The 115,343-nt window shown below is 57.7% G+C and carries 94 protein-coding genes, 2 tRNA genes, 1 other RNA gene and 4 pseudogenes (2 of these 101 cut by a window edge); 48 read left to right on the top strand and 53 right to left on the bottom strand.

Translation table 11 applies throughout. From position 1 onward, the window contains the following. The 6 genes from cpaB to AC0V6L_RS10065 all read left to right on the top strand — a co-directional run. Positions 1 to 893, top strand: the 3' portion of a protein-coding gene (cpaB, locus tag AC0V6L_RS10090; RefSeq protein ID WP_486154125.1) for a Flp pilus assembly protein CpaB. Its footprint begins 235 nt before the window's first position; the window shows 893 of its 1,128 coding nt (coding positions 236-1,128); its start codon lies off the left edge, out of view; it ends in the stop codon at positions 891 to 893. A gap of 79 nt (positions 894 to 972) precedes the next feature. Next, the gene (locus AC0V6L_RS10085; protein ID WP_486154124.1) at positions 973 to 2,568 is read left to right on the top strand and encodes a type II and III secretion system protein family protein; all 1,596 of its coding nucleotides are present in this window, start codon (positions 973 to 975) and stop codon (positions 2,566 to 2,568) included. Positions 2,569 to 2,585: 17 nt separating this feature from the next. After that, on the top strand, positions 2,586 to 3,242 hold the full coding sequence (locus AC0V6L_RS10080; protein WP_486154123.1) for a CpaD family pilus assembly protein: 657 nt from the start codon (positions 2,586 to 2,588) through the stop codon (positions 3,240 to 3,242). 3 nt (positions 3,243 to 3,245) lie between these two features. Next, positions 3,246 to 4,529, top strand: a complete 1,284-nt coding sequence (locus AC0V6L_RS10075) for a pilus assembly protein CpaE (RefSeq protein ID WP_486154122.1) — start codon at positions 3,246 to 3,248, stop codon at positions 4,527 to 4,529. Between the two features lie 128 nt (positions 4,530 to 4,657). After that, entirely contained in the window at positions 4,658 to 5,629 is a 972-nt protein-coding gene (locus AC0V6L_RS10070) for a type II secretion system F family protein (protein WP_486154121.1), read from the top strand. 18 nt (positions 5,630 to 5,647) lie between these two features. Continuing rightward, entirely contained in the window at positions 5,648 to 6,643 is a 996-nt protein-coding gene (locus tag AC0V6L_RS10065) for a type II secretion system F family protein (protein ID WP_486154120.1), read from the top strand. A gap of 102 nt (positions 6,644 to 6,745) precedes the next feature. Here AC0V6L_RS10065 and AC0V6L_RS10060 read toward each other — a convergent pair whose 3' ends face one another. The 4 genes from AC0V6L_RS10060 to AC0V6L_RS10045 form a co-directional block, all read right to left on the bottom strand. Next, positions 6,746 to 7,246: a MarR family winged helix-turn-helix transcriptional regulator gene (locus AC0V6L_RS10060; protein WP_486155102.1), complete on the bottom strand. Its 501-nt coding sequence runs from the start codon at positions 7,244 to 7,246 to the stop codon at positions 6,746 to 6,748. A gap of 11 nt (positions 7,247 to 7,257) precedes the next feature. After that, positions 7,258 to 8,130: a crotonase/enoyl-CoA hydratase family protein gene (locus AC0V6L_RS10055; protein WP_486154119.1), complete on the bottom strand. Its 873-nt coding sequence runs from the start codon at positions 8,128 to 8,130 to the stop codon at positions 7,258 to 7,260. Between the two features lie 423 nt (positions 8,131 to 8,553). Continuing rightward, positions 8,554 to 10,830, bottom strand: coding sequence for a sensor histidine kinase (locus AC0V6L_RS10050; RefSeq protein WP_486154118.1), 2,277 nt, complete (start codon positions 10,828 to 10,830; stop codon positions 8,554 to 8,556). 456 nt (positions 10,831 to 11,286) lie between these two features. Continuing rightward, positions 11,287 to 11,730 carry a hypothetical protein gene (locus AC0V6L_RS10045; RefSeq protein ID WP_486150382.1) on the bottom strand — a complete coding sequence of 148 codons (444 nt, stop codon included), beginning with the start codon at positions 11,728 to 11,730 and terminating at the stop codon, positions 11,287 to 11,289. A gap of 202 nt (positions 11,731 to 11,932) precedes the next feature. Here AC0V6L_RS10045 and AC0V6L_RS10040 point away from each other — a divergent pair, with 202 nt between their 5' ends. The 3 genes from AC0V6L_RS10040 (at position 11,933) to AC0V6L_RS10030 (ending at position 14,419) form a co-directional block, all read left to right on the top strand. Next, positions 11,933 to 12,685, top strand: coding sequence for a helix-turn-helix domain-containing protein (locus tag AC0V6L_RS10040; protein WP_486154117.1), 753 nt, complete (start codon positions 11,933 to 11,935; stop codon positions 12,683 to 12,685). 125 nt (positions 12,686 to 12,810) lie between these two features. Further along, the gene (locus AC0V6L_RS10035; protein ID WP_486154116.1) at positions 12,811 to 13,959 is read left to right on the top strand and encodes an Acg family FMN-binding oxidoreductase; all 1,149 of its coding nucleotides are present in this window, start codon (positions 12,811 to 12,813) and stop codon (positions 13,957 to 13,959) included. After that, entirely contained in the window at positions 13,952 to 14,419 is a 468-nt protein-coding gene (locus AC0V6L_RS10030) for a MarR family winged helix-turn-helix transcriptional regulator (protein WP_486154115.1), read from the top strand. The genes AC0V6L_RS10035 and AC0V6L_RS10030 overlap by 8 nt, the downstream gene beginning before the upstream one ends. 127 nt (positions 14,420 to 14,546) lie before the next feature. On the opposite strand, the gene AC0V6L_RS10025 is transcribed toward AC0V6L_RS10030, so the two are convergent. Both AC0V6L_RS10025 and AC0V6L_RS10020 read right to left on the bottom strand, forming a co-directional pair. Next, complete coding sequence (locus tag AC0V6L_RS10025; RefSeq protein ID WP_486154114.1) at positions 14,547 to 15,332, bottom strand: SDR family NAD(P)-dependent oxidoreductase; 786 nt, start codon at positions 15,330 to 15,332, stop codon at positions 14,547 to 14,549. 60 nt (positions 15,333 to 15,392) lie between these two features. Beyond that, complete coding sequence (locus AC0V6L_RS10020) at positions 15,393 to 16,565, bottom strand: acetyl-CoA C-acetyltransferase (protein ID WP_486154113.1); 1,173 nt, start codon at positions 16,563 to 16,565, stop codon at positions 15,393 to 15,395. Positions 16,566 to 16,726: 161 nt separating this feature from the next. On the opposite strand from AC0V6L_RS10020, the gene AC0V6L_RS10015 reads away from it, so the two are divergent. The 4 genes from AC0V6L_RS10015 to AC0V6L_RS10000 all read left to right on the top strand — a co-directional run bounded on the left by AC0V6L_RS10015 (position 16,727) and on the right by AC0V6L_RS10000 (position 22,691). Then, on the top strand, positions 16,727 to 18,190 hold the full coding sequence (locus AC0V6L_RS10015) for a 2OG-Fe(II) oxygenase family protein (RefSeq protein ID WP_486154112.1): 1,464 nt from the start codon (positions 16,727 to 16,729) through the stop codon (positions 18,188 to 18,190). 425 nt (positions 18,191 to 18,615) lie between these two features. After that, a complete protein-coding gene (locus tag AC0V6L_RS10010; RefSeq protein ID WP_486154111.1) occupies positions 18,616 to 21,627 on the top strand; it encodes a TonB-dependent receptor domain-containing protein in 3,012 nt (1,003 codons plus the stop codon). 96 nt (positions 21,628 to 21,723) lie between these two features. Continuing rightward, positions 21,724 to 22,083: a hypothetical protein gene (locus tag AC0V6L_RS10005; protein WP_486154110.1), complete on the top strand. Its 360-nt coding sequence runs from the start codon at positions 21,724 to 21,726 to the stop codon at positions 22,081 to 22,083. Between the two features lie 17 nt (positions 22,084 to 22,100). Beyond that, positions 22,101 to 22,691 carry a hypothetical protein gene (locus AC0V6L_RS10000; protein WP_486154109.1) on the top strand — a complete coding sequence of 197 codons (591 nt, stop codon included), beginning with the start codon at positions 22,101 to 22,103 and terminating at the stop codon, positions 22,689 to 22,691. A 148-nt stretch (positions 22,692 to 22,839) separates the two neighbouring features. On the opposite strand, the gene AC0V6L_RS09995 is transcribed toward AC0V6L_RS10000, so the two are convergent. The 4 genes from AC0V6L_RS09995 to clpB all read right to left on the bottom strand — a co-directional run bounded on the left by AC0V6L_RS09995 (position 22,840) and on the right by clpB (position 31,340). Further along, positions 22,840 to 24,834: an alpha/beta hydrolase family protein gene (locus AC0V6L_RS09995; RefSeq protein ID WP_486154108.1), complete on the bottom strand. Its 1,995-nt coding sequence runs from the start codon at positions 24,832 to 24,834 to the stop codon at positions 22,840 to 22,842. Between the two features lie 152 nt (positions 24,835 to 24,986). After that, complete coding sequence (locus AC0V6L_RS09990) at positions 24,987 to 25,619, bottom strand: hypothetical protein (protein ID WP_486154107.1); 633 nt, start codon at positions 25,617 to 25,619, stop codon at positions 24,987 to 24,989. Positions 25,620 to 25,731: 112 nt separating this feature from the next. Next, positions 25,732 to 28,386 carry a TonB-dependent receptor gene (locus AC0V6L_RS09985; RefSeq protein WP_486154106.1) on the bottom strand — a complete coding sequence of 885 codons (2,655 nt, stop codon included), beginning with the start codon at positions 28,384 to 28,386 and terminating at the stop codon, positions 25,732 to 25,734. A 377-nt stretch (positions 28,387 to 28,763) separates the two neighbouring features. Then, entirely contained in the window at positions 28,764 to 31,340 is a 2,577-nt protein-coding gene (gene clpB / locus AC0V6L_RS09980; RefSeq protein WP_486154105.1) for an ATP-dependent chaperone ClpB, read from the bottom strand. Between the two features lie 222 nt (positions 31,341 to 31,562). Between clpB and AC0V6L_RS09975 the strand changes: the two genes are divergently transcribed. The 3 genes from AC0V6L_RS09975 (at position 31,563) to AC0V6L_RS09965 (ending at position 37,373) form a co-directional block, all read left to right on the top strand. Next, entirely contained in the window at positions 31,563 to 33,812 is a 2,250-nt protein-coding gene (locus AC0V6L_RS09975) for an acylase (protein ID WP_486154104.1), read from the top strand. 144 nt (positions 33,813 to 33,956) lie between these two features. Continuing rightward, entirely contained in the window at positions 33,957 to 36,845 is a 2,889-nt protein-coding gene (locus AC0V6L_RS09970) for a M16 family metallopeptidase (RefSeq protein ID WP_486154103.1), read from the top strand. A 228-nt stretch (positions 36,846 to 37,073) separates the two neighbouring features. Next, entirely contained in the window at positions 37,074 to 37,373 is a 300-nt protein-coding gene (locus tag AC0V6L_RS09965; RefSeq protein ID WP_486150352.1) for a hypothetical protein, read from the top strand. Between the two features lie 94 nt (positions 37,374 to 37,467). On the opposite strand, the gene AC0V6L_RS09960 is transcribed toward AC0V6L_RS09965, so the two are convergent. Then, positions 37,468 to 38,025, bottom strand: coding sequence for a hypothetical protein (locus tag AC0V6L_RS09960; protein ID WP_486154101.1), 558 nt, complete (start codon positions 38,023 to 38,025; stop codon positions 37,468 to 37,470). A gap of 126 nt (positions 38,026 to 38,151) precedes the next feature. Continuing rightward, a complete protein-coding gene (locus AC0V6L_RS09955; protein WP_486154100.1) occupies positions 38,152 to 38,913 on the bottom strand; it encodes an OmpA family protein in 762 nt (253 codons plus the stop codon). Positions 38,914 to 39,217: 304 nt separating this feature from the next. Here AC0V6L_RS09955 and AC0V6L_RS09950 point away from each other — a divergent pair, with 304 nt between their 5' ends. Beyond that, positions 39,218 to 39,958, top strand: a complete 741-nt coding sequence (locus AC0V6L_RS09950) for a hypothetical protein (protein ID WP_486154099.1) — start codon at positions 39,218 to 39,220, stop codon at positions 39,956 to 39,958. Positions 39,959 to 40,028: 70 nt separating this feature from the next. Then, entirely contained in the window at positions 40,029 to 41,000 is a 972-nt protein-coding gene (locus AC0V6L_RS09945; RefSeq protein ID WP_486154098.1) for a hypothetical protein, read from the top strand. A 24-nt stretch (positions 41,001 to 41,024) separates the two neighbouring features. Here the strand turns inward: AC0V6L_RS09945 and gatB are convergent, their stop codons facing one another. From gatB to rpsU, 7 genes and pseudogenes are all read right to left on the bottom strand, one after another. Further along, complete coding sequence (gene gatB / locus AC0V6L_RS09940; RefSeq protein ID WP_486154097.1) at positions 41,025 to 42,536, bottom strand: Asp-tRNA(Asn)/Glu-tRNA(Gln) amidotransferase subunit GatB; 1,512 nt, start codon at positions 42,534 to 42,536, stop codon at positions 41,025 to 41,027. Continuing rightward, positions 42,529 to 42,915, bottom strand: coding sequence for a hypothetical protein (locus AC0V6L_RS09935; RefSeq protein ID WP_486154096.1), 387 nt, complete (start codon positions 42,913 to 42,915; stop codon positions 42,529 to 42,531). The genes gatB and AC0V6L_RS09935 overlap by 8 nt, the downstream gene beginning before the upstream one ends. A gap of 25 nt (positions 42,916 to 42,940) precedes the next feature. Further along, positions 42,941 to 43,096, bottom strand: a complete 156-nt coding sequence (locus tag AC0V6L_RS09930) for a hypothetical protein (RefSeq protein ID WP_486154095.1) — start codon at positions 43,094 to 43,096, stop codon at positions 42,941 to 42,943. A gap of 345 nt (positions 43,097 to 43,441) precedes the next feature. Beyond that, positions 43,442 to 44,938, bottom strand: a complete 1,497-nt coding sequence (gatA, locus tag AC0V6L_RS09925; protein ID WP_486154094.1) for an Asp-tRNA(Asn)/Glu-tRNA(Gln) amidotransferase subunit GatA — start codon at positions 44,936 to 44,938, stop codon at positions 43,442 to 43,444. Between the two features lie 106 nt (positions 44,939 to 45,044). Next, positions 45,045 to 45,347 (bottom strand): Asp-tRNA(Asn)/Glu-tRNA(Gln) amidotransferase subunit GatC, encoded by a 303-nt coding sequence (gatC, locus tag AC0V6L_RS09920; RefSeq protein WP_486155101.1) that lies wholly within the window; start codon positions 45,345 to 45,347, stop codon positions 45,045 to 45,047. A 303-nt stretch (positions 45,348 to 45,650) separates the two neighbouring features. Then, positions 45,651 to 46,052, bottom strand: a pseudogene (locus AC0V6L_RS09915) (FKBP-type peptidyl-prolyl cis-trans isomerase); the annotation flags it as partial. A gap of 131 nt (positions 46,053 to 46,183) precedes the next feature. After that, positions 46,184 to 46,390: a 30S ribosomal protein S21 gene (gene rpsU / locus AC0V6L_RS09910; RefSeq protein ID WP_006834591.1), complete on the bottom strand. Its 207-nt coding sequence runs from the start codon at positions 46,388 to 46,390 to the stop codon at positions 46,184 to 46,186. A 227-nt stretch (positions 46,391 to 46,617) separates the two neighbouring features. Between rpsU and crcB the strand changes: the two genes are divergently transcribed. The 5 genes from crcB to AC0V6L_RS09885 are packed head-to-tail and all read left to right on the top strand — an operon-like array spanning position 46,618 to position 49,805. Next, a complete protein-coding gene (crcB, locus tag AC0V6L_RS09905; protein ID WP_486154093.1) occupies positions 46,618 to 47,025 on the top strand; it encodes a fluoride efflux transporter CrcB in 408 nt (135 codons plus the stop codon). Then, a complete protein-coding gene (locus tag AC0V6L_RS09900) occupies positions 47,022 to 48,206 on the top strand; it encodes an RluA family pseudouridine synthase (RefSeq protein ID WP_486154092.1) in 1,185 nt (394 codons plus the stop codon). Before crcB ends, AC0V6L_RS09900 begins: the two co-directional genes overlap by 4 nt. Then, entirely contained in the window at positions 48,203 to 48,865 is a 663-nt protein-coding gene (locus tag AC0V6L_RS09895) for an HAD-IA family hydrolase (RefSeq protein ID WP_486154091.1), read from the top strand. Before AC0V6L_RS09900 ends, AC0V6L_RS09895 begins: the two co-directional genes overlap by 4 nt. After that, positions 48,862 to 49,113 carry a hypothetical protein gene (locus AC0V6L_RS09890; RefSeq protein ID WP_486154090.1) on the top strand — a complete coding sequence of 84 codons (252 nt, stop codon included), beginning with the start codon at positions 48,862 to 48,864 and terminating at the stop codon, positions 49,111 to 49,113. The genes AC0V6L_RS09895 and AC0V6L_RS09890 overlap by 4 nt, the downstream gene beginning before the upstream one ends. Further along, positions 49,110 to 49,805 (top strand): ATP12 family chaperone protein, encoded by a 696-nt coding sequence (locus tag AC0V6L_RS09885; RefSeq protein ID WP_486154089.1) that lies wholly within the window; start codon positions 49,110 to 49,112, stop codon positions 49,803 to 49,805. Before AC0V6L_RS09890 ends, AC0V6L_RS09885 begins: the two co-directional genes overlap by 4 nt. Before the next feature lie 26 nt (positions 49,806 to 49,831). Here the strand turns inward: AC0V6L_RS09885 and AC0V6L_RS09880 are convergent, their stop codons facing one another. The 4 genes from AC0V6L_RS09880 to AC0V6L_RS09865 all read right to left on the bottom strand — a co-directional run bounded on the left by AC0V6L_RS09880 (position 49,832) and on the right by AC0V6L_RS09865 (position 53,420). Then, the gene (locus AC0V6L_RS09880; protein WP_486154088.1) at positions 49,832 to 50,338 is read right to left on the bottom strand and encodes an ABC-type transport auxiliary lipoprotein family protein; all 507 of its coding nucleotides are present in this window, start codon (positions 50,336 to 50,338) and stop codon (positions 49,832 to 49,834) included. 119 nt (positions 50,339 to 50,457) lie between these two features. After that, positions 50,458 to 51,417, bottom strand: a complete 960-nt coding sequence (locus tag AC0V6L_RS09875) for an MlaD family protein (protein WP_486154087.1) — start codon at positions 51,415 to 51,417, stop codon at positions 50,458 to 50,460. A gap of 65 nt (positions 51,418 to 51,482) precedes the next feature. Then, positions 51,483 to 52,304, bottom strand: coding sequence for an ABC transporter ATP-binding protein (locus tag AC0V6L_RS09870; RefSeq protein WP_486150320.1), 822 nt, complete (start codon positions 52,302 to 52,304; stop codon positions 51,483 to 51,485). 3 nt (positions 52,305 to 52,307) lie between these two features. Continuing rightward, positions 52,308 to 53,420 (bottom strand): MlaE family ABC transporter permease, encoded by a 1,113-nt coding sequence (locus tag AC0V6L_RS09865; protein ID WP_486150318.1) that lies wholly within the window; start codon positions 53,418 to 53,420, stop codon positions 52,308 to 52,310. Positions 53,421 to 53,676: 256 nt separating this feature from the next. On the opposite strand from AC0V6L_RS09865, the gene AC0V6L_RS09860 reads away from it, so the two are divergent. From AC0V6L_RS09860 to AC0V6L_RS09845, 4 genes are all read left to right on the top strand, one after another. Beyond that, positions 53,677 to 56,409, top strand: coding sequence for a valine--tRNA ligase (locus tag AC0V6L_RS09860; protein WP_486154086.1), 2,733 nt, complete (start codon positions 53,677 to 53,679; stop codon positions 56,407 to 56,409). A 4-nt stretch (positions 56,410 to 56,413) separates the two neighbouring features. Then, positions 56,414 to 57,283 carry a hypothetical protein gene (locus AC0V6L_RS09855; RefSeq protein WP_486154085.1) on the top strand — a complete coding sequence of 290 codons (870 nt, stop codon included), beginning with the start codon at positions 56,414 to 56,416 and terminating at the stop codon, positions 57,281 to 57,283. Between the two features lie 55 nt (positions 57,284 to 57,338). Continuing rightward, positions 57,339 to 58,154: a M90 family metallopeptidase gene (locus tag AC0V6L_RS09850; protein WP_486154084.1), complete on the top strand. Its 816-nt coding sequence runs from the start codon at positions 57,339 to 57,341 to the stop codon at positions 58,152 to 58,154. A gap of 249 nt (positions 58,155 to 58,403) precedes the next feature. Then, entirely contained in the window at positions 58,404 to 59,141 is a 738-nt protein-coding gene (locus tag AC0V6L_RS09845) for a 7-carboxy-7-deazaguanine synthase QueE (protein ID WP_486154083.1), read from the top strand. A gap of 89 nt (positions 59,142 to 59,230) precedes the next feature. Here AC0V6L_RS09845 and AC0V6L_RS09840 read toward each other — a convergent pair whose 3' ends face one another. The 5 genes from AC0V6L_RS09840 to AC0V6L_RS09820 form a co-directional block, all read right to left on the bottom strand. Continuing rightward, entirely contained in the window at positions 59,231 to 60,928 is a 1,698-nt protein-coding gene (locus AC0V6L_RS09840) for an ATP-binding protein (protein ID WP_486154082.1), read from the bottom strand. Between the two features lie 108 nt (positions 60,929 to 61,036). Continuing rightward, positions 61,037 to 61,798 carry a TIGR02186 family protein gene (locus AC0V6L_RS09835; protein ID WP_486150310.1) on the bottom strand — a complete coding sequence of 254 codons (762 nt, stop codon included), beginning with the start codon at positions 61,796 to 61,798 and terminating at the stop codon, positions 61,037 to 61,039. Beyond that, positions 61,798 to 62,712, bottom strand: coding sequence for a sulfite exporter TauE/SafE family protein (locus AC0V6L_RS09830; RefSeq protein ID WP_486154081.1), 915 nt, complete (start codon positions 62,710 to 62,712; stop codon positions 61,798 to 61,800). The genes AC0V6L_RS09835 and AC0V6L_RS09830 overlap by 1 nt, the downstream gene beginning before the upstream one ends. Before the next feature lie 152 nt (positions 62,713 to 62,864). Next, entirely contained in the window at positions 62,865 to 64,082 is a 1,218-nt protein-coding gene (locus AC0V6L_RS09825) for a hypothetical protein (protein WP_486154080.1), read from the bottom strand. 5 nt (positions 64,083 to 64,087) lie between these two features. Further along, complete coding sequence (locus tag AC0V6L_RS09820; RefSeq protein WP_486154079.1) at positions 64,088 to 65,503, bottom strand: glycosyl transferase family protein; 1,416 nt, start codon at positions 65,501 to 65,503, stop codon at positions 64,088 to 64,090. Positions 65,504 to 65,588: 85 nt separating this feature from the next. Here AC0V6L_RS09820 and nhaA point away from each other — a divergent pair, with 85 nt between their 5' ends. After that, a complete protein-coding gene (nhaA, locus tag AC0V6L_RS09815; protein ID WP_486154078.1) occupies positions 65,589 to 66,824 on the top strand; it encodes a Na+/H+ antiporter NhaA in 1,236 nt (411 codons plus the stop codon). A 34-nt stretch (positions 66,825 to 66,858) separates the two neighbouring features. Here nhaA and AC0V6L_RS09810 read toward each other — a convergent pair whose 3' ends face one another. Both AC0V6L_RS09810 and AC0V6L_RS09805 read right to left on the bottom strand, forming a co-directional pair. Beyond that, a complete protein-coding gene (locus tag AC0V6L_RS09810; protein ID WP_486154077.1) occupies positions 66,859 to 67,296 on the bottom strand; it encodes a VOC family protein in 438 nt (145 codons plus the stop codon). 142 nt (positions 67,297 to 67,438) lie between these two features. Then, on the bottom strand, positions 67,439 to 68,398 hold the full coding sequence (locus AC0V6L_RS09805; protein ID WP_486154076.1) for a TorF family putative porin: 960 nt from the start codon (positions 68,396 to 68,398) through the stop codon (positions 67,439 to 67,441). 345 nt (positions 68,399 to 68,743) lie between these two features. Here AC0V6L_RS09805 and AC0V6L_RS09800 point away from each other — a divergent pair, with 345 nt between their 5' ends. From AC0V6L_RS09800 to AC0V6L_RS09790, 3 genes and pseudogenes are all read left to right on the top strand, one after another. Further along, positions 68,744 to 69,568 carry a metallophosphoesterase family protein gene (locus AC0V6L_RS09800; RefSeq protein WP_486154075.1) on the top strand — a complete coding sequence of 275 codons (825 nt, stop codon included), beginning with the start codon at positions 68,744 to 68,746 and terminating at the stop codon, positions 69,566 to 69,568. A 124-nt stretch (positions 69,569 to 69,692) separates the two neighbouring features. Beyond that, positions 69,693 to 71,004, top strand: a pseudogene (locus AC0V6L_RS09795) (UDP-glucose dehydrogenase family protein). 89 nt (positions 71,005 to 71,093) lie between these two features. Further along, entirely contained in the window at positions 71,094 to 72,599 is a 1,506-nt protein-coding gene (locus AC0V6L_RS09790) for an FMN-binding glutamate synthase family protein (protein WP_486154074.1), read from the top strand. 9 nt (positions 72,600 to 72,608) lie between these two features. On the opposite strand, the gene rnpB is transcribed toward AC0V6L_RS09790, so the two are convergent. The 5 genes from rnpB to AC0V6L_RS09765 form a co-directional block, all read right to left on the bottom strand. Next, positions 72,609 to 73,063: RNase P RNA component class A (rnpB, locus tag AC0V6L_RS09785), an RNA gene on the bottom strand. 77 nt (positions 73,064 to 73,140) lie between these two features. After that, positions 73,141 to 73,860, bottom strand: coding sequence for an aquaporin Z (aqpZ, locus tag AC0V6L_RS09780; RefSeq protein ID WP_486155100.1), 720 nt, complete (start codon positions 73,858 to 73,860; stop codon positions 73,141 to 73,143). A gap of 152 nt (positions 73,861 to 74,012) precedes the next feature. Next, positions 74,013 to 74,723 carry an N-acetylmuramoyl-L-alanine amidase gene (locus tag AC0V6L_RS09775; protein ID WP_486154073.1) on the bottom strand — a complete coding sequence of 237 codons (711 nt, stop codon included), beginning with the start codon at positions 74,721 to 74,723 and terminating at the stop codon, positions 74,013 to 74,015. A gap of 7 nt (positions 74,724 to 74,730) precedes the next feature. Beyond that, a complete protein-coding gene (locus tag AC0V6L_RS09770) occupies positions 74,731 to 75,384 on the bottom strand; it encodes a histidine phosphotransferase family protein (RefSeq protein ID WP_486154072.1) in 654 nt (217 codons plus the stop codon). Positions 75,385 to 75,525: 141 nt separating this feature from the next. After that, positions 75,526 to 75,909 (bottom strand): M67 family metallopeptidase, encoded by a 384-nt coding sequence (locus AC0V6L_RS09765; RefSeq protein WP_486154071.1) that lies wholly within the window; start codon positions 75,907 to 75,909, stop codon positions 75,526 to 75,528. Between the two features lie 58 nt (positions 75,910 to 75,967). Between AC0V6L_RS09765 and AC0V6L_RS09760 the strand changes: the two are divergent. From AC0V6L_RS09760 to rpoH, 3 genes and pseudogenes are all read left to right on the top strand, one after another. Continuing rightward, positions 75,968 to 76,177 (top strand): annotated as a pseudogene (locus tag AC0V6L_RS09760) (GIY-YIG nuclease family protein); the annotation flags it as partial. Positions 76,178 to 76,279: 102 nt separating this feature from the next. Continuing rightward, a complete protein-coding gene (locus tag AC0V6L_RS09755; protein ID WP_486155099.1) occupies positions 76,280 to 77,287 on the top strand; it encodes an RluA family pseudouridine synthase in 1,008 nt (335 codons plus the stop codon). Between the two features lie 112 nt (positions 77,288 to 77,399). Beyond that, positions 77,400 to 78,302, top strand: coding sequence for an RNA polymerase sigma factor RpoH (gene rpoH / locus AC0V6L_RS09750; RefSeq protein ID WP_486150288.1), 903 nt, complete (start codon positions 77,400 to 77,402; stop codon positions 78,300 to 78,302). A gap of 99 nt (positions 78,303 to 78,401) precedes the next feature. On the opposite strand, the gene AC0V6L_RS09745 is transcribed toward rpoH, so the two are convergent. Next, positions 78,402 to 79,739 carry a M20 metallopeptidase family protein gene (locus tag AC0V6L_RS09745; RefSeq protein ID WP_486154070.1) on the bottom strand — a complete coding sequence of 446 codons (1,338 nt, stop codon included), beginning with the start codon at positions 79,737 to 79,739 and terminating at the stop codon, positions 78,402 to 78,404. Positions 79,740 to 79,907: 168 nt separating this feature from the next. Here AC0V6L_RS09745 and mtgA point away from each other — a divergent pair, with 168 nt between their 5' ends. From mtgA to AC0V6L_RS09725, 4 genes are all read left to right on the top strand, one after another. Further along, a complete protein-coding gene (gene mtgA, locus AC0V6L_RS09740) occupies positions 79,908 to 80,585 on the top strand; it encodes a monofunctional biosynthetic peptidoglycan transglycosylase (RefSeq protein WP_486155098.1) in 678 nt (225 codons plus the stop codon). A gap of 60 nt (positions 80,586 to 80,645) precedes the next feature. Further along, the gene (locus AC0V6L_RS09735; RefSeq protein WP_486150282.1) at positions 80,646 to 81,227 is read left to right on the top strand and encodes a sigma-70 family RNA polymerase sigma factor; all 582 of its coding nucleotides are present in this window, start codon (positions 80,646 to 80,648) and stop codon (positions 81,225 to 81,227) included. Beyond that, positions 81,224 to 82,015 (top strand): anti-sigma factor, encoded by a 792-nt coding sequence (locus AC0V6L_RS09730; protein WP_486154069.1) that lies wholly within the window; start codon positions 81,224 to 81,226, stop codon positions 82,013 to 82,015. The genes AC0V6L_RS09735 and AC0V6L_RS09730 overlap by 4 nt, the downstream gene beginning before the upstream one ends. A gap of 175 nt (positions 82,016 to 82,190) precedes the next feature. Then, positions 82,191 to 82,769 (top strand): fasciclin domain-containing protein, encoded by a 579-nt coding sequence (locus AC0V6L_RS09725; RefSeq protein ID WP_486154068.1) that lies wholly within the window; start codon positions 82,191 to 82,193, stop codon positions 82,767 to 82,769. Positions 82,770 to 82,888: 119 nt separating this feature from the next. Here AC0V6L_RS09725 and AC0V6L_RS09720 read toward each other — a convergent pair whose 3' ends face one another. From AC0V6L_RS09720 to AC0V6L_RS09705, 4 genes are all read right to left on the bottom strand, one after another. Beyond that, positions 82,889 to 83,353: a GNAT family N-acetyltransferase gene (locus AC0V6L_RS09720; protein ID WP_486154067.1), complete on the bottom strand. Its 465-nt coding sequence runs from the start codon at positions 83,351 to 83,353 to the stop codon at positions 82,889 to 82,891. 6 nt (positions 83,354 to 83,359) lie between these two features. Further along, complete coding sequence (clpX, locus tag AC0V6L_RS09715) at positions 83,360 to 84,625, bottom strand: ATP-dependent Clp protease ATP-binding subunit ClpX (RefSeq protein WP_486150274.1); 1,266 nt, start codon at positions 84,623 to 84,625, stop codon at positions 83,360 to 83,362. Between the two features lie 241 nt (positions 84,626 to 84,866). Then, positions 84,867 to 85,571: an ATP-dependent Clp protease proteolytic subunit gene (locus AC0V6L_RS09710; RefSeq protein ID WP_486150272.1), complete on the bottom strand. Its 705-nt coding sequence runs from the start codon at positions 85,569 to 85,571 to the stop codon at positions 84,867 to 84,869. A gap of 90 nt (positions 85,572 to 85,661) precedes the next feature. Beyond that, the gene (locus AC0V6L_RS09705) at positions 85,662 to 86,999 is read right to left on the bottom strand and encodes an acyltransferase family protein (protein ID WP_486154066.1); all 1,338 of its coding nucleotides are present in this window, start codon (positions 86,997 to 86,999) and stop codon (positions 85,662 to 85,664) included. Between the two features lie 192 nt (positions 87,000 to 87,191). On the opposite strand from AC0V6L_RS09705, the gene AC0V6L_RS09700 reads away from it, so the two are divergent. Beyond that, on the top strand, positions 87,192 to 88,751 hold the full coding sequence (locus AC0V6L_RS09700; RefSeq protein WP_486154065.1) for an amidase: 1,560 nt from the start codon (positions 87,192 to 87,194) through the stop codon (positions 88,749 to 88,751). 88 nt (positions 88,752 to 88,839) lie between these two features. On the opposite strand, the gene tig is transcribed toward AC0V6L_RS09700, so the two are convergent. Further along, positions 88,840 to 90,429, bottom strand: coding sequence for a trigger factor (gene tig / locus AC0V6L_RS09695; protein ID WP_486154064.1), 1,590 nt, complete (start codon positions 90,427 to 90,429; stop codon positions 88,840 to 88,842). 79 nt (positions 90,430 to 90,508) lie between these two features. Continuing rightward, a tRNA-Leu gene (locus AC0V6L_RS09690) sits at positions 90,509 to 90,593 on the bottom strand. Between the two features lie 183 nt (positions 90,594 to 90,776). On the opposite strand from AC0V6L_RS09690, the gene AC0V6L_RS09685 reads away from it, so the two are divergent. The 3 genes and pseudogenes from AC0V6L_RS09685 to AC0V6L_RS09675 all read left to right on the top strand — a co-directional run bounded on the left by AC0V6L_RS09685 (position 90,777) and on the right by AC0V6L_RS09675 (position 93,071). Next, entirely contained in the window at positions 90,777 to 91,091 is a 315-nt protein-coding gene (locus AC0V6L_RS09685) for a DUF3297 family protein (RefSeq protein WP_486154063.1), read from the top strand. A 27-nt stretch (positions 91,092 to 91,118) separates the two neighbouring features. Continuing rightward, positions 91,119 to 92,598, top strand: a pseudogene (der, locus tag AC0V6L_RS09680) (ribosome biogenesis GTPase Der). After that, positions 92,595 to 93,071, top strand: a complete 477-nt coding sequence (locus AC0V6L_RS09675; RefSeq protein ID WP_486154062.1) for a DUF2721 domain-containing protein — start codon at positions 92,595 to 92,597, stop codon at positions 93,069 to 93,071. The pseudogene der and the gene AC0V6L_RS09675 overlap by 4 nt, the downstream one beginning before the upstream one ends. A gap of 10 nt (positions 93,072 to 93,081) precedes the next feature. Here the strand turns inward: AC0V6L_RS09675 and AC0V6L_RS09670 are convergent, their stop codons facing one another. The 4 genes from AC0V6L_RS09670 to AC0V6L_RS09655 form a co-directional block, all read right to left on the bottom strand. Beyond that, complete coding sequence (locus AC0V6L_RS09670; RefSeq protein WP_486154061.1) at positions 93,082 to 93,720, bottom strand: MarC family protein; 639 nt, start codon at positions 93,718 to 93,720, stop codon at positions 93,082 to 93,084. A 74-nt stretch (positions 93,721 to 93,794) separates the two neighbouring features. After that, positions 93,795 to 94,274 carry a bacterioferritin gene (gene bfr / locus AC0V6L_RS09665; RefSeq protein WP_486154060.1) on the bottom strand — a complete coding sequence of 160 codons (480 nt, stop codon included), beginning with the start codon at positions 94,272 to 94,274 and terminating at the stop codon, positions 93,795 to 93,797. Positions 94,275 to 94,971: 697 nt separating this feature from the next. Further along, positions 94,972 to 96,276, bottom strand: a complete 1,305-nt coding sequence (locus AC0V6L_RS09660) for a DUF418 domain-containing protein (RefSeq protein ID WP_486154059.1) — start codon at positions 96,274 to 96,276, stop codon at positions 94,972 to 94,974. 164 nt (positions 96,277 to 96,440) lie between these two features. After that, the gene (locus AC0V6L_RS09655; RefSeq protein WP_486154058.1) at positions 96,441 to 97,568 is read right to left on the bottom strand and encodes an SPOR domain-containing protein; all 1,128 of its coding nucleotides are present in this window, start codon (positions 97,566 to 97,568) and stop codon (positions 96,441 to 96,443) included. Between the two features lie 264 nt (positions 97,569 to 97,832). On the opposite strand from AC0V6L_RS09655, the gene AC0V6L_RS09650 reads away from it, so the two are divergent. The 3 genes from AC0V6L_RS09650 to AC0V6L_RS09640 all read left to right on the top strand — a co-directional run bounded on the left by AC0V6L_RS09650 (position 97,833) and on the right by AC0V6L_RS09640 (position 100,683). After that, positions 97,833 to 98,552 (top strand): AAA family ATPase, encoded by a 720-nt coding sequence (locus AC0V6L_RS09650; RefSeq protein WP_486150250.1) that lies wholly within the window; start codon positions 97,833 to 97,835, stop codon positions 98,550 to 98,552. 14 nt (positions 98,553 to 98,566) lie between these two features. Beyond that, positions 98,567 to 99,115, top strand: a complete 549-nt coding sequence (locus AC0V6L_RS09645; RefSeq protein ID WP_486154057.1) for a hypothetical protein — start codon at positions 98,567 to 98,569, stop codon at positions 99,113 to 99,115. A gap of 65 nt (positions 99,116 to 99,180) precedes the next feature. Continuing rightward, positions 99,181 to 100,683, top strand: a complete 1,503-nt coding sequence (locus AC0V6L_RS09640) for an SPOR domain-containing protein (RefSeq protein WP_486154056.1) — start codon at positions 99,181 to 99,183, stop codon at positions 100,681 to 100,683. Between the two features lie 193 nt (positions 100,684 to 100,876). Here AC0V6L_RS09640 and AC0V6L_RS09635 read toward each other — a convergent pair whose 3' ends face one another. After that, positions 100,877 to 102,112 carry a dihydroorotase gene (locus tag AC0V6L_RS09635; RefSeq protein ID WP_486154055.1) on the bottom strand — a complete coding sequence of 412 codons (1,236 nt, stop codon included), beginning with the start codon at positions 102,110 to 102,112 and terminating at the stop codon, positions 100,877 to 100,879. Beyond that, positions 102,109 to 103,128 (bottom strand): aspartate carbamoyltransferase catalytic subunit, encoded by a 1,020-nt coding sequence (locus AC0V6L_RS09630; protein ID WP_486154054.1) that lies wholly within the window; start codon positions 103,126 to 103,128, stop codon positions 102,109 to 102,111. Before AC0V6L_RS09630 ends, AC0V6L_RS09635 begins: the two co-directional genes overlap by 4 nt. Before the next feature lie 233 nt (positions 103,129 to 103,361). Between AC0V6L_RS09630 and sppA the strand changes: the two genes are divergently transcribed. Together sppA and AC0V6L_RS09620 are read left to right on the top strand one after the other, a co-directional pair. Further along, positions 103,362 to 105,248 (top strand): signal peptide peptidase SppA, encoded by a 1,887-nt coding sequence (gene sppA / locus AC0V6L_RS09625; protein WP_486154053.1) that lies wholly within the window; start codon positions 103,362 to 103,364, stop codon positions 105,246 to 105,248. Positions 105,249 to 105,386: 138 nt separating this feature from the next. Further along, positions 105,387 to 105,461, top strand: a tRNA-Val gene (locus AC0V6L_RS09620). Positions 105,462 to 106,498: 1,037 nt separating this feature from the next. On the opposite strand, the gene AC0V6L_RS09615 is transcribed toward AC0V6L_RS09620, so the two are convergent. From AC0V6L_RS09615 to AC0V6L_RS09595, 5 genes are all read right to left on the bottom strand, one after another. Next, the gene (locus AC0V6L_RS09615) at positions 106,499 to 107,161 is read right to left on the bottom strand and encodes a LamG domain-containing protein (protein ID WP_486154052.1); all 663 of its coding nucleotides are present in this window, start codon (positions 107,159 to 107,161) and stop codon (positions 106,499 to 106,501) included. Beyond that, a complete protein-coding gene (locus AC0V6L_RS09610) occupies positions 107,158 to 109,257 on the bottom strand; it encodes an MAC/perforin domain-containing protein (RefSeq protein ID WP_486154051.1) in 2,100 nt (699 codons plus the stop codon). Before AC0V6L_RS09610 ends, AC0V6L_RS09615 begins: the two co-directional genes overlap by 4 nt. Before the next feature lie 83 nt (positions 109,258 to 109,340). Beyond that, positions 109,341 to 111,401, bottom strand: a complete 2,061-nt coding sequence (locus tag AC0V6L_RS09605; protein WP_486154050.1) for a sensor histidine kinase — start codon at positions 111,399 to 111,401, stop codon at positions 109,341 to 109,343. Then, positions 111,379 to 112,008, bottom strand: a complete 630-nt coding sequence (locus AC0V6L_RS09600) for a response regulator (protein ID WP_486154049.1) — start codon at positions 112,006 to 112,008, stop codon at positions 111,379 to 111,381. Before AC0V6L_RS09600 ends, AC0V6L_RS09605 begins: the two co-directional genes overlap by 23 nt. A gap of 248 nt (positions 112,009 to 112,256) precedes the next feature. Then, positions 112,257 to 113,489, bottom strand: a complete 1,233-nt coding sequence (locus AC0V6L_RS09595) for a tyrosine-type recombinase/integrase (protein ID WP_486154048.1) — start codon at positions 113,487 to 113,489, stop codon at positions 112,257 to 112,259. Positions 113,490 to 113,881: 392 nt separating this feature from the next. On the opposite strand from AC0V6L_RS09595, the gene AC0V6L_RS09590 reads away from it, so the two are divergent. Next, a protein-coding gene (locus AC0V6L_RS09590; protein ID WP_486154047.1) for a DEAD/DEAH box helicase crosses the window boundary here: on the top strand, positions 113,882 to 115,343 show its 5' portion. It continues 539 nt past the right edge of the window; only the first 1,462 of its 2,001 coding nucleotides appear in the window; its start codon is at positions 113,882 to 113,884; the stop codon falls past the right edge of the window.

Here is a 115,343-nt window from a genome sequence, read left to right as displayed (position 1 = left end):
ACCTTGAAGGCGAATCGGATGTGTCCGGTCTATTGGGAACGGTCGTTCGTGATCCGCTCACCGTGGGTGAACCTGTAACGCAGGGCACCCTTGTTAGCCCAGGCGATCGCGGCTTCCTCGCTGCTGCGCTGGGCGCTGGGATGCGTGCTGTCACGGTTCCTGTCTCTGCCAAAACCGGCGTTGCAGGCTTTGTCTTTCCGGGTGACCGGGTTGACCTTGTTCTTACGCAAACCGTCGGCGGCGAAGGTCGTCCGCTCAATGCGGCTGAGACTGTGCTGCGCAATCTGCGCGTGCTCGCAACCGATCAGTCAACCGAGCAGTTCTTTGATGAAAACGGCAAAACTCAGGTTCGCGCTTTCCGCACCGTAACGATTGAAGTGACGCCGAAGATTGCCGAGAAAGTTTCGGTTGCCATGACGATTGGCGAACTGACGCTGGTACTGCGGTCTATTGCTGACAATCAGGCTGAATTGGAACGCGCAATCGCATCAGGCGATATCGAAATTCCCGAAAATGCGACGCCAGAAGAAGAAGAGCGCATCTTGCGTGCCGCCATGGCGCGTCCGGTGGACAAAGGCACGACCTTCTCAACCGGCGGCGATGTCTCACGCTTTCAGCGCAAATCGATCCCGCCGAGCCCTGAAGAGGTGAAGCGCCAGCAACAGGCCGATGCGCAACGCGCTGCCGCCGCTGCTGCTGGGCTTGATCGCCGCAACACTGGCCCTGCCGCACCAACAGGCCCCAAGGTCCGAGTGACCCGTGGTCAGGCCACCACCGAAGTAATGGTCGATAGCCAGGCAGGAGCTGCAAACTCGCTGCTGCGCAGTCAATCGCAAAACATCCGCAGCACCGGCCAAACCGCATCGGGTGTGGCAGGCGCCGTAATCCGCTGAGGGCATGACCATGTCGGACACCAATTCACGCTTTAACGCTGCGCAAGCGGCAAATGGAAAACCCATTGGGGGGCGAAAAATGACACGCCAACTTACGAAAAAACTGCTGCTGGCAAGTCTGGCGATTGCGCCGCTTGCTTCTGTGCCGACCAGCACAGCAACCGCGCAACAGGTCGTCAGGCCATCGCAGGACATCGTTCTGTCAATCGGCAAAGGCGAACTGGTCACTGTGCCTGGATCCATGGCCGACGTTTTTGTCGCCAACGATCAGGTTGCCGACGTTCAGATCAAATCACAGCGTCAGCTTTACGTCTTTGGTAAAGCGGGCGGCGAAACGACCATTTACGCCAGCAATGCGCGCGGCGATGTGATCTTTTCGGCCAATATCCGCGTCGGATCAAACATTGACAGCATTGATCAAATGCTTGCTCTCGCCATGCCAGAAGCGAAAGTCAGCGTGTCGACCATGGGTACCAACACGGTGCTTTTGACAGGCACTGTGGCCGCCCCTGAGGATGCGTCTGAAGCTGAGCGTTTGGTTCAGGCGTTTCTGGGCGAAGAGACCAATGTTATCACTCGCCTGAAAACGGCTACCCCGCTGCAAGTGAACCTTAAGGTGACCTTCGCCGAAGTCAGCCGCTCGCTGGTTCGCGCTATTGGCGGCAACCTTCAAACGGCCGATGCGACAGGCGGTTTCCGCTTTGGCGTAGGCACTGGCGGACGCCAGATCGGCGGGGCTGAATTTAACTATGGTGGCCCGCTTGGTGTTGGCAACGGCGCAGCACAAACCTCGATTGTACTGCCCGATGGAACGACCCTGACAGGGCCGTCGATCGATTCCAATGGCGGAACCACTTTGGGCGGTCTTGGTCAGTTGTTTGGCCTTAATATGCTGGGCGCACTCGATCTGTCTGAACAGATTGGCCTTGTGACCACAATTTCCGAGCCGAACCTTACCGCGCTTTCGGGCGAAACTGCCACATTCCTGGCGGGCGGTGAATTCCCGATCCCGATCAGTCAGGGACTGGGCAATGTCGCGGTCGAGTTTAAGAACTTTGGTGTTGGCCTCGCGTTTACGCCGACGGTGCTTTCCAATGGCCGTATTTCGCTGCGTTTGCGCCCCGAAGTGTCTGAATTGTCAAGCCAGGGTTCGGTTACGCTGAACGGCTTTGAAATTCCAAGTCTGACAACTCGCCGCACCGAAACAACCGTGGAACTTGGCTCTGGCCAAAGCTTCATGATTGCCGGCCTGATGAGCAACAATTCGCAAAACGCCATCGATAAGGCCCCGGGTCTTGGCGACGTGCCGATCCTCGGTAACCTGTTCCGTTCACGCTCTTATCGCAAGGGCGAGACCGAACTGGTCATCATCGCGACACCTTACCTAGTAAAACCTGTCAATGCGAGCGACATCAAGCTGCCGACCGACGGGTTCCACACCGCCAATGAAGCGCAGCAATTCCTGGGCTTCAGGGATCAAAATGGTGTTTCGGGAGAAGGGCGCCCCGGCCCCAGCGCGGCTGAAGACAGCGTGCCTGCCCCATCGGCAACGATTGGCGCAGCCAGCCCAGCCGCGATTGTTCCTGCACCTGCGCCCCAACAACCGCGCCGCAGCGAAAAGAAACGCAAAAAAGATCGCCAAGCCGAAGCCGCCAAACCCGGCTTTAACCTCTGATGAAAAGGGATAGTACGATGTCACAGCCACGCAAAAGCAAATTGGCGACCGTGCCAGCATTCGCACTCGCCCTCACCGCAGGTCTAGGCCTTGCAGGGTGCGGCGGAATGCCGACCAACAACACTGTGTACAGCCAGAAACAACCTGTGGTTGAACGGACCAACTTCACGCTTGATGTGAAGACGCAGGCCAGCGGCCTTGCGGTATCCGAACAGCAGCGCCTCAATGGTTGGTTCGAAGCCATGGACTTGCGCTATGGAGATCGCATTACCATCGAAGATCCGGGCCAGAACCCCGCAGTCACTGGTGCTGTTAACGATCTTGCAGGCCGTTATGGCCTGATCGTAACCAGCACTGCGCCCGCCACGTCGGGCTTCCTCAATCCGGGCGCTGCCCGCGTGGTCATCACCCGGTCGACCGCTTCCGTCCCTGGTTGCCCTGACTGGTCGGCAAAATCGGACATGAATTATGGCAACGCAACCAGCCCCGGCTATGGCTGCGCAGTCAACAGCAATCTGGCCGCGATGGTCGCCAATCCCGAAGACCTGCTCGAAGGTCAAACCGGATCAAGCGAGACCCTGATCGCGACTTCGAACAAAGCCATCACAACATTTCGCGAAGCCGAACCGTCTGGTGCGGGCGGCCTTCAAGACGCGGCAGCCGGAGGTAACTAAGTCATGAATGCTCCCTGGAAATCAGGCCTTCCCGGCAATCGCGATCCGTTCGCAGCCTATATCTGCGATGATAACGCTCTGGACGTGCTGCGTCCGGTCGTCATCGAAATGGGCTGGCAGCCGGAAAAGTGCAACAAAGGCGGCCTGCGCAATGCAGTGCAATCGCTTTCGGTCAGCGCAAGTCCTGCCATCCTATTTGTCGATCTGTCGGAAAGCGGCGATCCGCTGAATGATATCAACGCTTTGGCGGAAGTTTGCGAACCCGGTACGGTTGTGATCGCCATTGGCCAGGTCAATGACGTGCGCCTGTATCGCGATCTGCTGTCGAGCGGCATTCACGACTACCTGCTGAAACCGCTTTCTGCGCAGCAAGTGCACGATTCTCTCAATCAGGCACTGGCTGTATTCAACGCGCCCAAAGCTGGCGATGGAGAAGCCGTCAAACGCCACATCTCCACCGCAGTTGTTGGTACACGCGGGGGCGTCGGTTCATCGACTATCGCAACCTCGCTTGCTTGGTTGTTTTCCGATCATCACCAGTCACCAACAGCTTTGCTCGATCTGGATGTGCACTTTGGCACAGGCGCGCTCGCGCTAGATCTGGAGCCAGGTCGCGGCCTGACGGATGCGATTGACAATCCCAGCCGTATCGATGGCCTGTTTATCGAACGCGCCATGATCCGCGCCAACGATAATCTGTCAATCCTGTCAGCCGAAGCGCCCATCAGCCAGCCGCTGATGACCGATGGTTCGGCCTTCGTGCAGCTTGAGGAGGAATTCCGTCAAGCGTTCGAAATGACGGTCATTGATCTGCCGCGCAATATGCTGATTAACTTCCCGCATTTGCTGGCTGATGTGAACCTTGTTCTTGTCACGTGTGAGCTGACCTTGGCATCGGCACGCGACACGATCCGCATCCTGTCCTGGCTCAAAGCCAACGCAGCCCATGCGCATCCGATGATCATCGCCAACAAAGTTCAGCCGAGCGTTGCCGAGATCAGCAAAGCCGATTTCGAAGCCTCGATCGAACGCAAGATCGACTTTGCCATCCCCTATGATGTGAAAGCTGCATCCAATGCTGCCAAGCTGGGTCAGGTCTTTGTCGAAGCCAATGCTTCGAGCAAAGCAACCGCCACAATCAAGCAGCTTGCAGAACGCGTCATGGGCGCCAGCGAGGAAGATCTTGCGGCAGTGACCGAAGAGAAGAAATCGCTGCTTGGCGGGTTCGACTTCAAATCGCTGCTGGCGAAGAAAAAAGACAAAAGCGAGGCGGCACCGGCTGAATAAGCCGTCTGGAGATAGGCGCGCGATCATCACAGATCCGCGCCCACTTCCAAAGCCTCTTGGCCGATTAATTTCGACACAGGTCTTGCGATAAGCGAGGCCACAAAAGGGACCAGACAGGACACGACATTATGGACCTCTTTGAGACCCTCATAATCACGCTTGTCATCTTTGCGGTGCTTGTGGGCGGCTTTTTGCTGTTCACAGGATCTGGCGCAGGCAAATCACAAAAACGGCGGCTCGAAGCGCTGCGTTATCGCCATTCTGACAGCACCGATGCCAAAGTGGAATCGCAGCTGAAAAAGGCGATCGCATCGCGCAAACCCAAGACCTATCAGGTCAAAGGTGCAGGCTCACGTTCCGAAGCTTTGGCGATGCGGTTGGATCGCACGGGCAATCCATGGACCGTGTCGCAATACATCTACGCCTCGCTCGGGATCGCGCTCGCTTTTGCGGTTGTGATCTACATTCAGTCGGGCGCTTTACTGTTGTCCCTCGGCATCGGTCTGGTGCTTGGCGCGGGCATTCCGCACTTGGTAATCAATTACCTGATCAACAAACGCACCAACCAATTCAACGCCAAGTTTCCCGATGCGATTGAATTGCTGGTGCGCGGTCTGCGGTCGGGTTTGCCGGTGACAGAAACGCTTGCGGTTGTTGCGCAAGAAGTGCCCGGCGCTGTCGGCATCGAATTCAAAGGCATCGTTGAACGGATCAAAATCGGCAAAACGATGGAAGATTCGCTTCAGGAAACAGCTGACCGGCTGAATATCTCTGAATTCAACTTCTTCTGCATCACTCTGGCCATTCAGCGCGAGACTGGCGGTAACCTCGCTGAAACGCTGTCAAACCTCGCCGATGTGCTGCGCAAACGCTCGCAGATGAAGCTTAAAATTCGGGCGATGAGCTCTGAATCGAAAGCATCCGCTTACATCGTTGGTTCGCTGCCCTTCATCGTGTTCGGCCTGATCTACTGGATCAACCCCGAATATATCGGCGGATTCTTCTACGAAGATCGTCTTATCATTGCTGGCCTTGGCGGCATGGTCTGGATGAGCATCGGGGTCTTTATCATGGCCAAGATGGTCAGTTTCGAAATTTGAGCTGGGAAGGTTTAGAACATGCTTGAACAACCACCCGGCCCCACTCTGCTTGGCATCGATGTTGTCATGGTCGGCACCATCCTTGCCGGCATGGCCGCCTTTGCCGTGATCATGGCGATTTACGCTGCGGTCACGATCAAAGACCCGATGGCGAAACGCGTCAAATCGCTTAATGAGCGGCGCGAAGAGCTGAAAGCGGGCATCGTAACCAGCTCAGCCAAGAAACGCGCCAGCCTGGTTCGCAAATCGGACACGACCGACAAAGTCAAAGACAGCCTGGGGAAGATGAATGTCCTCCAGCAAAGTCAGGTCGAAGAGGTTCAGCAAAAGCTGGCTCATGCCGGTTATCGCAACAAGGAACTTGCGGTTATCGTCATCGGCCTGCGCGCTATCCTGCCTATCGTGCTGGGCGCGCTTGGCTTCCTCGTGATCTACGTTATCGAATACTTCCCCGATTGGGGACCGATGACGCGTCTTGGAGCGGTGTCTGCCATGCTGTTTCTGGGCTATAAGGGACCCGAACTCTATCTCAGCAACAAGGCGACCAAGCGCACCAAGGAGATCCAGAAAGGTCTTCCCGACGCGCTCGATCTGCTCGTGATCTGCGCCGAGGCCGGCTTGACTGTCGACAGCGCTTTCAACCGCGTTGCCAAGGAACTGGGCCGCGCTTATCCCGAACTGGGCGACGAATTTGCCCTGACCGCGATTGAGATGTCCTTCCTGTCAGAGCGCAAAATGGCATTCGACAACCTTGCCTACCGGGTCGATCTCGAAGCGGTCAAAGGCGTGGTCACCACTATGGTTCAAACCGAACGCTATGGTACGCCGCTCGCTTCTGCCTTGCGCGTCCTTTCGGGCGAATTCCGCAACGAACGGATGATGCGGGCTGAGGAGAAAGCCGCGCGTTTGCCTGCGATCATGACCATTCCGCTCATCATGTTCATTCTGCCGGTTCTGTTTATCGTTATTCTTGGACCCGCAGCCTGCTCGATATCGGATGCGCTGATCAAGTAGCGCGGGATCCTAGATCCGCCTCATACAGAAGGGCCGGTGCACAGCGCGCCGGCCCTTTTGCGTTTCACCAGCCTCGCAGCGTTTCGGCCTTCGCCGCCCTTGCTAGTCAGGTTGCCCCAGCTCGCCCGCCCGCGCGCGCAGCCGATCCAGCATGGACCGGAACGCCGCGCGCTCCTCTGCGCCGAACTCACTGAGCAGCTCGCGTTCCGTAGCAAGCGCCAGTGGCATCACCTCAAGATGGATCGCCCGTCCCTCGCCCGTCAGCGCCAATAGGTGTGAGCGGCCATCATCCCTGTTGGGCAGACGTTCGATCAGGCCGCGATCCTCCAGCCCCTTGCACGCGCGATTGACTGCAACCTTGTCCATCAAAGTCGCCTCGGTCAGTTCGCGCTGCGTAACGCCCGCGCGCGCTTCATGGCGATTGCCCAGCACCGCCATGATCCGCCATTCGGGGATCTTGAGCCCAAAACGCTTGCGATACCGCTCCGCGATCAGCGCGCTCACCGCATTCGATGCCACCGAAAGCTGATAGGGCATGAAAGTGCCAAGCTGGCCATTCTCAGGCTTTGGGCTGGGTGCGGCATTGGTCGTCTTTGCATTCATCAATTGGTTGCTCATTCGTATTGAACATCATCCCACCAAGGGTAGAAATCGGGCATATCTTCGCTGACCTTGCCCGGATAGACGGGATTACGCTTTTCAAGGAAGCTGGCGATACCCTCTTTGGCATCCTTTCCGCGCGATAGCCTGTAGATTGCCCGACTGTCGATCTTGTGCGCGTCCATGGGGTGATCGGTGTTCATCAAGCGCCACATCATAGCGCGGGTCATCGCGACCGATATGGCAGAGGTGTTATCGGCAATCTCGCGGGCGATGCCTTGGGCGGCGTGCAGCAGATCATCCGGTGCATGCACCGAACGCACCAGCCCGCCTGCTTTGGCTTCTTCAGCATCGAACACTCTGCCCGAATAGCACCATTCGAGCGCCTGGCTGATGCCGACGATCCGGGGCAGGAACCAGCTTGAGGCGGCCTCTGGCACAATGCCGCGCCGCGCGAACACGAACCCATATCGCGCATGGCTTGCTGCAAGCCGGATATCCATTGCCAATTGCATGGTTGCGCCCACGCCGACGGCAACCCCGTTGCAGGCAGAGATCAGCGGCTTTGTGCTTTCGAACAATCGCAAAGTCAGCAATCCCCCGCCATCACGCACTCTTTCATCGGACAAGTCATCAACCTGCGCGCCATCGGAGAACACCTGGCCCCCGCCTTCGGGTGTCAGATCAGCGCCCGCGCAAAACGCGCGTTCCCCGCTCCCGGTGAAAATCACCGCGCGCACCGCATCATCTGCATCAATGTCGTCCATCGCCGCGATGATCTCTTCGCCCATTGTGCGGGTATAGGCGTTCATCTTGTCAGGCCGGTTCAGCGTGATCGTTGCAATGCCATCGGCCTTATCGACCAGGATCTGAGTGTAGTCGCTCATCATGTTCCTTTCTCATACGCTTTTGCATGCGATAGGCGCTGAGACGTGGACCGCTCAACCCACCCTTTTGCAAAAGTTCTCCCCATCCCGGACCCCGCGGATTTCTGCGCCTTGCGCGCAAATCGCTGCGCATGCAGTGTAACCTTCGCGATCCGCGCGGAACATGGGCGAACCGGGCGAGTAGATAAGAGGGACTTGCCGGGCATCAACATCGCCAAAATGGATAGGCGATTGCAGGCGGTGTAGGAAAGGCTCGCGCGCCTACGCGCTGTCTGAGGCCACCGTAATACTGCAGCTTTCTAAAGACGCGGACTGTTTGGTTTTGGAGCTGGAAGCGACGAGGAACGTCAAAATCCAATGGAAGGCATAATGACAGCTCTCAAACCGCTTTCAGAGAAATCTCGGCCAATCGCACCGCGCTGATCAATGGCCCGGTCGCGGATCCAAGATGAGCCGCCAGCTGGTGCCCCGCTCGCTACTTGTGACTTCAATGTTCGCTTCGATCTGCGACGCAAGGTCGTGAACCAAGGATAGTCCAAGCGACCCAGACTTGCGCATCGCCAGTTCAGGTTCAAATCCAGCGCCGTCGTCATTGACGATCAAAAGAAGATTGCCATTGTCATCGCTCAAAGTGACATCAATGACACCCTTCCCATCGTCAAAGGCGTATTTGAAGGCATTGGAAACCAGTTCGGCCACAATCAATCCCAGCGGGGTTACGCGGTCAACGTCGACTGGCGGTGCATTGAATTTTCCAGTGAGCGAAATCTCTTTGCGGCCAAGGCTCTCTTCCAAAAGCTTGAGCAGATCCTGAACAAAGGCGTTCAGATCAGTTTGCCTGTCTTCGCCCAGCTCATGATGGTAAATGTGATCATGAACCAGCGCCATGGTGCGAGCGCGATTGGCGGCATCCTGGGTTGCAACTTTGCTCTTGCCAGTATGGCGGCTGCGGCGCGCATCAAGGCTCAGAAGGCTCGAGAGAACTTGCAGATTGTTCTTTGTGCGGTGGTGAATCTCAGAAAGAAATACGTCTTTCGTGTGAGCCAGTTTGCGCTGAGTGCGATAAAACCAGAACAACAGGATAGAAAGCAACAGGGCAATTACAGCGGCCAAAGCGCTCAATATCATTCGGCTTTGCGACTGATCCAATCGAAGGTCCGAAACCAGGGCCTCTTGGCGCATAAACTCCACATCCCTGTCGCGATCACGCAGTTTTATCAGCACATCGGCATTGGCAAGCCTTTCCAATCTGTCCGATTCAAAGCGTTGCTCACTGAGCTCCAATGCCATTTCGGAATAGAGCCAAGCTTCATCAGCTTTGCCAAGCCGAGCGAGCATTTGCGCCATGCCCCGGGCATAGTCCATCCGCCAAAAAGCGCTCGTTTCGAGCGTTAGCAAATAGGACGGTCCGCGATTTTCAGGATCAACAAGCTGCTGGGCACGCTTGAGAGTGACTTCTGCCTCATCGAAGTTACCCATTTCAAGATACCGAGCAGCGAGCCAGCTGAGAGTGGCTCCAGCTTCTGTGTCGAGGTCGCTTTCAAGGAAGCCTCGAGCCGATTTCTCAGCCATTTTCAGGGCCTGTTGCGATTGTCCCAGCGTGTACAATGCTTCTGCATGGCGCCGGTCGAGAAAGGCAAGGCTGCGTTGCTGTCCGGACTTGGCGTAGACCTCTTTGCCAAGTTCCAAGAAATAAATGGCCTCTTCGGCTCTGCCTTCCTTAACATGCGCTTCGCCGACATTGGCTAACAAAGTGCCTTTGATCGACATGTCCGACGGATCGTATTTCTCCAAAATTTCAAGACCAGTCTCGTAATACTCAATAGCGCGGTCACCATCGCCCAAATTGTAGTAGACAATGCCAATCCGGCTGTAGGAAGGCGGCTTTAAGGCATGCCGTTCATACTCTTCATTGAGCGCCAGAGCTTTTTCATAATATTCAAGCGCTTGGCCATAATCGAGCGTTTCCACAGCATTGTCGCCCAATTTATCGAGCAGCCGGGCTTCCATCTGGACGAAGCCTTGCAATCGTGCCAGCTCCAGAGACTTACTCAAATAGGCAACCCGGTCCTCGGTTCGAGATTTGACGACTTGCGAGGCGGCGAAATTCAAGCAAGCCTGCACAGGACTGTTTGAATTCTCCGCTTCAGCAATCTCGGCAGCGATGGCTTTCTCCGACGCATTTTCGGCCAATGGTCTGAGCAATCCAATATTCTCACACGGCAGCGAAGCGGCGTCTGGCCAACCAGCTTTTATATAGCCGGCTAGGGATTGATAGTTTCGCTCCAAAGCCAATTGCCGATCCCCCTGCCGATACGCATGCACTCCCAGAAGAGAGAGAACACCCGATTTGATGCCTGGCAAATCCTCTGCTTCAGCAAGGGCAAGCCCCTGATTAAGCCGGTCTTTCATAAGGTCATCATTGCCATCATGCATCGCAATGTAGGCTTGCGCACGGCGAATGGCGGCAAGGGCCATCATGTCATTTTGCGTGTCAGCCTGCCTGGCCAGATCGCGCACCTCTGCGCGGACGCCATCGACATTGTCCTTGGCCTCTTGCCAGATAGATGCAGCGCTCAGCCGCAGGAACGCTTTTGGCGACACTTTCGGCTTGAGACTGTCACGAGCGCTTTTATCGAGGAAAGTGTATCCAAACCGCGCATAGCGCGTCGCAAAATGCAGTTGCTCACGTGATGTCATCGCAGCTGCCTGCCTAATGCAAACAGACACTAAAGCCTGATTGCGCCGAGCCTTGCTGGACATGGGGTCCAGCAAGCGATCACAAGCATTTTCTGCCACCTCCCTATCTGCTTGCGCCGCGCTGCGGGGTGCAAACAGTGCGGCGCCAGCCACTAGAAAAGTCAATATGAGTATGCGGGTCCAGATGTGTCACCAGCCTCCAACCGGATGCTCTAGTCGCAGGAAAAGGGAATATTTGGAAGCCGCATTCGTCAATCAGCGCTGCCCGGCCAATTGTAATGCTCACGAAATAGAAAGCCCATGATGGGTTGCTAGCGGCCTGAAATTCTACAAATATACTGCAAAAAAGAGGGCGCCCGGAAAGCTGGGTGTCGGGGGGGAGAGCAGCTTCCGGGCGCCAGTGCGTGTCACAGAGGGGGTGAGATCGGACACGCAAGCAGAAAGGTTATTGCACTGTTACCAAGCAAAGTTTTCCTCGCAGATGGGGTGAGCGGCGCGGTAGCGCGCGATCGCCAACAGCCATGGGAGAATTCCCTTTGCCGGGTTACAGGTGGCAAATTTCCGATCGACTGTAATCAGCGTCTCATCGACCATTCGCTTGGCATAAAGCTCAGGCATCAAACGATCAAAGAACAGCTGAAGAAATGTGCCAAAGTCAGTCAGCAATTGGATGTATGCCGGACGGTCTCCCATCGCAGCGCGGGTTGCCAGCCCGCGCCAATGCTTTGGGTCACCGCAGATTGTCGCCACATCGATTGAGCGCACGAGTTCCCAGCGAAGCTGATCCCTTACCTGGGCATCCTGTGCCGACTCAAGTTTCTGCGGTTTGATCCGTTCGACAACGTCATCGACAACAATCATTGCCTGCTGAGCGTGTCGATATGCCAATGCTTGTGCCATTTGGCCCTCCTAATGCGTACCGTTGTTTCGGGGCGCTGGAGGATGAATAGCTGGCTGGCCCATGCTGGTATTTCCATTCAGGTGTGATTTTATTCAAATCCTGCGCTAGATGGGACAAAGGCTGCAATTTTTCGCCAAAATCGGTGACGCGAGTCGCAAGATTTGGCGGTGTGCGGCAATTGTTCGGGGATTTTACTGCCAGATGGCCAACATACTCATTGTTGAAAATGACCGCATTATTGCGCGAGATCTGGCGTCAATCGTTGAAGCGCTGGGCCATCAAGTCGCAGGTGTGGGACACAGCTTTTCCGAAGCCATCGTCCTGATCGAGGAGGCCAAGCCTGATCTGGCCTTGCTGGATATCCATATTGACGGTGACCGGGATGGGGTCGCGGTCGCTGGCGAATTGCGCGAAGAACATTCCCTGGCGCTGGCATTCATCACGAGCCACGCCGATCACGAAACAGTGATGAGAGCATCAATCGTCAGGCCCAATGGCTATCTGGTCAAACCCTTTGACGAGAAATCAGTCGATGCGCTTATCAATGTGGCTTTGGCGAATTTCTCTCAGACTGAGCATACGCTCAACAGCAAAGGGATCTCTCAGCCATCTGATGCTGACAATCGGGCCTTGTCCGCTGCTCGGTTACAAAGCGTGGAAAACTACATTTCAAGGCGCCTCGATAGGCCCATTAAGGTGGAGGAGCTTGCCAAATTGTGCGGCCTCAGCGCAGCAGAATTTTCGCGCCAGTTTCAAGCGGCGACCGGGTCTTCTCCGTACAAATACCTTTCCGAAGAGCGGCTCAAGGAAGCCAAGCGTTTGCTGCGCAACACCCAGTGGTCATTGGTCGAAATCGCGCTTGCCGTGGGGTTCGGCAATCAATCACATTTCACAGCGGCGTTTCGAAAGACATTTGGGACCACCCCGTCGGCGTACCGCCGGTTCACACGTTAGTCGTGTTCCTATCGGCTTTCGTGAGACTGGTTGAGGCAATCGGATAGAGCGTGCGAAAGCACTACCCGCCTTGACACGAATCATGTTTCACATAATAGTTAGATATCTAACTATATGAGGCAGTCATGAAACGGCGACAATTTCTCATAGGCGCAGGCGGCGCTGCTGCCTGCCTGTTGATCGGCACTGGCGCTTGGGTAAGCAGCCGGGATATTGCCGCAGCTCGCGATCCTTGGGGTGCCGTTGACAAGAGATTTGATGATCCGCGCATGCATGTCTTGTCGCACGCCATCCTTGCGCCCAACCCTCATAATCAGCAGCCTTGGCTGGTCGAACTTGCCCAGTCCGATACGATCATCCTGCACCCCGATACGGCGCGGTTTCTGCCGCAAACTGATCCGCCCAATCGTCAAATCACTATCGGGTATGGTGCGTTTCTCGAATTGCTTTCTCAGGCTGCCAGCGCAATCGGCATGGCCGCACAAATCGATCCATTCCCCGATGGCAGCAATCCTGATAGCCTCGACAATCGACCAATCGCGACCATCCGCCTAGAGCCAAAAGAGGGGCCAGTAGACCCGCTTTTTCAGACTATTGGAACCAGACGCACCACGCGCCAGCCCTTCGACCTGGATCGCCCGATAACCGAAGAGGATCTGGCTGAGCTTGCAGGCTCCATCGAAAAGGCCAGTCTGTTTGGCGCAACCAGTGAACCAGCACGTGTCGCTCGTATCACCGAGATCAATCAGACGGCCTGGTCAATTGAAACCGATACGCCCCATACGCATGCCGAAAGCACCAGGCTCACACGAATAGGTGCCGCACAAGTCAATGAACAACCCGATGGCATTTCTTTGTCAGGCCCATTGATCGAGACGATCTCGCTTGCCGGTCTGATGTCGCGCCCGAACCTTGCCCGGCAAGACAGCTTTGCCTTCGAGCAAGCGCATGCATTTTATGCAGGATTGCTCGATGCGACGCCGACATATGCTTGGCTGGCAAGCGATGCGAATGATCGGCTGGATCAACTTGCCGCAGGCAGGCAATGGGTGCGCATAAACCAGCAGGCAAGCGCGATGGGCATCGGTTTCCATCCCGTCAGTCAAGCGCTTCAAGAATATCCCGAAATGAAAACGCCATTCAATCAGATCCACGGTGAGCTTGGCGTTGAACCACCAGCGCGCGTTCAGGGCCTTTTCCGACTTGGCTATGGCGACATGCCCTCGCCATCGCCGCGATGGCCAATTACGAAGAAGCTAAAGACCAATGCCTGAAGAACCAGCAGTCCTTGATGAAAATTCAGTCCAAGCCTTGATGGAAATCTCCATCATTGCTCATCTTACTGATGTGCTTTTCGATCGTCATTTGCCAGCGGGGATAACCACGGCCCAATTCGGCGTGCTCAATCGTCTTGTCCGCCTTGGCCTCGATGAAACCCTGAGTGAAGTCGCTGCAGCTTTCAGAGTGACGCGGGCTACGATGAGCTCAACCGCCGAAAAGCTCGAAAGTAAAAATCTTGTCGCAGTGTCACAGTGCCCGGAAGATGGGCGGCAAAAGCGTATTGCCATCACTCAACAGGGAAGAGAAATGCGCGCGCAAGGTATAAGCGTGCAATTGGATTTGATTGCGCGCTATGCCGACTATGTAAGCGAGGCGCAGTGGGCGCAGCTGGCCGCAACACTCGGACATATCCGTCTTGAGCTGGAAGAGACAATGGGCGCGTCAAACACGTGATTGTCTGCATTCACCCATCCAGTTTGCAACATACAGAGCCACCACAAATTGCCCATCCCCGACGAAAATCGCCGCCCGAACCCGAAGGCGCGAGCGGCGATCATTCTCGTAAGCTTGAAAAAAACCCTTAACGCGGCGCCATCCGGATCGCACCGTCCAGCCGCACGTCTTCGCCGTTGAAATAGCCGGTCTCGATCATGCACATGGCAAGCTTTGCGTATTCTTCGGGATTGCCCAAACGCTTGGGAAACGGAACGCTGGCTGCGAGCGCTTCTTTCACTTGCGGCGGGGCGGCGTTCATCAAAGGCGTGTTGAAAATGCCGGGCAGAATGGTGTTCACCCGGATCCCCTCGCGCATCAGATCGCGCGCGATCGGCAAAGTCATACCGACAACGCCGCCTTTGGATGCAGAATAGGCAGCCTGGCCCATCTGCCCATCTTCGGCAGCGACGCTTGCGGTGTTGACGATGGCGCCGCGCGCGCCTTCATCGCTCATCGGGTCTAGGCTCATCATGCCTGCGGCTGATTTTGCAATGCAGCGGAAGGTGCCGATCAGATTGACCTGAATGACAAAGTCGAACGCGCTGATGGGGAAATGCTTGATCTCGCCCGTTTGCTTATCGCGGCTGGCGGTTTTGATCGCGTTGCCGATGCCGGCGCAGTTTACCAGAATGCGTTCCTGGCCGTGGGCCTCGCGCGCTTTGGCAAAGCCTGCATCCACGTCATCGTCGCTGGTGACATTCACTTTGCAGAACACACCGCCAAGCTCAGCCGCCATGGCTTCGCCTTTTTCCTCATTCATATCGAAGATCGCGACTTTTGCGCCTTTGGCAGCGATGGCCCGCGCGGTTGCCGCGCCAAGGCCCGATGCGCCGCCGGTTACAACGGCGGGGGTATTTGCAGATACTTCCATTGTTTTCATTCCTCTCAATTCGTTATCCCGGCCCACGCCGGGAACAGTTTCGATTAACTCTTAAACGCTCTCTACAATCGTGACATTGGCAACGCCGCCGCCTTCGCACATGGTTTGCAGGCCGTATTTCTTGCCGTGGCGTTTCAGGCCATGCACAAGCGTCGCCATCAATTTCGTGCCCGATGCGCCCAGCGGATGGCCCAGCGCAATCGCGCCGCCGTGCACATTGAGCTTGTCCGGATCAGCGCCTGTATGTTTGAGCCATGCCATCGGCACAGGCGCAAACGCTTCGTTCACTTCATAAAGGTCGATATCGCCGATTTTCAGACCTGCCCGCTCCAGCGCCTTGTCGGTTGCGAACAAGGGCTCTTCCAGCATGATAACCGGATCGCCTGCGGTCACCGTCAGATTGTGAATGCGCGCCATGGGGGTGAGATTGTGGCGTTTGAGAGCCTCTTCTGACACCACCAGCACCGCTGATGATCCATCGCAGATCTGGCTAGCAGATGCAGCGGTGATGCGGCCTTCGGGTGAAAGCAGCTTTACGCCCGCAATTCCTTCGGGGCTGGCATCAAAGCGGATGCCTTCATCGACTGTGTGTGTGTCATCGCCTTCGGGGGTTTCGATGGCAATAGGCACAATCTCATTTTCAAACGCGCCCGCTTCGGTTGCAGCGATGGCGCGGCGGTGGCTTTCATAGGCAAAGGCATCAAGCTCATCTTTGGAAAAGCCGTGTTTTTGCGCGATCATTTCTGCGCCCATGAACTGGCTGAACTGGACGTTCGGGTATTTCTCGACGACGCCGGGGGACATGTAATTGCCCAGCCCTTCCTTCATGTGCAACGTCATGTTTGAGCCCATCGGCACCCGCGTCATGCTTTCCACGCCGCTGGCAATCACCACGTCCTGTGTGCCGCTCATCACGGCTTGCGCGGCGAACTGGATGGCTTGCTGCGAAGACCCGCATTGCCGGTCAATCGAAACGGCAGGCGTGGATTGGGGGAGCAGTTTGGAAGCCAGCACGCCCATGCGCCCGACCTGACCTGCCTGCTCGCCCGCCTGGCTGACGCAGCCCGTAACCACATCGTCGACTGCTTCCGGGTCAACGCCGCTGCGTTCGACTACCGCGTCGAGCGAGCGCGCCAGAAGGTCCACCGGATGCACGCCGGCCAGACGCCCTCCGCGCTTTCCGCCAGCGGTGCGGACCGCCTCAACGATATAGGCTGTTGTCATGATGAAATGTCCCTTCCCGTTTACGTAAACGTTTTGTTTGGCCATTGCCTATGGGAGGGAGAGGTGGGAATCAACCGCTCAAAAATGAGGTTCTGGTCCCGGTGGTATTCTCACGCTACGGCATGCGGGCTTTTGTATGCGGCGCGAAGGGAAAAACGGATATGTCTGGAGCCCCACCGCCAAAATCGCCGCCAAATGCGCTGCCCAATGCGCCGCCGGGCCTGATGCCCGAAAGTGACGAGGCCGTTCGCGCAGCAAAGGCGCTGAGATTGGCAGGCGATGTGACCGCAGCACAGCGGCAATTGGACAATGTGCTTGATACATCGCCCGCTCATGCCGCTGCCTTGCATGAACGCGCGCGGCTGGCGCTGGCGCGCGGCGAAGCGGATGCAGCCGCGCGGTTCGATGCAGCGCTTAAACAGCGTCCCGGTGATGGCGATCTGTGGCTTGGCAAAGCGCAGGCGCTCGATGTGGCAGGCGACAGGGCCGGCGCAATTACGATTGCCCGCCAGTTGGCAGGACAAGCGCCCGGCTTTATCGAGGCATTGGAATTTCTCTCCGGATTGCTGCTGGCACAGGGGCGTGCGGATTATGCCAGCCCCTTTTCAGATGCCGCGCTTGCCCAGCCGCGCGATCCCAATATTGCGGCCGCGCATGTGGATGCGCTCGCCGGGCTCGATCACGCCGCCAAAGCGGCCGATATCGCAAAAGAGGCGCGCGCCCGGTTTCCGGGCGAACCCCATTTCGCTTTACTCGAAGCCGCCAATGCCAGCGCTGCGGGGCAATGGGACAGGGCGGAGGCGATCTTTGCAGGCCTGAAAGAACACTCCCCCTCCCGCCTCCTCCACGAAGCGCGCCATCGCATCCGCGCAGCCGATTGGTCTCGGGCGCAGGCGCTGCTCGAAGAAATCATCGCGAAAATTCCGTGGAGCATAGCGGCTTGGGCTTTGCGCGGCATCATCTGGCGGATGACCGGAGATGAACGTGCGGCATGGCTTCACGAACAACCGGGACTTGTGCAAATGCGCCCCTTGTCTGCGCGCGCAGGCCTGATCGATGACGCGGCTGAAACCTTGCGCGCGCTTCACCAGACCAGCGCTATGCCGCTTGGCCAATCGCTGCGCGGGGGCACACAAACGCGCGGCATCCTGTTTCACCGGCACGAAAAGGTGCTGGCAGAACTGCACCGCGCGATTGATGCAACGCTTACCGAATATCGCCGCGATCTGCCCGCCCCCGACGCGCATCACCCGCTGCTGCGCCATCATGGACGGGAATGGGCGCTGGCGGGATCATGGTCGGTGCGTCTGATATCGGGCGGCGCGAGCAATCCGGCAGGCGATCATCACGCCGCACATATTCATCCGGCGGGGATCATTTCGAGCGCGCTCTACGTGAGCGTCCCGCAAGCTGTTTCAGATGATACCAGACATCAGGGCTGGCTCGAACTGGGCCGCCCGCCATCTGATCTGGGCTGCGATCTGGCACCTGTTTCTGCGATCAAGCCGCAAAAAGGCCACCTCGCGCTGTTCCCCTCGACCCTTTATCACGGCACCTGCCCCTTTACCTCGCGCAGCCCGGCAGAGCGAATGACCATCGCCTTTGACGTAACATCGGCCGAATAGAATCGCCAAACCCTTCAAGCAATGGCCCAAAATGGCGCCAATTAACCAAATTCAAAAAATTGCCCCAATTTTACAAATCGGTAACTTTGCATCACCTCCCAGCCTGTTCCCCCTAGGAAATGCGAAGTTTTGAAATTCGCTGATTTTACAGTGTTGCAATCAAGCTACACGGCATTTCGATTTTTGCAGAATTGCACCAGATCGCTTTCCTTGCCCCCGAAACTCTCCATTTGAGCCTCAGAGACAAGGGTTTGGTCAGTATCTTCGCGCGCCTCGCGTGGAGGATTGATCAAAAATTGTCCCGGAGCAGGCAGTGATTCAAAGCTGGTTTTTACAGACTGGCCTGGACTGTTGCCAAATATGAGTCAGGCATGTCGTTTGCAAAAGGCGGCTGGCTGATCACCATAACTAAGGGTACATAACCAATGAAAAAGACCACACAATTGCGACTGAGCGCTGGCTCGCTTGCCGTGGGCCTCGCGCTCGCTGCAACGCCGGGTTTCGCTCAGGATGCCGATACGGATGAAGATACCGTACAAGGCGAAGCGATCATCGTGACCGGTTCACGCGTGACCGATCCCAACCTCGTTCTGTCCAGCCCCGTGACGGCGATCGGCGAAGAAGAGATCACTCTGCGCCAGACCAACACCGCTGAACAATTCCTGCGCGAACTCCCCTCTGCTGTTCCCAGCATCGGTTCTGCCGTGAACAACGGCAATGGCGGTTCGTCGTTCGTCAACCTTCGCGGCGTCGGCTCGCAGCGGAACCTCGTTCTGCTTGACGGTCGTCGTTTCGTGCCTGCTGATACAACGGGCCGTGTTGACTTGAACTCGATCCCGCTCGCGGTGATCGAACGCACCGACATCCTGACAGGTGGTGCTACCACGACCTATGGTGCCGACGCTGTTTCGGGCGTTGTCAACTTCATCACCAAGCGTGATTTCGCAGGTCTGGAAGCCAACTTCTCAACCGGTATCACCGAACAAGGCGATGGCGAGACCTTCCGTGCTGAATTGACCATGGGTGCAAACTTCGACGATGGTCGTGGTAACGCAGTCCTCTCGGTCGGTTATCAGGAACAACAAGAAGTGTTCCAGGGCGACCGTGCATTCTCCGCAACGGCCATCGACTCCTTCGCCGGCACCGTCACTGGTTCGGGCAACGCCATTCCGAACAACTTCTTTGTTCCGGCTCAAGGCCCCGGCGGCACCGGCACAACCTTCCTTGGTCAGAGCGATCCGGCCAATGACAGCTTTGCACCGGGTTTCAACGGCGGCGCTGGTCCGTTCAACTTCAACCCGTTCAACATCTTCCAAACGCCGTTTGAACGCTTCAACATTTTTGGTTCTGCCAATTACGAAGTGTCCGAAGGCCTCGAAATCTACAGCCAAGCTGTGTTCTCGAAGCAAAGCGTTGAAACCATCATCGCACCGGGCGGTTCGTTCTTTAACTCTTACCAGTTGAACCTGAACAACCCGTTCCTCACCACTGGCGCAGCCAACGCATTGTGCGGCCCGCTGGCGTTGACCGCGGCGGAATGTACCGCTGCTGTTAACACGCCGTTTGGTGAAACTTTGGCTGATGGCACGCCCAACGCTGACTACCGCGAAGTCAACGGTCTGTTCCCGCGTCGTTCAGTAGAAGCTGGCACTCGTAACTCTGAGTTCACCTCGACTTTGTTCAACATGGTTGTCGGCGCACGCGGCGGCATCACGGACAACATTTCGTGGGACGTCAGTGCAACATATGGCGAATCTGAGCGTATTCAGCGTCAAAGCGGCTTTGCTCGCTTCCAGCGTCTGCAAAACGCCCTGATCGCTATTCCGGATGCAACCGCACCCAACGGCGCTGTGTGTTCGCAATCAACCACTGCCAGCACAACCAATGATGGTCTTTGTGTTCCGATCAACATCTTCGGTGAGCTTGGCACAATCACGCCGGACTCCATCGATTATGTGTTCTCGCTGACCCAGCAGGTCATCACCGGCACAACCATCGGTACGGTCAACGGTAACATCACTGGCGACATCGACACGGGCATCTTCAGCTCGCCTGTCAACTTCGCTGTTGGTGGTGAATATCGAGAATACACCGCAACCCGTCAGTCTGACGAAGCTTCGCAGACCCCGGGCGCGGTTGTTGGTGGCGGCGGCGCCGCACCTGACATCAATGGCGGCTATGACGTTCTCGACGTGTTCGGCGAACTGTTCATCCCACTGCTCGAAGGTGTGACTTTCGCTGAAAGCCTGTCGCTGGAACTGGGTGCTCGGTATTCCGACTACTCAACTGCTGGCACAGAATTCACTTGGAAAGCCGGCGGTAGCTGGGAGCCAGTCGCTGGCCTCACCATCCGTGGCAACTACCAGCGTTCGTCGCGTGCGCCGAACATCGGTGAATTGTTCACGCCTGTGACAACCGGCCTTGGTAACCTGCAAACTGACCCGTGCCAGCTGGCACTTCCGGTTGGTAACGCAGCGCTTACTGCGGTTTGTATCGCACAGGGTGCACCGGCATCGACCATCGGCAACATTCAGCCGCCGATCGCAGGTCAGGCCAACAACACCACTGGTGGTAACCCCAATCTGGGTGTTGAAACTGCCGATACATGGACAGTTGGTTTCCTTGCACAGCCCGATTTCGCACCGGGTCTGTCGCTTTCGGTCGATTACTGGAACATCCGCGTCGAAGACGCTGTGTCCGCACCGGCCATCAACGACATCAACGCAGGCTGCTTCCAGTCTGGCAACGTTGATTTCGCGACCAACGTGTTCTGTCAGCTGATCCAACGTAGCCCGACCACGGGTTCCGTCAGCGGCGGTGCCGACGACACGCCAGGCTTCATCCTGCAGCAGTCGAACCTGGGTCTCATCGAAACCGACGGTATCGATGTCAGCATGCGTTATGGCACGGACATCACCGATCGCATCGGTCTGAGCCTGTCATTCGACGGCACATGGACCAATGAGAACGTGTTCACCGCGTTCCCGGGTGCGTTCGCTCGTGACTGCATCGGCTTCTTCAGCAACGCGTGCGGCTCGATCCAGCCTGAGTTTGTCTTCTCGCAGCGCACCACGGTGTCCTTCGATGACGAACTTTCGCTGTCGCTTCGCTGGCGTCGTCTGAGCGCTGTCAGCCAGGAACCGGATGATATCGCCAACAATAACGGCCCGGCTCTGATCGGTCCGGCACCGGCATTGGGCGGTGAAGAAGTGAACTTCCAGGAAATCCCTGCTGAAAACTACTTCGACCTGTCCTTGCAGTGGGATATCCTTGAGAACGTGTTGTTCACGTTCACTGTCACCAACCTTCTGGACAATGATCCCGAAATCGTTGGTTTCAACATCGGTTCGACTGCCTTTAACAGCGGTAACATCTTCCCGTCATCATACGATGCACTGGGTCGCCGCTACAATGCAGGCGTTCGTTTCAGCTTCTGATCCAATCAGACAGCAAAACAGGGAAAGGGCGGGTCTTAGAACCCGCCCTTTTTTTGTGCGCCGTGCTGTGATACTTTCACGTTAAGGAGATATTCTATGACAAAGCCCCTCAATTTTACCCGCACGCTCGCCATTCTTGCAGGCGGCTGCGTACTTGCCCTTCCCGCTGCCATCCCTGCCCACGCGCAGGATACCAATGCTGCGGCCAAGACCGAAACGGCCGAAAGCACCGAAGGAACCAAGATCGTGGTCGAAGGCGAACGCGAGAAGATCACAGATCGCTCGCATCCCGATTACATCCGCTGCCGCAAAGAGCCCGTTATCGGTTCGCGCACCAAGATGACGAAGACCTGCATGACCAATCGCGAATGGAAAGAAGCCTCGCGCGCTGGCAATCGCAATTCGCGCAGCTTCGTCGAGGAAAACCAGGCCGGCTTTAACGGCAACGGCTCCTGATTTCACGAAAGAGCACAATGTTGCGTAACTCTGCATCCCAGCGCCGCGCTGGATCATGCTGTTTGGCTTTTGGCGCGGTTCTGGCTAGCACCTCTCTCGCCGCACCCGCCTCCTTGTTCGCGCAAGACGTCGAAAGCGCCAAAGAGCAAGCGTCGCAGGTCTCAACCAGCCCGCTGGTGAGCAAGCTTGAAGACTGCACATCCATCGCTGATGATACGCAGCGGCTCGCCTGCTTTGACCGCGAAGTGGGCGCATTGGTCGGTGCGACCAATGAAGGCGAAGTCAAAGTCGTCCAAACCGAAGACATCAAGAAAGCGCGCAGGCGCCTGTTTGGCTTCTCGCTTCCCAAAGTCAGCCTGTTTGGCGGAGGGAAGGAAGAAGAGGTTAAGCTGCTTACCTCCACCATCACCAGGGTGCGCAAGGTTGGCCGCAATGAATGGCATTTCTGGATTGCAGAAGGCGACGCCAAATGGCGGTTCAAGAACAATTCAATCCGCGCCCGCGCACCCGAGGTGGGCCAGTCCGTTGAATTTAAGCCTGCCAGCATGGGCACCTATTGGATCCGCATCAATGGGCGCAAGGGCGTGCGCGGGAACCGCATAGGATAGGCTTAGCGAGGCGCGCAGGCCGGGCCTGACGGTTACCGGTCTGTATCCTCCAATCCGCTGCCGCCAGACAATACCGGTACAAAAAAGCCCGGCTTGCGCGATTGCACAGGCCGGGCTTTTTGATTGCCGCTAATGCGATCCGGCAGGCTTACAACCCGCCCGGCCCGCAATCATTTGCGAGATAATCGAGCATCTTGGTGTAAAGCTGCTGCTGGTGGCTGAACATCAGCGTATTGGAGAAGTGGTCCGCGCCCTTGATGGTCACAAACTGCCCCTCTTTGCCTGCCGCCTCAAACTTCTTTTTGTAGTCTTTGAAGTGATAATACATCACCCGGCGATCATTATCGCTGTGTACCATCAATAGCGGGATGTTGACCTTGTCCACCTCATCAATGGGGTTGACCCCAATCATGCCGCGGCGTTTTGACCATTCATCCAGAGCTTTCAAATCGCCATCGCGGCGGCCCATATATTGCTTTGCAGCATCCGCCACCGCGTTCACCGCAATCGCGCACTGATACAATTGCTCTTCACGAGCGACCGAATACAGTGCCGCTTGCCCGCCATAGGACCAGCCAAAGAACGCCACGCGATCAGGATCAGCAAGGCCTTGTTCGATAAGGTATTTCACCCCATCATCCTTGTCGTCCTGCATTTTGCCGCCATGTTCGCCGTAGCCTGCGTCAAAATGCTTCTGACCCCATCCGGTTGAAATCCGGTTTTCCGGGTGCAGCACCATATAGCCTGCATTAGCGAGCATCTGGCCCATCTCGTCATAGGAGACCATGCCGTTAACGTGCGGCCCGCCATTGTGCTGAACCACCAGCGGGAACGGTCCCTCGCCTTTGGGCATCGTCACATAGGCCGGGATTTCCAGACCATCGCGCGCTTTATACCGGATGTATTTCACATCGGCGAGCTGCTGCGGGTTCACCAGCGGGTTGCGGCTGCCAAGCTTTGCCAGCTTGCCATCTTTCACCATCCAGTATGAACCGGGATCACGCGGTCCGCGATTGGTGACGATCATCGTCTTGCCGTCGGTTGACCGGCTGGAAATGCCGATGCTGTGCGCATACGGAATTTGCTGTTCGAGCGCTTCGTAAAGCGCTTTTTCATCCTCGTCGAACCAGTGACGCTCCATTTTGGCCCCGGGATAGCGCGCGGCCACCAGCTTATCATTGCCAGGAATGGAGTGAGTCTGAATGCCCATCACGTCGGAATCTTCGGATTGGAATAGCTTTTCGCCGATCTGCCCGGTGTTGAAATCGAAGGTGTAAAGCGCCGCCTTGTCGTCGCCGCCACGGTTGTCGATCATATAGCCGGTGTTGGGATCACCATCCTTAAACCCAGCGATCCCGTGTATACCGCTGAGCACACGGTAAAGGTTGTCCTGATCGTCGAAATCCATTTCCTGGAACTTCGTCCATGAACCATCGCCCGGCTTGCGGTAATACTCGCGCAAGATATTATCGTTTTCCAGCGTGCGAGTGTAGCGCGGATTGCCATCGCTATCCCACAGCAAAACCTGAGGAAACTTGCTGTTGCCTTTCAAAACGAGCGAACGCGCGCCTGATTTTAGATCGAACTTGTAATAGGCGCGCGGACGGAATGCGGCGAAAGGATCTACACCCGTCGGATCGGGGATAGCGTTGCCTTGACCGATCAGCACCTTGTTTGGCTCTTTGGGAAGGAGGCTTACCAATTCAAAATTGCCATCAATCTTTGAAAACTTATTCTTTTCAAGATTGTAAGAGAAAGCGAGGTAATCGCGAATATCCTGCTCAGGCCGCTTCACAGTCTTGCGGTTGACCTGCCAGGCCGTGCCGAAAATATAGTTATCTGCGGCCCACGAAGCGTTGATGATCTCCATCGGATCAGCATTAAGGCGGCGCACCGGCTTCGACAGATCATCGGTCTTGTAAATCTCAAGCAGATATTCGCCTTCCCGGCTTTCCACCTTGTGAACCAGCACGTGCTTGCCATCGGGAGAAACCTGTACGGCGTTGACGACGCTACGCAGCGCCCAGACATCCACGGGAACCGAGGCTTGGGCTTGCGTTTGCGTGGGTGCCGCTGCGACGCCGAGACCGAGCACCGATACACCGGCCATTGCGGCCATCAATTGGGCTTTAAAAAGCTTCATGGGTCATTCTTCCAGTTTTCATAGAATTGGACGTTCCATTGAGCTGCGCGGCCTCCCGTCCTTACAGCTCGAACGCTTTCAGTAGATCAAAAAAACGGCCCCCCGGCAAGTGCCGAGAGGCCGAATTTTTCGCTAATTTACGCGCATCTCGCTTAGAAACGGTACAGAAGCTGCCCGAAGAACTCGCGTCCGTCGAGGTTGTAGCCGTTTCCAATCGGAGTGTTCGAGATACCGAACACTTCGTTCGTGTCGATCAGCGGCGGATCGGTGTCGAAGATGTTTGTCACACCTGCGATAACCCGGATCGTGCCATTGTCCCAACGGATCGATGCGGTGTGCTCGAACCATTCTTCAGCAAAACCAACATCGCGGCAGATGATACCGTCACCTGCAACATTGGCGGTGCCTGCACCAAGACAGGTGTCGCCGAAGAAGCCAGTGCCTTCGTTACCGAACGCATCATCCAATGGATCGATGCCGTCAGCCTGCTGCTCAACATCGCCAATATAGCGCGTTTGCCAGGTGAAGCGGAAATCGTCGTAATCAACCTGGAATGTTGCCCGGCCAGTCCAGCTTGGGAAGCCAAACTCGCCTGCATCATCATCAAATTGAACCGATCCATCGTCGTTCGTGAATGTGCTGGACCGTTCAATCAGGTGGTTGGCACGCAGGTTCAATGTCAAGTCAAACTGCTCGCCACCAATGGTGACATCCTTGCCAAAGGTAGCGTTGATATCAATCCCGCGGACCGCTTCTGAGTCGAGGTTCAGGAAGCCCTGAAACACATCTGAAACCAGCTGACGGTTTGTAGCCTGCAGTCCAATGCGATCACAGAACTGGCTGCGGACGTTATCTTCACGAGTATAGCAATCGTTGATGATGAACTGAGCGTTTGGCTCAATGATCGAGATCCTCCAACTGAATATCGTAATAGTTGAAGTTAAGACCAACCTCGAAACCACTGGCAAAGCTCTCTTCGAATGCAAAGCCTGCAGTCAGTGATGTTGAGCTTTCCGGATCAAGATCAATGCCATTGGCGACAACGCCGCCCGATTGAATTTCCACACTGCCAACTTGCAGCGTGCCCAGGTTTTCGTCGTCAATACCAACGCGTGTCGGATCACGTCCTTCGCGTGCGCAGTTATCGAGAATAAACTGATCCCGATCGTCAGTTGCCGCGTTGTAAGCGCCATTGACAAACGCATCATCAGGAACCGCACAGGGATCGAACAGCGTCAGGAAGCCTGTCTGACTGTCAAGGAACAATTCGCGCAGGTTTGGTGCGCGGAAAGATGTGCCGTAGCTGAATTTCAGCAACAACGGAGCAACCGGACGCCAGCCCCCTTTGAGAGAGAAGGTGCCATTGGTTCCGTAGAACTCATCATCGGTCAAACGGCCAGAAAGGTTGATCGAAAGCTCCTCAACCAGCTTTTCTCCAGCAATAAGTGGAACATCAACTTCACCAAACACTTCGCGAACCGTGCGCGAGCCTGTTGCGCCGCTATCGGCGAAGAATGCGAAAAACAGACCGTTCGACGCGACCTCGTTGGGACGCGAATCGATTTCATCTCGGCGCCATTCTGCACCGAGCACAACACCAACAGGGCCTGCAGGCAATTCGAACAGGTCACCTGTTACGAAGCCTGATAGAATGGTTTGTTCGTAGGTTGTATCGAAGGAACGAACACCGAAGAGATAATCACGCTCGGCCTGAGAGATGTCACCAACCGCACCCGTCAACGCACTTGGTGCAAACAAGTTCACAGGCACACACCCTTCGGTCAGTCCTTCAGCGGCAAGTTCTGGGTTTGCCAGACCGGCAACATTGCACTCGCCAATGAACAGTGGGTTTCCGAAGAATCCGAAGACATCGACGTTCTGATCGTAATCGTCGGCAACGCCGTCGCCATTGTTATCGATTACGCCATCGCCGTCATAATCGGCTGTCGGGTCAAGACCCAATGATAGCGCGAGGCGATCTTCACGGATACCGGTGCGGACCGAGCTACCGATCGATCGCGAATAAACGCCTGAGAAATCGAAAGTCCAGCTTGAACCGATAAACGGCAGATCACCGCGTACACCCAGCACGCCGCGATACTGTTCTTGCGTGATATCGACGTTATTCCGGTCGCCCACGATCGCGGTAATCGGCGAAACGGGAAGCGGAAAGCCAGTAGACAATGGCGCTGCCAGATCAGCCACGGGTGTGGTCGATGCCTGCAAAGCGTTGTCTGCAGCCCGGCAATCAACGCCTGTTCCAGTCAGGAAATTACAAGGGTTAAATTGGTTCAGATCAGGAACCGAAGGAAACGCTTGCGGAATACCCGTGTTGGGCAGATCAATTTCGGCGCGGCTGTAGTTCGCTTCGAAATAAGGCGTGATGTTTGCTTCACCGGGGAAGGTGTATTCACCATAGGCAAAAACGTTGATAAGCTCTTGTTGAGAGATGAAAGTCCGGTCTTGGTTTGCCGCGTTCGTGTTCACATTCTGGAAATCGACATCGCGAATGCCATCCCCATCAGTGTCGAGGTCAACACCAGCAAAGTTGGTTGACTCGCCGAAGTTCAGCCCAGGAATGTTCGCAATATTGCCATTGGCAGGGAAATACACCGAACCAAGGCGGGTAAACGGAATGAAGACGCGGCCTGAAATACCCTGGATCTTACATTCGCTTTCCGAAACCGTCACGCCCGGTGTTCGGTTACGAACAATACCGTTATCGCGCAAACCGGTTGTGAGAATGTTGCCGTTCTGATCGATCTCGTAATGCGTGTTACAACCCGACAGGAAGTCGCGATCGCCGATCGTTACCTCGTCACGAAATGCATATTCTGCGCCGATGCCGAAGAAAGCGCGGTCAGTGTTGAAGCCCCAGGCTGCACTGACGACATAATCTTCGCCTGCTCCGCCGGGATTGACGTTGCCGTTGGCCTGCAATTCCAGACCGTCAAAGTCTTTGCGCAGGATGAGGTTACCCACACCGGCAACAGCGTCGGAACCATAAACCGAAGACGCGCCGTCAAGCAGCAGGTCATAACGGTCAACCAGGGTCGATGGGATGAGGTTCAAGGAAGGGTTTGTCGGCGCGCCTTCCACACCAGCGGGCGCGAGACGGCGACCGTTGAGCAGCAGCAGCGTGCGATCTGCACCCAGACCACGAAGGTTCAGTGTTTGCGAACCCGGACCGTTATCAAGCACGAAGCCTTGGAAGGTTGCGTCAATTTGCTGACCTGCCGCGCTTTCAGAACGCTGAAGGATCTGTGCAGGATCAAATGCACCAACCGCCTGCTGGTTTTCAGTGCTGAGCACCTGCAGCGGCGAGATAGACGAATAGGTGTCGCGCACAATCCGCGAGCCTGTCACGGTGATACCGCCTTGCTGGCCCTGCTCTCCGCTGGCGCCAGTCGTGATGTCGACCTGCTCTTCTTCCTCTTCTTCTTGGGCCTCAGGATCGGCGTCCTGCGCGTAAGCGGGCCCGGCGATGACAAATGCAATCGCCGATGCTGAGAAAGCGAGCGCCTTCATAGAATTGGTGTGAAACTTTTTCATGATTACTCCAGTTGCGACAACCGGAACTGTAGCAACGCGCGCTGTCTTCTGTTTTCTATGCGTTTACCCGACGCAAAACGAAAACAGCCCCTGACACCACGCAGCCAAGCCCCTGCGGTGCCGGATTTGTGCAATAGGGAACAATTGATGTCAAAGCGGCGCGTAACGTTTCCGTAATTTTTGCCCCTCTGTTGCGTTAATCCCACATTCACTCAAACAGCTTGGAAATTTTTCACCGGACAGGCTTTCCGCACGTAACAAAAAGAGCGGCCTGCGCGAAACAAACCACTCTTTGTGTCATATTGGGTCTGAGCGCCAACGTCTGCGATGTTGGCTGTTGGCGTGCCGCAAATGCGAGAGAATCGGTTTTGTCCCGCTTACTTCGCGGTCATTTTCAGCTCGCCATCGCCTTCATCAATCGCCAGCGTGGTGCCATCTGCCACTTTGCCTTCGAGCAGCATTTCAGCGAGCGGATCCTGCAAATATCGCTGCACCGCGCGCTTTAACGGACGCGCGCCGTAGACAGGGTCATACCCCACCCTGCCTAGCCATCTGAGCGCCGCATCTGTCAGCTCAAGCGTGATCTTGCGATCATCGAGCAGTTTTTGCACGCGTTTGATCTGGATCGCGACGATGGGGGCCATGTGCTCCATTGCGAGGCGGTGGAACAGGATGATCTCGTCGAGGCGATTGAGGAATTCGGGCCGGAAATGCCCGCGCACCACATCCATCACGCTGTCCTCGACATCCGCGACTTTGCCGTCATCGGGAAGGTTGGAGAGGAACTGGCTCCCAAGGTTCGAGGTGAGGATGATCAGCGTGTTCGAAAAATCGACCACTCTGCCCTGCCCATCAGTAAGACGACCATCATCAAGCACTTGGAGGAGCACGTTGAACACATCGGCGTGCGCTTTTTCCACCTCGTCAAACAGCACCACCTGATACGGACGGCGGCGAACGCTTTCGGTAAGGACGCCGCCTTCGTCATAGCCGACATATCCCGGAGGCGCGCCGATCAGCCGGGCGACGGAATGCTTCTCCATAAATTCCGACATATCAATGCGCACCATCGCGCTGTCATCATCGAACAGGAAGCCGGCAAGCGCTTTGGTCAGTTCGGTTTTACCCACGCCTGTTGGGCCGAGGAACAGGAAGCTGCCCAAGGGCCGCCCAGGATCCTGCAATCCAGCGCGCGCGCGGCGCACGGCTTTGGACACCGCCTCAATCGCAGCCGCTTGGCCGATGACGCGTTTGCCGAGGATGTTCTCCATATCGAGCAGTTTCTCGCGCTCGCCTTCCATCATCTTATCGACGGGAATGCCGGTCCAGCGCGAGACAACGCTGGCGATATCTTCTTCGGTCACTTCCTCGCGCAAGAGCGCATCATCATTCAGGCTTTCTGCCTCTTCGAGTTGCTTTTCGAGGCTGGGGATGGTGCCGTATGAAAGCTCGCCCGCTTTGGCGAGATCGCCGTTCCGTTCGGCCTGCTCCAATTCCAGCCGCGCGGCATCAAGCTGCTCTTTGATCTTGCCTTCGGCATCAATCTTGTCGCGTTCATTCTGCCAGCGCGTGGTGAGTTCGGAGGATTCCTGCTCAAGGTTCGCCAGTTCCTCACGCAATGTGGTGAGCCGGTCACGCGAGGCGCGGTCATCCTCTTTTTCAAGCGCGCTCTCTTCAATCTTCAGCTGGATGATCCGGCGATCAAGCTCGTCGATTTCTTCAGGCTTGCTCTCCACTTCCATGCGGATACGGCTGGCCGCCTCGTCCATAAGGTCGATGGCTTTATCGGGCAGGAAACGGTTCTGGATATAACGGTCGGACAATTTTGCCGCCGCGACAATAGAGCTGTCGGTGATCCGAACGCCGTGGTGCAGCTCGTATTTATCCTTGATCCCGCGCAGGATGCTGATCGTATCCTCAACCGAAGGCTCTTCGATATAGACCGGCTGGAACCGGCGCTGGAGCGCGGGGTCTTTCTCGACATATTTCTGATATTCATCGAGCGTGGTGGCCCCGATGCAATGCAGCTCTCCGCGGCTGAGTGCAGGTTTGAGCAGGTTTGAGGCATCCATGGAGCCTTCAGACGCCCCTGCCCCAATCAGCGTGTGCATCTCGTCGATGAAGAGAATGATCTGCCCATCGGCATTCTTCACTTCATCGAGGACGGATTTCAAACGCTCTTCAAATTCGCCGCGATATTTTGCTCCCGCAATCAGCGAACCCATATCGAGCGACATGAGCGTGCGGCCTTTGAGGCTATCGGGCACATCGCCATTCGCAATACGCAGCGCGAGACCTTCGGCAATGGCGGTCTTACCCGTGCCGGGTTCGCCGATCATGGCAGGATTGTTTTTGGTGCGCCGAGCAAGGATCTGGATCGCGCGGCGGATTTCTTCATCGCGCCCGATCACCGGGTCAAGCTTACCATCACGCGCCGCCTGCGTCAGATCGCGGGCAAACTTCTCCATCGCATCATAGGAACTTTCCGCATTGGCGCTATCGGCGGTGCGCCCGCCGCGCAGAGCTTCAATCGCCGCGTTCAAAGTTTGCGGCGTAATGCTCGCCGCTTTCATCGCATCGCCAGCAGCGCCGGGAGCCATGGCCAGCGCTGTCAAAATGCGCTCCACCGCGACATAGCTGTCGCCTGCCTTATCGGCGAGCTGTTCAGCGCTGTCGAGCACGCGCACGGCATCATTATCAAGACCCGGCGTTTGCTGCGCGCCGCCGCCTGTCACCGCTGGGATTTTCGCAAGACCATCATCGACAGCACTGACGGCCAGCGCCGTTTCACCGCCGGCACGCTGGATCAGGCCAGCGGCCATGCCCTCTTCATCCTCAAGCAAAGCTTTGAGCAAATGCAAAGGCGTAATGCGCTGGTGGTTCATACGAATGGCGACCGTTTGGGCCGATTGCAGGAACCCTTTGGCGCGGTCGGTGAACTTTTCGAGATTCATGGATAGAGACCCCTCATGTGACTTTCCTGACCTATATAGTGTTGCCCATTTGCAACACAAGGCCTTTCCTGATGCTTCTCTCGCGTGTGTTTCATCAACCAAGCCGCAAGCAAGCCGCAAGCATGCCGGTGTGTTACTCAACTAGGTGGGTGACGAAGGCCCGCTTGCCAAGGGGGCAATCCATCGGCACACCCCGGCGCATAAAAGGTTCAGGAGAGATTGATGCGAACATGGCTTGCACGCGGCGCGGCAGCGCTGGTGGTAATTGCGATAGGCGTGTTCGTCGCGCTGGCCACGTGGGAGCCGTTCTTTGCCGAGGAAGCCTCCTATTCACCCGAAAGCTGGACCGAATACCAAGCCGAGATCATCCGCGATGAATACGGCGTGCCGCATATTTACGGCAAGACCGATGCCGATGTCGCCTTTGGCGTAGCGATTGCCCATGCGGAGGATGATTTTTTCACTCTTCAGGATGTGATCGCGATGTCACGCGGGCGCTATGGAGCCATTGCCGGGCAGGATGGCGCAGAGTTCGATTATGTCTACCACCTGCTCGATGCGCGCGGCACCGCGCAGCGCAAGTATCACGGCCTGCCCGGTGACACGCGCGCTTTGTTCGAAGCCTATGCGAGCGGGCTGAACCAATATGCTGAGGAGAACCCGCAAGAGCTGAAACTCGGCAATCTCTTTCCCGTAAATGGCGAAGATGTTGCCGCCGGATTTGTCCTTCGCCAACCGTTCTTCTTTGGCCTTGGCAATGTGATCGCTCCGCTGGTGGCAGGCGAACCGCTCCAGCGCGAATTTGGCCCGGACATTCCGGGTTTCCCGCGCGATGATACCCCAAGAGAAGCTCCATCGCCCGATCAGGCCAATCTGCTCCACCCACTGCCCATGGGCGAAGATGCCGCGCTGCTGGGTTCCAATGCCTGGGCAGTCACACCTGAACGATCCGGCGGGCCAACCACGCTTATCTCCAATTCGCACCAGCCGCTTCGTGGCGGGGTCGCGTGGTATGAATTCAGCGTGGAAAGCGAAGAAGGCTGGCATTTCACCGGCGCCAATTTCCCCGGATCGCCTTTCCCATTCCTCGGCCACAATGAACATCTGGGCTGGACCAACACAGTCAACCGCCCCGACATGACTGATATCTACAAACTCGAAGTCAGCGAAGCGGGCACGCAGTACAAATTGGACGGCGAATGGCGCGATCTGGAGCGCAAAACGGTAACACTTCCGGTAAAGTTTGGCCCCATCACTCTTCCCATCCGGCGCGACGTGCTTCGCAGCGCCCATGGCCCCGTGATCCAGAACGATGATGGCTATTTCGCGGTCCGATATGGCGGGATCGACAATGTCGATCAGCTTGATGCCTATTACCGCATCAACAAGGCGAAAACGCTGGATGAATGGCAGGCGCAAATGGCGCGCATGGCGATCCCTTCGACCAATTTCATCTATGCCGATAAGGAAGGCAATATCGCCTATCTCTACAATGCCAGCATCCCTGACCGGCCCGAAGATATAAAGGTCAATTGGCGCGGTATTTTGGATGGCACCCGATCTGATCTGATCTGGCAAGGCGCGGTGTCCTATGAGGAGATACCCAAGCTCATCAATCCGGCATCTGGCTGGATCTACAACGCCAACAATGAACCTTACACCGCAGCAGGCGAAGGCAGCGATTTGTCGCCTGAGGATTTCTCACCTGTTTTGGGAGTGGAGCGCAAACAGACCAACCGGTCACGCCGCGCCTATAAGCTGATGAGCGCTGTCACAGGCCCGCTGGACCGCGCGGCGCTCGAGCAGATCAAATACGACACTGCCTATGAACGCGAAGGCTATATTGCGCGGCTGTTTGATGAGTTGGAGGCGCTGACCTTCCCGCCGCGTATGAAAGATGCAGGGCCAAGCGGCGGACAGGTGCAAAAGGCCCGCGATCTGCTGCTGAAGTGGGATTTTACCGCTGATGGCAAAGGCCGCGCTGATGCGCTTGCCTATCTGATGATCCGCGATTTCATGTCGTCAGAATATCAGAACCGCAAATGGCCTGATGTCCGCGAAAAACTGGGCGATGCAGCCGGTCATTTGATGGAGCATTTCGGCAGGCTCGACCCGCCATTGTCGGATCTTGTCCGCCTGCGCCAAGGGGACGTTGACCTGCCCTTGGACGGCGGATCAGACACTTTGCGCGCCGCCACCACCTGGGAGATTGACCCCGATGGCCGCGCCAGCCTCGTTCACGGCGACAGCTTTATCCAATGGGTCGAATGGCCCGCACCGGGCAGCGAGGGCGGGCGGGTTTTCTCCCGCTCTATCCAGCCATTCGGCGCTGCCACCACCCGGCCCAAAAGCCCGCATTACACCGATCAGATGCAGCTGTTTGTCGATCACAAGCTTAAGCCTGTGTATTTCTGGCGCGATGATGTGCTGGCCGCGGCAAAGACGCGCAAAACCGTCACCAATGCGCGCTGAGCGGTGCGCAGCCCTCTTTTCATTCATCGACGTGACAGCGCCGTTTGTCGATGGCACACACCGCCCCCTTGACCCGGCGCGCGCGATGCGCTCGCACGGCATCAACCATTCCACCCGTCTCGCAGAACGGAGCCTAGACCACTCATGACTTTCCCATCAGCTTTTAAATCCGCTGGCAAAGCCGCCACAAGCCTGACCGCGCTCGCTGCCGCCATCGCATTGCCCGCTACGCCCGCTTTGGCTGACCACCACAGCGAAACGCCAGCTGAGGCGGCCAATGATGCGGCAACGGGCGATCTTGCGCAGCTGGTTCAGCAAGTCGCCATCCCCTTTGACCGGTTCGAGCTTGAAAATGGCCTCACCGTGATTGTGCACGAAGACCGCAAAGCGCCCATCGTTGGCGTGGCCGTGTGGTACAATGTCGGCTCCAAGGACGAACCCGAAGGGCAGACCGGATTTGCCCATCTGTTTGAACACCTGATGTTCAATGGCTCTGAAAACGCGCCCAATGACTATTTCCAATACCTTCAGGAAATGGGCGCGACCGATTACAACGGCACCACCAATTTTGACCGCACCAATTATTTCCAAACCGTCCCCCGCCCCGCATTGGAGCGCGCGCTTTGGCTGGAAAGCGACCGGATGGGGTATCTGCTGGGCGCGGTCACGCAGGAAAAGCTCGATAATCAGCGCGGCGTTGTCCAGAACGAAAAACGCCAGGGCGATAACCGTCCCGGCGGCCTCGTCTTCTATGAAATCATCGACAAGCTGTATGGCGAAGGCCACCCTTACGGCCATTCGGTGATCGGCTCGATGGCTGATCTTGATGCGGCCAGTATGGATGATGTGCGCAATTGGTTCCGCGACAAATACGGCCCCAACAATGCAACGCTGGTGCTCGCAGGCGATGTGTCGGGCGAAGAAGCGCGTCCGCTGGTTGAAAAGTGGTTCGGAGCTATCAAAAGCGGCCCTGTCAACACGCCAGCGGCGGCGGCGATTGCGCCTCTGGCAGAGCCATCGCGCACAATCATGAAAGATCAGGTGGCGGCCACGCGGCTCACCAAATATTGGCCTGCCCCCGGCAGCAATGATCCCGATGCCTTTGCGCTGGATATGGGCGCGACCGTTTTGGGCGGACTGATTTCCAGCCGCCTTGATCAAGTGCTGGTACGCGAAGAAGAACTCGCCGTCAGCGTCTTTGCTGGCCATGCCGATTTTCAGCGCGTTGGCTGGCTGTCGGTTGGCGCGGTTGTGAAACCGGGTGTTGATGTCGCTGTTCTCGAAGCGCGACTGGATGAACTGATTGCCGATTACCTTGCCACAGGCCCGACGCGCGATGAATTGCAGCGGGCCGCGACCAGCCGTCTTTCGAGCACCATTCGCGGCCTTGAACAAGTCGGCGGTTTCGGCGGCAAAGCGGTGACTTTGGCGCGCGGCGAAGTGCTATCGGATGATCCGGCCTATTACGCCAAGCAATTGAACGCCATCGCCGCGATGACACCAGACAAAGTGCGCGCGGCTTTGGGCAAGTGGATGGATCAGCCCGCTTTCACTCTCGTGCTCGAAAAAGGGGAGCGCGGCGAATATGAAGAAGCCGCCAGCGTTGAAGCTGCGGCCGATGCGCCCGATGCCTCAGAGGCGGCAGACAGTACGCTGTCCGTTTCGCTAGAGCGCCCCGCACCGCCGATTGACACGGTGCCCGCGCTCGATTTCCCCGATGTAGAGCGCGCCACTTTGGCCAATGGGATGAAGGTTACCTATGCGCGCCGCGATGCGGTGCCTGCAACCTATGTCACTATGGAATTTGACGCGGGCAATGCCGCCGACCCTGCTGGCAAGACCGGGCTTGAAGACCTGACTTTGGCTCTGTTTGACGAGGGCACTTCCACTTTAACCTCGCAGCAGATCGCCGAAGAGCGCGAGCGCCTCGGCGTCAGCATTTCCATTGGCGGTTCGTCTGACCGGTCAAGCTTTACGCTGTCGGCGCTGTCGGCAAAGCTTGCCCCATCGCTTGATCTGATGTCGGACATTGTCCGCAACCCTGCGTTCGATCCTCAAGAACTTGAGCGGGTGCGCACGCAGACCCTGACCGGGATCAAGCAGCAATTGCGCGATCCCGCCAGCATCGCGCAGCGCACCATCGCGCCAGAGATTTTCGGCGAAGGCACCGCCTATGGTTCGGTTGCCAGTCTTGAAACCGTTGGCGCGATCACGCGCGATGATTTGCTGGCGTTCAAACAGGCATGGATCAGACCCGATAATGGCGAAGTGTTCGTCATCTCCGACCAGCCGCTTGCCGCAATTGTCGATGCTCTCAACGCAGCATTTGGCGATTGGAGCGCGCCTGATGCGCCCAAGGGAGCCAAAAGCTTTACCGCGCAAGATAAAGCCGCTGGCGATACGGGCCGGATCATCCTCGTAAATCGTCCTGATAGCCCGCAAAGCCGGATTGTCGGTGCGCAATTGACCAAGCTGAATGCAGGGGATCCTGAATACGTTGATTTCACCAATGCCAACAATTCGCTTGGCGGCACGTTTCTCGCGCGGCTCAATATGAACCTGCGGGAGACCAAGGGATGGAGTTACGGCGTGCGCGGCGGGCCGCAGGCACGTGAAAACGCGGTAACCTATTCGATCCGCGGCGGAGTGCAGGCCGATAAGACCGGCGCTTCGATCGCCGAAATGATCCGCGAAACACAAGAATTCCTCACCACCAGCGGCGTGAGCGAGGAAGAACTTGCGCGCAATGTCGCGGCTGAAGTGGGCGAATTGCCGGGACGTTTCGAAACATCAGGCGCGGTTCTGGGCGCGCTGCGCAGCAACGCTCAATTTGGCCGCCCGGATGATTATTACGAGACGCTGGTTGCCAAATATCAGGCGCAAACCCGCGAAAGCCTGGATACAGCGGCGCGCGATGTGCTCGACACAGATGAATTCATCTGGGTCGTTGTGGGCGATGCAGAGCAAGTCAAACCGCAGCTTGAAACGCTTGGCATGCCGATTGAGGTGCGCGAATTGCCCGAAACGGAGTGAGGAAGCGCATCTGGCCGCAAAAAGCTGCTCATATGTGACGTTACGGCTTTGGCAGGGCACGCATTGGCCTTGCCGGAACGCCGCAATGCCGCCCCTGATTGTGGTTGATAGCGGGCCGCACACGTGCCAGAAACAAAGCTGAGTTTCACGGGCGATATCGTCCGCATCGCTCGGCAAAACAAACTGCGGAAACGGGCCAATGCCCGCCGCTTACCCAAGGAGATAATCATGTCTGTTGCAGGAACTTACAACACCACCGTCAAAAGCCCGATGGGCGATCAAACCGGCACTCTCACCATTGTTGACAATGGCGATGGCACTGTCGGCGGCAAGATGGAAGGCGGCATGGGCTCGATGGATATTGAAGAAGGCACCGTGGCTGGCGATACTGTCAAATGGAAAATGAACATGACTGTGCCAATGCCGATGACGCTCGATTGCGAAGCCACTGTCGATGGTGACACCATCACCGGCAATGTGAACGCAGGCGCATTTGGCGCAATGCCAGTGACCGGCACACGCGTCTAAACGCTGCATTGAAAGCATAAGAAAGGGCCGCCCGGTGCAATCCGGGCGGCCTTTTTGTTGTGCTGATTGCGCCTGATGCGCAGGCTTTGCGGCGCTATGAAAGGCCCTTGGGCGGCGCTTTCATAGCGAATTTCGCAGCATGTTCTTCATCCTTGCCGGCAGCAAGCAAAGCGGCTTGATCGACCCAATTGTCCCGGTCAATCCGGCCTTTGATTTTGAGGTACTGATCAACCTCGGCCACATCCGCCGCGCTCCACGCTGCGATCTGGTCAAACCGTTTGACCCCCAGCGAATGGCACAGATCATTCAGTTTCGGCCCGATCCCCTTGATCCGGGTGAGATCATCAGCCGCGCCAACAGCCGCCGCGATCTTGGGCTTGCCCTCTTCGGCCTGCACGGGCGCTGCGGCCATGACGGGCGCTGGCTTGGGTTCAGGCGCGGGTTCGGGCTTTGGCTCTGGCTGAGCCGCAACCGGTTCCGGCTCAGGTGGTGGCGGCGGTGGTGGCGGTGGCGGCGGCGGCGCAGTGCGCACCGGCTCCGCTTCTGCCTCAGCGCCAGCCGAAAGCCGCGCCCAAATCCACCAGCCTGTTGCAAATCCGATGACCAATGCGGCCAGCATACGCAGCGGGTTATCCATAAACAGTTCAATCATTTTCCAAACCCTCCCGCTTTCAATTCCGGCCCCAGATCAGCCATGCAAGGCCAACCCCGACTAAGAACATCGCGATCACAAGGATCCAGCTTTCAAAAAACAATCCCATACTATTCGCTCCCCCTTTTACTCGTCTGACGCGAGCGTAAATTCAATTCTACGATTGGCTTCGTTTGCCCCGTCACCTTCGACGAGAGGCTGGTCTGATCCATACCCTTTCGCCGTAATGCGCGCCTCGCCCACTCCGCGTTCAGCCAGAGCGGCGGCGACAGCATCGGCGCGCGCCTGGCTCAAGGTTTGGTTGATCTGCGCCGAACCTGTCGCATCGGTATGTCCGCCAACGGCCACGCTCATCCCCGTGCATGTGGCGAGCTTTTCAGCCAGACCATCCACGATCGCAAGCGAGCTGTCCGGCAAATAGGCGCTGCCCGAACGGAAATTGATCGTTTTACCGTCCATGAAAGCATCAATATCGCCTTGGCAGTCTGCAACCTGCGCGGCGCTTGCACCGCTTACAGCATCAGCATCGCTTGCAGCAGAGGGTGTTTCGCTCGCGCTTTTATCGCTATCTGCGCCATCCGCCTCGCCGCCCGCCAAAGCGGCGCCATCAGCCCAGCGCACTCCCGCCAGATTGGCATCGCTCGCCATGAGAGCTTTTTCGATTTTCGCCCGCTCAGCCGGGTCATCCACGCCGCGCAGCACCGCGATGCGCGCTAAAGGGTCGCGCTGCATTTCCATTTCAACGCCGGCAAAGCCGCCTGCCGCCAGAGCTGTTTTGGTATCGCTTTCGATCCCGTCAATATAGCTTGCGCCCGATGCGGCGTGCGTGCCCCATGCAAGACAGGTCGCCAGCGCCGCGCCAATCGCGAATTTCACCGTTCCATTCATGGTATATCCCCCGTGATCCGCATGCAGGCTCGCAAAGGATATGGTAAACGGCAAGTAAATTCTTATGCAGTACCGAAAGGCTGGCAGCGCGCGCGGCAATCGCGGGGGAGCTTTGATGGCCTGCCCGCGCGTTGCTTTTACTGCTTTGCAAGGCGGCCCCATATTCGCTTGGGCCCATTCTTTGATCGCTCAAAATTGTGCAAGTAACCCATTGAAAGCGATCAATCTCTTATGCTAGCCAATTCAGACCGGAGGGTATCCGGCCGATCGTAGAATCTGTTTGAAATTGAATTTGGGGCGGGAAATGAAAACGAAATTCGTGATTTTGTGCGCGGCTGCGCATGCATGCCTGGCGATGCCTGCGATGGCACAGGATAGCGCGGTAAACGCGGCAAAGGCCGCGGAAGAAGCTGCAGAAGCGGTGGCAGATGCGGCCGCAGACAAAATGAAGGCTGATGCGGAAGCGGTGGCCTCGGATGCCATTGCAGCGGCGGAAAAACCCGCCCCGTGCGAACTGCACGTCTACCCCACCATCGAAGGGCAAGCGCAAAATATCGGCCTGTTCGGCCCCGGCCTGATCAATGAAGCAATCAACAAGGACAAGAACGTCTCAAACGCGGAATATATGCGCGAAGCGCTCAGTCCGCGTTTTCAGGTGGAGGCATTTCAATCCATTGATGTCGCTGATGCAGTTGGCATGCCCGAAGGCACCGAAGTGATCTATCAAGTGCCCATTGCAGACCGCGATATCACGACCAAAGTCAAAACCCGGCTCAGCGACAGCACGCATGAATGCTATGCCGAATTGATCGTCACGCAGAACCTTTATCAGAAAAAGATGATCTATGGCCGGTCGCTCAACAACCGTTTTATCTTCAAGGATTTCCGCGGCGGCGTTGAAAAGGCGCGGCTGATCAAAGGGCGCGGCGGTAATGGCCTGTCGAAATTCCCGCCCAAAACCGTGGAAGACCGCCCCGAAGCGGATGCAGATCTGCGGCAGGCTTTGCTGGCGAACTTCGAAGAATATGCCAAGCGTTTCAAGTAAGCGGCGAGCTATAGCCGCGCGCCTCGCGATCTGCGCGTTTGCGGCCAGCGGGGTTGCTGCCAGTTATATTATGCCTGCCATCGCCCGGCCTGCGGCGGCGCAGGCTGAATATTTCATCGCTGAAAGTGACCGCACGGTTGAACCTGCACGGCCCGCAGCGGTGATCCTGGCGCAAGAGGAGCTTGCGACCAGTATTGAGCTGGGCCGTATCCTTGTAGGCGAAGGCGGCCTGCTGGGCGCTCTAACTGACCGCACACCCGAAACGCTCGCCCAGAACGCAGCGGTGAAAGCACACCGATTTGCAAAGCCTCTGCGCAGCGCGCTGGCCAGTTTTGATGCTGGCCCGCTTGCTTTGTCTGCCACCAATCAGGCGCTGGCCGAGGTGATCTGGTTCGCTGAGCCGCCGACGCAGGTTCTGTCGGGCACATCCATGGCGCTCACATCGGGCGATCCCGCCGCGATTGATGGCGACAGCACGGTCAGCATGACATTCGCCATGGGGTCATTCGATGAAGAGGCGAATGACACGGTTGGCGCGCTCACTTGGGGTAAGGAACGCGAGCGGCTCGAAACGCAATTTGCCGCCGCCCATCCGCAGGCAAGCGAAATTGCGGTGCTCAGCTGGCGGTATCAATTGTCCGCAGATTTCACCAATGTGCAGGTCATTGTCGATGTCACCATCCGCAAACCCGGCACGGCTGCGCGGATATACAAGCAGCAATTGCTCAGCATCGTAAAGCTTCGCCGCCCCAGTTTTGTAGAGGAAGACAACGTGGCGATCTGGGCGGCCAATGATGGCGCTTTGGCTCGCACCGCGATTGAAATGGCGTTTGAGCGTGCAGGCGAAGTGCTGCCGTCGATCCTGTCGCTAACGGGCGCGCAATACGCTGCGGCGACCGACAAGAAAAGCGATGTGACTGCCACGGCAGCCGGCTTTCACGGGCCGCAATTGCTGCGCGATGACAAGGGCGCTGTCTTCCATGCGCGCGACGGCGATCAGCGCCTGCGCGCCTTTGTCGCGGTGCAGACGATCCGCAATTGATCGCATGCGGGGCAAAGGGCGGGGTTAGCCCAGCTTGTCCTTAAGCAGCTGGTTGACCACGCCGGGATTCGCTTTGCCTTGCATCGCTTTCATGGTCTGACCAACGAAAAAGCCGAACAGCTTATCCTTGCCGCCTTTATATTGCTCAACCTTGTCGGCATTGCTGGCCAGGATATTGTCAATCGCCGCCTCAATCGCGCCCGTGTCTGAAACCTGTTTCAGCCCCTCTGTGTCAGCGATTTCATCGGGTTCGCGGCCTGTTCTTAGAACCAGTTCAAAGATTTCCTTGGCCTGCTTGCCGCTGATTTCGCCTTTGTCCTGCATCGCGAGGATCGCTGCCTGACGCTCTGCCGTGGCGCGCGCGGGGTCGGTTTCTTCCGGAAAATTTTCTCGCGCCGATTTAATCACACCGGGAGCCACCGAAAGCGCCCAATTGGCAACCTGCGTTGCAACTTTGGTTTCCGGTTTGCCCATTGCAGCCGCCACCGTTCCCAGCAGCGTTTCAAACCGCGCAAAGGTTTCCACTTCGGCAGTCAATTCGCGCGCATTGTAAGGCGTTAGACCCAGCTCGGTTTCATACCGCACCCGTTTGGCATCGGGCAGTTCGGGAAGGCTGGCGCGGCATTCGGCCAGAAAGTCATCCTCCAGCACGAGCGGTAACAGATCAGGATCGGGAAAATAGCGATAATCATGCGCGTCTTCCTTGGACCGCATGGTGCGCGTGGTGCCGGTCGCGACATCGAACAGGCGCGTTTCCTGATCAACGCTGCCGCCGCTTTCAATCAGATCGACCTGGCGCGCGGCCTCATATTCGATCACCGCCATAACGAAGCGGACCGAGTTCACGTTCTTGGTTTCGGTGCGCGTGCCAAGCTCGCTGTCACCCACCTTGCGCACAGAGACGTTCACATCTGCGCGCATGGAGCCTTCCTCCATATTGCCATCGCAGCTGCCGACATAGCGCAGGATAGATCGCAATTTGCGCACATAAGCGCCCGCTTCGGCTGGCGATGTCATATCGGGGCGGGAGACGATTTCCATCAAGGCAACGCCCGAGCGGTTGAGGTCAACATAGGACATGGTGGGATGCTGATCGTGCATCAGCTTGCCCGCATCTTGCTCCACATGGATACGCTCAATCCCGATCACTTTGTCTTCGGGGATGCCGTGCTTTTCATCCGCCTCAATCAGCAATTGCCCTTCGCCCACAATCGGGTGGTAAAGCTGGCTGATCTGATAGCCTTGCGGCAAATCGGCATAGAAGTAGTTCTTGCGGTCAAAACGCGACCACGCGTTGATCTCAGCCTCAATCGCCATACCGGTGCGCACGGCCTGACGGATGCATTCGCGGTTGGGCACGGGCAGCATTCCGGGCATGGCCGCATCGACCAGAGAAACCTGGCTGTTGGGCTCTGCGCCAAAAGTGGTGGACGCGCCGGAGAACAATTTTGACCGGGTGGTGATCTGCGCATGCACTTCAAGGCCGATCACGACCTCCCATTCACCGGTTTGTCCTTGGATGCGGTATTCAGTCATTTTCTAATCCCAACAAATGGTCTTCGATTGATTTCAATTCAGTCTTGCACAAGTCGTCGAACTTATTTGCCCCAGTTATCGAGATTTCTTCCAAAAAAAGCAGCGAGGTATCCCGATACTGCGGGTATTCCTTCAGTTCTCGAAGATATACCATCATCGTAGGCCCGTTGAACTTGCCGTCCTCTTCCGACTTAAACAGAAGGTCGTTGAAGGCCTTCATGAGTTCGGCGTAATCGTGGACAAGAATTTGACGCTTTGGAGGCTTTGTGAACTTCTGCTGTTGGTAGAGCACCACGATAGTCAGGCCGGTCATTATCCAAAACGGCAAAGCCATTCCAAAGACAATTAATCCTAACGCAGCCAACTCAAAAGTTGTCACTGTGGCTTCCTTTTGTAGCGACCGCTCATGTGTCCCGCTCGTCTTTGGAAATTGGCTCACCTGTCTCGCTGTCAAAGCGCGCTTCGCCAGCGTCAATTGTCTTGGAAAGATACATCGCAAACCCCGCCAAAAGGACGAAGCACACCATGAATATGGTCGCGTAGATGATCTCTCCGGTCATTTCTTCACGTCGCTCACGACCTCAATACCATAGTCCGACACGGCATCCACGCAGATGGTTTCTGTCGCAGTATCACAGCCAATATAGACGATCGAGCCTTGAACACAGACGTATCCAGAATCACTCGCAGACAATGGGCCATAGTCGAGTATCTCAAAATGCTTGTCCCTCAACTCGGGTAAGGCAAAAATTCGAGACCTAGCCTTGAAGCCACAAATCTCATGCATTTTCCGGTCATCGGCCCTTGATACGTCAAACCCAAGAACTGGACGTTCGTGAGCGTGTGAACAAGCGACGAGCACAGCAGAAGCAGACAAGAGCATCACGGCGAGGTTTGGTGCCACACTACCACCACTTCTCCGGCGCCGCTTCAAACCCCGCGCGCTGCTGGATCGCCAAGCCAGCATCCAGCACACCCTGCTCATCAAAAGCCTTGCCCACCAGTTGCAAGCCCAACGGCAAACCATCAGGGTTCACGCCAGCAGGCACGCTCATCGCAGGCAGTCCCGCCAGCGACGCAGGCACCGCAAACACATCGTTCAGATACATCGTCAGCGGATCATCATTAAGGCTACCCAAAGGAAACGACGCGGTGGGCGTTGTCGGGGCGAGGATCAGATCGCACTGCTCCCATGCCCGGTCAAAATCGCGCGCAACCAGCGCCCGCACCTTTTGCGCCTGCGTGTAATACGCATCGTAAAAGCCAGCCGACAGCACATAGGTGCCGATCAAAATGCGGCGTTTTACCTCATCGCCAAAACCTGCAGCGCGCGTTGCGGCGTACATGTCTTGCAGGCCGGCGCGTTCATTGTCTTTTTGGCTCGGCATCTCGCGCAGGCCATAACGCACCCCGTCATAGCGCGCGAGGTTTGATGACGCCTCGGCTGGCGCGATGATATAGTAAGCGGGCAGCGCGTATTTGGTGTGCGGCAGCGAGATATCGACAATCTCAGCGCCCGCATCTTTCAGCATCGCCTTGCCCTGTTCCCAGCTTTCCAGAATGGCGGCATCGGTGCCGTCCATCCGGTATTCTTTGGGAATGCCAATGCGTTTGCCATTCAGGTCCGCTGACAAGGCAGCTTCCCAATCGGGCACCGCGATATCAAGCGAGGTCGCATCCTTGGGATCGTGCCCGGCCATTGCGCCCAGCATAATCGCGCAATCCTCCACCGAACGCGCCATCGGCCCTGCCTGATCGAGCGAGGAGGCAAACGCCACCACACCCCAGCGCGAACAACGCCCGTAAGTCGGCTTGATCCCGCAAATCCCGGCAAAGGCAGCGGGCTGACGGATCGAACCGCCTGTATCCGTGCCCGTAGCCGCAGGTGCAATGCGCGCAGAAACCGCGCTGGATGAACCGCCCGATGATCCGCCGGGCGACATCGCCGCATTCGAACCCTCCTTGCGCCACGGGGATTTCACATTGCCAAAATAGCTCGTTTCGTTCGAGGAACCCATGGCGAACTGGTCCAGGTTCAGCTTGCCCAGCATCCCCGCGCCCGCATCCCACAGATTTTGCGAAACGGTGCTTTCGTAGTGCGGGGTGAAGCCTTCGAGGATGTGGCTGGCCGCCGTTGTCTGCACGCCGTGGGTCGCGAACAGGTCTTTCATACCAATCGGCACGCCGCCCATTGCGCCCAATGCCTCGCCTTTGGCGCGTTTGGCATCGACCGCATCCGCGCTGGCAAGCGCGTGATCCGGGGTGGCGACGATGAAGGCGTTCAAAGCGCTGGCCGCCTCGACCGCCGCATTGAAGCTTTCAGCAACCTCGCGCGCGGTGAAATCGCCAGAGGCGACGCCATCGCGGATATCTTTTACGCCGAGTTCAGTTAGGTCAGTCATACCGTTTGTGAGTCCCCGCGCAGGCGGGGACCTCTGTCCGCTCGCTCCGCACTATATTGATGGAGGCACCCGTCTTTGCGGGGGCTCGCATTGTGTGGAAAGAAAATCACTCAATCACCTTGGGCACGCCGTAAAATCCGTGTTCAGCCGCAGGCGCATTGGCGAGCACATCGTCGCGCCGCCCGCCGCCGGTTTTCGGATCAGCGTCCACCACATCATCGCGCAAAGTCAGCTTGTCAGCGATCACGGCCGCCATCGGCTCAACCTCGCTCACGTCAACTTCGCCCAATTGTTCGACCCAATTGAGAATATTGTTCAATTCCGGCACCATCCGTTCAAGCTCGGCATCATCCATAGTGATCCGCGCGAGCTTGGCGATTTTGGCGACGTCTTTCTTGTCTACCGACACAATTGCGCCTTTCGATAGGAAGTTACGGTATAAATAAGGCCGGTTTACGGACCCGGTGAACGCACAGCAGGGCCAGCAGGCGGCGGCCCCTGCGGCGCACCTTGCGGGGGGACCACCTTGCGGGCCGCCTTGTGGGCCACCTTGTGGGCCTCCGGGGCCGCCCAAACCTTCGGGGTTCTGCGCCTGAATGGCCTGCTGCATGATGCTGATGCGGCTTTGCAATTGTTCTTCATTGAAGAAATCAACCACTTCAACATCGAAAATCAGATCGGCATTGGCAGGGATGTCGCTTCCCGGAGGGGGCGATGCGCCATAGGCCATGCTGGCGGGGATGAAGAGCTTGTATTTGCCGCCCTTTTGCATCTGCAGAAGACCTTCGAAAAAGCCATCCACCACTGCGCCTTCGCGAACTTCGAACGCGGTGCCTTCGGGGAAAATGCCGGGGATCGGCAATTGTTCAGGCTTCCATTTGTCAAATTCTTCGCCCGTATCGGCCAAAGTGCCGGTGTATTTCACAAAGGCCAGATCGCCTTCTTCGATCAGGTCGCCCTCACCCTCAACCAACGTTTCCACTTTAAGCGTCTTGGGAACCGCTGCCCAAGCGACTGCACCGCCGATCAGCACCGCCAGAAGCACGCCAAGCCACAATTTGGTGAGCGATCCGCTGGCAATGGGCTGGATCGGAACGCGGGTAACTTCTGCCATTATACAATCCTGGTGAGGGGTGATGCCTGGTGAGGGGTGATGCGCCATAACAAAAGGGCGCGGAATGATACCGCGCCCTAATGGCTTATCCTAAAGGAGCGTTCAAGCGGATTCCCGCCCAAACCGAGGCATTATTTGATGCCGTCGCGCTCCATCCGCTTACGCTCAAGCTTGCGTGCGCGGCGCACGGCAGCAGCTTTTTCACGAGCGCGCTTTTCGCTGGGCTTTTCATAGTGACGACGCAATTTCATCTCGCGATAGACGCCTTCACGCTGAAGTTTCTTCTTCAGAGCGCGCAGGGCTTGATCGACATTGTTATCGCGAACCATGATTTGCATAAACGGACACTACCTTACTTTTCAAAAGCGAAAGAGGCCCCAAATTGCGAGGCATCACGCATGAGATTGACGCTAAAAAAGCCGCGAATCCCCGCAGGGTCGCGCTTCGAATGGTGCCCCATTAAGGGACTTGGGGCGATTTGGCAAGGAGCAGCGCCAATCAATTGCCGCGCGCGCTGTATTCCTTGCTCTAGGCAGGGCGAGTGCGCCTCGCTAAAGGCGCAAGGATGAGCGTCGCTATCCAATCTCCACTTATCGCATCGGCCTATGTCGCCATGGGCGGCGCTGCAGGCGCAGTTGCGCGCTATCTTCTGGGCGGCGCTATTGCCCGCTGGACGGGGCCGGAGGCCGGCTTTCCCTGGGCAATTCTGTGCATCAATGTGCTGGGCAGTCTGGCAATGGGAGTGCTGATTGGCTGGCTCGCGCGCTTTGGCGAGAGCGCTGAAAATGTGCGCCTTGCTGTGGGCGTGGGGCTGCTGGGCGGGTTCACCACTTTTAGCGCCTTCAGCCTCGAAATTGTGGTTTTGCTGCAACGCGGAGCCTTTGGACCCGCAGCGGCTTACATAGCGGTATCGGTGCTTGGCGGCATCGCGGCCTTGATGCTGGGCTTTGCCCTTATGGGAGAAGCTCCATGACTGATAAACAATCCGGCAAAGTGCGCCAGTTCACCGTTTCCGGCGATGATGAGGGCATAAGGCTTGATCGCTGGTTCAAACGCAATCTGCCGCAGATCGGTTTTGCCACCATATCGCGCTGGGCGCGCACGGGTCAGGTGCGCCTCGATGGCAAACGCGCAAAGCCCGAAGATCGCCTTGCCGCAGGACAGGTTCTGCGCGTGCCCCCCGGCGGAGAAGCCAAGCCCGGCGGCAAGGCCCCGCGCAAACCGCGCGAGCTTTCCGCTGACGATATCGCGCAGGCGCGCGCCATGGTGATCCGCGAAACGCCATCCGCAATTGTGCTGAACAAGCCCCCCGGCCTTGCCACCCAAGGCGGCAGCAAACAAACCCGGCATGTCGACGGGCTGCTCGATGCTTTTGTCGAAGACGAAGACACACCCCGCCCCCGCCTCGTCCACCGTTTGGACAAAGACACATCGGGCGTGCTGCTGATTGCCAAAACCCCCGGCAGCGCGGCGAGCTATTCCAAACGCTTTGCCGGACGCAGCGCGCGCAAAGTGTATTGGGCGCTGGTCGTGGGGCGGCCTGAGGTAAAGGAAGGCACAATCGATGCTCCGCTGGCCAAACAGCCGGGCACGGGCGGCGAAAAAATGCATGTCGATGAAGAAGACGGCGCACCGGCCAAGACCCGTTACCGGATTGTGGACCGCGCCTCTGACCGCGCGAGCTGGGTTGAGCTTGAACCGCTGACCGGGCGCACGCACCAATTGCGCGTGCATATGGCCGCTATTGGCCATCCGATTGTGGGCGATGGGAAATATGGCGGCCCGGATGCCTTCCTGACAGGCGCGATCAGCCGCAAAATGCACTTGCATGCGCGCCGCCTGATTATTGGGACACCCGAACGCAAAACCGGAAGCGAAACGGGCGGCGGCAAGCTGGATGTCACCGCAGACCTGCCCGAACATTTCGCCGCCTCGATGGAGGCTTTGGGCTTTGATCCTGCTGACAGCGATGCCTCACCCGTGCGCGATGAAGCGCCTGAACGCACCCCTGCGCAAAAGAAACAGGCCGCACGCCAATACGCCAAGCAATATCGCAAAGACCGCCGAGGCGAACGCCGCACCCGCGCGACGTCCGCCGGGTCAGCGAGGAAGAAAGCCAAAGCGAAAGCCAAGCCCAAGGGTCGCGGCAAATGACCCGCCTTGCCATTTTTGATTGCGATGGGACGCTGGTGGATGGGCAGGCGGATGTGTGCTTTTCCATGGATGCGGCATTTGGCAAAGCTGGCCTGCCCGCGCCCGACGCCAATGCCGTGCGCCGTTTGGTGGGGCTGAGCCTGCCTGTCGCGGTGCGCGAACTTGCACCGGGCGCAGATGATCAAAAACTGCGCGATGTTGTCACCCATTTCAAAACGATCTTCCGCGCCCGCCGCGAAGAAGGGCTCCTTGATGAGCCGCTTTATGATGGCATTGCAGACCTGCTCCATGCTTTAAAATCCGCCGGATGGAACCTTGCGGTGGCGACCGGCAAATCGGATCGGGGCCTTGCCGCGTGCCTTGCCACCCACGGCATCGCCGATCTGTTTACGTCGCTGCAAACCGCAGATCGTCACCCTTCCAAACCCCATCCCGCCATGATCGAAGCGGCTTTGTTCGAAGCCGGCGCGCAGCCGGGCCAAGCGGTGATGATTGGCGACACCAGTTTCGATATGGAAGCCGCGCGCGCTGCCAATGTGCCTGCCATCGGGGTCGCATGGGGCTATCACGCGCCTGCTGAATTGAGCGAATTTGGCGCGGGACAGATTGCACGCGATATAAGCGAATTGGGCGAGATGCTGCTGGGGGCCAAAGCGTGAGCGCGCCTGATCCTGCCACCCGGGCCGCCGATGAAAAGCGTGCGGGCCAGCGATTTGCGTTGATGAACGCGCTGCGGCTTGGTTCGCTTATCGCAGTCATGGCGGGTATTGCCGGGGCGCAAGACGCGATCCCGCTGCCCTATGCGCTGTCCGTTATTCTCGCCTTGGCAGGCGTTGCCGGGTTTTTCTTTGGCCCGCCGCTTTTGGCCCGGCGGTTTAAGGCAGCGGATGCGCTGCGCAGACCATGAAACGGTTTTACACAAACGTGGATGTCGCCGAGGTTGAGAGCGGCTGGCAGGTGCAGCTTGACGGGCGCGGGATCAAAACCGTCAAAGGCAGCGCGCAGATCGTGCCGACTCGCAGGCTTGCGGGCAAACTGGCGAGCGAATGGGAAAGCCAGGGCGAAAAACTGGACCCTGCCACCTTTCCAATGCGCGATATGGCCGATTACGCGATTGACGTGGTCACGCATGCCATCCCCGATATCGCCGCCAAAACCGCCAGCTATGGCGACACCGACACGCTGCTTTACCGCGCGGACCCGGATGAAGCGCTTTACAGCCGCCAGATGGAGCTGTGGGAGCCGATTGTCTCCGCGTTCGAGAAACGCGAGCAGATCACTCTCACCCGGATCAGCGGGGTTTTGCACAAACCGCAGAGCGATGCCGCTTTGACGCATCTGCGTGGGCGTTTGGAGGGGCAGACCCCATTTGCGCTTGCCGGGATTGAGGCGATGGCGAGCCTTTGTGCATCCTTGATCTGCGCGCTGAGCGCGGCTGATGGCGCTTTAGACCCAGGCGATCTGTGGCAAGCGGCAAGCCTTGAAGAAGAATGGCAGGCGGATCTGTGGGGCCGCGATGAGGAAGCGGAAGAACGCCGCGAAAAACGCGCACGCGATTTTTTAACCGCGCATGATTTTGTCGAGGCCTCGAAAGGCTGAAACGCTTTGCTGTTTTCAGACGCGCTTTAGGGCGTGGCCGCAATCCACTCTGCCACATCGCCCGCGACCGTATTGGCCGTGCGGTTCAGCGCATCGCCCACCGCTCCCGGCTCTGGCAGGATATTCTCCTCGCGCGCTTCAAACCTTTGCGCAACCACTTCGCCATCGGGTTTTGAGATCACTGCATCAAACTGCACGATCACCGTAGAGCTCTGCGCATCATAGCCCATTTCGCGCAAAGTCCCGCGCACAATGCGGCCCGCCAAAAGCGGCGTGTCATCGGTATCGAGCACCAGCGCGCCGGTTTTCGCGCGCAAAGTTTCGCCCAGCAACCGCCGGAACAACCGCGCAGGCCGCTCCACCCAGGTTGCGCCTTGTAGATAAGCGATTTCGGTGTCCGACACTGCAACCGGCACGCGCAGTACGTCCAATTTTGCAGGCGTTTCGGGCACCAGCACAGCCAGCGATCCGATATTGGCTTCCCCGCCAGCGCGTGCAGCCACACCGATGGGAGCAGTATCATCAGCACGCAATGTCAAAAGGCTGGTGGGCGGTTCTGCGCTGCCCCCACGCCGACGCTGACACAGCCAGCCAACATAAGCGCTATCAAACCTGCAGCGCCTGTACGCGCACCCTTCCAAGCATCCATCATCTAGCGGTCCTCTTCCGGGTCGTAATCAGGCAATGTCTGGCCGCCAACCAGCGAGCCGATGCCTTGGCTTTCAAGCCGTTCGGTGATCGTTCGCAAACTGCGCGATGTCGTGCGCAAATCCTGCAAGGTCGCCTCTGCCGCTGGCAAAGTTGTCTCTCGCAATGCGCGCGCGGCTGGCCGCGTGTCTTCCAAAGTCGCCGCAAGCGATGCAGCAGCCTGATTGGCCGAAGCGAGCGTACCGCGCAGTTCTGCGGACAGGGCTGATCCTTCTTCGTTGAGCAATTTATCGGTTGTGAGCGTGACTTTCTCAAAAGCATCAAGCGCTTCGCCCGATTCCTTCAAAGCAATTTCAAGTTCGGCAAAAGTGCCTTCCAATCGCGGGGCAGCCTCTGCAAGTTCCTTTGTCAAGGTATTGGAATTCTTCAAAATTCCCGCCAGCTCTTCCTGATTTTCAGGACCAAGGATGACATTCAATTGTTCGGTCAAAGTCGCCAGCCGTTCGAGCAGCAAAGGCGCGTTTGCGACAATCTCACCAAATCCGCCGCGTCCGGCAGGGATTAACGGGCGGCCTTCGGGGCACGCGGTTGTCTCGCATGAAATTGCGGGCGCATCCTTGCGCGCGCCATCGAGCAAAATGGTCGATACGCCAGTAAAGCTCGCCTGAATCGTGGCGGTGGTGCCCACCAGAATGGGCACATCATTTTTAACCTTCACCCGCACGCGGACAAATTCAGGATTGTCCTGCGACAAGGCTATTTCCGCCACTTGGCCCACGGGAACCCCGGCAAAAGCCACTTGCGAGCCATTGGCAAGCCCTGAAACGCTTTGCGCAAACAGGATATCATATTCGCGTTGATCGCCCTGCCCCAGCCGCGCAATCCACACGATAAACGCCGCCAGCGCCGCCAGCAGAACCAGCGTCACAACGCCAACCCAAAGGTGATTTGCCCGCGTTTCCATCTAGCCTCCTATGAACGCGGTAACCCGCGTCTGTCCATGGCCTGCTTGGTGTAAGCCGCCATCTATCACGCATCTTCCCCGCGATCATGCGTCGCCAACGCAGCGCGCCCGCGCGGACCGTTGAAGTAATCCTCAATCCAGGGATGGCGCGTGGCAATCAATTCAGGAATGGTGCCCACTGCGATCACACGTTTGTCCGCCAGCACCGCCACCCGGTCACAAATTTCATACAAAGTATCAAGGTCATGCGTGATGAGAAACACGGTTAAACCCAGCGTTTCTTTCAATTCACGCGTTTGCCGGTCAAATGCGGCAGCGCCAATCGGGTCCAGCCCGGCGGTTGGTTCATCCAGAAACAGCAATTCCGGATCCAGCGCCAGCGCGCGCGCAAGGCCAGCGCGTTTCTTCATCCCGCCTGACAATTCGGATGGATATTTGGCAATCGCTTCTTCGGGAAGGCCGGATAACAGCACTTTGTAGCGCGCAATCTCGCGCCGCAATGTGTCGCTTATCTCGGGATAAAACTGGCGCAAAGGCACTTCGACATTTTCGCCCACGGTCAGCGTTGAAAACAGCGCGCCGCCCTGAAACAGAACGCCCCAGCGCCGCCGCACACCGATTTTCTTATCAAGATCAACCGCCGTGATGGTGCGGCCAAACACATCAATCCGCCCCTCGGTTGGTCGTTGCAGCCCGATGATAGAGCGCATCAGCACCGATTTGCCCGTGCCCGATCCGCCGACAACGCCCAGAATTTCGCCCCGGCGCACCTCCAGATCAAGCCCTTCGTGAACGGCAAAATCGCCAAAGCGATTGACCAGCCCTTCGACGACAATCGGCGGCTCATCACAGAAACGTTCATGCGCGTTGGCGGGATCATCATGCATGGCTCAACCCCATCCGATCTCGGTGAAGAACACCGCGAAAAAGGCATCGAGCACAATGACGGCAAAGATGGCCGAGACAACCGCATAGGTGGTTCGCCTGCCCACTTCTTCCGAATTCCCTTTGACCTGCATGCCGTGATAACAGCCCGCCAGCCCCACGATGAGGCCGAAAACGGGCGCTTTGATAAGGCCAACCCACACATCGTGCGCAGGGACAACTTCCTGTATCCGTTCAAGAAAAGTGAAAAACGGAATGCCAAGCGCAAACTGGCCAATCACCGCCCCGCCCAAAATGCCGACGATAGAGGCATAAAAGCCCAGCAGCACCATCATCAAGGTGCAAGCGAGAATGCGCGGGATCACCAGCCGTTCAATCGGCGAAATGCCAATAGTGCGCATCGCATCCACTTCTTCGGTCAGGCGCATGGTGCCGATCTGCGCAGCAAAGGCGCTGCCCGAACGGCCCGCGACCATGATCGCGGTCATCAAAACGCCCAGTTCGCGCAAGGTTATGCGGCCAACGAGGTTCACCGTCAGCGTTTCTGCGCCAAATTGCGACAATTGCACCGCGCCTTGCTGCGCGATGACGATGCCGATCAAAAAGCTCATCAGGCCGATAATGGGCAGCGCCGCGACCCCCACCAGCTCCATCTGGCGCACCAGTGGCCGCAAAGGAAAGCGTGAAGGGCGTGCGATCAGCGCGCCAAACCCGGCAACAATCGCACCGAGAAATCCAATAACACCCAGAAAGCCGGACCGGGCCGCATACAGCTTTTCGCCCAGCGACAGCGGCACGCGTTCCCACACGGGCACACGCTCGGGGCGAATATCGGCATTGCTCGATGCGCCCTCTACCGCGTCGAGCAGCCGCTGTGCCTGCGGGCTGGCGCCGGTGATTTGCGCCTGATGCAGCGCAGCAAGCCGGCATGTCAGCCACGCGCCAACCGTGTCAATTTCGTGGACATTGCCAAGGTCGATGGTGCTGATCGGTTGATCGATCCGGTTCAGCTCACCCTCAAGCTCGCCCACGCTGGACACCAGCAAAGCGCCGTGCATGCCAAGCTGCGCTGCCCCTGCCCCATCATCGGTGATGTCAAAATGCGCGGTCGCGTCCATCGCCGGCAGCTATGCGATTAATCGCGCACATTCTCAAGAGAAAGCGCCCCTTAGAATGTTGAGATGTTGCTTCATTCCCCTGGGCGAGGCATGGGGGAGTCGAATTGCGTGCGGTCAGGCTATCCGGCCTGATCGGATGCCGGGCCACCCGCTCCCTCCACCCTTCCACCCGGATTTTCACACCGGAGTATGATCCGGGTGGAAGGGTGGAGGGAGCGGGTGGCCCGGCCCGCGAGCGTTAGCGAGCCCAATAAAGATGACACTACCCACCACTTTCAATCCTGCCGACATAGAAGCGCGCTGGTATGCCCATTGGGAGGAAACCGGGGGTTTTCGCCCTGAACGCCCCAATGCGCAGCCCTTCACCATTGTGAACCCGCCGCCCAATGTAACCGGAAGCCTGCATATCGGCCACGCGCTCGACAACACATTGCAGGATATTGTGATCCGCTATGAACGCATGCGGGGCAAGGATGCCCTGTGGGTGGTCGGCACCGATCACGCCGGGATTGCCACGCAGATGGTGGTCGAACGCCAGATGGAGCAGCGTCAGGACAAGCGCACCAATTACAGCCGCGAAGATTTCGTCGATAAAGTGTGGGAATGGAAAGCGGAAAGCGGCGGCACAATCACGACGCAGCTGCGCCGTTTGGGCTGTTCGATGGACTGGTCGCGAGAGCAGTTCACCATGGACGAGCACTTTACCAAAGCGGTGCTCAAGACCTTCGTGGACCTCTACAATGACGGCCTGATTTACCGCGACAAGCGGCTGGTGAACTGGGATCCGAAACTGAAAACGGCGATTTCGGATCTGGAAGTTGAGCAGCAGACCATTCCGGGCAGTTTTTGGCATTTCAAGTACCCTCTCGCTGACGGCGTAACGCTTGCCGATGGCCGCGATTACATCGAGGTTGCGACCACGCGGCCTGAGACGATGCTGGCAGATATGGCTGTCGCGGTGCATCCCACGGATGAGCGCTATTCCAGCGTTGTGGGCAAGCATGTGGTGCTGCCCATCACGGGCCGCCGCATTCCCATAGTGGCTGACGAACACGCCGATCCAGAGCTGGGTTCGGGCGCGGTGAAGATCACGCCGGGGCATGATTTCAACGATTTCGAAGTGGGCAGGCGCGCCGGAATGCAGGCTGGCGAAATGCTCAACATGCTCGATGGTGAGGGCAATGTCTGCCAGACCGCCGATGGCTTGGTACCGCAAGAGTTTATCGGCCTCCACCGCTTCCGCCGCGACAAAGTGGACGGCGCGCGCGAGGCTGTGGTTGAGCGGCTGAAGGCAGACGGGTTCCTGATCCCGCACGTCTCCAAAAACAAGAAAGGCGAGGAGGTCATCTCCGACGCCGAGCCGCGCCAAATCGCAACGCCTTTCGGTGATCGCGGCGGCGTGGTGATTGAGCCGTGGCTGACCGATCAATGGTATGTCGATGCGGAAAAACTGGCCGCGAAACCGATCCAAGATGTCCGCGATGGCACGATCGAAATTGTGCCCAAATCTTGGGAGAAGACCTTCTTCAACTGGATGGAGAACATCCAGCCTTGGTGCGTGTCACGCCAATTGTGGTGGGGGCACCGGATACCGGCTTGGTTTGACGCAGACGGCAATGTGTTTGTCGCAGAGAGCGAAGAAGAAGCGCAAGGAAAGGCAGGAGCAGGCGTTGCACTGACACGTGATAATGACGTCCTAGACACATGGTTCTCATCCGCTCTGTGGCCTTTCGCTACGCTCGGCTGGCCAGAGAACAATCAACCGCTGCTGAAAAAACACTTCCCCAACAACCTGCTTATCTCGGGCTTTGACATCCTGTTTTTCTGGGATGCGCGCATGATGATGATGGGGCAGTACAATATGGGTGAGGCGCCCTGGCCCAAGCTGTATCTGCACGGCCTTGTGCGCGCGGCTGACGGCGCGAAGATGTCGAAATCCAAGGGCAATGTCGTCGATCCGCTTGGCCTGATTGATCAATATGGCGCGGACGCATTGCGGTTCTTTATGGCGGCGATGGAAAGCCAGGGCCGCGACATCAAAATGGACGAACGCCGCGTCGAAGGATACCGCAATTTCGCGACAAAGCTCTGGAATGCAACGCGCTTCTGCCAGTCGAACGGCATCGGCAAATCCGCCACGATCAAGGCTCCGAAAGCGCGTCTTGCGGCCAACCAATGGATCATCGGCGAAGTGCAGGCCGTGTGCGCTGAGATCGAAGGTGCGATGGAAGACTTGCGCTTTGATGCGGCGGCCAACGCGATTTACCAGTTCACATGGTCCAAGTTTTGCGACTGGTATCTGGAGCTGATCAAGCCCGTGTTTGCAGAAGGCGCAGACCCTGACGCCATGCCCGCCAAGGAAACCCGCGAAGTCGCCGGGTGGGCACTCGACCAGATCCTAGTCATGCTGCACCCGTTCATGCCCTTCATCACAGAAGAGCTGTGGCACGCACAAGGGACACGCACATACGATCTGATCGTTGCAAGCTGGCCCAATCCGCGCGCTGAGGTGTCCAGATCGGCCACCGATGCGATTGACTGGGTGATCGACCTCACCACCAATGTGCGCAGCGCCAAGAACGAACTTGGCATCCCGCCGGGCGCCAAACTGCCCGCTTTCGTGCCATCGCCATCAGACCTTGCAACCAGCACAATCGAACGATCCAGCGCGGCGATTGAACGGCTCGCGCGGCTCACGCCTGTGAGCGTAGGCGAAGCGCCCGATGGGGCCGCGATGCAAGTGACTGCCATGAACGATGCGTTCGTCATCCCCTTGGAAGGCATCATAGATGTGGGCGCGGAAAAAGCGCGGCTCGAAAAAGCGCTGGCAGCCAGCGAGAAGGAAGCCAAATCCATCGAGGGCCGCCTTGCCAATGCCAATTTCGTCGAACGCGCCAAACCCGAAGCGGTAGAGAAAGCGCGCGAGGATTACGCGCACCATTCGGGCGAGGTAGAGCGGCTGACGGCAGCGCTTGAGCGGTTGGGATAAGGATGTGAAGCGCTGGCTAAATTCACTTTTAGGACGCGCCAAATCCACGACAGATGACCAGCCCAATGAGGTCACCTGTGAGGTGATCGGCGTTGTCAGCGCGGCGGGAGCCTATTCTCGCGAAGGCTCCGGTGCACACGCCAATAAGAAAAGCGATCACGGCGTTGGCACCACCCCGCTTGTGGCGTGGCGCCTCAATGGCGGACCAATTGAGACCGGCGATCTTGTCCTAAGCGTGCCTATAGACCCAGACGAGGATGCACGCGCGGCTTTCGAGGCTCAGTTCCCGACCGGAACGATGGTAAGGGCAAGTGCTGACAAGATGCCTTTGCATTTGTCCACCATGTCTCTTCTGGAGGCACGCACTCTTCAGGCAGCAACCGAAACTGATGAAGAGCTAGAGAGAAAAGCGCACGCGATTACGAACCCGCGGCCTTTTTCCCACCCAGCGCTTGGCGAGTTTAGAGCCCATGAAAAACTACCTTGGGAGTATTATGGCCACGCTCAATGGGACGGTTACCCTATCAAGGTCGGAATCGGATATGGCAGCGGTCCAACCTCGGAATTTAGTATGCTCCAAGAGCAAGCCGACAGGGCTGCCAAGCTGGTCGCAATGCAGGGCGAACTGGCAAATCAGATTAAGGTGATCATTCGTGAACAACTATATGACGAATGGTGTGATGCGTGGTTGCCCAAGGGCCAAACACCGCAACCAGGCGATGAATGGGCAGCACAATTTAAGGTGGGGATCATATGTGTCGCCAACTCCCCAGACATCGAGATCCATCTAGAAACAGAGTTTCATGTTGACGGATATCGCCCTTCCATCAGTTGGACCCCGGACGGCGGACTTTCCGAAGCTTGGGTTGACTAGCGATAGCTAGGCTAGTGACCTTCAAAACATTCTGAAGCAGCATTACCTTAACCTCATGTCGCCTTGGCTAATCCTTTTGGTCCCGCTGCTCATCACCGCGTTCTTCGTCTATCGCCAGTTTGCGAAACGTAAGCGTCGCGCCCGGCTGTTAGCGACCCCGCTCACTCCCGAGCAACGCCATATCGTCGAACGGCTTGTGCCACTGGTCACACTCCTCCCTCGCGACCTGCGCGCAGCACACGAGGGCAAGATCAACCTGTTCCTCGATCAGGTTACCTTCAGAGGGCAAAACGGTCTGATTGTAGATGAGGCAATGCGGCTTTCCATCGCAGCGCAGGCATGCATTTTGATCGTCAACAGTGACGCCTGGTATGACACACTTAGAAACGTGCTGATTTACCCTTCGACTTTCCTCACACACAGGCCCGATCATGACGGCTTCGTCATCCATCAAAGGCAAGCCGCAACATTGGGCGAAAGCTGGGCGCGCGGGCCTGTCATCCTGTCGTGGGATCATGCGTTGCATGGCGGTTTGGACCCGCAAGACGGGCACAATCTGGTCATCCATGAATTTGCGCACCAATTGGACAGCCTGAGCGGCCAGACCAACGGCATCCCTGTATTGCGCAAGGGGCAGGCCTATGCTGGCTGGGAAAAGGCCATGTTGGACGCTTTCAGCACTCATGTGCGGCGCGTTGAAAGCGGGATTCCCACATTGATCGATTATTACGGCGCCACGAACCATGAAGAGTTTTTCGCAGAGACTATTGTCACCTTTTTTGAGAAACCGCAGGCGCTAAAGCGCGAAGAACCGGCATTGTACGCGCAATTGGCCGAGCTCTTGGCGCTTGATCCGGCACACTGGAATTGAGCGGGTGGAATTGAGCGGCCCTTCACCGCATTCACTTTGCACTGCGGACCCGAGTTTCCTACTTGCACCAAACGTGGCACTGGTAGGACATGCCATTTCAAAAGACCCTTTGCCTCCGCATTGATCGCCTTACTCGATCGAAAGCGACCTCTGTGATCGATCTGATTTTTACGCCAAGACCGTGTAACATGCGGTCCATATGTGGCTCACCAGCGACGAACCGAGTGGGCGCGATTGGGGGGATGGCCAATGGCTGATCTGGTGCTTGCAACCGATGACACGGGGCGCGCTGAGGTGTTCGCATCGCTGCAAGGCGAGGGACCGAGTGCAGGCGTGCCGGTTGCCTTCATCCGGCTGTCGCGCTGCAATCTCGCGTGCACATGGTGCGACACCGCTTACACTTGGCGGTTTGACGGCGACAATCGAGAGCACCGCGACGATGTGGTCTATGACCGCAAAGCCAATCAGGTCGCGCTCTCCCCCGCCAAGGCAGCAGCGAAAGTGGCGGCTTTGGGTCAGAAACGCCTTGTCATCACAGGCGGGGAGCCACTGCTGCAATGCGGGCCGCTGGCCGATATGCTCGCGATCTTGCCGGATATTGAGGTGGAGGTTGAGACCAACGGCACCACCAAAGCGAGCAGCCATGTCGATATCCGGGTCGATCAGTACAATGTGAGCCCCAAGCTGGCGCATTCGGGCAATCCGGCAGACCTCGCCCTCATTGAGGAGCGGCTGGATGCCTATGCGGTCGATCCGCGAGCCTTCTTCAAATTCGTGATAAGCGAACCGTCAGATCTGGACGAAGTGCTCGCGCTCAAACACCGATATGGCATAGTGGCAGACCGCCTGTTCCTGATGGCGGAAGGGACGGATAGCGAAGCGTTGCGGGCAAAGCAGCAATGGCTCAGCCCGATCTGTCTGGAACACGGCCTGCGCATGTCGGACAGGCTGCACATCCACCTCTATGGGGACAGCCGTGGAACATAATACCAAGAATGCGAGCCCCCGCGAAGACGGGGACCTCCATCAGTCAAGCGCCAGGATCAAAGAGGTCCCCGCCTTCGCGGGGAAGTCCCTTACCCCTGCGAACGCCAGCGCAGAACGACACGCTCGACCATCTCCTCTTCGCCGCCGCCGCCATTCCACAGCTCGACAAAGCTGGGGTCTTCGGAAGCTGGCCGCTTGTGCTCTTCGAGATTGTCGAAGCTTACGCGAATGGGGATTGCAACGCCTTCTCCGCACACAATGCATTCACGGTTGCGCAAGGCAGGGATGGAATCGAGGAAGCCGCGCGCCCCTTCGGGCATGGCTGCGCGGACAAACGCCTGGTCGCGGTCGTTGTTGAGCCGCATCGAGATGATGGTGCCGCATTGCGACAAGACGCCTTCGGCAAGGTCAGAGGGGCGCTGCGTGATGAGGCCCAGTGAAATGCCGTATTTGCGGCCTTCTTTCGCGATCCGGCTGAGAATGCGTCCAACCGAGGAGCCATCCGAGTTCTTCTCATTAGGCACATACCGGTGTGCTTCCTCACACACGAGCAGAACAGGCCGTGTGTTGTCCTCGCGTCCCCAGATCGCAAAGTCGAACACCAAGCGCGACAAGACAGCGACCACGGTTGCGGTGATGTCAGAGGGAACGCCCGAGACGTCGATAATCGAGATCGGCTTGCCATCGCCTGGCATGCGGAACACCTTGGAGATGAACTCGGCCATGGTGTCGCCCACCAGCATGCCGGAGAACATGAACTGATAACGCGGATCGGCTTTCAGCTCTTCCAGCTTGCCTTTGATCCGCATGTAAGGAGCGGATGATGTGGCCTTGTCGAGCTTGCCCATCTCGTCCTGAAGCACGTTGGAGAAATCGGACAGGAGATAGGGGATGGGCGAATCCACGGTGATCTTGCCCATGGTTTCAGCCAGCCTGTTCTTGGACCGGGCATGCAGCAAGCACTTGGCCAGAATGTCCATATCAACCTGCCGGTCATTGCCGCTGCTGGAGAGGAGCACTTCGCAATGCTCCTCAAAATTGAGCAGCCAATAGGGCATTTGAAGGTTGGACACATCGAGGATCTGCCCCGTTTGGCGGAAGGCGGCCGAGTATTCGCCATGCGGGTCAATCATGACGATATGGCCTTGCGGGGCGGCTTCGCAAATGCGGTGGAGGATAAGCGCGGCGCTGGTCGATTTACCGGTACCGGTGGAGCCAAGCAGCGCAAAGTGCTTGCCCAGCATCGCATCGATATACAGGCCTGCGCGGATGTCCTTGGTGGGGAAGACTTTGCCAATGGTGATGTTGGCTCGGCCATCGCTAGCGTAGATTTGCTCCAGATCCTGCGTGGTCGCAGGATAGGCAAGCGCGCCGGGCACGGGATAGCGGGTAACACCGCGTTTGAAGCCGTGAATGCGGCCCGTAAGCTTCTCTTCGCTGCCCTCGCCCAGAAAGTCGATATTGGCGATGATCCCGCCTTCGGTGCGGCGATCCTTGCGCTGATCGCGGACATTGGCGAGCAGCCATGCATCGCCCACGCGGATCTTGACCTGGCTGCCAACCTGTCCAGCCAAAGCGATCGACGGGTCGTCATCCTTCATGCATTCGGTGATGCGTTGCAAATCAAACGCGATCTGCGAACCTGCTCCGGAAATCTCCAGCACCACACCAATCGGCAGCCCGGCATTGTCTTGCGAGCGACTGTCGCCGCTTGCCTCGGGCGGCGTAACAGAGGCATTATCGTCGCGCATTGCGCTGTCAAAATTGTGCTGGCTCATATCGCTCATCTGGATGCCTTACCCTTGGTAAATGCGGTTCTACTGCAAAGGCCGATAGCGATTGCGATAAGAAACTAACCGTATTGGGGTTAAGATCGCGTCAAAATGGGCGGTAATTCAGCCGCGCGCAAACAGACGGCCAGCCAGCCAGCCCATACCCAGCGACATGACAATCGCCAGCAGCCCATACCAAAACGCACGTTCCTGCGCCGCGCGAACCACGCGTCCCTCGAGGCCAACCTTTTCGACTTCAATCTTGGCGGTCGCACTGGCGAGCACGCGGCCATTGGCAATCGCAAAGGTTTCAGCGGTGTAAGACCCGGTGGTGACATTGGACGGCAGTTCGATCCGAGCCTGATACAATACGCCTTCGCTGATCCGCACGCCTTCGGGGTCTTCTTTGTAAAGCTGCTGGCGGCGGCGCAGATCGACCAGACCTTCGCCAAAGCGCGCCTGTTGTTCAGGATCAATTTCGCCGGAAGGGCTTAGCTGGATGAAACTGGTGCCCAGCTCATAAATCGCTGCGGTGCGTTCATCCACAATAGCGCGAACGGGAGCAGATGAAGCCACCGCGAAAAAACTGGGCGCAGAACGAAAATCAGAGGTTTGCGCGTTCATCCAAATTCCGGCAATCCGGTCTTTCTCGCGCAATCGTATGGCTTGCGATGGGCCTTTTAAGACCACAACGATGTCGTATTCACTGCCTTCGTTGATCCCCGCCGGATCGATCACCGCCCCATACAACAGCAGATCAGCTCCGGTGAAACCCTGGCGCACCTCGATGCGTGATTGGCTGACTTCGGGCACAAGGATAGGTTCGCGCTGCGCTGACAAGGTGATCGCCGCCAACAGCGCAATCGCACATCGCAAAGCGCGCATCATAGCGGGCTTACCGTGTAAATCTCGTCAGGCTGCACGCCCAGACCCCACAGCATCCGCAGCGCAATCAGCAGCACCAGGCCTGCCAGCACAAGCCGCAGCAATTCTGGCCGCGCTTTCATCGCGATCTGGGTGCCGAACTGCGCACCAAGCACCGATCCAACCAGCAGCAGCGCAGCGAGCACAATATCCACCGCTTTGGTCGTCAGCGCATGAGTCATGGTTGTCACCATCGTCACAAACAGGATTTGATAGAGCGATGTGCCCACCACCACGTTCCCGCTCATCCCGAGCAGATAGAGCATCGCAGGCACCAGCAGAAATCCCCCGCCCACTCCCATCAGCATAGTCAAAATGCCCACCAGAACGCCCAGGATCAGCGGAGCCAAGGGTGAGATATAAAGCCCCGAGCGATAGAACCGCCAGCGATAGGGCAAAGCGGCCACCAGCGGATGATGGCGACGCTTACGCGGCTGGGTGCTCGCACCCTTTTTCGAAGGCATCAGCACGCCGAGCGCCTCGCGCATCATCAGCGTTCCGATCGTGCCCAGCATCAGCACATACAGTATATTGATGACGACATCGATCTGCCCCAGCGACTGAAGCGCGCGAAACAACAAGGCGCCGAACATCGCGCCGATAATGCCGCCGCCCACCAGGACGCCCCCCATCCGATAATCGACCCCGTTGCGGCGGCGATGGGCCAGCACGCCGGATACGCTTGCGCCGGTCACCTGCGTTGCGGCAGATGCAGCGGCAACCGTTGGCGGAATACCGTAGAAAATCAGCAGCGGTGTCGTCAAAAATCCGCCGCCCACACCGAACAGTCCCGAAAGCACGCCTGTCCCAAAGCCAAGCACGATGATGACAAGGCCATTCACCGATAGATTCGCAATGGGCAGATAAACATCCATGGCCCAGCCAGTTACTCCAGAGCGCGCAGGGTTGAAAGGGAAGCGGCACGAATGATCCGCAGCTGTTCAGATTAAAGCAGCGATGTGAAAAGGATCGGTCTTTATGATGGCCGATCTGGAGAGCGCTTAACACCCTCTATATGACGGGCAGCTTAAAACCGGGTCGATACGGTTGCGGCTACACCCGATTCCGGGGCTGCATCACCAGCGACCTTTTGCCGCCAATCAACCGAAAATCGCGCGGGCACTTTGCCGATGGACATATCCACTCGCATGGTTGGACCGATATCCACCCGGCTTGCGCCTTTTTGCGCCCCGCCCCACACACCGCCGCCAATACTAAGGCGCGCATTGCCAAATTTGCCTGCGTTGAAAGTGGTCAGCGGCCGCGTTGCAGTGGCCTGACCATCGGCAAAAAAGGTGCCATCACGCCCGCCAACATAGCCGGCCTGCGCATAGGTTTCCAAAGAGAACCGACCAGGAAGCGCAATCGGCGCAATTTCGGTAAAGGCATAGCCAGCAGGGCGAAACCGCAAGCTGTCTGCGAATTGGGTGGCGCGCACTTCGCCTGCAAAGCGCACCGGGAATTTCGGCAATGGCCGGCCAGAAACACCTAAGGCAAGCTCGCTTTCGCCATTCAGCGTCAGCGCACGGTAAGCGCGGGCAAATGCGCGCGGATCATGGCCGGAGCGCGGCGCAATGCGATAGGCAAGCTTTGCACCTGCCTGGCTTGCCCCATAAGTGGGCACGCGTCCTTGCGAGATCGGCGCAGAACTCGATCCCTGCCGGTAAAATCCCCATGTATCGAGGAAGAACCGGTCCACCTTTCCGCTTTCGCGCGGGGTTACCGGGCCAGTAGGTGATGATCCGCTATGCGACGAACGGGCAAAGGCGGCTGTGCGAAAATCAGCATTCTGCAACCGCGCTCGCCCGGATTGCAGCATGGCGGCGCGCCACAACATGGTGTGCCCCATGGATGATTGCGTGCCGTAATCACCAGGCGCGGCAGCCCATCGCCGTTGCTGAGCGTAATCATCATCACCCCGGCCAAGGCTGACGCGGATTACGTCACCGCGCAGCGGCACACGCACATGCGCGCCATTGGAAAACGGCGCATCTGCACCAGCCGCGGGCGCTGCACGGCCAAGAAATGCGCGCCCATCGTCAATCATGTTTTGGGCAAAATCCGCGGACGTGCCCTGCGCCTCATGATGCGCGAAACTCTGCGGAGCCACTTTGCTCACAAATGGCGTTTCCAGTGCCGGCAAGGGAAACGGATTTTCCCACATCATCGCGCGCGCACCAACCCACACTGCGCCCAAAAGCACAAAAGTCACCAATGGGCTGCCCCTGCGAGAAAGCGTCGTCATCACTCTCAGATCGCTCTTGCAGCAAGCCCGTTGGTCTGGGTCGGGTGCAGCGAATGGCTGGTCTTGTCCCATTCAATCCCGCGCCCCAAAAGCGAACGGGCATATGCCGTCACGGCGCGGCGGCCCGCAATGATTGAGATTACATTGGCAACAGGAATGCGGATCACAGCCAAGATCCCTTCAAGCGGTCCGTAAATGCTTGTCGTGAACACAAACCGCCACGCCGCTCGCCAGATAAAGGCGATCAAATTGGCGACCAGCAAAGCTTTGAGCATCGGCGTAAGCACAAGCGGGGGCAAAAGGCCAAGCCCGGCAAACAGCCAGCCAACGCCTGCCATCACAATCAGCGCATATCCGATCAACAGCACCAAGGCCGTGATCGGCCCGCGCCTGTCGCGAACGCGCATCCAGGTTTCCACCAGATTGCCACTCCAGCCCACCCGGTCCCACCCTTGCAGAGCGATGCCATGGATCCACCGGGTCTTCTGCCGGGTCACCGCGCCAAGGCTGGATGGGAAATAGGCGCGCGTTGCAATCAAGCGGCCATCATCCGCACCCCGAGCGCGCACAAACCGGCATTTACCGCCCGCTGCCGCGATACTGAGGCCGAGTTCGTAATCTTCTGTCAGCGAATCGGAGGCAAATGGCTGGCCCTCTGCCCCTTTGCGTTGATGCAGCCAGCCAAGCGCCTGGCGCGATATCGCGCAGCCGACGCCTGCTCCGGGCAAACCTGCGCCAAATGCATCGCGCACGACCATTGCTTTGCCATGCGATTCGGCAAATTCCTCGCAATAATGGCTTCCGCAAAAGCGGCTGCGCGGCTGGACCACAGGCTCGACCGGCAATTGGACGAAATCGGCGCCATCCTCAACCGTCGCGCTCAACAGACCAAGGCCTGCCGGGTCCACCATATCTTCGGCATCGTGGAACACGACGCAGGAAAAGCGAAATTGCCCGCGCCGTTCATCGCTGCGCATCGCATCGTATAACCGATTGAGGCAATCAGCCTTGGTCGTTGGTCCTTGCTTGTCATGGACAACAATGCGCAGGCGCGGATCGCCGCGCGCGCCATCCATCGCCGCCTCAATCGTAGCGGGATCGTTTTGATAGCAGCCTATATACAACCGCAAACGCTGCTGCGGCCAGCTGGCGAGCGTGTGCGCGATGGTATCGCCGATCACCTGGCTTTCCTGCCATGCGGGAATAAAGATCGCCGCCGGCCCATCCAGTTCGCGCTGTTGCAGCCGTATGCGGTTTAGTTCAGGAGTGCTTGCCCGACCGGAAAGCTTCAGCCATAGCCAACTGAAATCGATCGCAAGATCATCAAGCGCACCAATCAGGAAGAAAACACCAGCAAATAAAAGCAATTCGTGCTGGACCATAGCCAGCCACTGCCACACTGAAAACTCAGAAATACCCACTACTACCCCGTCTGCCCCCGCCTGTAGAATACAGTCTCTTCTTTCAGTTGCAACACAATCAAGAAAAGATGATCAAATAGATTTTATGTCGGATAATCCATCTTCTGCACCAAAGCCTCTGCGCCGTGTTTTTGCACCTGTGCGCGCCCTGTTTGTCGGCGATGCTTCTGCTGGCATCTTGTTGATTCTTGTCGCGGCGGCCGCAATGCTTGCGGCGAATTCTGCACTTTCAGCCGAATATAAAGAACTGTTCTATGGTACCTTACCGTGGACCCCGATAGAGAAGTTAAAAGATCTACATTACTGGATAAATGACGGTTTAATGGCGATATTTTTCTTCGTCGTTGGCCTTGAAGTGAAGCGCGAAGTGGTCAGCGGATCACTTTCAGATCCCGCTGCGCGCCGCCTGCCGATGATTGCCGCGGTTGCAGGAATGCTGGCCCCAGCGGCTGTCTTTATGCTCGTTTCAGGCGGCGGCGCTTACACGAGCGGCTGGGCCATCCCGGCGGCCACAGACATCGCCTTTGCGATGGGAGTGCTGGGACTTTTGGGCAACAGAGTGCCTGCATCCCTGCGCCTGTTCCTGCTTACCGTAGCCATCGTCGACGATATCGGCGCGGTGATGGTGATTGCGGTGTTTTACACACCTTCAATCTACATTGAATGGCTCGCTGCCTCGGCCGCAGTCCTCGCGGTTATGATTGCGATGAACCGGATAAAAGTCAGCGTATTGTGGCCATTTATCATCGCCGCTGTCGTTCTGTGGTATTGCGTGCTGCATTCAGGCGTCCACGCGACCATTGCCGGCGTGGTCGCCGCGCTCACTATTCCGCTCCACCGCAAGGACGGCAATTCCATGCTGGAGAAGCTGGAGCACGGCCTGGCCCCGTGGAGCGCCTATATGATCGTACCCATTTTCGGCTTTGCCAATGCGGGCGTGTCGATCAAAGGCATGGGCGCAGATGCGTTGCTCGCACCGCTGCCCATCGCGATCGCCGCAGGCCTGGTGGTGGGCAAGCAGATCGGGATATTTTCGACCGTCTTTATTGCTGACAAGGTCGGCTTCGCATCGCGGCCAGCCAATGCCAGCTGGGCCGAGATTTGGGGCGTATCGATCCTGTGCGGTATCGGCTTTACCATGAGCCTGTTTATCGCAGGCTTGGCGTTCCCCGGTAACGAGTTGTTCGTGGAAGAAGCCAAGATCGGCATTCTCACAGGCTCTGCCGTGTCAGCGATCCTCGGCTTTATCGTATTGCGATTGACGACCAATCACACCGCAGAGGATTGCGACGATCAGGGCCAGCAGCCAAGCAGCACCTAGGGCAGCTGCTTGGCCCTTTCGCCCACCGAGGGTTTTACCACGTGCCTGTGTTTTCCATGCTGGCCCACGGCTCCTTGGGTTCAAGCCGCCCTTCCTGAAGCAGCTCCACCGAAATGCCATCGGGTGATTTGATGAACGCCATATGCCCATCGCGCGGCGGACGGTGAATGATATGACCGGCATCAGCGACCTTTTGACAGGTCGCGTAAATGTCCTTCACTCGGAATGCGAGATGGCCAAAATTGCGCCCCCCATCATAGGTGTCTGCTTCGCTGCCATCTTCAGGCGGCCAGTTATAGGTCAGCTCAATCTCGGCAATATTTTCCTGCCCCGGTGCCGCCAGAAAAATCAGCGTAAACCGCCCCGCTTCGACATCGAACCGGCGCACTTCCTCCACATCGATCAGTTTGAAAAAATCGAGCGTTGCATCAACATCAGTGATGCGCAGCATGGAATGTAGAAATTCTGTCATGGTTAAAGGTGTCCCTTGCGATTTGGCTTTCAATGTATGAGGTCACAAAGCGCACGGCAATGTCAGAGCCAACAATACAAAAAGGGGCGCGGCCAGCTGTCAGCTGATCGCGCCCCTTTTGTGAATATGGTTGTGCGCGAACTTAGAAGCTTGCGCTTACCGACGCCACAAACGCATCGTCTGTGAAAACCTTGCCCGGATCGGACAAAGCATCGCTTTCAACATCGATATAGGACACGTTGAACGTGACCGGACCAACAGCAAGGTCTGCACCAATCGACCAATCGACAGCTTTGCTGTCATTTTTGAAAGTCAGAAAGCCGTCTGTGTAGCCCAAATGGCCATTCAATGTGACGGGCGTATCAGGAATGCCAATGCTCACATCGGTGTAGAGATAGGTGTTGTCTGTTCCGCCCAGCGAATCCTGATCAAACGCATAAGCAAATCCCGGCGTCACCGAGACGGGGCCAAGGCTGAAACCGACTGAGCCATAAACTTCGTAATAGTCAAACTCACCAGGACCAGCATCCGGGTAGATGTAAGCAATAGCGCCAAGATCAACTGAGACCGCGTCGGAGAGATTGCCGCTCCAGCCGCCATAAAGGTCAAGCTCGCTTGAGCCATAGCCGACGGTTTGCTCATCAAGGTTGGAGCCCCAGGTTCCGATGTAGAAACCGGATGAGTGCGACAGATCAAGACCGCCTTGAATGGCGAAATTGCCACCCGAAAGGTTTACACCGCGGAAGCGATATTCGGTTGCAAGCGCGACATTGGCCGAAAAAGTAAGCGGACTATCGGCTGCAAGAGAGCTTTCGCTGTCCGCATCAGCAGGCGCGCTGGCTCGTGTTGCAGCAGCGGATTGCGCGGACCAGTCGGTTGAAGGATCAATCAGCGTCGGCGTTGATACAGGCGATACTGAAATGTCGACAATCTGCGCGTCTGCCAGTTCGACATCTGCCGGGTCGGCATCTGCCAGAACGATCTCAGCATCGGCCTCAACTGAAGGCAAAGCCTCGACATTTTTAGCGAGTGCGGGTGTAGCAGAGAGGAGCACACCTGCGGGTATTGATGCGGCCAGAAGGCCGCGGATGGACGTGAGCATTACAACTTCCCTATTTTGGTGTTGTCTATTGGTTGCTTCGTCCCACCTGCACACTGCGCGGTCGCTATCTTATGAGGCGATCTCATCGCAGTGCGACACAATCGTGCACACTATCGTAAATTCGCGCAAGCAAAATTGCCTGTGATTGTTAAATCACCCACAAGTGTGCGCATTTTGCATCAAGATCGTGTGTATACCAGATGTAATACTGGCTTGGTTGCCCAGCGCGCTCGGAAACTCTATGTCGCGCCCTGCGTTATATCCAACAAGACTGGCACAGTGCGCCCGCGGTCACCCCCGCAACCAACGCCCGTCTCCAATGATTGCCACTCAGACCACCTAATTATGCTCAAATCTCTTCGCCAAATGTTCGGCTCCAAATCCCAAGCGAGCCCTCGCCTGCCCAGCGTCCCTGTGGGAGAGCGGTATTATGTGATCGGTGATATTCATGGCCGGCTGGACCTTTATGATGCTCTGATTGGTGCGATTGAAGCGGATGATGCAGCGCGCAATGCCGCAAGCGGGCAAGCGGCTGACACGCATATGATCCTGCTGGGTGATCTGGTTGATCGCGGGCCTGAAAGCTCAGGCGTGGTGGCCCGGACGCGCGAATGGCAAAGCGCGCGCAATGTTCGTGTGCTGGCCGGCAATCACGAAGATATGTTCATGGAATCCTTTGAAAAAGTGGACATTTTGCGCCACTTTCTCAAACATGGCGGGCGCGAAACAATCCTTAGCTATGGCATTTCGAGCCAGCAATTCGACGCAATGACACTCGAAGAGCTGTTCGCGGCCCTGCCCCGGCTCGTGACGCAAGAAGAACGCGATTACATCAATTCATTCGAAGAGAAGATCGTCGCAGGTGATTACCTGTTCGTCCATGCGGGGATTGACCCCGCCGTCCCCATTGCCGAACAACAACGTTCAGACATGTTATGGATCAGGGACAGGTTCCTCAATCATCAAGGCGCGCTCGAAAAGGTGGTCATTCACGGCCACACGATATTCGACAAAGTCATGGATTGCGGCAATCGGATCGGCATTGATACGGGCGCTTTCCGATCCGGTGTGCTGACGGCCCTTGTTCTCGACGGGGATGAGCGGCGGCAGATCCAGGCGATTGACGGGGATGGGTCTATCGAGATCGCAAGCAGCGATTCTCTTAAGTAATCGGAGGACCACCTGCTTTGGAAAGGGACATATACCTTTGCGCACTTCCCTTTTCCCCCGTGTTGCGCAATCCACGGCGCTCTTTCGCAAGTGCGGTATAACTAATTTGTAAAGGCTGATCTCAATGAAGATTGCAATGGTGGGTTCTGGCTATGTCGGGCTCGTTTCAGGGGCATGCTTTGCCGATTTTGGTCACGATGTTGTGTGCATCGATAAAGATCAAAGCAAAATTGACCGTCTCCACGACGGTGTGATGCCAATTTATGAGCCGGGCCTTGATAAGCTCGTCGCGGATAATGTGGCCGCTGGCCGTCTGTCATTCACCACCGACCTTGCCGAAGGGATCGCAGGCGCAAGTGCGATCTTTATCGCTGTGGGCACGCCCAGCCGCCGCGGCGATGGCCATGCTGACCTTACGTTTGTCCATCAGGTCGCGCGCGAAGTAGGCGCAAGCCTTTCCAACGATGCGGTTGTTGTCACCAAATCCACCGTTCCAGTCGGCACAGGCGATGAGGTTGAGCGCATCCTGAAAGACAGCGGAACCGCTCACAAAGTTGCCGTGGTCTCCAACCCGGAATTTCTGCGCGAAGGCGCGGCTATCGGCGATTTCAAGCGCCCTGATCGTATTGTCATTGGCGCTGAAGAAGAGTTTGGCCGCGAGGTTATGCGTGAAGTGTACCGCCCGCTCTTCCTCAACGAATCGCCCATTCTGTTTGTGAACCGTCGCACCAGTGAGCTGATCAAATACGCCGCCAATGCCTTCCTTGCGACCAAGATCACGTTCATCAACGAAATGGCTGATCTGTGCGAAAAAGTGGGCGCGAATGTTCAGGATGTCGCGCGCGGCATCGGTATGGACAACCGCATTGGTTCAAAATTCCTGCACGCCGGACCCGGATATGGCGGTTCGTGCTTCCCCAAGGACACCTTGGCGCTGCTTAAAACATCCGAAGATTACGACAGCCCCACCCGCATCGTCGAAGCGGTTGTCAAAGTGAACGATATGCGCAAGCGCGCCATGGGCCGCAAAGTGCTTGATGCGCTGGGCGGTCAGGAAAATGCACGCGGCAAAAAAGCTGCATTGCTGGGCCTGACGTTCAAACCCAACACCGATGACATGCGCGATCTCGCCGGCTATCGCGATTTCGCAGACATTGACCGATGCCGGAGTTGAAGTCGCCGCATACGATCCCGAAGGCATGGAAATCGCCGCTCCTCTGATGCCAGAGGTGAACATGTGTCAGGACCCGTATGAGGCGATCAAGGATGCCGATGTTGTTGCATTGGTCACCGAATGGGATGCGTTCCGAGCGCTCGATCTTACCCGGGTCAAGGAACTCGCCAATGGTCACATCATGGTCGATCTGCGGAATATCTATAACCCCGATGATATGCGCGATGCAGGCTTTGAATATTCCAGCATTGGCCGCAGCTAGAGCTTTTTGACCCGCTGACCTTACACCTGTAACCTTTCAAGGCATCTCTTGCGTATTACTATGCAAGAGGCGTCTTGGGAGGAAACACAATGTCGGCCATTTTCAGCGGGCTCACCACCGCATTTATCTTCGTACTTGGCCTGGGCGCTGCGGCATTGATCGCAGTGTTTTTGATCGACCGTTTCCAAACCGCCGACGCGGTGCGGCGCAATTACCCGGTCATAGGCCGGTTGCGTTATGTCTTTTCAGAGCTTGGCGAATTTTTCCGCCAATATTTCTTTGCCATGGACCGCGAGGAAATGCCGTTTAACCGGGCCCAGCGCGATTGGGTGTACGATGCGGCATCGGACAAATCGACCAATGTAGCGTTTGGATCGACGCGCAATCTGGAGCCAGTGGGCACCCCCATCTTTATCAATTGCCCGTGGCCCACACTCGAAGCCGACGCATCAGAAGCCGAAGCCATGATGATTGGCGAAGGGGCCGCGCGCATTCCTTACAATGCGCCGTCTTTGTTTAACATCTCCGGGATGAGCTACGGCGCGCTTTCGAAACCCGCTGTGCAAGCGCTGTCGCATGGCGCGGCCAAAGCGGGATGCTGGATGAACACTGGCGAAGGCGGGCTATCACCGTTTCACCTCGAAGGGGGTGCAGATATCGTCTTTCAGATCGGCACAGCCAAGTACGGTGTGCGCGATACAGATGGCAATCTATCAGACGAAAAGCTGCGCGAAGTGGCTGCGCACGAGCAGGTGCGCATGTTCGAGCTTAAGCTGTCTCAAGGCGCCAAACCGGGCAAAGGCGGCATTCTGCCAGCGGAGAAGGTGAACAAGGAAATCGCTGAAATTCGCGGGATTGAACCGCATCAGGCCTCCATCTCTCCGAACCGTCATCCCGATATTGGCAATATCGCTGAACTGCTCGATATGATTGCGCATATTCGCGAAGTGACGGGCAAACCTGTGGGTTTCAAAACCGTCATTGGCGCGTATGGCTGGCTGGAAGAGCTGATGGAGGCGATCAATCAGCGCGGGGCCCAAAGCGCGCCGGATTTCATCACAGTCGACAGCGGCGATGGCGGAACGGGGGCTGCTCCTTTGCCGTTGATTGACAATGTCGGGCTGATCCTGCGCGAGGCTTTGCCGATGATGGTCGATATTCGCGATAAGGCGGGCCTGAAAGACCGCATCCGCATTGTTGCGAGCGGCAAGCTGGTGACACCGGGCGAGGTTGCATGGGCCTTGTGCGCAGGCGCAGATTTTGTCATTTCGGCGCGCGGTTTCATGTTTGCGCTCGGCTGTATTCAGGCGATGAAGTGCGACAAGAACACATGCCCGACCGGTATAACCACCCATGATCAAGACCTTCAACGCGGGCTCGATCCTGCCAACAAACAGGTGCGTGTGGCGAACTTCATCAAACAGATGCGCAAGGAAGTCGGCGTTATCGCCCATTCCTGCGGCGTGCCCGAACCGCGGCGGCTTAAACGGTACCATGTCCGCATGGTCTGCGCCGATGGCAGATCACGCCCGCTGGATGAGCTATATCCCGATGCAGCGGAACATGCAGGGGCGAAGGCGCGCAGCGCAGCCTAATTCAAAGCGTATCAGGGGGCCATCATAAGCCGGGTTCTGTCTCCGCACGCGGTATGCCCAAAGGCACCAGCCGCGCGGCGGCAGCCATTCATCTGGGCCGCCCATTGCTGAGCGGCTCAAGCAACCAACCCGGACCTCCTCGGGGCGATGCCCCCTGCCCTGCCAATAAGGCGAGCGCGAGATCCCTATTTGGTCTTGCTCCAGGTGGGGTTTGCCATGCGGACGCTGTTACCAGCCGCCCCGGTGCGCTTTTACCGCACCCTTTCACCCTTGCCTGTACCCTGCAAGCAAGCCGCAAGGCCATCGGCGGTATTCTCTCTGTGGCACTTTCCCTAAGCGCGCCTGTTACCAAGCGAGCCCGGCGGGCGTTACCCGCCACCTTTGCGTCGTGGAGCCCGGACTTTCCTCTCACTTAAACCCGCTCATCGAGAGCCTGTCGAAGGAGCGGCTGCCTCAAGCCCCCTGATACTGGGACCTGATACACAAAGGGCCAGCTATAGGAAAGCTGGCCCTTTGGCATTTCATTATGCGCAGTAGAGAATCACTCCGTTCCGCCGATATTGTCGAGCGTCTCGTCCGGCGACAACAGCAGTTTCCAGATCATCGCGCCCAAAGCAGCGCCGATCAGCGGTGCAACCCAGAACAGCCACAGCTGCGGCACAGCCAGCGCATTGTCCGAGAAGAACGCAACGCCGGTAGAGCGCGCAGGGTTCACCGACGTGTTGGTGACGGGGATCGAGATCAAGTGGATGAGCGTCAGACACAGCCCAATCGCAATAGGCGCAAAACCCGATGGCGCTTTGGGTGATGTCGATCCCAGGATCACAATCAGGAAGAACGCGGTCAGCACAATCTCAATCACCAGCGCCGACATCATCGTGTATCCATGCGGTGAAAACTCACCATATCCGTTGGCCGCAAACCCGCCTGCGGCAAAGTCCGGCACGCCAGAAGCAATCGTGAACAAAGTCGCGCCAGCGGCAAACGCGCCGATCACTTGCGCGATCCAGTAAGGCACCAGCTCGCCAAAGCTGAACCTTCCGCCCAGCGCAAGGCCAAGCGAAACCGCCGGGTTGAAATGCCCGCCCGAAATCCCGCCAACAGCATAGGCCATGGTGAGAACCGTCAAACCAAACGCCAGCGACACGCCTGCATAGGCAATGCCCAAATCCGGAATGCCAGCGGCCAACACCGCTGATCCGCATCCGCCAAACACCAGCCAGAATGTCCCGAAAAACTCAGCTGCGAGCTTCTTTCCCATCATCAATCCCTCCCTCACATGTCTTGTCACTCGAGCCGATTATAGCGCTTTTGACGCATGACGGTGTTTCGATGTGTAAAGGCGGTGTTAAAGGTATCGCTTAGTATCTGAGTAGGAAAGCTCTCGTTTGGATTGCCAATCTTGCGGCCTCTTTAACGAGCCGTTCCGCGATCCCGATCAAGCAGCAATTGCCACAATATCGCGCTGATCTGCTGGTCTATGCGGCCATCAATCAGCTCTGGCCGCCAGCGCCGTTGGAACGCCTCGACCGCTTTGGGCCCGACAGTGATGTCGTATCCATACCGTTCAAGAGCGAGCATGAACGCCCCATCATTGTGAAACGGATCACCTGATGCCAGATTTGTCGGGATAGGCAGGCACAGCCCGTATTCCGCCAGCCGTTCCCAGGGGAACAGCTCACCCGGATCGATCTTGCGCGCAGGCGCGACATCGGAATGGCCCACCACATTGGCGCGCGGGATGTCGTGCTGTTTCACGATCCGGGCAACCAGCGGCACCAGCGCCTCAAACTGCGCATCGGCAAAGGGGCGGTAGCCGCCGCCATGGCCGGGATGATCCAGCTCAATCCCGATACTGGCCGAGTTTACATCCTTGTGCCCGCGCCAATACGACACGCCTGCGTGCCATGCCCGCTTTTCCTCAGGCACCATCTGCGTCACCACGCCCTCTTCGCTGATGAGGTAATGCGCCGATACGCCCGCATCCGGATCGGTAAGCCGCGCCAACGCGCTCTCAACGGGCTTCATCTCTGTATAGTGGATGACCAGCATGCTGATCGGCAGGGCGCGTTCGTTGCAATTGGGCGATGGTACCACTTCATGAACAAGCTCGCAGCGTTCCATCGCGCGTTTACCCAATCATCCCGTCAGGCTGCGGCAGCACCGCACCCAGCACCAATGCGCCATCTGTCAGCTGGTATTGCAGCCCGCCGCCCATCTCTTTGGCCACGAGTGCGACCATATGCGCGGCCGCTGTGCGGCTGGTGATCTCGTCTCCGGCGAGTTCCCCTTGCAAGGCCCTCCCGATCACCTCGTCAAAGGCGAGCTTTTCAGCGGTTGCCCGCGCCACGATCTCGACATTGCCATCGAGCAGCTCGGCACCAATATCGAGCGTTCCGCCGCGCACCAGGCTATCCAGCGCGATCTGCGATAGGTTCAGCATCACTTTCACCGCTGGTTTGGGCAGGCTGGACGAGGCAATCGCCCAGTTCAGCTCCACTTTCTTGGCATCAGAAGCCAGCGCAGCGATCACCTCTTGCGCTTCTTCGACGGGGACAGCATCGCCAAACCCGCCCGCTGCGCCAAAGGCAAGGCGGAAGAAGCGCAGTTTATCCGTGCTGATTTTGGCGGATTGCTCCAGCAATTCCACCACATTGGCGCGCATTGCGGGATCGTTTTCATCTGCAAGCAGCTCCAGCCCATTGGCCAAAGCGCCCACGGGCGAGAGCATGTCATGGCACAGCCGCGAGCACAGCAGGGCCGCAAGATCGGTTTGTGAGTTCATATTGGGGCCGTCATTCCTGAATGCGTGTTACACATGTTACACGGTCCTAGGGATAAAAAACCGCGCTTGCCACAGGTGGTTTGAGCCAAAGCGGTTTTGTCCGCGAAAGATCGAATGGGCCGGGTCATCACGCCGGTCGATTTACCCCTTCAAGACCGAGTAGGAAAGCGGGACAAAGCCATCCGGGTCGTCTCGCCAAACCCGCACATCGCCGCTTGCAATAATCGCCCACACCTTTCCATCACCTGCCGCCACCGCGCGGTCGGTTTTGGACGGCACCGCATCGCCCGAAGGGTGCGAATGGTAATAGCCGACAAGCTTGGCACCGCCAGCGCGCTCTACTTTATGCGCATCGATCAGCGCTTGGGGATCGATTTCAAAATGGGTCTGCGGGGTAGGATGAACATTGCGAGCAGGCGCCGCGCGGGTGATCTGCGCGCCTTCCCCCAATAGCAACCCGCATGCCTCGCGGGGGTAAGCAGCGGCAGCGGCTGTGTGGATGTCAGTGAGCGCCTTCTCGCTCAACCCAATATCCGTTCGTGCTGAGCTTGTCGAAGCACCGTCCTTCACTTAGGCCTCCTCCATGTCATTTTGGACTTACATGCTGCATTGCCGCGCGGGCAAGTATTATACCGGGCATACCGATGATCTGGAACGGCGGATCGAAGAGCATCAATCGGGAAAGGTACAGGGCTTCACCAAAGACAAGCTACCAGTTGAACTTGTCTGGTCCCAGGAATTCCCCACTCGTCACGAAGCTCTTGCCGCTGAATTGCAGATCAAGGGTTGGTCTAGAGCGAAGAAACAAGCGCTTATCAGAGGCGATTGGGACAGAATCTCTGCACTCGCAAAAAGCAAGAACGGCCCTTCGACAAGCTCAGGGCGAACGGTTGAAATGGTAGAGAAAACAGCAAAATCCGTTCGTGCTGAGTCTGTCGAAGCACCGTCCTTTTCTTCCCAAAACACCCTCACCGGCAAGACCTGTGCGCCCGCCCGGCTCGATAAAGCGCTAGCAGACGCAACCGATTTGAGCCGTGCACGTGTCCAGGCACTTATCGCTCAGGGCCGCGTCGTTCTTGATGGTCAGCCAGCAAATTCCCCCAGCGCCAAAATCGCCAGCGGCACCCCTTTTGCCATCACCATTCCCGCCGCGATCCCCGCCGAAGCGCAGCCGCAGGACATTCCGCTCGATATCGCGTTTGAGGATGAGCACCTTATCATCGTCAACAAACCCGCTGGCATGGTTGTTCACCCGGCGGCCGGCAATGCGGATGGTACGCTCGTCAATGCGCTGCTGCACCATTGCAAGGGCTCGCTTTCCGGGATTGGCGGAGTCGCACGGCCTGGCATTGTCCACCGGATCGACAAGGATACGTCGGGGTTGCTGGTCGCGGCCAAAACCGATGCCGCGCATGAAGGGCTTGCCGCGCAGTTTGCCGCGCACACCGTGCATCGCCGTTATCTCGCTGTATGCGCAGGCTTTCCTACACCCAAGACCGGCACTATCGAGGGCAAAATCGGCCGGTCCGATGCCAATCGAAAGAAAATGGCTGTGCTCGACAAGAATTCCTCACGCGGGAAACACGCTGTTACGCATTATACCGTTCTCGACAGGCTGGCTGATGCAAGTTTAATCGAATGCCGGCTGGAAACCGGGCGCACGCATCAGGTGCGCGTTCACTGTGCATCAATCGGCCATGCTTTATTAGGAGACCCATTCTACGGACAGACACCCAAGGCTTTGAAACCGCTGCTGAAACAGCTTGGTTTTGCACGCCAGGCGCTGCATGCGGCGGAAATTGGCTTTAACCATCCTGTGACACGGAAAAATGTCCATTTCCAGGCCAGTCTGCCGCCGGATATTTTGGAACTAATCGACGAACTTACCCGTTGTAATCGATGAAAGCGCACCCAAATGCGCATTTCTCGCGTATATGTAACCGAGTGGCCCAGATTTACGGATGCTCATTAGAGGTCCGCAACAAGCGGCTGACACCAGAAAGGTTAGGAACACTGTGAGTAAAGCAAAAACAAGCGTCCCCGCCCTTAGCGGTGAGCAGAGCCTCAACCGTTATTTGTCGGAAATCAAAAAATACCCCGTCCTCACCGCCGAGCAGGAATATATGCTCGCCAAACGGTATGAGGAACACGAAGACCCTGAGGCTGCTGCCCAGCTGGTCTCCTCGCACCTGCGGCTCGTCGCGAAAATCGCGATGGGTTATCGCGGCTACGGCCTGCCGGTGAGTGATCTCATTTCCGAAGGCAATGTCGGCCTGATGCAGGGCGTCAAGAAATTCGAACCCGAACGCGGTTTCCGCCTCGCGACTTACGCGATGTGGTGGATTAAAGCGTCGATCCAGGAGTATATCTTGCGTTCGTGGAGCCTTGTCAAAATGGGCACCACTGCGGCTCAGAAAAAGCTGTTTTTCAACCTTCGCCGGATGAAGAAACAGCTCGAAGCCTATGAAGACACCGATCTTTCTCCCGAAGATCTGACCAAGATCGCGACCGATCTGGGCGTGCCTGAACAAGAAGTCGTCAATATGAACCGCCGGATGATGATGGGCGGCGATGGCTCGCTCAACACACCCATGCGCGGCGGCGAAGAGGGCGCTGGCGAATGGCAGGATTGGCTGACCGATGATCGCCCGCTTCAGGACGAAACGGTTGCCGATGCCCAAGAAGCCAGCGTGCGCCACGAAATGCTGGTTGAGGCAATGGATGCTCTTAATGAGCGTGAACAGCACATCCTGACAGAGCGCCGATTGACCGAAAAACCGCAGACTTTGGAAGAACTCTCCCAAGTCTACGAAGTCAGCCGCGAACGCATCCGCCAGATCGAAGTGCGCGCGTTTGAAAAGCTGCAAAAGGCAATGCAGCGCATCGCGGGTGAGCGGTTGCTGCCCGGGATGGCGTAAGCGCGATCTTACTACTCACATTGAAAAGGCGGCCCGCGATGGCCGCCTTTTTTATTTGCAGGCCGCCGCACGCGGCCAAGTATTGAGCGTTAGCTGGCTCTACTCAGCCCCCGCCAAATCCAGCACAGCTGCCACCATCGCCCGCGTTCCCAGCGTTACGCTTTCCCTTGGTGCGACCTTAAACAGGGGCGAATGGTGCGATGGCACGGCCGGACCGCCTGCTTCTTCGGCGGCGAAATCTTCGGGCGGAGTGCCGCCGACGGCAAAGTAATAACCCGGCACACCCAGCTCTTCTTCAACGAAATAGGCGAAATCTTCCGCGCCCATGCCCTGTTGTTCGAACGGGATAAACGCATCTTCGCCTAGATCGCGGATCATCACATTGTTGAGCCGCTTGGCCAGCGCCTTGTCGTTATAGGTGACAGGCGTGCCCTCGCTCACCACCACTTCGACAGGCATATCATCGGGCAGGCCATGCGCTTTGCCTATGCCCACCGCGACGCGGCGGATACTGGCGAGCAATTGCGCGCGCACATCTTCATCATTGGACCGGACGGTCAATTGCAGCTTTGCCTGATCAGAAATTATGTTGTGCTTTGACCCCGAATGGAACGAGCCCACAGTGATGACGGCGGGGGATAAGGGCTTCACTTCCCGGCTGACGATCGATTGCAGACCGGTGACGATCTGGCTGGCGATATAAACCGGGTCGCGGCCCCTGTGCGGGCTGGCCCCGTGCGCGCCAATGCCGGGAACGGTGATATCGACGCTGTCAGCGCTCGAATATTGGATGCCTTCGGCTGCTGACACTTTGCCCGTTGGCAGCACGCTGGCAACATGGAAGGCAAGCGCGTAATCTGGTTTGCCAAAGCGTTCGTACAGGCCATCGGCGAGCATCGCTTTGGCCCCGCCCACGCGTTCTTCGGCCGGTTGGACGACGAACATGATCGTGCCTTGCCATTCGTCCTTCATCGCCATCAAACGCCGCGCCGTGCCCACAAGCGAGGTGATGTGCACATCATGCCCGCAGGCATGCATGACGGGATATTCCACACCGTCCTGGCCCACTTGCGTCGCGGTGGAGGCGTATTCGAGGCCCGATTTCTCAACCACCGGCAGCCCGTCCATATCCGCGCGCAGCAGGATCAGGGGGCCTTCGCCATTGCGGATCATACCCACAACGCCGGTGCCGCCCACGCCTTCGGTCACTTCGACGCCTGCACCGCGCAATTCGGCCGCCATGCGCGCCGCCGTTGCGTTTTCAAGGAAGGAGAGTTCGGGGTTCTGGTGAAAATGCACAAACAACGGCGCGAGGTAATTGTCGTAATCCGCCTCAACCGCATCGGCGATTTCCTGCGGGGTTTCGGCCCAGACAGGCGATGCCATTGCCCCGCAGATCAAAGCAATCGATGCGGCGGCGGTTGTGAAAGTTCGCATGGTGTCTCTCCCCATTTGGTATAACGCGCAGATAAAGCATGCCCGCGCGTGGCTCGCAAGTTGGCCCCGCGAGTTGAGCGCGCAAGTCTTTCGGCGCAGGGGCTACACACACACACATATACCGATGATTGCACTGGCCGCGCGCGCGTTATAAACGCTGCTGCGATGATGCGATTGGCCGGAATATGCGCGCGGGTGCTGGTTAAAGTGATCCTTTGGTTCACAGGCCTGTCGCTGCTCGCCGTGATCGCATTCAAATGGCTACCCATCCCTTACACCGCGACCATGGCGATGGACGAAAACGCAGTGACGAAAGACTGGGAAAGCCTTTCCCAAATCGACCCTGATCTCGTCGCCGCTGTCATCGGCGCGGAGGATTCCAAATTTTGCAGCCACTCTGGCTTTGATACAGAAGCCATTGAAAAAGCATATAAAGACAACCAAAAAGGCGGCAAGATAAGAGGCGCGTCCACGATCAGCCAGCAAACCGCCAAAAACGTCTTTTTGTGGCAAGGCGGCGGCTATTTTCGCAAAGGGCTGGAGGCTTGGTTCACGTTCTGGATCGAAAATGTGTGGGGCAAACGCCGCATCATGGAGGTCTATCTCAACGTCGCGGAAACGGGCCTTGGCACATACGGCGCAGAAGCCGGCGCGCAGCGTTACTTTGGCAAATCCGCAAGCCAGCTTTCCGCCAACGAAGCCGCGCGCATGGCCGCTGCTCTTCCCAGCCCAAAAACCCGCGAGGTGACCAGCCCTGCAGGCTGGCTCGCCAGCTATGGCCGCAATCTGGAACGCCGCATTGGCGTGGTGCAGCGCGATGGCTTGGATGATTGCGTCTACGATTGAAGCGCAAATGGTGTCCACACCCATTGACGTTTAGCCATCCTAGAGGCAATTGCATTGCCGATGGCAACGAGCCCTACCCCTTCCACTCCTGAAGCGCGCGAAGCGCTGCGCAGCGCCATGGTGCGTCTGGCCGAAGGGGACAGCGCCGCTTTGGAAGAAATTTATCAGGCAACCCGCGTGAAACTGTTTGGTATCTGCTTTCGTATCTTGAGAGATCGAAAGGAAGCAGAAGACGCTTTGCAGGACGTATATGTCAATCTTTGGCAGCGGGCGGATCGCTATGATCCGGACCGCGCCAGCCCGATATCGTGGCTGGCCACTTTCGCGCGCAACCGCGCGATTGACCGTTTGCGCACGGGCAAAGTGCGCGGCGGTGCAGTGCCCGTAGAAGAGGCCGCCCCGCTGCCTGATGAAACGCCGCTTGCTGATGCGCTGCTGATTGATGCGGAGAAAAACGCGCAGATCCACACCTGCCTCAAAACTCTCGATGAAAAGGCGCAGACCTATATCCGTGAGGCGTTTTTCGAAGGCAGCACCTATGCGCAATTGGCCGAAAAGGCCGATGTGCCGCTGGGCACCATGAAAAGCTGGATCCGCCGCGGATTGATGCGACTGCGCGCTTGTCTGGAGGCAAGCGAATGAGCGGCCAGGACCAACTCGATCCGATGGACAATCGCGACGACAAAACCATTGCCGCAGAATATGCGCTGGGCTTGCTCGAAGGCGAGGAATTGCTCACCGCGCGCGGGCGCCTGGCGCATGATGCGGCCTTTGCTGATCGCAAGGCGTGGTGGGACAATTGGTTTGCGCCGTGGACCGATGAAATGGCCGCGATGGAGCCTGATGCAAGCGTTTGGGAGCAGATCGATGCGCGCGTTCACGCCGCGCTTGATCAACCAGCGCAGCCTGCACAGATTGGGGACGCTGCGGCGAATACGGGCGAAGTTATCGACCTGCGCGCCCGTCTGCATCGCTGGCAATGGACCGCCGGGCTGACATCAGCCGCCGCAGCAATCGCGCTTGCCTTTATGGCGTTTGGGCCGGGCACTTCGCCTGCGCCAATGGACCCGGAAACACCGCAGATCGCCGCAGCGCCTCTGGTGGCCTCCATCCCGATTGGGGAAACGCAATTACGGCTTGGCGTGACGTTCCTGCCGGAAAGCGATGAGATGCTGGTGTCAGCCTCCGGCCTTTCTGCTGATGGCGTGCACGATCACGAATTGTGGCTGGTGCCTGCCGATGGGTCCGATCTGCAATCGCTTGGCGTGGTGGCAGCGGGCGAAGAACGCCGGATTGAACTGCCCGCCAATGTCGCGCGCAATATGGGCGACGGGGTGGAACTGGTTCTGACACGCGAACCTTTGGGCGGAAAGCCTGAGGGTGTGGATGCAGGCCCGGTTGTGGCGCAAGGTTCGCTGTCCCAGGTTTAAGCGCGCAGGTTTAGGATGGCGAAGCCCAGTGGCGCGCCGATACGGCCCTTAAATCCCTGAATTATATTAATTTCCTCATTTAATTGAAACTGCTTTGCATCCGCATTTAAGCGCAGCGCGTAACTCCACACGCAAGACCGGGAGGGCTTGCAGCAACAAAAGGAGATCCCCCTTTATGTCACGTACTGCTAAACTCCCCGCCCGGCTCAAGGCCATTGCGCTTGCCGCTGCTATCGGCACCGCTGCTGTTACAACGCTTGGCACAGCCCCTGTCGCCGCCCATCATCACAAAGCGAAAAAGGCCGAGGCCAATCTGGTCGAGACCGCTGTTAGCACAGGGGTCCACACCACGCTTGTCGCAGCGGTTCAGGCCGCTGGTCTGGCCGAAACGCTTTCAGCCGATGGCGCGCTGACAGTCTTTGCTCCCACTGACACCGCATTTGCCAAATTGCCCGATGGCACGGTGGCCAATTTGGTGAAGCCTGAAAACAAAGAGGCTCTCACAGGCATTCTCACCTATCATGTGGTTGGCGGCAATATCACCAGCAAAATGATCCTTGGCTATATCAACGATAGCAGCGACGGGATTGCCCGCATCAAGACCTTGGCTGGCGGCGTACTCGAAGCGCGCTTGTCAGGCGAAACCATCGTGGTGACAGACGGCGCTGGCCGCACGGCTGCCGTTACGACGGCTGATGTCGACACATCGAACGGCATCATTCACGTTACAGATGGCGTCTTTTTGCCGGGCTAAACCGTAGCTCTTCAAGGCTAGCGCTGCTCCACCCCTCCCTCCCACCCGGGGCGGCGCTAAACAGAACCCCGCTCAGCCATCAACCTCCAGGCTGAGCGGGGTTTTTGTTTGGCGGTCAATCAGTCAAGAATGGCAAGATCAAAATGAAGGACGTCCTCTGGTCTTCCCAGTTTCGAATATAGCGCGGCTGGGATATCGTCTCCCTTATCTGCCTGAACAAATACCGCATGCGCGCCGGCTTCTTTGCCGATTGGACCAAGCGCGCGGATCAACCCTTCGGCGATACCTTGCCGCCGAAACGCTTCAAGCACGGCCAGATCGTAGATATAGATCTCGCAGCTTTCTTGTTCGAACTTTGGAAGAATGTAAGCGCTTAGCGCACCAACCAACTGGCCATCCGACCAAGCAGCGAGCTGGATAAAATCAGGCCGCGCTAACAGGTCGATGAGATAGCTGTCATCAGGCGGACTGCCTTCGTAGGTGCCTGGTTCTTCAAATGACTTTGAATAAACCAAAAGCGCCTGTCGGTGCTCGCCAATATCAGCTTCTGAAAGGCGGCGAATTATCACACCACCATCAGACACAATGCCTTAAGCCGCTTCTTCCTTGGCCTCTTTTGCGCCGTGGACGCGGACGGGTTCTTTGGTGCCGCTGACGACTTCGCCGTCGACCACGATTTCTGTCACGCCGTCCATATCGGGCAGGTCGAACATTGTGTCGAGCAAGATGCCCTCGACGATAGAGCGAAGACCGCGCGCGCCAGTCTTACGCTTGATCGCGCGTTCGGCGATGGCTTTCAGCGCATCTTCGGTGAAAGTCAGCTCAACATCTTCAAGCTCGAAGAGCTTCGCATATTGTTTCACCAAAGCGTTTTTCGGCTCCTGAAGGATCGTCACCAACGCATCGACATCAAGATCGTGCAGGGTCGCGATGACCGGCAGGCGACCCACAAATTCAGGGATCAGACCGAATTTGAGCAAATCTTCCGGCTCGCTCTTTTCGAGCAATTCGCCGACTTTGCGCTTATCAGGATCGGCCACATGCGCGCCGAACCCGATGGAGCGTTTTTGCAGACGGTCACCGATAATCTTGTCGAGCCCAGCAAACGCGCCGCCGCAGATGAACAGGATGTTGGTGGTGTCGACCTGCAAGAATTCCTGCTGCGGATGCTTACGCCCGCCTTGCGGAGGAACGCTGGCAGTGGTGCCTTCCATCAGTTTCAGCAGCGCCTGCTGCACACCTTCGCCCGATACGTCGCGCGTGATGGAGGGGTTTTCCGCTTTGCGCGTAATCTTGTCGATTTCGTCGATATAGACGATGCCGTGCTGCGCTTTTTCGACATTGTAATCGGATGATTGCAGCAACTTGAGGATGATGTTCTCAACATCTTCACCAACATAACCCGCTTCTGTCAGCGTCGTCGCATCGGCCATGGTGAAAGGCACATCAAACGTGCGCGCCAAAGTCTGGGCGAGCAAAGTCTTACCCGTACCCGTCGGGCCGACAAGCAGGATGTTCGATTTCGCCAGCTCAACTTCGCCGGCTTTGCCCGAATGGTGCAGACGTTTGTAATGGTTGTGAACCGCGACCGACAGATTGCGCTTGGCCGAATTCTGGCCGATCACGTAATCGTTCAAAGTCGCGAAAATTTCGGAAGGCGTGGGCACTTCGCCGTCTTTTTTGCCGGCAATGCCCTGCTTGGTTTCCTCTCGGATGATGTCATTGCACAGCTCCACGCATTCATCACAGATGAACACGGTTGGCCCTGCAATCAGCTTGCGCACTTCGTGCTGGGACTTCCCGCAAAAGCTGCAATACAGGGTGCTTTTGCTGTCGGATCCGCTGAGTTTTGTCATTCCAAGTTTCCTTTAATCCGAACACGCCAATTGAAACGACCCCATGTTCGGATTCGCTGACTGTATCTCCGACACAAAATGAATCAACCACAAGTGCCCGAATTTACGTCCAATCAGGCGGCAAATGTCGCCTTTGTAACACGCAAAGCCCGTTTACCTGCCGCCGCGTCACATCGCGGGACACATGAATGCGCATTCGTTTCCAAATATATTACAACCGCAGGCAAAACCGCGCGCGAGGTTATTCGGGCGCTCCGCCAGAACCTGCTTCCTCATCGCCCTCTTCATTTTCGGGGCGCGTTTCGAAGACTTTATCGACCAGGCCAAACTCCTTGGCCTCTTCAGCCTCAAGGAAGGTGTCGCGGTCCATCGCCTTTTCAATCTCTTCAAGGGTGCGGCCCGTGAATTTGACATAGAGATCGTTCATCCGGGTGCGAATGCGCAGGATCTCGCGCGCCTGAATTTCGATATCGGACGCCATGCCGCGCGCGCCGCCCGAAGGCTGGTGAACCATCACGCGCGCATTGGGCAAAGCGATGCGCATGCCCGGCTCACCCGCTGCAAGCAGGAAACTGCCCATGCTGGCCGCTTGCCCCATCACCACGGTCGAAACGCGCGGTTTGATATATTGCATGGTGTCATAGATCTGCAAACCAGCAGTCACCACGCCGCCGGGCGAGTTGATGTACATCGAAATCGGCTTTGACGGGTTTTCGCTTTCCAGGAACAAGAGCTGCGCTGTGATCAGCGATGCCATGCCGTCTTCGATCTGGCCGGTCACAAACACGATACGTTCGCGCAAAAGGCGCGAGAAAATGTCGAAGCTGCGCTCGCCCCGGCTGGTTTGCTCCACCACCACAGGCACCAAGGCGCCGGTAAGAGGATCACGCGTAAACTGACCCTGAGAGCCGTGTGTTTCGCCGTTTGCGCCAAGCAGATCGATCATGGTGAGCTTTTCCTTCGTGAATGCCGGACCCGCTATGTCGGGCCGGGATGCGCTTTTTCAAGGGGTCGCGCGTTTACGCTGGGGATAGGTTCAAGCAGGCTTCGTGGTTTTAACCGACTGCGACTTGGCAGATGGAAAGAACGCTTCGAAGAAACCGGGCTGATGCGCGACCTGTTCCACATCGGTTTTGCCATTGAACAACAATCGCAAAATCGCAACGCGCCGCACCAGCAATTCATGGATCAGGATGACCGTGGTCGCCGCTGCAAAGGTCACAATCGCAAATTCCAGCGCAATCGGCCAATCGAGCCCCACAAACATCTGCCCGTAAATATACACAAAGCAGTGGTGGAACAGATACATCGACAATGCGCAATCGGCGAGCCAGGTGGTGCGCGGGCCGCCTTCGTTAAAGAAGCGGTGGAAGAATTGCAGGATGAACAAAACCAGTGTCCAGATCGCCAGCTGGTTAAGGAACAGCAATGTCATACGCACCGCAAAAGTGCGATCCTCACCCAGATCAATCCCCATAGAGGCCGCGCCATTGAACACAAACGGCATGATGTGCCCCTGATCCGCCATCGGATAGGGTTGGAATAACAGCGCCGCAAATGCAGCAATCGGCATCCACCAGCGCCACTCCACCAAAGCTGCAAGCAGGCGCGGCGACAGGGCCGCCATCACGCCGATGACGAAGAACGGAAATTCGCTGGTCAGCTTGTACCAGCTTTGAAAGCCGGGAAAAATCAGATCATACCCGCCCGGCACCAGCGCCGCAGCGGAGTAATTGGCCGTGTTGGCAAAACCAAAAAACAACAGGACGAATAAGAAAGGCAGGCTGCCGCTGGCGATTTTGCCCAGCCAGTCAGACACTTTAACCGACAGCCCGCGCAGCCCTGCATCCTTGGGCACGGCGGCCTGAACAATCGCGGCAAGCACAAACATCGGCAACAGGCTGACAAGGAACCACAGGTGCAATTGCCATGTGCCATCGGCCCAAATCTGCACGAAAGCCGGGCTGCCGATCCATTCGAATATCGAGCCTGTCCCGCCAGCATCACTCCATCTGAGATAATGTTCGAGCATGTTGAACGTCACCGCGATCACAATCAGCGGGATGGCGGTGCGCTGAAAGCGGTTCCACAGAAAATCGCCCACGCTGCGCCTTGTAAGAAGCAGTACGGCAAAGAACCCGCCAACAAAGAAAAAGGTCGGCGTTACAAACAGATGGAAGGCAAAGATCAACCAATCAAAGAACGCCGCGCGGTCCTCGTTCCCCGTAATCCATGGCCGCATGGGCGCGTAGACTGTGCCTGTGTGCAGCGCGACAGACAGGAACATCAGCACCGAACGCGCACCATCAATATCATGATAATGCTTACGCTTTGGCGGCGCGCTGGGCTGGGATTGGGCGGCTGATTGAGTCATCTAAGCAAGGGCTATAGCAGCTTTGAGTTACCGGATTGCAAAATTGCGTTTCGCGGCGTTGACCCGCAGACGCGACCACCACAAGCATCACGCTATCGGCGTTCGCGATTGAGACGGCGCGGGTCAAAAGGTTAATCGCGGCGGTTTTTTACTCGCTTGCATAACTGAACCAAAAGGTGCGATCCTTGACGCATGAAACACCCCATTTGCGCCCTCGCCCTTACCGCAGCTCTGATATTGCCGATCACTTCATCCGATGCGCAGTCTTTGCGCGATACGGCAGCTGAGGCGCGCTATTATCTCGACCGGATTGAGCGGCTGGACGATGCAGGCCCTGAACTGAACGCGGTGATTGCCGTCAATCCCGATGCGCCCGAGGAAGCATCTGAGTTGATCGGGAAGTGGCCAGAAAACGGCAAGCCGCCGCTCGGCGGGCGCGCGGTGCTGGTCAAAGACAATATCGAAACCCTCGAATTGCCCACCACCGCTGGCAGTCTGGCTTTGAAGGACAATTTCACAGGCCGCGATGCGCCATTGATCGCCAATTTGCGCGAAGCGGGCGGCGTTGTGCTGGGCAAAACCAATCTCAGCGAATGGGCCAATATCCGCAGCGATAACTCCACCAGCGGGTGGAGCGCGATTGGCGGCCTCACTCGCAATCCGCATGCCACCGATCGCAACACTTGCGGATCATCCTCAGGCAGCGCCGCCGCGGTGGCTGCGGGCTTTGCCTGGGCGGCGATTGGGACTGAGACGAATGGCTCCATATCGTGCCCCGCCTCGATCAACGGGATCGTGGGCTTCAAGCCCAGCGTAGGGATCGTCAGCCGAACGCATGTGGTGCCGATTTCCAGCACGCAAGATACAGCGGGTCCGATGACGCGCACAGTGCGCGATGCCGCTAGGCTGTTGAGCGCGATTGCGGGCGAGGACCATGCCGACCCCGTCACCTTAAACGTTCCGCGCATTCCCGACTACGCAGCGGGGCTTGACGATGCGGCCTTGCAAGGCGTGCGCATCGGGGTGATGCGCAATCAAATCGGCAACCGCGCAGATCTGGCTGAGGTTTTCGGTGTGGCGCTGGCCGATTTGGAGCGCGCGGGCGCGGTGCTGGTCGATATTGAGTTTGGACCGCGCGAGGAAATGTTCCGCGACAGTTTTACCGTGCTGATGTTCGAACTGCGCGAGGGCATGAACGCCTATCTGGAATCGATCCCCGCAATCGGAGGCGGGCCGGGCGAAACCGACTCAGATGTCGCCCCGCGATCACTGGCTGACCTCATCGCATTCAACAAAGCCAATGCTGAGAGCGAAATGCGCTGGTTCGGGCAGGAATTGTTCGAGCTTGCCGAAGCGACCACCGACCGCGAGGCCTATGAAAAAGCGCGGGAAAATGCAGTACGGATCGCAGGCGAGGAAACGCTCGACATGCTGCTAGCGGCGCACAATGTGCAATTCCTCATCGCTCCAACACGCGGCCCCGCATGGACCAGCGATTTGGTCAACGGCGACAGTTTCAACGGCTCCATCGGGTTCGGATCGCCCGCTGCGATTGCGGGGTATCCGCACCTCACCGTGCCGATGGGCCATATCGAAGGCTTGCCCGTTGGCATCAGCTTTTTCGGCGCAAAATGGGCTGATCACGATGTGCTGAAAGCGGGCGCTGCATATGAAACGGCGCGAACAGCCGAACTGCCCGCGCCGTCATTTAAACCTTGGTCGCCGCCCGAAATCCAAGCGGCAACCGAATAGCGCGTCACCGCAAAGGCGGGGATTTCATGCCGCTTGGCGCTTGGTTGCACGCGGTCTCCGCCTTCGCAGGGACTTGCTGATTTGCAGCTTATGCTTTCTTGGCAGGCGCTTTCTTCGCAGCTGGTTTTTTAGCGGGAGCCTTTTTGGCCGCTGGCTTTTTCTCAGCCGCAGGCTTTGCAGCCGCTTTCTTAGCCGGGGCTTTTTTCGCTGGAGCTTTCTTCGCGGCTGGTTTTTCCTCAGCGTCAGCCTTCTTGGCTGGAGCTTTCTTGGCAGGCGCTTTTTTCGCTGCTGGCTTTTTCGCTGCGGCTTTCTTCTTCGGTGCCGCCTTGGCTTTTTCCGCCTCAGCGCTTTCATCCGCTTCAATCGCGGCCTGCAATTCCTCTGCAGTCACTTCGCGTTCGGTCACTTCGGCAGTGTCGAACAGATAATCGACCACTTTGTCTTCGTACAAAGGCGCGCGCAATTGAGCCGCCGCCATCGGATCAGACTGGACATATTGCATGAAGCGTTCGCGGTCTTCCTCGCGGTATTGCTGGGCTGCCTGCTGGATCAGCATCGACATTTCCTGCGCGCTCACCTCAACTTTATTGGCCTGGCCAATTTCGGACAGCAGCAGGCCCAAACGCACGCGGCGTTCTGCAATCGCCTTGTAATCGTCTTTTTCCGCTTCGATTTCTTTCAAAGCCGCTTCGGGATCGTCTTCCTTGGCCGCCTCTTGTTGCAGCTGGTTCCAGATCTGCTCAAATTCGGCCTCGACCATTTGGCCGGGCACTTCAAAATCATGCCCCGCTGCCAGCGTATCGAGCAGCGAACGTTTCATCTGAGTGCGCGTCAGACCAGCGGTTTGCTGCTCCAATTGCCCTTTCATCAGCTCTTTCAGCTTATCGAGGCTTTCCAGACCCAGATTGGTGGCAAATTCTTCGTCGATGACGGTGTCGGTTTCCACTTTCACCGCTTTCACCGTCACATCAAAGGTCGCTTCTTTACCTGCGAGATGGTCGGCCTGATAATCATCGGGGAAATTGACCGTGATGGTCTTTTCGTCGCCCGCTTTCACACCGGTCAACTGCTCTTCAAAACCCGGAATGAACGCGCCTGATCCCAGAACGAGCGGCGCGTCTTCGGCTTTTCCGCCTTCAAACTCAACGCCGTCAATCTTGCCGACAAAATCAATGATGAGCTGATTGCCATCGGCGGCTTTCTTGGTCTTGGCTGCGTCTTTGTAGCTTTTATTCTGGCCCGCAATGCCCTGAATCGCTTCGTCGATCTGTTCATCGGTGACCGGCACGACCAGCTTTTCAAGCTTCAAGCCATCGGTGCTGGGCGCTTCGATATCGGGCAGCACTTCAAGCTCGACGGTAAGTTCGGCGTCCTTGCCTTCTTCATACCCTTCGCCAAGCGAGATTTGCGGCTGCATGGCCGGGCGAAGTTCCTCATCCCGGATCACGCCATCAACCGCCGACTGGATCGCATCATTGACGACCTGCGCGTGCAATTGTTCGCCGTGCATCTTTTTCACAAGATTGGCGGGCACTTTGCCGGGGCGAAAGCCGGGCATTTTGACCTGCGGGGCAACCTTTTTGATCTCTGCATCCACTTTGGAGCTGATTTCATCAGCGCTGATGGTGATCGAATAGGCGCGTTTGAGGCCTTCATTGATGGTTTGCTTGGTTTGCATGAGTGTTCTTTGAGAGCCTTCTTCTTCGCAAAATCGTGACAGCGTATCGTCGTTCAGCCGCAGGCCTGATGGCGCAGATTGGTGCGGGCGAAGGGACTCGAACCCCCACATCTTTCGATACTGGTACCTAAAACCAGCGCGTCTACCAATTCCGCCACGCCCGCATTGCTGAACGAAGCCGCGCGGGAAACCAAAGCCGGTCCCCGCGCGTATTCGCGATGGCCTGTATCGCCGCTTTTGCCAAAGGGCAAGCATCCGCTGACCCAGTGTCTGCTTGTTTAGAGGCCGCGAGGCTCGTAAGGCGCTCGCGATAGCGGCATTACACGCCGCAAAACCGAAAGAATATCATGACAGACGAAACACCCCAATCCGCCGAATCCACTACGCCTACAAGCGCAGACACTCCGCCCGATCACCTCTCGGTCAGCCCGGCAAGTCCGCATTTCGATGCTGCAACCCTGCAACGCGGCATTGGCATCCGGTTCAAGGGCAAAGTGCGCACCGATATCGAAGAATACTCCATTTCCGAAGGGTGGGTGCGCGTGCAGGCCGGCAAAACCGTCGACCGCAAAGGCCGCCCGCTCACCATCAAGCTCAATGGCCCGGTTGAGGCATGGTTTGAAGATCTGGGCGACAATCCGCCTGTTGCGAAGAAAGATTAAGGCGGCGCACACAGCGCCCCTATTGCCATGGAAACCTCTCCCATCCCCGCCACAAAACCCGAAGTCGTCATTATCGGGCGGCCCAATGTGGGCAAATCGACGCTGTTCAACCGGCTGGTCGGCAAAAAGCTCGCCTTGGTTGATGATCAGCCCGGTGTCACGCGGGACCGGCGGATGGGCGATGCAGAAATTGCCGGATTGCAATTCACCGTCGTAGACACCGCTGGGTGGGAAGATGAGCATGAACTCACTCTGCCCGGCCGAATGCGCAAACAGACAGAAGCCAGCCTGAAAGGCGCTGATGCTGCGATGTTTGTGATTGATGCGCGCGCGGGGCTAACCCCTCTCGACAGCGAAATTGCCCGCTATCTGCGCGGCGCGGATGTACCGATTGTTCTGGTCGCGAACAAAGCCGAAGGCGCGGCAGGCGAATCCGGAGTGCTCGAATCCTATTCGCTCGGCCTTGGTGAACCTGTTCCTTTATCGGCGGAACACGGCGAAGGGATTGCCGATCTGTTCAGCGTGCTGTGGCCGATTATCGGCGATCAGGCCGATGCCTTTGAAGAAGCCGCTTCGCGCCCGCTGGAAGAGGATGAGGATGCGCCGCTTGGCCCCTTGAAACTTGCCATTGTTGGCCGGCCCAATGCGGGCAAATCGACACTCATCAATCAGCTTTTGGGCGAAGATCGCCTGCTGACAGGGCCTGAGGCGGGGATCACGCGCGATCTCGATCGCGATTGATTGGGTGTGGCACGATCCCAAAGCCGGCCCCGACGAAGACAGCGCGCGCGACATCCGCCTGATCGACACCGCTGGCATGCGCAAAAAGCGCAATGTTACTGAAAAGCTGGAAAAGCTCTCGGTCGCCGATGCGCGGCGCGCGGTGGATTTTGCCGAGGTTGTCGTGCTGCTGCTGGATGCGACCCAGGGGCTTGAGCATCAGGATCTCAAAATCGCATCGCTCGCGCTTGAAGAAGGGCGCGCTTTGATGATTGCGATCAACAAATGGGACATTGCCGGCCAGGGCGGAACGGACACGCCCAGCGGCCTGTTTAACGGGATCAAGGCCGCGCTGCATGATGGCCTCGCGCAAGTGCGCGGCGTGCCCCTGTTCGCAGTGAGCGCGAAGACGGGCAAAGGGCTCGATACGATGCTGGGCGCGGCGTTTGATCTGCGCGAAAACTGGTCGAAACGCGTGCCCACTGCCGCGCTCAATCGCTGGTTCGATGATGCGCTGGCCGCCAATCCCCCGCCAGCCCCCGGCGGGCGGCGGATCAAGCTGCGCTATATCACGCAGGTCGGCACGCGCCCGCCGCGCTTTGTGGTGTTTGGCACGCGGCTGGATGATTTGCCCAAAAGCTATGAACGCTATCTGGTGAACGGCATCCGCGCCAAACTGGGATTTGACGCGGTGCCTGTGCGCGTGACGCTGAAAAGCCCCAAAAACCCGTATAACGCCAACAAAGGCGGCGGCGGCAATTATTCGGGCGGATCGGACAAGACATGATCGACCTGTTAAGCGCAGCGGGCATCGCCACCGAGATAATCGAGCGCACATCCAACACGCCCGATGTCAGCCGCGCAGTGCAGCTCAGCCTTGCGCCTGCGTTTCTGCTGGTCGCGATCGGATCAATCATGAATGTCATGGTGACCCGGCTCAACTGGATTGCGGGCCGGATTGAGCGGCTGGATGAACAAGTGCCCAAAGATGACGGCGCAGCCAAAGCGGCAGAGCTTCAATGGCTGCGCGCGCGCCGCGCAATTGCGCGCCGGGCGATCAAGTTTTCAACCGGCGCGGCCTGCGTCATCAGCGTGGTGATCGCGCTGCTGTTTGTCTCGGTCTATATCAAAGCGCAGATCGGCACGATTGTCGCGGTTTTGTGGGTCGTCACCATGGGATTGTTGATTTTCGCGCTGTCGCAGTTTTTGCGTGAAACATTACTGGCAGCCGATGGGCCGCATGAAATCGTCAAACGATAGCTTGACCCTGCTAGGATGATCCAGAAGCAGCAATGACACCGCGCACACCCGCTGCGACCATATCGACGGCAAGCGCCAGCAAAATCATCCCCATCAAACGCGAAGTGATAACGCGGGCCGTATCGCTCAACACCCGGCCTATTGTCGAGGCAAAGGAAAGCGTTGCAAATAGAATAAGCAAAACCACAGCAACAATCGCAGCAACCGCCGCCAGCCCCAATGCCGTGCTTGTGTGTGAAGCGTAGATGATCAACGTCGCGATCGTTCCTGGCCCGACAATCATCGGGAAAGTGATCGGATAAAACGCCAGCCCGGCAAGCTCATCATCGCTCCCTTTTTCTTGTTCTGTGCGGTGGTGGGAATCGACGCTTCGGCCGTTGAGCATCGACCACGCAATGCTAGCCAGCACAGCGCCGCCAGCGATCCGGAACTCGCTTATCGAAATACCAAAGAAGTCAATGACTTGCTGGCCGACCAATAAAATGACGGCGCACATAACGGCAGAGTAGACAAAGATCTTAAACGCCAATGTCCGTTGCTGCTTGGGTGCGAACCCTTCGGTCAGGCCGAGAAAGATCGGCAAATTGACCAAAGGGTTCATAATCGCGAAAAAAGCGCCAAAGGCCTTTATCAGTTCACCGCTCTCCACTTGCACACCTGCATTGTTGTTGGAGGAGCTTCTCTAGGGTGCGCGCGGCAAACCGGCAATGGCGATCGCCTGTTCTACTCGCCTGCCGCTTGGCTTTGGAGTTGGACGTAGTTTTCCAGCCCCATATTCTTGATCATATCGAACTGCGTTTCGAGGAAATCGACATGCTCTTCTTCGTTGTCGAGGATGTGCGCGAACAGATCGCGGCTCACATAATCGCGCACTTTTTCGCAATGTTCGACCGCATCGCGCAGCAGCGGGATCGCGTCTTCCTCAAGCTTCATATCCGCTTCGAGGATTTCCTTCACCGTCTCGCCGACGCGCAGATTGTGGATCGCCTGAAAATTGGGAAGCCCGCCCAAAAACAGCACCCGCGCGGCCAATTTGTCGGCATGTTCCATTTCTTCAATGGATTCCTTGCGTTCATAAGCTGCAAGTTTCGCCACACCCCAATCATCGAGCACGCGGTAATGCAGCCAATATTGGTTGATCGCGGTCAGCTCATTCGTGAGCGCCTTGTTGAGAAATTCGATTACTTTTGCATCGCCCTTCATGGCGGGGGTTTCCTTGTTCTGGTGGCAGATGCGCAAGAGTGCGCATGCCGGGTCGCATGGCTCTTATATGCGACACACATCGCCCCGAACAAGGGGAAATCGAAAAATTCTCGTTATTTTTCAGCTACTTGAAAACCGTTCTCAGTAACTGGAATATGCTTTAGACTGCGACTTGATTGCAAGAGGCCAGCGCGCGTTCTTCGTTGATGATCGCGCCTGCTTTCATAAGGCATTGACCGCAATTGGGTTTCTTGCCCAGAGCAGCATAAGTCGCCGTTGCGTCACCGCGCCCTTTTGTGGCTGCGGTGCGCAGGTCTGCTTCTCTTATTGCGTTACAGATGCAGATATACATGAGCGGAAAGTTACTCCTGCGAGTCGTTTGCAAGAGCAAGTTATGCGAATTGTTCTCAATTGCAAGCGTTTTGTTGGGTGCGCCTTTGGCATCCGCCAAAGGCTTGGCCGAGCCACCCCACCTCCCCGCCCGTCCACCAAGGGTTCCATAGGATATGGTGGACGGGCGGGGAGGTGGGGTGGCCCGGCCGTGAGCGCAAGCGAACACGAGACAAGAACGCGAGGCGGGGTGGTCCGGCCAAGCTCAGGCGGATGCCTGAGCGCACTTAACGAAAACACCCGGCCAAGGATTGCACGGATGTGCAATCCGCACTCAACAAAAACTCAGGTCGGTCCGGCGTGAACCTCAGCGCTTGAGCGGAAATACCTTGCGATAGGTCATACACCGCCACAGCCATTCCAGCGGGCCATAACGATACCGGTCAAGCCACGGCTTTGACCACGCCAGCATGATGACCCAAGCAAGCGCCATGACCAGGTAAAGCTGCGGACGATTGAGCGAACCAAACAGCCCCAGCGCCCAGCCGTGAAACACAAATAGCATCAATACAGATGTACCCAGATAATTGGTAAAGGCCGCCCTGCCCGCTGCTCGGATACGCTCGGCGAGCCAACCCGTCCATTTGGGCGAGTATTCGACAAGCAAGGCCGCAAGTCCCAAGACCATCATAATTCGGGGCAGCATACTCCAGCCAATAAAGGCGGCAGTGCCGGCGTAAAAGCCAAAGCCGCTTGCTTTGACAAACAATCCTATACCCAAGTGCAAAAGTGCACCTCCAGCCAGCCCGGCCCAGCCCCAGACTCGCATTTTTCCGGATGCCAGCGCTCCACTGAAAAAGCCGTACCGGTACAGCGCCATGCCCAACAGCATCAGCGGCAGGGTTTCAAACATCATCCAAAGCGAATTGACCGGGATCAGGAACCATTCCTCGGCCACGCGCCGTTCCACAAGCCCTGCATAATTACCTGACTGCTTAAGCTCCGTTGTGATCGCATCATCGGCAAGCGCCTCTTTGATCCCATCTTGAAACTCGACGCGCATTTCGGAAAATTCCGCTGCCTCGCCTGCGGGCGTTTCTGCGATCACGAAAGGAAAGCTGATAATTGCGCCGTAAAACAGCGCGCCAAACACATAGCCTGTCAGCCCGACAACGAGCTGCGCCTTGGCGGTCCACCGCAGGCAAGCCACTGCGACAAAGCCGATAAGGCCGTACATCGCCAGAATATCGCCCATCCAGATGAAAAAGAAATGCACGAGCCCGAAACACAGCAGCAGGAACAATCGCCACAATTGGAGCTTGCGCGTCTCCCCGCGCGCCCATGCCCGCTCCATAAACAAATACATGCCTGCGCCAAACAACAGCGTGAAAAGCCCGCGCATCTTGCCATCGACCAGCACGAATTGCGCAATCCATTGCCACCCGCCCGGATCAGCTGCATCGACCAGAAAAGCCTCGGGGAACATATAGGCGTTAAACGGCTGGCCAAAGGCGATGATATTGGCGGCCAGAATGCCCATAACGGCGATGCCGCGAATAAAATCGAGCGTGGCTATCCGATCACTTTTCGCAACGGGTGCTGAGGGGACGGGGGATGCGCCCTTATCACCGAACTCAGCCTCTATGGCCGCTGCACTGATTGTATCGCTCATCTCGAATCCCCCTGTGAGCCTTGTCTAGCAGGTGCGAGGCCCAAGAAAAGCGATTGCAGCCGAGCCGCTGATAGCATTCGTTCAAAGTCGAGCGGTCATATTCGAACGGGCAAATTCGAGCGGCAAAAACGCGCGATCAGTTGCGCCCGGTCACAAATGCGTAATCATGGTTTTTTGACGAGACAATCCTGCCCCTGACGTTTGAGCGCAGAGCACGCGCGGGCCGCTTCGCTTTGGCTGGCAAAGCCCAACGCCATCAGCCTGGTAACGCGCCCGCCCGAAATCAGCGACTTGCGCGCGCCGGCCAGTGCGGGGTTGCTCGACAGCTTGCTCCAAAGTTTGTCCGCGTTGGCAGCTACGCCAAACGCTCCCAATTGCAGGCCCCACGCGCCCCCAGAGGCAGCGGGTGCTGAGGGTTTAGGAGCAGGGGCCGCAGCCCGCGTTGGCGCAGGCGCTGGTGGGGCGGCGGCTGGCAGGCGATATTGCGGCACAGGCTGCGATGCGGGCGGCAATCCGCGCGGTTCGCGGCGGGTTTGCGGCGTAGCAGGCGGCGGTGAAGCAACGCTGCGTGCCGAAGCGGACCGGTGCGGTGCGCGCGGCGCGGCCACGGCCGGGCCCGAATTGGCAGGAGCCGCGTTCACCGGTGTTACAACGCCCAGATCAGCAGCGGCCAATTGCGCGTTCAACCGCTGATCGGCCTCCGCTTTCAAAGTCACTGCCAAAATCTGCGCTTCCTGCCGCTGGGCCAGCGGGATGTAGGTGTCCATCTGCGCCAATGCCTTACTCGCCTGCGGCAAACCGGCCGCCTGGGAAAGCGAGAGCAGCGCATAGGCGCGCACCCAGTCTTTTTCGGCAAAATCTGCGTTAAAATGGGCCAGACCCATGACATACTGCGCGCGCGGATCGCCGCGTCCTGATGCGGCCTCGATCAGAGGCATCGCATTGGCCTGTTCGCCCTGCTGAAACAGCAGCAGACCGTAATTGTCCGCCGCTTTGACATGGCCTTGCCGGGCGGCTTGCAAATACAAATCGCGCGCTTTGGAAATGTCTGCTTCGACCCCGCGTCCCAAACGGTAAGCCTGCGCCAGATTGAACAGCGCATCGGTATCGCCCTTTGCAGCGGGCTCTGACCATTCGGCAACTGCGCGATCATAATCGCCCGCGCTCCAGGCATCGACGCCGGTTTTCACATCCGCGGATAAGGGCGCTGCCACACCCAAAGCAATTCCCGCAGCCAATCCGGGTAAAAATCGCCCTTTTCCAAGCAATTGGGTCATGGAATGTGCCATCATCTTTCGCCCTTTTCGTTCCGTATTCCAGCGCGCCATACAGCTATCCCTGCCAAGTGTACCACAATGGGACTGCGTGCGCGATGTGTCAGCTTTGAACCGGGTATAGTGAATGCCGGGTTAGGATTTCGTTGCTGTCTCCAAGGTCATTTCGCGGCGGGTGCTCCGGCTCTCGTTAACTCAAAATTAGGGGTATCCTGCGATCTCAATGGCACTCGCTGCAATCACGCAAGCGGGCACTGGCCTAATTTCTTGGGGGACCAATCCTTGCGCGTACTCGCTTTGGCATCGCAAAAAGGCGGATCGGGTAAAACAACCCTGTCCGGGCATCTCGCCGTTCAGGCTCAGCGCGCTGGCGCTGGCCCTGTCGTGCTGATCGACATCGACCCGCAAGGTTCTTTGGCCGATTGGTGGAACGAGCGTGAAGCGGAATACCCCGCCTTTGCCCAAACCACCGTGTCGCGGCTGGCCAATGATCTGGCAGCTTTGCGTCAACAGGGTTTCAAACTGGCTGTCATCGACACGCCGCCTGCCATCACCATGGCGATCCAATCGGTTATCAGCGTGGCTGAACTGATCGTGGTCCCCACCCGTCCCAGCCCGCACGATCTGCGCGCTGTGGGCGCGACGGTTGATCTGTGCGAGCGCGCTGGCAAGCCGTTGGTGTTTGTCGTGAACGCGGCCACTCCCAAAGCGAAAATCACATCCGAAGCCGCCGTTGCGCTGTCGCAGCACGGCACGGTTGCCCCGATCACTTTGCACCACCGCACTGATTTTGCCGCCTCGATGATTGATGGCCGCACCGTGATGGAAGTGGACGAAGAAAGCCGCAGCGCTGCTGAAATCACAGCTTTGTGGAAATACATTTCTGACCGGCTGGAGAAAAACTTCCGCCGCACTGTCTTTGCCGCACCCGGCACGCCTGTCGCCAATGGCGGCGGTGTTGCGCGGCCCGCTGGTGGTTTTGGCCGCCGCGTGGCCCAATAAGGGAGCAGGGGAGGATGACAGAAGCCAGTTTCGCCTCACTCGGCCCGCGCTTGCTCGCTCGCAAAGGCGGAGCAAAACCTGCTATGCGGCCCCAGGCGGCATCTTTGCCCAGCGACATTGCCACCGCAACCGGCGCCAATGCCGATCAGCTGGAAGATCTGGGCTGGAACGATATGGGCGCAGAAGAAGCCGATCTGGTCGAAACTGCAGCGCCTGTCACACCAGCGCCTGTAAAAGTCGCTCCAGTAAAAACGGCCAAATCCAAAAACACCACGGGTAAAGCCGCGAAGAACACGGCAAAAGTCGTGCCCATTTCAGCCAAATCGGCAGCCGACATCGCGCCAAAACCCAAGAAATCCAAACCCTCCAAATCCAAGTCGAAATCCAGCGCCAAACGCGCCGCTTTCACTTTGCGGCTTGATGCGGATCGCCACCTGAAACTGCGGCTTGCATCCACGATGCACAATATGAGCGCGCAGGCTTTGGTTACACAGGCGCTCGATCAGATGCTGGATGAAATCGAAGATCTCGATGCTCTCGTCCAGCGCATGAAACGCCGCTGAGCTTAACTGAATTGTTTGACCACCCAACGCATTTGAACGCGCCACTTGAAACAGGGAATATGACCATGTCACGCAGCACAAACAGCCGCACCAACGGTCTCCACAATGCCAACCGGATCGCCCTTGTGATGGGCACTGCCCTTGCAAGTGTCGCGCTGGCAGGGTGCACCACCAGTTCTGCGCCGCGCGCGGATGCCTCGTTCAGCAAGGCGCAGATTGCGCTGGAAAAAGGGCAGGTTTCCAAAGCCATCGCCCATGCAGAGGCCGCCGTTTTGGCAGAGCCGCGCAATCCCGCTTTCCGCTCCACTTTGGGCGCTGCTTACCTTGAAGCGGGCCGGTTCCAGTCTGCTGCCACCAGCTTTGGCGATGCATTGGATCTGGGTGATGAGGATGCGCGCACAATATTGAGCTTTGCGCTCGCCAAGATTGCAACCGGCGACACTGCAACAGCGCTGCGCCAGCTCGAAGCGAATGAAGCCGCCATCAATCCGGCAGATTATGGCCTTGCGATCGCGCTTGCTGGAAAGCCTGAACAAGGCACCCATGTGCTGATGAACACGCTGCGCGCTGGGCAGAACACTGCAAAAGTGCGTCAGAACCTTGCTTATGCTTATGCGCTGGCAGGCAATTGGCGCGCAGCCCGCGTGATGGCGGCAGAAGATGTGCCCGCTGGCCAGCTTGACGGGCGTTTGTCCGGATGGGCAGCTACATCACAGCCCGAAGCGCATCAGGCGCGCGTTGCTGACCTGCTTCAGGTTTCGCCTGCAAGCGATGGCGGCCAACCGCAGCATCTGGCGCTTGGCAATTTCCCCAGCACCGAACAAATGATCGCACAGGCCGCCGCCAGCGTCCCTGCTGCCAGCGTCCCTGCGGTTGGTGCGGACGAACCTGCCAAAATGGGGGAAGGCGAAGCTCTCGCATTCAAACTGGCACCCGGCACCACCACCGCCGCTCCCAAAGCGCGCGTTGCCACCGTTGATCCGACCGTTGCCGATATTCTGGCAGCGACGAACCAGGCGGCTCCAAAACCTGCGGCTCGCCCGGTTGCAAAACCTGTTTCTAAACCCGCCCCGAAACCTGCACCTAAGCCCGCAGCGACCCCCGCTCGCGCATCGAGCGATCGGTTCGTTTCCAAGCCCGTCGTGCAAAAAGTCCCTGTCGCGCCCTCAAGCGCAGCGCCTCAGCGCGTTGCCAAAGCGCCAACCCGCGCGCCCAAGCCCGCAGCCAAGCCTGCAACCCAGCGCCGCGCGGCCTATACCAAGCCCAAGGCGGACACGCATCTCATCCAATTGGGCAGCTTTTCAAGCCGCGCCGAGGCGGAACGCGGATGGAAAGTCGCGCAATCCAAATTCCCGCAGCTGAAAGCGCATGATGTCGTCATCACCCGCGCCGAAGTGAAAGGCAAAACCTATTTCCGTGTCGCAGCGGCTGGCTTTGGCCAATCGACCGCGCGCTCTATGTGCCGGACGGTCAAGGCCTCGGGCCGAGGCTGCTTTGCCTATGCTGCATCCAACCCGCCAGCAGGCGCAGTGGATCGCGGCGTGCGGATCGCTGCCCGCACCCGGTAAGAAACACACACGAACTTCAGCGAAACTGCCCTCGGAAGTGCAAACTTCCGGGGGCGTTTTTTATGGAGCAATGGTTTGCGAACCCGCATCCGCGGGTTCGTCCTCGCTAGACGTCCTTCGCTTCGCTGCGGACCCGCTGCGGGCGGGCAGTCGTCCTTGCGACGCCAGCGGCGCTGGGTTTGCGCCATTGGCCCTAAAGCTCAATCTTCACTCCGCCTTTGATCAGCGCGCGCACTCTGCCTTGTGCGCCTTGGCGTTCAAACGGGGTGTTATCGCCCGTTGCTTCCATCTTTGTGCGGTCGATCATCCACGGGGCCTCTGGATCAATCAGAGCAATATCCGCCTCCAGCCCCTTTTCAAGCGCGCCCGCTGGCACTCCCAAAAGCCGGGCAGGATTGCGCGCCAGCAAATCAAACGCGCGCGCCATGTCGATCACCCCGTCGCGCACCAGTGTCAGCGTCATGGCAAGCAGCGTTTCAGCCCCCGCCATTCCTGGCTCCGCATCGGCAAATGGCAGCCGCTTATCCTCTGGCCCGCGCGGATCGTGGCCGCTTGCAATAACATCCACCACCCCTTCGCCAATGGCCGCGATGGCCGCTTGCCGATCCGCTTCGCTGCGCAATGGCGGCGAAAGCTTGGCAAAAGTGCGGAAATCGGCTGTCGCAAGGTCGGACAGCATGAAATGCGCAGGCGTTATCCCGCAGGTTACCCGCGCCCCGCGCGATTTGGCCGCGCGCACCAGATCAAATCCCGCCGCCGTGGTCACCTGGCGCAAATGCACGCGCGCGTCGCTCATCTCGGCAAGCGCAATATCGCGCGCCACAGCTAACGCCTCAGCTTCGGCAGGCGCGCTGGGCAGGCCAAGCCGCGTTGCAATCTCGCCCGCGCTGGCCGCTGCATCGCCCACCAGGGCTGCATCCTCGGCATGGGTCACCACCACCAGATCGAGCATCGCGGCATATTGGCACACGCGCAGCATCACGCCGCTATCACCAATCCAGCGCCGCCCGGTTGCAATGCCGCGCGCGCCCGCATCGCGCATCAGCGCTATTTCAGCCAGCTGCGCCCCTTCAAGCGAGCGAGTCGCAGCCGCCAGCGGGTGGACCCACAGATCAGGCTTGCCCGATTTGGCAATGTAATTGACGCGGCTGGGATAATCGAGCGGCGGGGATTGATCGGGCATGAGCGCTGCCCGCGTGATACCGCCGAAATGAAACGCGCGCTTATCAATCGCGAACACGCCCAGATCAACGAGCCCCGGCGCAATCAATTGCCCGCGCGCATCCATCACCGCATCGCCGGCCTCAGGCGCGACATCTGGCCCGGCGGCTGCAATCAGCCCATCGGCCAGCCGCACGGCGCCATTGACCGTGCCATTGCTCGTTACCAATTGCCCGCCGGTGATCGTTAAAGGCTGCGTCTGTTTCATTGCGCCCACCCCTCAACACCGCGCGCCTGCCGGGTCAGCACATCAAGGCAAGCCATTCGGATCGCCACGCCCATTTCCACTTGCTGCGTGATGATCGACCGGTCGAGCAAATCGGCCACCTCGCTGTCGATCTCCACGCCTCTGTTCATCGGGCCGGGATGCATGACCAAGGCATCGCTCGCCGCGAGCGCCAGCCGCGCTTTTGTGAGGCCATACAGATGATGATACTCGCGCGCCGAAGGGATGAATTGACCCGCCATGCGTTCCTGCTGAAGCCGCAGCATCATCACCACATCAACGCCGGATAATGCGGCATCAAAATCGTGGAACGCTTCCACTCCCATCGCGCCAATCCCTGCCGGCATCAGAGCAGGCGGCGCGCAGGCCCGCACGCTCGCGCCCATGGCTTGCAGGCATAAAATGTTCGAACGCGCGACCCGGCTGTGCAGAATATCCCCGCAGATCAGCACAGTGCGCCCGGTGAAATCCTCGGCGGCCTCGCCCCGCTCTGCCAGTTTCGTTCGCAAAGCCAGCGCATCGAGCAAACCTTGCGTGGGGTGTTCGTGGCTGCCATCGCCGGCATTAAGCACCGGGCAATCCACCTTGTCCGCGATCAATTGGGTCGCCCCGCTTGATCCATGGCGGATCACAATCGCATCGGCGCGCATAGCATTCAGCGTGATCGCGGTGTCGATCAGCGTCTCGCCCTTTTTCACGCTCGATTGCGCGGCATGCATATTGACGACATCAGCGCCCAGCCGTTTGCCCGCAATTTCAAAGCTTAACAGCGTGCGTGTGGACGCTTCAAAAAAGGCGTTGATGATGGTTAGCCCAGCGAGCAAGCCTGCATGTTTCGCGCTTTGCCGGTTCAGTTCGACCCATTGCTCAGCCGAGGCGAGCAGATACAAAACCTCATGACGTTCGAGCTGCCCGATGCCAGTGAGATCACGATGCGGAAAGGCCGCCCGGCCCGCTGGAAAGCGATCGGGAGCGCGATAAGATGCCGTGTTGTCCATTAAAGCCACGCCTTTAGTCGAGCCGCATCCAACGCTCAACCCACCAATTGCCCCTTTGCCATGGAAGTTTGCGTTATGTGTGATTAAGTGGGGTTAGGTTTGCGAGCTTTGGCTCGCGCACCGGCCACCCCGCGCCCTCCACCCTTCCACCCGGATTATCCTACCGGGTGACGATCCGGGTGGAAGGGTGGAGGGCGCGGGGTGGCCTGGCCCCAATACAAGAAAGCGCACATATGGCATTTGTCGGTAAGGTTTGGAAAGTTCTCGTCGGGATCAAAGACGGGCTTGTGCTGCTTTTCATGCTCCTGTTTTTCCTCGCTTTGTTCAGCATCCTTTCCGCATCGCCCAATCCGGGCGCAGTGCGCGATGGTGCGCTGAAAATCGACTTGTCCGGCTTTATCGTTGAAGAGCGCAGCCTGATTGATCCGGTCGCCACATTGCTCAGCGGAGAAGCCCCGCCTACCGAATATCAGGCGCGCGATATCATCCGCGCTTTGGATGCTGCGGCCAGCGATGACCGGATCAAAGCGGTGGTGATCGACATGTCCACCTTTGCCGGCGGCGGGCAGGTTCATCTGCAAGCCATTGGTGAGGCGATGGACCGTGTGCGCGCGGCGGAAAAGCCCGTGCTCACCTATGCGCTTGCTTACGGCGATGATCACATGCTGCTCGCCTCGCATGCCAGCGAGATTTGGGCTGATCCGCTTGGCGGCGCGCTGATCGCGGGGCCAGGGGGCAGCATCCTGTTTTACGAAGGGCTGCTCGATAAGCTCAACGTCAATGCCCGCATTTACAAAGTGGGCGAGTTCAAATCAGCGGTCGAACCGTTCGAACGCAGCAATCTGTCAGACCCCGCGCGCGAAAATCTGGAAAGCCTTTACGGCGCTTTGTGGGAAGAATGGCAAGCCAATGTCAAACAGGCGCGCCCTGCGCTCGAATTGGACCGCGTGACCAAAGATCCCGTCGCCTGGGTCGAGGCATCCTCGGGCGATCTTGCGCAGGCCGCTTTGGCCGCCGGGCTTGTCGACAAGCTGGGCGACAGCGTGGAATTTGGCGCGCGCGTTGCTGAAATCGTTGGCGAGGACAGCTTTGACAAAGCACCCGGCTCTTACGCGAAAAGCGATCTTGCCCCCTACCTTGCCGATAACCCAGCCGATGCAGGCGGCAAACGGATTGGCGTTGTCACTGTTGCTGGCACGATTATTGATGGCGATGCAGGCCCCGGAACCGCAGGCGGCACGCGGATTGCCGATGTGCTGAATGCGGCGCTTGATGATGATCTGGCAGGGCTCGTTGTGCGGGTGAACTCGCCCGGCGGCTCTGTCACGGCATCAGAGGAAATCCGCCGCGCGATCCTGCGTTACAAGGCCAAGGATATTCCCGTTGCCATCTCCTTTGCCAATGTCGCGGCAAGCGGCGGGTATTGGGTCGCCACCGCAGGCGACCGTATCTTTGCCCAGCCCGAGACAGTCACCGGCTCTATTGGCGTTTTTGCCGTGCTGCCCACTTTTGAAAACGCGATCGATCAGGTCGGCATCAGCACTGACGGGTTCCGCACCACGCCGTTGTCGGGTCAGCCCGATATCATTGGCGGGCTGACACCCGAAACCGATGCAATCTTTCAGGCGACCATCACCAACACCTATGACGATTTTCTGGAACGCGTCGCCAAAGCGCGCGGGATCACGAAAGCCAAAGCTGACGAGATTGGTCAAGGCCGCGTCTGGGATGGCGGCACCGCTCGCCAATTGGGCCTGATCGATCAGTTTGGCGGATTGGCCGATGCGCTGGAATGGACCGCAACCAAGGCCGGCATTCAAGAAGACACGTGGAGCCCGCTATTCCTTGGCGCGCAGCAGGACAGTTACGATTCGCTCATCCGCCAGCTTTTGGGCAGCACCGCCGATGCCAGTGCGCAGCCGCGCAGCGCAGACCTGTTCGCGCGCGCTGCTATCGGCCAGCAATCGCTGGTCAGCCGGATTGCAGCAGATGCGCAAGTGCTATCAGGCAGCCAGGGCATTCAGGCCTATTGCCTCGAATGCCCGGTCAGCCCCGCCCCGCAAGCCGCACCGATCAATCGCAGCGTTCTGGCGATGCTGAAAGCGTTCTTCGCGCCGTAACCGGGCGAAGCCGCGCGCAAGCGAATTTGCAAGGCACCATGTGGCAAAACGCCCATTCGCAAGGCTTGCCAAGCGCAGACACTCGCAGTAAGTGCCCGCCTCGCCTTGAAAAGCTTGGCTCAGCCAGGCGCATCAGGCGGGCGCGTAGCTCAGTGGTAGAGCACACCCTTCACACGGGTGGGGTCGCAAGTTCAATCCTTGCCGCGCCCACCATAAAATCAATGACTTAGGAGAGATGGGTCCCGTTTCCATGAAAAAAACATGGAAAAAGGCCTGTGAGAAAGGCTCAAGGGGGCGTAGGTGCAATGATCAATTGCCCTTTTCAAAGACTGCTTTGGGGAACACACCTTTCGCTCTCGAATGTCCGACTTTGGGGGTGGAAGCTGACTTTAGGCAGAGATCGCTTAGCGTTTCGGGTTGCGCGTTATCAAGGCCGCTAGATTTTTGAAGGGTCTTTTGACCGCGTTAATTAAGCCCGCGACAAAGCCAGCGCCGCGACCGTTGCCAGCTTCGGATATGCGCCCACCGACCGACTGGAATTTGTCTTTGCCATTGAAGGTCAGCCCGGCTCTCCCATGCGCGTTTATGCGCTTTCGCGTGAGAAGTATCCCGCGCTGTTTCGCGGCCTGAGGAACTCGCATACCCACCACTTTAACTTTCATTGGCCTGACTTCGCGCGCCACTTGCGCAGCATTGGCTTGCGCTTGTCTCATCGTCTTGGGCATCGGCTGACGCGGCGCATCGACTGCGCTTGGAGCGTTCCTTGAGACAGGACGGCGATCACGGCTGGGAGGCAAAGGTGGCGGTGCCGTTGTGGGAGGAGGAGGAATGATGGGTTTCGAACGCACCTGCCCCCCAGACGCGTTCACATCCATGCTCATTCTGCTGGTGTCGACCTTGGGTTCTAATGGACTGGTAGCTCTGCTCAAAAGTGAGCTTGCCGCGCTCCGACGCGCGGCGAGTTCTGCACTGCGCCGCATTTGATCGCGGGAGACTTTTACGCGGTGTTTCCGCGTAGGCTTGTTCCTTACTACCCGTCGCGGAACGATGGCGTGTGACTTGCTGGGTTTATAGATGGACCCTCCCGCCTTTGCGCCTTGAGACTGCGTGCTGGAGACGCTGTTACGCTTTTGTGCGCTTGCTTCGGCAGGAAGCGTGGCTGTCGCTAATACGGCAGACAGCGCACAGCACATGATTGTAACGGTGCATTTCATGACTTCTCTCCAATCAAGACGTGGTCAGACAGGGGGTTAATTTTCATATTCCAACAGAAGAAAGTCTTTGTTCGCGAAGTCGCTAATTCCGATAAGCCAATTCAAATCGGGGTGCGTTTTGGTGCGGTTTGCGATGATATCGACAGCGGCAAATTCTTTGAGCTGCGCCGGGCTAACCGCAACATCCCAAAGCCGAAGGCCCGCAATCGCACCAATAAAAGGGTCGTTTTGTCCATCGGAACTGCCGATCCAAAAGCCCGCCGATTGCGATGCCTTGGATGTTATCTCAGCAATTCCAACCGGGCTTCCATCCACGAGCATTGCAACTGAGGTCCCGTCATCGATTATGGCCACATGGTGCATTTTCCCATCGGTGAAATCGAACGCGGCAATCGCTGATTGTTCTCCGATCATAATGCCCAACCCATCGCGATCACGCAGCAATGCAACGAGGTAAAGCGGGCCGTCCGGGCCAGCGTTGGATAGCACGACTGGGTCGTACCCGGGATCGGCGGTCCAATCTGGCTGAACCCAAAACTCAATCGTTGATCCGCCTTCCAGAATAAGACGCTCGTCTGGAGGGAATTGCAGGGTTTCTGTGCCATCGAGGACTAACACATCAGGCGTGTATTGGGCGCTGAGCGGCGCGGCGATGCACGCTGCAAGGGCAAGCAGGAGCGCTTGTATCATTCGTGTCATGGTCCAACTCCATAGAGGAAATCGACGTAGCCAGCATCGTAAGGGGAAAGATCGAAGGTGGCGTCGCCAATGATTTGCGATCCTTCCCGGTCAGCGGCTGAAAATTTCAGGCGCAGTTTTCGGGTTGATCGGATGGTTGCGCAGCTCTGGCCTTTGCCGATAACCCGGAAGGGATTTACGCCCTTTAATCCGTGCGACATGGCCCTTGTGCCGGATTTGAAATTCTTGAAGCAAACGCGCACCTTCCCGGGTGAAAATGTGTTCCTGCCAAAGGCCACGCGCACATTTTCGCGGCTTCCGGTATGGGTGCGAACTGTGATATTTCGGATCAGACCGGGTTTGGGTCGAGTGTATTCAGGAATGACGGATGCAAAGCCGCCGGGATTGGCGTTAGACAAAAGCCGCCGTTCGATCACTGCCTCAAGCCGGCGGCGAACATCGCTCCAGATTTCAGGCTCATTGGGGAAGTAAAGCGGATTAAGAAGATCGGAGATAGGACGCAGGTCGGCAAGGATTGGCACGGGGGTTCCGGTCGAAAAGCCGCTCTGGTCAAAGCTGCCAGTGCCGCCAACCGCATCAAAGCCAGCCTCGGAGCTTTCGTCCAGCTCTGACGAACTGCGCGATTCTTCGGTGAAACGCGATCCGCTTGCGCCAATTTCGAACCCGCCAATAGCGAGGCCGGCCTTGGCATTGATATTTTGGCTCTGGCTCTGCCATTTCTGCATGGTCTGCTGGTCAAAGCTCGCCCACATGCGCGCCTGCGAACCGTATGTGACTGCATACGGATAGTGCGTGCCGAACTTGTCGATCAGATCATCATAACGGCCCATCCGGTAGGCAAAATCGACCGCATCGATGAAATCATCGCTGAGTTTGGCAAAGGGCCGATCGAGCACGAGCGTGTAGAGTTTGTGCCGGGCAAAGCCCAGTGAAAGCGCGCGTTGCATACCGAATTGGCGGCCGAGCGTACTAGACTTGGCGAAATCTGCGCCTGCACCAAGCGACCCCTTGGTTTCGCCAGTCTTCTTGTCCTTCTTGGTAAACCCAATATTGAAACCAAACGAGCTGGCCGCAGTACGCTGAAAGTCGAATTGCCGAGAAATCATTTCCCTGGAGATCACGCTTCCTTGCACGCCATCGGGAATGTACTTGAGGCCAAGCGGCACAGTACGCTTCTCAATGATCGCGAAATCGCGCGGATCGGCGGTCGCAAAAATATCGGCCTTAGAATTGCGGTTAAGCTCGAAGGGATCCTGTCTGATCACATCATAGCCTCGTAAAGAGGCGCGGTAGTTGTCGAGATTATTGCCGATCAGAAAAACATCGGTAACATCGATATTCTGGGCGCGTGAGACAGTGGGTTGAGGACGATTGTAGCTGGACCCGTTCCAGCGCAGCTCTGGCTTTCCGGTACGAGATACAGAAACCGTTAAAGTCGCATTGCGCCAGCGCCCCCTGCCTTCGCGGTATATGTATGTTTTGGTCGCACCCGATGGCTTCATAACATCGCGCATGGGAGTGGCGTCGGTCGCATACAGCACTATCGGGTCACGGCCCTGCGTCGCTCTGCGGATCGCGATCCTGCTGCCATCGTTTGCCATACTGACATACATGAGGTCGGGCGTTGTAAAACTGGAATGCGTAAGGCGCGGATTGAGCTGTTGACCGTCTAGCCCTGAAAACAATTCATCTGCCGCTTTGGTTTCATCAAGCGCAAGGGCAGTGTCCTGAATCCAGATACCATCGAGCCTGTAGCGGCAATCCTCGGCAAGGTCTGCTTCGGTGGCGGTACCTTCGGGTATCGCAAACGAGGCAAATACACGTGCGGCTGTCGGGTCCTGCAATCCCGCATCACGCGAACGCATCCGGTCAGAGGTGCTTGCGGTATCCGCCTGTAAACGGGTGGGAATTTTGCAGCCTTTAAATGCTTCAATGGGCCGGCCTTTGCGTTTAGCAGGGCCTTGGAACAATTCGTCAGAAGCAAGCGCGGGCACTGCCCCTGGCTGCGTTCCTTGTGCGGTTGCAACAGATGTGACGGGCGCGAACGTCGCTGCACCGATCATCAATCCACATAGGATGTTGCCCTTCATATTCATGCCCAATCTCCCCGACCTGTTGGCAGGACAAAGATGGCAGAATGGCTAGAGCGATATAGTGGGGTTTCTCCCCATTTCGCGGGCTAGTTCCTGTCAGGGATGTGAATGGAGGCCTTGCATCCGCCGCCTGAAATGGCCTCAAGATTGAAGTGAAAGTCCGAAGCTGCGCAGATGTCTTGGACAATCGCAAGGCCCAGCCCCTCGCCATCAGAGGTGTTGCCTTTGCCACCGCGTTGCAATGCACGCTCCAATTCCGCAGCACTCATTCCAGGGCCATTGTCGCGCACTTCGATCCGCGTGCCGTCGGCCCGCCACCGCGCCGCGATCAGGATGCGCGATGCGCCTGATGCGCTGCGCCCGTGCTTCAAAGCGTTGGCGACGAGATTGGACACGGCCCGCATTAACGCGACTGGGTCTGCCTCCACTTTCAATTCACTCGGCCTTAACCGCAGCTCTACATCGGCCCTTCGCGCTTCCTCTGCAAACACATGGTGGACATTGCGCAGCACGAGAGTCGCCGGAAAGTGTTCGTGCGCGCCTTCACCCGCAGCCTGCGCCGCATGAGGCCGATCACTGGCCACGCCCGCCAGGTAGTCGAGCGCTGCATCAATTTCGCCTGATTGTTGATCGTCGAGCCCGCGCAGCTTGAACATCGCAGCACGAAGAGCGCCCAGTGGCTGTCGGATGTCATGGTCAAGCTCCGATAGGCGTTGCCCGCGCAAATCGGCAAGCTCGCGCGCCTCCGAATATTTACGCTGGGAGCTGAGCAAACGGTCATTCAACGCTAGCTTCTCTTGTGTCGCGGCCAGCTCTGCCTGCATCGCGCTGTCGCGCTCCTCGCGCAGCGCCATCAGCCTCAGCAAAATCACGGTCGCAAACGCAATGCACTCGGTAAACAGCGTGAAATGTCCATAATCCAGCGTGTTATCCAAATCGAATTGGCCGGGCCACACATGTGCGACAAACGCATAGGCAAACGAGGAAAAGACCAGTACCGCTCCGAAAATATAGATACGCGCGCCAACAAATCCGCGCCGGATAGCGAGCACTCCGGTCGCAACGATCAATACAGTAGCAATCGGCGCGATCAGATAAGCCGCCACCATGAAAACGCGCTGCGTGTACAAGAACGGCGAAAGCACAGCGCACAATCCCGCAAGCCCGGCGTAGATCCCGAGCAACCTGTAGAGTTTCGGTGCAGAACGCTCCAATCCGAACAACACGCGCGGAAAGTGCACGCCCGTCATCGCCATCAACAGCACCGAGGAGAGGTTCATTGGCTCGCTCAACCATGGCGCATCGGGCCACAGCGCGCGCATTGCATAGCTATCCGCTACCGAGACATAGAAGATGCCCGCAAGAATATAGAGCGCAAATGCCAGTCCCAGCCGCCAGCCAATCACAGGGATCATCAAGAGGGCAAAGAATATCATTGCCCCGAGCGCGCCGTTCATAGCGAAGTCCACTGCTTGCTCCGTAGTGTGCACCTCGCTTACGGCATCGGATGTGCCCATTGCGATTTTCAGAAAAGTGGATGTGGTAGAACGATATCCGAGCAGAAACTCAGCCGTCTCTCCCGGTGCGATGATCACGTCTTTCTGCAGAAAGCGGCTTGGTATCTCGCGCTGTGAGAATGGATCGCTTTGCTTATGTGATAGCAGGAGAACAGCCTGCCCATCGACGATCTGGTAGAGATCAAGTTCCTCCATGTACTGGCGCTTCATATCGACCCGCCATCTCTGGCGACTGGGGCTGTCATTGCGCGCTTCCCATCGAAGCCAGATGCGGTCACGCGTGAGACCAAAGGCGAGATAGCGCGTGGTTAAGGGCGCAAAGCGGTCAAGTTGTTCCAAGGCCTCGCCCGCGCTCAGCCGCGCCGATGGATCGCGCCATGCAACAACATGAGGGTTGATCGACTGGTACACGGATGAATCATCCGTCAGCGCTAGCGCTGATTGCTCCTGCGCCGCACTTGGGACGGCAAGCAACGCGCTTAACAATAGGCATGCCAGCGCCATCCAGAGCCTAATCGCATTCTTCGCCATCATGATGTTCTGCGCCGCCTGGCCGCGATAGTCGATGGGGGCTGCTCCCCATTTGGCTCTCCGGTTTTCGATGGGCCTATAGCTGGCGGTGCGAATCAAGAAAGCCCTCTTTGAGCGCGTAGGCCAGTAACTCCGCCACCGACCCCACACCCAGCTTTGCCATCAGGCTACCGCGGTGTTTTTCAACTGTCTTGATCGAAATGTGCAATCGATCAGCGATCGCTTGGCTGGTGTTGCCAAGTGCAATCAGAGACAGCACCTCGCGTTCTCTATGCGTAAGGCTTGGTCCCCCGCTCGCAGCTTTCAAGATGTCGCGCACATCGTCGGCAACAAAGCGATATCCGGCGAGCACCGTTTCAATACAACGGCCAAACTCATCTGTCTCGCTTGTCTTAAGAAGCAGTCCGTCAACGCCTAGATCGATCCATTCAGCAAGCAAGGTGTGCGAAGTAAAGCCGGTGCAGGTCACCACCTTAGTATCAGGGCACCACCGGCGCACGTCAGCAAAGACCTCGACCCCGTTAGCCATCGGCATCGCTGCATCGAGGATCAATAAATCAGGCTTGTGCCGCCGCGCTTCAGCAATGGCCTCTAAGCCGTCTTTAGCGGTTGCGATCACATGCACTTTGCGCATCTCCCCTAGCATGTCCGCAATAGCCTTGCGCATGAAGGTGTGATCATCGGCAATGATGGCGGTGATTGCCAATTGGCGTCCCTGATTTCCCAAGCTTTTGAACGTCACCGATCCTATGCGTGACAAGTGAAAGGGACAAGTGCCGCGTCTGAGGCAAAGTCCAATTCCGACTAGAGCAGTAGGCTCGCTGACTGCGCACTGTACGCTTGGACAAACTGAACGAGCCGCAAGTTCAACGAATTGGCCGTGGTCAGCAACTGGGTCGGAAGCGGAATGTCCGCTCATGGGCGGTTTGTCCCGAGTGGAGATTCTGAAATTCTCTAGAAAGCCAACGTTGCGAGCGCCTCTTCGGCATCATCGCGCACAAGGTGGCCGTAGTGCTTTTCAATCATGGCTACACTAGTCCCTGACAGCTGCGCCACCGTTAGGATCGGCAAGCGAGCGCGGATCAGGTCGGTAATCACGCTATGGCGCAGCGTGTAAGCTGAAACTGCACCGGGCAGACAAGTCGCCTTGACAGCCTGTTTGACAGGGTATTTCCAAGCATCCTTGTCCCATGCCTTACCGCTAGAGCGGGCAAAGATCGGTGCGGCTGGCAGTTTGTCCTTCACCTGCTCGGCAAAGCAATCCGCGATGACTTGCGGCAAGGAAATCTGGCGAGGATTGCCATTCTTATCCTTGTCGATTGTTAGGCTGCGGGTGCGCTTATCGAAGTCGCGGACGGTCAGGCTGGCCAGTGCTCCGGGTCGAAGCGGCAACAGGCAAAGCGCCTTAACGAATGGTTGTGCCTCATCCCCAGTCGCTTCAATTAGCTTCCTGCGCTCTTCCCGGTCCAGATACAATTCGCGCCGTTTGTCGGCACCCTTGAACGGCTTCAATGCTTCTTGCCATGCCGCGTCCGTATTGGGAGCACCGGGTTTCAGGACCATGCCAAGCGCTGCACGGACCGGCACCATATCGCGGTTGACGGTCGACTTAGAGCGTTCCTTCCAGCGTTTCTCTCCATTCTTGCAGCGCGAGAGTAAGGTCGGTGCCTCTTCCAGCCGCTTGCGCCATGCCTTCAGATGATGCCGCCGAAGCTTATCGAGTTTCAACTTAGCGATTGCGTCGGAATAGACGTGCCGCCGGAATACGCCTTCGGCAATCGATCCGGGCTTTTTCTGAAGATAGGCCTTGCAGGCGTCCTTGACGGTCACAACGTCGCAGGCGCGCTCGCCGCCACTTTCGACGGTCTCGGCCCAGCTTTCCGCGTCGGCTTTCGCCTGCTTGAAAACGTCATGGCCGGTAAGTGTGCCATAGTCGCCCAGCCTTTTGCGGGAATTGCGGTGCGTTTCGGCATCATAGAAGCGGGCAAACCATGTTCCCCCGACTATTTTCTTTGAGGGACGATAGCCGACATAGACACCTTGGCGCAGGCGCTGCCAGTGCGGCTCATCCCCGGCCTTGGGCCTCAGCTTATCGCGCTCTCCGATACGGCTAAGATCGGGCATTTTAGCGGCTCTCCAAAATCCATGAAAAAAACATGAAAAACATGGGCGGACACGCTTGAACACCTATGATTGTTTTTATTAGATTTTATCGTCCGCGTAAAGCCGCAAACGTCCATATTCCCACCCTTCACACGGGTGGGGTCGCAAGTTCAATCCTTGCCGCGCCCACCATTTTTTCAGATGTTTAGCTGGATAAATGGCCCCGCCAAATCGGGCCGGGGGTGAGGCACTTTGGCCTGATCCAACGCTGCCCATCGGCTTTTTGGTCTCAACCCCGGTAATGGCCGAAAATATCGCAAGCCAAACCGGCCCTTCCCCGCTATGGCGCATGTCGCAGGCGATTTCGGCCCCGCGCCGTCGCCAATTGTGATCACCGCGCAAGTTCCCGCGCACCGTGCTCATGCCTCTTTCTTCCCCCGCGCTTGCCTTTTGCGCGCCTATCCAAGCGAACTTCTATGTCTTTTGAAACTCTGCCTGCCCATCTGGGCGAAGCGCTGGCCGAACGCGGCTATGATCAGCCCACCCCGGTGCAGGCCGCCGTCATCGCGCCTGATGCGCAGGGGCGCGATCTGATCGTCTCTGCGCAAACCGGATCGGGCAAAACGGTTGCCTTTGGTGTAGCCTTGGCGGACCAATTGCTGGGCGAGATACGCGGGACACCGCTGACCGAAAAACCGCTTGCGCTCGTCATTGCTCCCACGCGCGAGCTGGCATTGCAGGTCAGCCGCGAGCTTGGCTGGCTCTATGCCAAAGCGGGCCTGCGAATTGCGACCTGTGTCGGCGGCATGGATGCGAGCAAGGAACGGCGCGCTTTGCGCGGCGGGCCGGCGATTGTCGTGGGCACGCCGGGCCGATTGCGCGACCATCTGGAGCGCGGCGCGCTCGATTTGTCGGGCCTCGTTGGCGTGGTTCTGGATGAAGCGGACGAAATGCTCGACATGGGCTTTCGCGATGATCTGGAGGAAATCCTCGATGCAGCGCCCGATCAGCGGCGCACTTTGCTCTTCTCAGCCACCATGCCGCAGGCGATTGTGCGGCTGGCGCAGCGTTACCAGACAGATGCCCTGCGCCTCTCGCTTGCGGGCAAAGATCGCGGGCATGGCGATATCAGCTATCAGGCCATCACGATCGCTCCGTCCGAGGTGGAGAACGCGGTTGTCAATCTGCTGCGCTTTCACGAGGCGGAAACCGCAATCTGTTTCTGCGCCACGCGCGACAGTGTGCGCAGGCTGCATGCCACGCTGCAAAACCGGGGGTTTGGCGTGGTTGCGCTGTCAGGTGAACATTCGCAGCAGGAACGCAATCAGGCACTGCAAGCGCTGCGCGACAAACGCGCGCGGGTGTGTGTGGCAACCGATGTGGCCGCGCGCGGGCTTGATCTGCCAACACTCAGCCTTGTGATCCATGTCGATACGCCGCGCGATGCTGAAACTTTGCAGCACCGTTCGGGACGGACGGGCCGCGCGGGCAAGAAAGGCACAGCCGCGATCCTTGTGCCATACAATCGGCGCAGGCGGACCGAGGGGATGCTGCGCGGAGCCAAGATCGAGGCGCAATGGATGGGCGCGCCCACGCGCGAGGAGATCAGCACAAAAGACCATGCGCGGCTGATGGAAAAGCTGACCCAGCCCTCAGAATACGAAGACGATGACCGGGCTTTGGCGGCAGAGCTGATGGAGCGTTTGCCGGCCGAAGACATCGCCGCTGCATTGGTAAAAGCGCACCGCGCCAAAATGCCGCAGCCTGAAGAACTGCTCGCCAACACGCCAGAGGCGCGCGAAAAAGCCAAGGCAGACCGGCATCGTCCCGGATTTGAAGATGTGGTGTGGTTCAAAATGGGCATTGGCCGCCGCCAGAATGCCGAACCGCGCTGGCTGCTGCCGCTGATTTGCCGCCGGGGTCATATCACCCGCAATG

The sequence above is a fragment of the Erythrobacter sp. JB1-15 genome, assembly GCF_057365035.1.
This window is presented reverse-complemented; position numbering and strand designations above follow the sequence as displayed.

Excerpts from the sequence above, each read along its gene's own strand:
- AC0V6L_RS09705 (WP_486154066.1), bottom strand. The coding sequence starts at position 86,999 with ATGACTCAATCAGCCGCCCAATCCCAGCCCAGCGCGCCGCCAAAGCGT.
- AC0V6L_RS09995 (WP_486154108.1), bottom strand. The coding sequence starts at position 24,834 with ATGAAGCTTTTTAAAGCCCAATTGATGGCCGCAATGGCCGGTGTATCG.
- AC0V6L_RS09640 (WP_486154056.1), top strand. The coding sequence starts at position 99,181 with ATGTCACGCAGCACAAACAGCCGCACCAACGGTCTCCACAATGCCAAC.
- AC0V6L_RS10085 (WP_486154124.1), top strand. The coding sequence starts at position 973 with ATGACACGCCAACTTACGAAAAAACTGCTGCTGGCAAGTCTGGCGATT.
- AC0V6L_RS09840 (WP_486154082.1), bottom strand. The coding sequence starts at position 60,928 with ATGAGCGATATGAGCCAGCACAATTTTGACAGCGCAATGCGCGACGAT.
- AC0V6L_RS09655 (WP_486154058.1), bottom strand. The coding sequence starts at position 97,568 with ATGATGGCACATTCCATGACCCAATTGCTTGGAAAAGGGCGATTTTTA.
- AC0V6L_RS09775 (WP_486154073.1), bottom strand. The coding sequence starts at position 74,723 with ATGGAACGCTGCGAGCTTGTTCATGAAGTGGTACCATCGCCCAATTGC.
- crcB (WP_486154093.1), top strand. The coding sequence starts at position 46,618 with ATGAGCGTCGCTATCCAATCTCCACTTATCGCATCGGCCTATGTCGCC.
- AC0V6L_RS09895 (WP_486154091.1), top strand. The coding sequence starts at position 48,203 with ATGACCCGCCTTGCCATTTTTGATTGCGATGGGACGCTGGTGGATGGG.
- AC0V6L_RS10055 (WP_486154119.1), bottom strand. The coding sequence starts at position 8,130 with ATGAGCGACTACACTCAGATCCTGGTCGATAAGGCCGATGGCATTGCA.
- AC0V6L_RS09970 (WP_486154103.1), top strand. The coding sequence starts at position 33,957 with ATGACTTTCCCATCAGCTTTTAAATCCGCTGGCAAAGCCGCCACAAGC.
- AC0V6L_RS10040 (WP_486154117.1), top strand. The coding sequence starts at position 11,933 with ATGGCCAACATACTCATTGTTGAAAATGACCGCATTATTGCGCGAGAT.
- AC0V6L_RS10035 (WP_486154116.1), top strand. The coding sequence starts at position 12,811 with ATGAAACGGCGACAATTTCTCATAGGCGCAGGCGGCGCTGCTGCCTGC.
- AC0V6L_RS09770 (WP_486154072.1), bottom strand. The coding sequence starts at position 75,384 with ATGAACTCACAAACCGATCTTGCGGCCCTGCTGTGCTCGCGGCTGTGC.
- mtgA (WP_486155098.1), top strand. The coding sequence starts at position 79,908 with ATGCGATTGGCCGGAATATGCGCGCGGGTGCTGGTTAAAGTGATCCTT.
- AC0V6L_RS09730 (WP_486154069.1), top strand. The coding sequence starts at position 81,224 with ATGAGCGGCCAGGACCAACTCGATCCGATGGACAATCGCGACGACAAA.
- AC0V6L_RS10060 (WP_486155102.1), bottom strand. The coding sequence starts at position 7,246 with ATGAATGCAAAGACGACCAATGCCGCACCCAGCCCAAAGCCTGAGAAT.
- AC0V6L_RS09700 (WP_486154065.1), top strand. The coding sequence starts at position 87,192 with ATGAAACACCCCATTTGCGCCCTCGCCCTTACCGCAGCTCTGATATTG.
- tig (WP_486154064.1), bottom strand. The coding sequence starts at position 90,429 with ATGCAAACCAAGCAAACCATCAATGAAGGCCTCAAACGCGCCTATTCG.
- AC0V6L_RS09945 (WP_486154098.1), top strand. The coding sequence starts at position 40,029 with ATGCCTGCCATCGCCCGGCCTGCGGCGGCGCAGGCTGAATATTTCATC.
- AC0V6L_RS09800 (WP_486154075.1), top strand. The coding sequence starts at position 68,744 with ATGCTCAAATCTCTTCGCCAAATGTTCGGCTCCAAATCCCAAGCGAGC.
- AC0V6L_RS09930 (WP_486154095.1), bottom strand. The coding sequence starts at position 43,096 with ATGACCGGAGAGATCATCTACGCGACCATATTCATGGTGTGCTTCGTC.
- AC0V6L_RS09885 (WP_486154089.1), top strand. The coding sequence starts at position 49,110 with ATGAAACGGTTTTACACAAACGTGGATGTCGCCGAGGTTGAGAGCGGC.
- AC0V6L_RS10025 (WP_486154114.1), bottom strand. The coding sequence starts at position 15,332 with ATGGAAGTATCTGCAAATACCCCCGCCGTTGTAACCGGCGGCGCATCG.
- AC0V6L_RS09735 (WP_486150282.1), top strand. The coding sequence starts at position 80,646 with ATGGCAACGAGCCCTACCCCTTCCACTCCTGAAGCGCGCGAAGCGCTG.
- AC0V6L_RS09685 (WP_486154063.1), top strand. The coding sequence starts at position 90,777 with ATGACAGACGAAACACCCCAATCCGCCGAATCCACTACGCCTACAAGC.
- AC0V6L_RS09610 (WP_486154051.1), bottom strand. The coding sequence starts at position 109,257 with ATGAATATGAAGGGCAACATCCTATGTGGATTGATGATCGGTGCAGCG.
- AC0V6L_RS09790 (WP_486154074.1), top strand. The coding sequence starts at position 71,094 with ATGTCGGCCATTTTCAGCGGGCTCACCACCGCATTTATCTTCGTACTT.
- AC0V6L_RS10070 (WP_486154121.1), top strand. The coding sequence starts at position 4,658 with ATGGACCTCTTTGAGACCCTCATAATCACGCTTGTCATCTTTGCGGTG.
- AC0V6L_RS10020 (WP_486154113.1), bottom strand. The coding sequence starts at position 16,565 with ATGACAACAGCCTATATCGTTGAGGCGGTCCGCACCGCTGGCGGAAAG.
- AC0V6L_RS09710 (WP_486150272.1), bottom strand. The coding sequence starts at position 85,571 with ATGATCGATCTGCTTGGCGCAAACGGCGAAACACACGGCTCTCAGGGT.
- AC0V6L_RS09845 (WP_486154083.1), top strand. The coding sequence starts at position 58,404 with ATGGCTGATCTGGTGCTTGCAACCGATGACACGGGGCGCGCTGAGGTG.
- AC0V6L_RS09675 (WP_486154062.1), top strand. The coding sequence starts at position 92,595 with ATGATCGACCTGTTAAGCGCAGCGGGCATCGCCACCGAGATAATCGAG.
- AC0V6L_RS09975 (WP_486154104.1), top strand. The coding sequence starts at position 31,563 with ATGCGAACATGGCTTGCACGCGGCGCGGCAGCGCTGGTGGTAATTGCG.
- AC0V6L_RS09660 (WP_486154059.1), bottom strand. The coding sequence starts at position 96,276 with ATGAGCGATACAATCAGTGCAGCGGCCATAGAGGCTGAGTTCGGTGAT.
- AC0V6L_RS10045 (WP_486150382.1), bottom strand. The coding sequence starts at position 11,730 with ATGGCACAAGCATTGGCATATCGACACGCTCAGCAGGCAATGATTGTT.
- clpB (WP_486154105.1), bottom strand. The coding sequence starts at position 31,340 with ATGAATCTCGAAAAGTTCACCGACCGCGCCAAAGGGTTCCTGCAATCG.
- rpsU (WP_006834591.1), bottom strand. The coding sequence starts at position 46,390 with ATGCAAATCATGGTTCGCGATAACAATGTCGATCAAGCCCTGCGCGCT.
- AC0V6L_RS09725 (WP_486154068.1), top strand. The coding sequence starts at position 82,191 with ATGTCACGTACTGCTAAACTCCCCGCCCGGCTCAAGGCCATTGCGCTT.
- AC0V6L_RS10065 (WP_486154120.1), top strand. The coding sequence starts at position 5,648 with ATGCTTGAACAACCACCCGGCCCCACTCTGCTTGGCATCGATGTTGTC.
- AC0V6L_RS09810 (WP_486154077.1), bottom strand. The coding sequence starts at position 67,296 with ATGACAGAATTTCTACATTCCATGCTGCGCATCACTGATGTTGATGCA.
- AC0V6L_RS09615 (WP_486154052.1), bottom strand. The coding sequence starts at position 107,161 with ATGACACGAATGATACAAGCGCTCCTGCTTGCCCTTGCAGCGTGCATC.
- AC0V6L_RS09745 (WP_486154070.1), bottom strand. The coding sequence starts at position 79,739 with ATGCGAACTTTCACAACCGCCGCCGCATCGATTGCTTTGATCTGCGGG.
- AC0V6L_RS09825 (WP_486154080.1), bottom strand. The coding sequence starts at position 64,082 with ATGACGACGCTTTCTCGCAGGGGCAGCCCATTGGTGACTTTTGTGCTT.
- AC0V6L_RS09875 (WP_486154087.1), bottom strand. The coding sequence starts at position 51,417 with ATGGAAACGCGGGCAAATCACCTTTGGGTTGGCGTTGTGACGCTGGTT.
- AC0V6L_RS10015 (WP_486154112.1), top strand. The coding sequence starts at position 16,727 with ATGTCTGGAGCCCCACCGCCAAAATCGCCGCCAAATGCGCTGCCCAAT.
- AC0V6L_RS09805 (WP_486154076.1), bottom strand. The coding sequence starts at position 68,398 with ATGCTCACGTCCATCCGCGGCCTTCTGGCCGCATCAATACCCGCAGGT.
- AC0V6L_RS09755 (WP_486155099.1), top strand. The coding sequence starts at position 76,280 with ATGGTAGAGAAAACAGCAAAATCCGTTCGTGCTGAGTCTGTCGAAGCA.
- bfr (WP_486154060.1), bottom strand. The coding sequence starts at position 94,274 with ATGAAGGGCGATGCAAAAGTAATCGAATTTCTCAACAAGGCGCTCACG.
- AC0V6L_RS09835 (WP_486150310.1), bottom strand. The coding sequence starts at position 61,798 with ATGCGCGCTTTGCGATGTGCGATTGCGCTGTTGGCGGCGATCACCTTG.
- AC0V6L_RS09985 (WP_486154106.1), bottom strand. The coding sequence starts at position 28,386 with ATGAAAAAGTTTCACACCAATTCTATGAAGGCGCTCGCTTTCTCAGCA.
- AC0V6L_RS09870 (WP_486150320.1), bottom strand. The coding sequence starts at position 52,304 with ATGCATGATGATCCCGCCAACGCGCATGAACGTTTCTGTGATGAGCCG.
- clpX (WP_486150274.1), bottom strand. The coding sequence starts at position 84,625 with ATGACAAAACTCAGCGGATCCGACAGCAAAAGCACCCTGTATTGCAGC.
- aqpZ (WP_486155100.1), bottom strand. The coding sequence starts at position 73,860 with ATGGGAAAGAAGCTCGCAGCTGAGTTTTTCGGGACATTCTGGCTGGTG.
- AC0V6L_RS09960 (WP_486154101.1), bottom strand. The coding sequence starts at position 38,025 with ATGATTGAACTGTTTATGGATAACCCGCTGCGTATGCTGGCCGCATTG.
- AC0V6L_RS09950 (WP_486154099.1), top strand. The coding sequence starts at position 39,218 with ATGAAAACGAAATTCGTGATTTTGTGCGCGGCTGCGCATGCATGCCTG.
- AC0V6L_RS09955 (WP_486154100.1), bottom strand. The coding sequence starts at position 38,913 with ATGAATGGAACGGTGAAATTCGCGATTGGCGCGGCGCTGGCGACCTGT.
- AC0V6L_RS09850 (WP_486154084.1), top strand. The coding sequence starts at position 57,339 with ATGTCGCCTTGGCTAATCCTTTTGGTCCCGCTGCTCATCACCGCGTTC.
- AC0V6L_RS10030 (WP_486154115.1), top strand. The coding sequence starts at position 13,952 with ATGCCTGAAGAACCAGCAGTCCTTGATGAAAATTCAGTCCAAGCCTTG.
- AC0V6L_RS10000 (WP_486154109.1), top strand. The coding sequence starts at position 22,101 with ATGTTGCGTAACTCTGCATCCCAGCGCCGCGCTGGATCATGCTGTTTG.
- gatA (WP_486154094.1), bottom strand. The coding sequence starts at position 44,938 with ATGACTGACCTAACTGAACTCGGCGTAAAAGATATCCGCGATGGCGTC.
- AC0V6L_RS10050 (WP_486154118.1), bottom strand. The coding sequence starts at position 10,830 with ATGACATCACGTGAGCAACTGCATTTTGCGACGCGCTATGCGCGGTTT.
- gatB (WP_486154097.1), bottom strand. The coding sequence starts at position 42,536 with ATGACTGAATACCGCATCCAAGGACAAACCGGTGAATGGGAGGTCGTG.
- AC0V6L_RS09645 (WP_486154057.1), top strand. The coding sequence starts at position 98,567 with ATGACAGAAGCCAGTTTCGCCTCACTCGGCCCGCGCTTGCTCGCTCGC.
- AC0V6L_RS09635 (WP_486154055.1), bottom strand. The coding sequence starts at position 102,112 with ATGAAACAGACGCAGCCTTTAACGATCACCGGCGGGCAATTGGTAACG.
- AC0V6L_RS10075 (WP_486154122.1), top strand. The coding sequence starts at position 3,246 with ATGAATGCTCCCTGGAAATCAGGCCTTCCCGGCAATCGCGATCCGTTC.
- nhaA (WP_486154078.1), top strand. The coding sequence starts at position 65,589 with ATGTCGGATAATCCATCTTCTGCACCAAAGCCTCTGCGCCGTGTTTTT.
- AC0V6L_RS09860 (WP_486154086.1), top strand. The coding sequence starts at position 53,677 with ATGACACTACCCACCACTTTCAATCCTGCCGACATAGAAGCGCGCTGG.
- AC0V6L_RS10080 (WP_486154123.1), top strand. The coding sequence starts at position 2,586 with ATGTCACAGCCACGCAAAAGCAAATTGGCGACCGTGCCAGCATTCGCA.
- AC0V6L_RS09830 (WP_486154081.1), bottom strand. The coding sequence starts at position 62,712 with ATGGATGTTTATCTGCCCATTGCGAATCTATCGGTGAATGGCCTTGTC.
- AC0V6L_RS10005 (WP_486154110.1), top strand. The coding sequence starts at position 21,724 with ATGACAAAGCCCCTCAATTTTACCCGCACGCTCGCCATTCTTGCAGGC.
- AC0V6L_RS09900 (WP_486154092.1), top strand. The coding sequence starts at position 47,022 with ATGACTGATAAACAATCCGGCAAAGTGCGCCAGTTCACCGTTTCCGGC.
- AC0V6L_RS09865 (WP_486150318.1), bottom strand. The coding sequence starts at position 53,420 with ATGGACGCGACCGCGCATTTTGACATCACCGATGATGGGGCAGGGGCA.
- sppA (WP_486154053.1), top strand. The coding sequence starts at position 103,362 with ATGGCATTTGTCGGTAAGGTTTGGAAAGTTCTCGTCGGGATCAAAGAC.
- AC0V6L_RS10010 (WP_486154111.1), top strand. The coding sequence starts at position 18,616 with ATGAAAAAGACCACACAATTGCGACTGAGCGCTGGCTCGCTTGCCGTG.
- AC0V6L_RS09965 (WP_486150352.1), top strand. The coding sequence starts at position 37,074 with ATGTCTGTTGCAGGAACTTACAACACCACCGTCAAAAGCCCGATGGGC.
- AC0V6L_RS09630 (WP_486154054.1), bottom strand. The coding sequence starts at position 103,128 with ATGGACAACACGGCATCTTATCGCGCTCCCGATCGCTTTCCAGCGGGC.